86 protein-coding genes, 2 tRNA genes and 1 riboswitch (1 of these 89 only partly in view) are annotated in these 115,343 nt (G+C 60.3%); of the genes, 27 read left to right on the forward strand and 61 right to left on the reverse strand.

Annotated features, from left to right (window positions below; genetic code table 11):
* Positions 1 to 104 precede the first annotated feature (104 nt).
* The 3 genes from ACMYUN_RS11775 to ACMYUN_RS11785 all read right to left on the reverse strand — a co-directional run bounded on the left by ACMYUN_RS11775 (position 105) and on the right by ACMYUN_RS11785 (position 4,471).
* The gene (locus ACMYUN_RS11775; protein WP_041480713.1) at positions 105 to 1,238 is read right to left on the reverse strand and encodes an ABC transporter substrate-binding protein; all 1,134 of its coding nucleotides are present in this window, start codon (positions 1,236 to 1,238) and stop codon (positions 105 to 107) included.
* 368 nt (positions 1,239 to 1,606) lie between these two features.
* Positions 1,607 to 2,890, reverse strand: coding sequence for an NAD(P)/FAD-dependent oxidoreductase (locus ACMYUN_RS11780; protein WP_415763780.1), 1,284 nt, complete (start codon positions 2,888 to 2,890; stop codon positions 1,607 to 1,609).
* A 90-nt stretch (positions 2,891 to 2,980) separates the two neighbouring features.
* Complete coding sequence (locus ACMYUN_RS11785) at positions 2,981 to 4,471, reverse strand: aldehyde dehydrogenase family protein (protein ID WP_415763781.1); 1,491 nt, start codon at positions 4,469 to 4,471, stop codon at positions 2,981 to 2,983.
* A 165-nt stretch (positions 4,472 to 4,636) separates the two neighbouring features.
* Between ACMYUN_RS11785 and ACMYUN_RS11790 the strand changes: the two genes are divergently transcribed.
* The 3 genes from ACMYUN_RS11790 (at position 4,637) to nadE (ending at position 7,807) form a co-directional block, all read left to right on the forward strand.
* Positions 4,637 to 5,536 (forward strand): LysR family transcriptional regulator, encoded by a 900-nt coding sequence (locus ACMYUN_RS11790; protein ID WP_071174249.1) that lies wholly within the window; start codon positions 4,637 to 4,639, stop codon positions 5,534 to 5,536.
* Between the two features lie 215 nt (positions 5,537 to 5,751).
* On the forward strand, positions 5,752 to 6,975 hold the full coding sequence (gene pncB / locus ACMYUN_RS11795; RefSeq protein ID WP_415763782.1) for a nicotinate phosphoribosyltransferase: 1,224 nt from the start codon (positions 5,752 to 5,754) through the stop codon (positions 6,973 to 6,975).
* Positions 6,976 to 6,979: 4 nt separating this feature from the next.
* The gene (gene nadE / locus ACMYUN_RS11800) at positions 6,980 to 7,807 is read left to right on the forward strand and encodes an ammonia-dependent NAD(+) synthetase (protein ID WP_310403884.1); all 828 of its coding nucleotides are present in this window, start codon (positions 6,980 to 6,982) and stop codon (positions 7,805 to 7,807) included.
* A 124-nt stretch (positions 7,808 to 7,931) separates the two neighbouring features.
* Here nadE and azu read toward each other — a convergent pair whose 3' ends face one another.
* A complete protein-coding gene (azu, locus tag ACMYUN_RS11805) occupies positions 7,932 to 8,375 on the reverse strand; it encodes an azurin (protein ID WP_016771925.1) in 444 nt (147 codons plus the stop codon).
* A gap of 342 nt (positions 8,376 to 8,717) precedes the next feature.
* Between azu and ACMYUN_RS11810 the strand changes: the two genes are divergently transcribed.
* Positions 8,718 to 9,305, forward strand: coding sequence for a TIGR00730 family Rossman fold protein (locus ACMYUN_RS11810; protein ID WP_415763784.1), 588 nt, complete (start codon positions 8,718 to 8,720; stop codon positions 9,303 to 9,305).
* Positions 9,306 to 9,373: 68 nt separating this feature from the next.
* Positions 9,374 to 9,562, forward strand: a complete 189-nt coding sequence (locus ACMYUN_RS11815; protein WP_415763785.1) for a hypothetical protein — start codon at positions 9,374 to 9,376, stop codon at positions 9,560 to 9,562.
* A gap of 208 nt (positions 9,563 to 9,770) precedes the next feature.
* On the opposite strand, the gene ACMYUN_RS11820 is transcribed toward ACMYUN_RS11815, so the two are convergent.
* From ACMYUN_RS11820 to ACMYUN_RS11835, 4 genes are all read right to left on the reverse strand, one after another.
* Positions 9,771 to 10,661 (reverse strand): transglutaminase family protein, encoded by an 891-nt coding sequence (locus tag ACMYUN_RS11820; RefSeq protein ID WP_129998175.1) that lies wholly within the window; start codon positions 10,659 to 10,661, stop codon positions 9,771 to 9,773.
* Complete coding sequence (locus ACMYUN_RS11825) at positions 10,661 to 13,147, reverse strand: circularly permuted type 2 ATP-grasp protein (protein ID WP_415763786.1); 2,487 nt, start codon at positions 13,145 to 13,147, stop codon at positions 10,661 to 10,663. Before ACMYUN_RS11825 ends, ACMYUN_RS11820 begins: the two co-directional genes overlap by 1 nt.
* Positions 13,148 to 13,235: 88 nt before the next feature.
* Positions 13,236 to 16,511 carry a DUF2126 domain-containing protein gene (locus ACMYUN_RS11830; RefSeq protein WP_415763787.1) on the reverse strand — a complete coding sequence of 1,092 codons (3,276 nt, stop codon included), beginning with the start codon at positions 16,509 to 16,511 and terminating at the stop codon, positions 13,236 to 13,238.
* 486 nt (positions 16,512 to 16,997) lie between these two features.
* Entirely contained in the window at positions 16,998 to 19,301 is a 2,304-nt protein-coding gene (locus ACMYUN_RS11835) for a YgiQ family radical SAM protein (protein ID WP_122693330.1), read from the reverse strand.
* 365 nt (positions 19,302 to 19,666) lie between these two features.
* Between ACMYUN_RS11835 and ACMYUN_RS11840 the strand changes: the two genes are divergently transcribed.
* Complete coding sequence (locus ACMYUN_RS11840; protein WP_415763788.1) at positions 19,667 to 22,243, forward strand: hypothetical protein; 2,577 nt, start codon at positions 19,667 to 19,669, stop codon at positions 22,241 to 22,243.
* 65 nt (positions 22,244 to 22,308) lie between these two features.
* Positions 22,309 to 26,955: an NEL-type E3 ubiquitin ligase domain-containing protein gene (locus ACMYUN_RS11845; RefSeq protein WP_415763789.1), complete on the forward strand. Its 4,647-nt coding sequence runs from the start codon at positions 22,309 to 22,311 to the stop codon at positions 26,953 to 26,955.
* A gap of 38 nt (positions 26,956 to 26,993) precedes the next feature.
* Here the strand turns inward: ACMYUN_RS11845 and dnaB are convergent, their stop codons facing one another.
* From dnaB to rnr, 7 genes are all read right to left on the reverse strand, one after another.
* The gene (gene dnaB / locus ACMYUN_RS11850) at positions 26,994 to 28,391 is read right to left on the reverse strand and encodes a replicative DNA helicase (protein ID WP_016771936.1); all 1,398 of its coding nucleotides are present in this window, start codon (positions 28,389 to 28,391) and stop codon (positions 26,994 to 26,996) included.
* Positions 28,392 to 28,510: 119 nt separating this feature from the next.
* Positions 28,511 to 28,957: a 50S ribosomal protein L9 gene (gene rplI / locus ACMYUN_RS11855; protein WP_003221136.1), complete on the reverse strand. Its 447-nt coding sequence runs from the start codon at positions 28,955 to 28,957 to the stop codon at positions 28,511 to 28,513.
* Between the two features lie 18 nt (positions 28,958 to 28,975).
* Positions 28,976 to 29,869 (reverse strand): hypothetical protein, encoded by an 894-nt coding sequence (locus ACMYUN_RS11860; protein ID WP_415763790.1) that lies wholly within the window; start codon positions 29,867 to 29,869, stop codon positions 28,976 to 28,978.
* A gap of 36 nt (positions 29,870 to 29,905) precedes the next feature.
* Positions 29,906 to 30,136 (reverse strand): 30S ribosomal protein S18, encoded by a 231-nt coding sequence (rpsR, locus tag ACMYUN_RS11865; RefSeq protein WP_002551829.1) that lies wholly within the window; start codon positions 30,134 to 30,136, stop codon positions 29,906 to 29,908.
* A 29-nt stretch (positions 30,137 to 30,165) separates the two neighbouring features.
* Positions 30,166 to 30,588 carry a 30S ribosomal protein S6 gene (gene rpsF, locus ACMYUN_RS11870; RefSeq protein WP_016771938.1) on the reverse strand — a complete coding sequence of 141 codons (423 nt, stop codon included), beginning with the start codon at positions 30,586 to 30,588 and terminating at the stop codon, positions 30,166 to 30,168.
* A 273-nt stretch (positions 30,589 to 30,861) separates the two neighbouring features.
* Complete coding sequence (gene rlmB, locus ACMYUN_RS11875; RefSeq protein WP_039756866.1) at positions 30,862 to 31,632, reverse strand: 23S rRNA (guanosine(2251)-2'-O)-methyltransferase RlmB; 771 nt, start codon at positions 31,630 to 31,632, stop codon at positions 30,862 to 30,864.
* Positions 31,629 to 34,259 carry a ribonuclease R gene (gene rnr / locus ACMYUN_RS11880; RefSeq protein WP_039756865.1) on the reverse strand — a complete coding sequence of 877 codons (2,631 nt, stop codon included), beginning with the start codon at positions 34,257 to 34,259 and terminating at the stop codon, positions 31,629 to 31,631. Before rnr ends, rlmB begins: the two co-directional genes overlap by 4 nt.
* A gap of 225 nt (positions 34,260 to 34,484) precedes the next feature.
* Here rnr and ACMYUN_RS11885 point away from each other — a divergent pair.
* From ACMYUN_RS11885 to ACMYUN_RS11900, 4 genes are all read left to right on the forward strand, one after another.
* Positions 34,485 to 34,571: transfer RNA gene (locus ACMYUN_RS11885), tRNA-Leu, on the forward strand.
* Between the two features lie 180 nt (positions 34,572 to 34,751).
* Positions 34,752 to 34,838, forward strand: a tRNA-Leu gene (locus tag ACMYUN_RS11890).
* Between the two features lie 311 nt (positions 34,839 to 35,149).
* Positions 35,150 to 36,160, forward strand: a complete 1,011-nt coding sequence (locus ACMYUN_RS11895; RefSeq protein WP_016771941.1) for an extracellular solute-binding protein — start codon at positions 35,150 to 35,152, stop codon at positions 36,158 to 36,160.
* On the forward strand, positions 36,160 to 37,725 hold the full coding sequence (locus ACMYUN_RS11900; RefSeq protein ID WP_129998181.1) for an ABC transporter permease: 1,566 nt from the start codon (positions 36,160 to 36,162) through the stop codon (positions 37,723 to 37,725). The genes ACMYUN_RS11895 and ACMYUN_RS11900 overlap by 1 nt, the downstream gene beginning before the upstream one ends.
* Before the next feature lie 91 nt (positions 37,726 to 37,816).
* Here the strand turns inward: ACMYUN_RS11900 and ACMYUN_RS11905 are convergent, their stop codons facing one another.
* The 12 genes from ACMYUN_RS11905 to ACMYUN_RS11960 all read right to left on the reverse strand — a co-directional run bounded on the left by ACMYUN_RS11905 (position 37,817) and on the right by ACMYUN_RS11960 (position 52,807).
* Positions 37,817 to 39,751 (reverse strand): methyl-accepting chemotaxis protein, encoded by a 1,935-nt coding sequence (locus ACMYUN_RS11905; protein WP_415763791.1) that lies wholly within the window; start codon positions 39,749 to 39,751, stop codon positions 37,817 to 37,819.
* Between the two features lie 139 nt (positions 39,752 to 39,890).
* A complete protein-coding gene (locus ACMYUN_RS11910; protein ID WP_039756860.1) occupies positions 39,891 to 41,180 on the reverse strand; it encodes an adenylosuccinate synthase in 1,290 nt (429 codons plus the stop codon).
* A 54-nt stretch (positions 41,181 to 41,234) separates the two neighbouring features.
* Positions 41,235 to 42,422 (reverse strand): ATP phosphoribosyltransferase regulatory subunit, encoded by a 1,188-nt coding sequence (locus tag ACMYUN_RS11915; RefSeq protein WP_016771944.1) that lies wholly within the window; start codon positions 42,420 to 42,422, stop codon positions 41,235 to 41,237.
* 313 nt (positions 42,423 to 42,735) lie between these two features.
* Positions 42,736 to 43,605: a protease modulator HflC gene (gene hflC, locus ACMYUN_RS11920; protein WP_039756857.1), complete on the reverse strand. Its 870-nt coding sequence runs from the start codon at positions 43,603 to 43,605 to the stop codon at positions 42,736 to 42,738.
* Entirely contained in the window at positions 43,605 to 44,771 is a 1,167-nt protein-coding gene (gene hflK, locus ACMYUN_RS11925; RefSeq protein ID WP_024011368.1) for an FtsH protease activity modulator HflK, read from the reverse strand. The genes hflC and hflK overlap by 1 nt, the downstream gene beginning before the upstream one ends.
* Before the next feature lie 96 nt (positions 44,772 to 44,867).
* The gene (hflX, locus tag ACMYUN_RS11930; RefSeq protein ID WP_129998184.1) at positions 44,868 to 46,169 is read right to left on the reverse strand and encodes a ribosome rescue GTPase HflX; all 1,302 of its coding nucleotides are present in this window, start codon (positions 46,167 to 46,169) and stop codon (positions 44,868 to 44,870) included.
* A gap of 12 nt (positions 46,170 to 46,181) precedes the next feature.
* Complete coding sequence (gene hfq / locus ACMYUN_RS11935) at positions 46,182 to 46,448, reverse strand: RNA chaperone Hfq (protein WP_016771947.1); 267 nt, start codon at positions 46,446 to 46,448, stop codon at positions 46,182 to 46,184.
* Between the two features lie 95 nt (positions 46,449 to 46,543).
* Positions 46,544 to 47,515, reverse strand: a complete 972-nt coding sequence (gene miaA, locus ACMYUN_RS11940; protein ID WP_310403939.1) for a tRNA (adenosine(37)-N6)-dimethylallyltransferase MiaA — start codon at positions 47,513 to 47,515, stop codon at positions 46,544 to 46,546.
* Entirely contained in the window at positions 47,515 to 49,422 is a 1,908-nt protein-coding gene (gene mutL, locus ACMYUN_RS11945; protein WP_415763792.1) for a DNA mismatch repair endonuclease MutL, read from the reverse strand. The genes miaA and mutL overlap by 1 nt, the downstream gene beginning before the upstream one ends.
* Positions 49,419 to 50,798 carry an N-acetylmuramoyl-L-alanine amidase gene (locus ACMYUN_RS11950; protein WP_370593506.1) on the reverse strand — a complete coding sequence of 460 codons (1,380 nt, stop codon included), beginning with the start codon at positions 50,796 to 50,798 and terminating at the stop codon, positions 49,419 to 49,421. Before ACMYUN_RS11950 ends, mutL begins: the two co-directional genes overlap by 4 nt.
* A 51-nt stretch (positions 50,799 to 50,849) precedes the next feature.
* Entirely contained in the window at positions 50,850 to 51,320 is a 471-nt protein-coding gene (tsaE, locus tag ACMYUN_RS11955) for a tRNA (adenosine(37)-N6)-threonylcarbamoyltransferase complex ATPase subunit type 1 TsaE (protein WP_415763793.1), read from the reverse strand.
* Positions 51,308 to 52,807 carry an NAD(P)H-hydrate dehydratase gene (locus ACMYUN_RS11960; RefSeq protein ID WP_415763794.1) on the reverse strand — a complete coding sequence of 500 codons (1,500 nt, stop codon included), beginning with the start codon at positions 52,805 to 52,807 and terminating at the stop codon, positions 51,308 to 51,310. The genes tsaE and ACMYUN_RS11960 overlap by 13 nt, the downstream gene beginning before the upstream one ends.
* Before the next feature lie 63 nt (positions 52,808 to 52,870).
* Here ACMYUN_RS11960 and queG point away from each other — a divergent pair, with 63 nt between their 5' ends.
* The gene (gene queG / locus ACMYUN_RS11965; RefSeq protein WP_415763795.1) at positions 52,871 to 53,944 is read left to right on the forward strand and encodes a tRNA epoxyqueuosine(34) reductase QueG; all 1,074 of its coding nucleotides are present in this window, start codon (positions 52,871 to 52,873) and stop codon (positions 53,942 to 53,944) included.
* A gap of 25 nt (positions 53,945 to 53,969) precedes the next feature.
* Here the strand turns inward: queG and ACMYUN_RS11970 are convergent, their stop codons facing one another.
* From ACMYUN_RS11970 to orn, 6 genes are all read right to left on the reverse strand, one after another.
* On the reverse strand, positions 53,970 to 58,739 hold the full coding sequence (locus tag ACMYUN_RS11970; protein WP_415763796.1) for an RHS repeat-associated core domain-containing protein: 4,770 nt from the start codon (positions 58,737 to 58,739) through the stop codon (positions 53,970 to 53,972).
* Between the two features lie 79 nt (positions 58,740 to 58,818).
* On the reverse strand, positions 58,819 to 59,805 hold the full coding sequence (locus ACMYUN_RS11975) for a hypothetical protein (RefSeq protein WP_415763797.1): 987 nt from the start codon (positions 59,803 to 59,805) through the stop codon (positions 58,819 to 58,821).
* A 339-nt stretch (positions 59,806 to 60,144) separates the two neighbouring features.
* Positions 60,145 to 62,670 carry a hypothetical protein gene (locus tag ACMYUN_RS11980; protein WP_415763798.1) on the reverse strand — a complete coding sequence of 842 codons (2,526 nt, stop codon included), beginning with the start codon at positions 62,668 to 62,670 and terminating at the stop codon, positions 60,145 to 60,147.
* A 184-nt stretch (positions 62,671 to 62,854) separates the two neighbouring features.
* The gene (locus ACMYUN_RS11985; RefSeq protein ID WP_415763799.1) at positions 62,855 to 63,886 is read right to left on the reverse strand and encodes a hypothetical protein; all 1,032 of its coding nucleotides are present in this window, start codon (positions 63,884 to 63,886) and stop codon (positions 62,855 to 62,857) included.
* 172 nt (positions 63,887 to 64,058) lie between these two features.
* Positions 64,059 to 64,673: a trimeric intracellular cation channel family protein gene (locus ACMYUN_RS11990; protein ID WP_186547712.1), complete on the reverse strand. Its 615-nt coding sequence runs from the start codon at positions 64,671 to 64,673 to the stop codon at positions 64,059 to 64,061.
* Between the two features lie 183 nt (positions 64,674 to 64,856).
* Complete coding sequence (gene orn / locus ACMYUN_RS11995) at positions 64,857 to 65,399, reverse strand: oligoribonuclease (RefSeq protein ID WP_310403964.1); 543 nt, start codon at positions 65,397 to 65,399, stop codon at positions 64,857 to 64,859.
* Between the two features lie 107 nt (positions 65,400 to 65,506).
* Between orn and rsgA the strand changes: the two genes are divergently transcribed.
* The 3 genes from rsgA to ACMYUN_RS12010 all read left to right on the forward strand — a co-directional run bounded on the left by rsgA (position 65,507) and on the right by ACMYUN_RS12010 (position 68,275).
* Complete coding sequence (gene rsgA / locus ACMYUN_RS12000; protein ID WP_212615157.1) at positions 65,507 to 66,538, forward strand: small ribosomal subunit biogenesis GTPase RsgA; 1,032 nt, start codon at positions 65,507 to 65,509, stop codon at positions 66,536 to 66,538.
* Positions 66,539 to 66,830: 292 nt separating this feature from the next.
* Positions 66,831 to 67,790 carry a caspase family protein gene (locus ACMYUN_RS12005; protein WP_415763800.1) on the forward strand — a complete coding sequence of 320 codons (960 nt, stop codon included), beginning with the start codon at positions 66,831 to 66,833 and terminating at the stop codon, positions 67,788 to 67,790.
* Positions 67,790 to 68,275, forward strand: a complete 486-nt coding sequence (locus tag ACMYUN_RS12010) for a toll/interleukin-1 receptor domain-containing protein (RefSeq protein ID WP_016771960.1) — start codon at positions 67,790 to 67,792, stop codon at positions 68,273 to 68,275. Before ACMYUN_RS12005 ends, ACMYUN_RS12010 begins: the two co-directional genes overlap by 1 nt.
* A gap of 106 nt (positions 68,276 to 68,381) precedes the next feature.
* On the opposite strand, the gene motB is transcribed toward ACMYUN_RS12010, so the two are convergent.
* Together motB and motA are read right to left on the reverse strand one after the other, a co-directional pair.
* Positions 68,382 to 69,428: a flagellar motor protein MotB gene (gene motB, locus ACMYUN_RS12015; RefSeq protein ID WP_039756828.1), complete on the reverse strand. Its 1,047-nt coding sequence runs from the start codon at positions 69,426 to 69,428 to the stop codon at positions 68,382 to 68,384.
* A 3-nt stretch (positions 69,429 to 69,431) separates the two neighbouring features.
* Positions 69,432 to 70,283: a flagellar motor stator protein MotA gene (gene motA / locus ACMYUN_RS12020; protein WP_024011357.1), complete on the reverse strand. Its 852-nt coding sequence runs from the start codon at positions 70,281 to 70,283 to the stop codon at positions 69,432 to 69,434.
* 166 nt (positions 70,284 to 70,449) lie between these two features.
* On the opposite strand from motA, the gene ACMYUN_RS12025 reads away from it, so the two are divergent.
* The 4 genes from ACMYUN_RS12025 (at position 70,450) to ACMYUN_RS12040 (ending at position 75,539) form a co-directional block, all read left to right on the forward strand.
* Positions 70,450 to 71,988 carry an HDOD domain-containing protein gene (locus tag ACMYUN_RS12025; RefSeq protein ID WP_415763801.1) on the forward strand — a complete coding sequence of 513 codons (1,539 nt, stop codon included), beginning with the start codon at positions 70,450 to 70,452 and terminating at the stop codon, positions 71,986 to 71,988.
* Positions 71,989 to 72,030: 42 nt separating this feature from the next.
* Positions 72,031 to 72,864: a thiosulfate sulfurtransferase gene (rhdA, locus tag ACMYUN_RS12030; RefSeq protein ID WP_129998194.1), complete on the forward strand. Its 834-nt coding sequence runs from the start codon at positions 72,031 to 72,033 to the stop codon at positions 72,862 to 72,864.
* Entirely contained in the window at positions 72,864 to 73,724 is an 861-nt protein-coding gene (gene asd / locus ACMYUN_RS12035) for an archaetidylserine decarboxylase (RefSeq protein ID WP_024011354.1), read from the forward strand. The genes rhdA and asd overlap by 1 nt, the downstream gene beginning before the upstream one ends.
* Before the next feature lie 66 nt (positions 73,725 to 73,790).
* Entirely contained in the window at positions 73,791 to 75,539 is a 1,749-nt protein-coding gene (locus tag ACMYUN_RS12040) for a molecular chaperone (protein ID WP_415763803.1), read from the forward strand.
* A gap of 103 nt (positions 75,540 to 75,642) precedes the next feature.
* Here ACMYUN_RS12040 and serB read toward each other — a convergent pair whose 3' ends face one another.
* Positions 75,643 to 76,857 (reverse strand): phosphoserine phosphatase SerB, encoded by a 1,215-nt coding sequence (serB, locus tag ACMYUN_RS12045; RefSeq protein WP_415763804.1) that lies wholly within the window; start codon positions 76,855 to 76,857, stop codon positions 75,643 to 75,645.
* 134 nt (positions 76,858 to 76,991) lie between these two features.
* On the opposite strand from serB, the gene ACMYUN_RS12050 reads away from it, so the two are divergent.
* Positions 76,992 to 78,503, forward strand: a complete 1,512-nt coding sequence (locus ACMYUN_RS12050; RefSeq protein WP_129998198.1) for an AhpA/YtjB family protein — start codon at positions 76,992 to 76,994, stop codon at positions 78,501 to 78,503.
* A gap of 233 nt (positions 78,504 to 78,736) precedes the next feature.
* Here the strand turns inward: ACMYUN_RS12050 and ACMYUN_RS12055 are convergent, their stop codons facing one another.
* The 9 genes from ACMYUN_RS12055 to ACMYUN_RS12095 form a co-directional block, all read right to left on the reverse strand.
* On the reverse strand, positions 78,737 to 79,447 hold the full coding sequence (locus ACMYUN_RS12055; protein ID WP_415763805.1) for a membrane integrity-associated transporter subunit PqiC: 711 nt from the start codon (positions 79,445 to 79,447) through the stop codon (positions 78,737 to 78,739).
* A gap of 185 nt (positions 79,448 to 79,632) precedes the next feature.
* Positions 79,633 to 81,897: a DNA topoisomerase IV subunit A gene (gene parC / locus ACMYUN_RS12060; protein WP_024011349.1), complete on the reverse strand. Its 2,265-nt coding sequence runs from the start codon at positions 81,895 to 81,897 to the stop codon at positions 79,633 to 79,635.
* A 7-nt stretch (positions 81,898 to 81,904) separates the two neighbouring features.
* The gene (locus ACMYUN_RS12065; RefSeq protein ID WP_415763806.1) at positions 81,905 to 82,429 is read right to left on the reverse strand and encodes a TIGR02281 family clan AA aspartic protease; all 525 of its coding nucleotides are present in this window, start codon (positions 82,427 to 82,429) and stop codon (positions 81,905 to 81,907) included.
* On the reverse strand, positions 82,426 to 83,415 hold the full coding sequence (locus ACMYUN_RS12070; protein ID WP_415763807.1) for an esterase-like activity of phytase family protein: 990 nt from the start codon (positions 83,413 to 83,415) through the stop codon (positions 82,426 to 82,428). Before ACMYUN_RS12070 ends, ACMYUN_RS12065 begins: the two co-directional genes overlap by 4 nt.
* On the reverse strand, positions 83,415 to 85,322 hold the full coding sequence (gene parE / locus ACMYUN_RS12075; protein ID WP_024011346.1) for a DNA topoisomerase IV subunit B: 1,908 nt from the start codon (positions 85,320 to 85,322) through the stop codon (positions 83,415 to 83,417). Before parE ends, ACMYUN_RS12070 begins: the two co-directional genes overlap by 1 nt.
* 41 nt (positions 85,323 to 85,363) lie before the next feature.
* Positions 85,364 to 85,972, reverse strand: a complete 609-nt coding sequence (locus ACMYUN_RS12080) for a YqiA/YcfP family alpha/beta fold hydrolase (protein ID WP_415763808.1) — start codon at positions 85,970 to 85,972, stop codon at positions 85,364 to 85,366.
* Between the two features lie 172 nt (positions 85,973 to 86,144).
* Positions 86,145 to 86,960, reverse strand: a complete 816-nt coding sequence (gene cpdA, locus ACMYUN_RS12085) for a 3',5'-cyclic-AMP phosphodiesterase (protein WP_415763809.1) — start codon at positions 86,958 to 86,960, stop codon at positions 86,145 to 86,147.
* Positions 86,961 to 87,057: 97 nt separating this feature from the next.
* Positions 87,058 to 87,510, reverse strand: a complete 453-nt coding sequence (locus ACMYUN_RS12090; RefSeq protein ID WP_039756811.1) for a DUF1249 domain-containing protein — start codon at positions 87,508 to 87,510, stop codon at positions 87,058 to 87,060.
* A complete protein-coding gene (locus ACMYUN_RS12095) occupies positions 87,501 to 88,118 on the reverse strand; it encodes an NUDIX domain-containing protein (RefSeq protein WP_024011344.1) in 618 nt (205 codons plus the stop codon). Before ACMYUN_RS12095 ends, ACMYUN_RS12090 begins: the two co-directional genes overlap by 10 nt.
* Before the next feature lie 227 nt (positions 88,119 to 88,345).
* Between ACMYUN_RS12095 and ACMYUN_RS12100 the strand changes: the two genes are divergently transcribed.
* Positions 88,346 to 89,092 carry an RsiV family protein gene (locus ACMYUN_RS12100; RefSeq protein WP_016771974.1) on the forward strand — a complete coding sequence of 249 codons (747 nt, stop codon included), beginning with the start codon at positions 88,346 to 88,348 and terminating at the stop codon, positions 89,090 to 89,092.
* Here the strand turns inward: ACMYUN_RS12100 and cytX are convergent.
* Positions 89,061 to 90,353 carry a putative hydroxymethylpyrimidine transporter CytX gene (cytX, locus tag ACMYUN_RS12105; RefSeq protein ID WP_415763811.1) on the reverse strand — a complete coding sequence of 431 codons (1,293 nt, stop codon included), beginning with the start codon at positions 90,351 to 90,353 and terminating at the stop codon, positions 89,061 to 89,063. The two genes, ACMYUN_RS12100 and cytX, sit on opposite strands and share 32 nt — an antisense overlap.
* Before the next feature lie 109 nt (positions 90,354 to 90,462).
* Positions 90,463 to 92,352: a phosphomethylpyrimidine synthase ThiC gene (gene thiC / locus ACMYUN_RS12110; RefSeq protein WP_415763813.1), complete on the reverse strand. Its 1,890-nt coding sequence runs from the start codon at positions 92,350 to 92,352 to the stop codon at positions 90,463 to 90,465.
* Between the two features lie 145 nt (positions 92,353 to 92,497).
* Positions 92,498 to 92,603, reverse strand: a riboswitch (TPP riboswitch).
* 204 nt (positions 92,604 to 92,807) lie between these two features.
* Between thiC and ACMYUN_RS12115 the strand changes: the two genes are divergently transcribed.
* Positions 92,808 to 94,241, forward strand: coding sequence for a TolC family outer membrane protein (locus ACMYUN_RS12115; protein WP_016771977.1), 1,434 nt, complete (start codon positions 92,808 to 92,810; stop codon positions 94,239 to 94,241).
* 460 nt (positions 94,242 to 94,701) lie between these two features.
* On the opposite strand, the gene waaA is transcribed toward ACMYUN_RS12115, so the two are convergent.
* Positions 94,702 to 95,976 (reverse strand): lipid IV(A) 3-deoxy-D-manno-octulosonic acid transferase, encoded by a 1,275-nt coding sequence (gene waaA, locus ACMYUN_RS12120; RefSeq protein WP_415763815.1) that lies wholly within the window; start codon positions 95,974 to 95,976, stop codon positions 94,702 to 94,704.
* A gap of 11 nt (positions 95,977 to 95,987) precedes the next feature.
* Positions 95,988 to 96,884, reverse strand: coding sequence for a LysR family transcriptional regulator (locus ACMYUN_RS12125; protein WP_415763817.1), 897 nt, complete (start codon positions 96,882 to 96,884; stop codon positions 95,988 to 95,990).
* Positions 96,885 to 96,990: 106 nt separating this feature from the next.
* Here ACMYUN_RS12125 and ACMYUN_RS12130 point away from each other — a divergent pair, with 106 nt between their 5' ends.
* The 4 genes from ACMYUN_RS12130 (at position 96,991) to ACMYUN_RS12145 (ending at position 100,422) form a co-directional block, all read left to right on the forward strand.
* Positions 96,991 to 97,323, forward strand: a complete 333-nt coding sequence (locus tag ACMYUN_RS12130; RefSeq protein WP_039756804.1) for a DMT family transporter — start codon at positions 96,991 to 96,993, stop codon at positions 97,321 to 97,323.
* A gap of 117 nt (positions 97,324 to 97,440) precedes the next feature.
* Positions 97,441 to 98,616 carry an NAD(P)/FAD-dependent oxidoreductase gene (locus ACMYUN_RS12135; RefSeq protein ID WP_415763818.1) on the forward strand — a complete coding sequence of 392 codons (1,176 nt, stop codon included), beginning with the start codon at positions 97,441 to 97,443 and terminating at the stop codon, positions 98,614 to 98,616.
* Positions 98,613 to 99,425 carry an aldo/keto reductase gene (locus tag ACMYUN_RS12140; protein WP_415763819.1) on the forward strand — a complete coding sequence of 271 codons (813 nt, stop codon included), beginning with the start codon at positions 98,613 to 98,615 and terminating at the stop codon, positions 99,423 to 99,425. Before ACMYUN_RS12135 ends, ACMYUN_RS12140 begins: the two co-directional genes overlap by 4 nt.
* A 31-nt stretch (positions 99,426 to 99,456) precedes the next feature.
* Entirely contained in the window at positions 99,457 to 100,422 is a 966-nt protein-coding gene (locus ACMYUN_RS12145) for a metal ABC transporter ATPase (protein ID WP_415763820.1), read from the forward strand.
* Positions 100,423 to 100,425: 3 nt separating this feature from the next.
* Here ACMYUN_RS12145 and ACMYUN_RS12150 read toward each other — a convergent pair whose 3' ends face one another.
* The 7 genes from ACMYUN_RS12150 to msbA all read right to left on the reverse strand — a co-directional run bounded on the left by ACMYUN_RS12150 (position 100,426) and on the right by msbA (position 108,683).
* Entirely contained in the window at positions 100,426 to 101,226 is an 801-nt protein-coding gene (locus ACMYUN_RS12150; RefSeq protein WP_415763822.1) for a hypothetical protein, read from the reverse strand.
* Between the two features lie 57 nt (positions 101,227 to 101,283).
* Positions 101,284 to 101,970 carry a hypothetical protein gene (locus ACMYUN_RS12155; RefSeq protein ID WP_039756798.1) on the reverse strand — a complete coding sequence of 229 codons (687 nt, stop codon included), beginning with the start codon at positions 101,968 to 101,970 and terminating at the stop codon, positions 101,284 to 101,286.
* Complete coding sequence (locus ACMYUN_RS12160; RefSeq protein WP_310404009.1) at positions 101,971 to 102,945, reverse strand: glycosyltransferase; 975 nt, start codon at positions 102,943 to 102,945, stop codon at positions 101,971 to 101,973.
* Positions 102,946 to 103,075: 130 nt separating this feature from the next.
* Positions 103,076 to 104,497, reverse strand: coding sequence for a bifunctional D-glycero-beta-D-manno-heptose-7-phosphate kinase/D-glycero-beta-D-manno-heptose 1-phosphate adenylyltransferase HldE (gene hldE / locus ACMYUN_RS12165; protein WP_076565323.1), 1,422 nt, complete (start codon positions 104,495 to 104,497; stop codon positions 103,076 to 103,078).
* A gap of 70 nt (positions 104,498 to 104,567) precedes the next feature.
* The gene (locus ACMYUN_RS12170) at positions 104,568 to 105,962 is read right to left on the reverse strand and encodes a PIG-L deacetylase family protein (protein WP_415763823.1); all 1,395 of its coding nucleotides are present in this window, start codon (positions 105,960 to 105,962) and stop codon (positions 104,568 to 104,570) included.
* Between the two features lie 4 nt (positions 105,963 to 105,966).
* Positions 105,967 to 106,863, reverse strand: coding sequence for a GNAT family N-acetyltransferase (locus ACMYUN_RS12175; RefSeq protein WP_415763824.1), 897 nt, complete (start codon positions 106,861 to 106,863; stop codon positions 105,967 to 105,969).
* Complete coding sequence (msbA, locus tag ACMYUN_RS12180) at positions 106,857 to 108,683, reverse strand: lipid A export permease/ATP-binding protein MsbA (protein WP_039756787.1); 1,827 nt, start codon at positions 108,681 to 108,683, stop codon at positions 106,857 to 106,859. Before msbA ends, ACMYUN_RS12175 begins: the two co-directional genes overlap by 7 nt.
* Before the next feature lie 125 nt (positions 108,684 to 108,808).
* Here msbA and ACMYUN_RS12185 point away from each other — a divergent pair, with 125 nt between their 5' ends.
* Positions 108,809 to 109,462, forward strand: a complete 654-nt coding sequence (locus ACMYUN_RS12185) for a lipopolysaccharide kinase InaA family protein (RefSeq protein WP_039756786.1) — start codon at positions 108,809 to 108,811, stop codon at positions 109,460 to 109,462.
* Between the two features lie 3 nt (positions 109,463 to 109,465).
* On the opposite strand, the gene ACMYUN_RS12190 is transcribed toward ACMYUN_RS12185, so the two are convergent.
* From ACMYUN_RS12190 to ACMYUN_RS12210, 5 genes are all read right to left on the reverse strand, one after another.
* Complete coding sequence (locus ACMYUN_RS12190; RefSeq protein WP_415763825.1) at positions 109,466 to 110,926, reverse strand: hypothetical protein; 1,461 nt, start codon at positions 110,924 to 110,926, stop codon at positions 109,466 to 109,468.
* A 49-nt stretch (positions 110,927 to 110,975) separates the two neighbouring features.
* Positions 110,976 to 111,884, reverse strand: a complete 909-nt coding sequence (locus tag ACMYUN_RS12195; RefSeq protein WP_415763827.1) for a glycosyltransferase family 2 protein — start codon at positions 111,882 to 111,884, stop codon at positions 110,976 to 110,978.
* Positions 111,877 to 113,631, reverse strand: a complete 1,755-nt coding sequence (locus tag ACMYUN_RS12200) for a carbamoyltransferase (RefSeq protein WP_415763829.1) — start codon at positions 113,629 to 113,631, stop codon at positions 111,877 to 111,879. The genes ACMYUN_RS12195 and ACMYUN_RS12200 overlap by 8 nt, the downstream gene beginning before the upstream one ends.
* A 172-nt stretch (positions 113,632 to 113,803) precedes the next feature.
* Positions 113,804 to 114,133, reverse strand: coding sequence for a YceK/YidQ family lipoprotein (locus ACMYUN_RS12205; protein WP_405045553.1), 330 nt, complete (start codon positions 114,131 to 114,133; stop codon positions 113,804 to 113,806).
* 180 nt (positions 114,134 to 114,313) lie between these two features.
* Positions 114,314 to 115,343, reverse strand: partial view of a lipopolysaccharide kinase InaA family protein gene (locus ACMYUN_RS12210; RefSeq protein WP_415763830.1) — the 3' portion only. Its footprint extends 422 nt past the window's final position; the window shows 1,030 of its 1,452 coding nt (coding positions 423–1,452); its start codon lies off the right edge, out of view; its stop codon occupies positions 114,314 to 114,316.

Raw genomic sequence — 115,343 nt, forward strand, 5'->3', positions numbered from 1 at the left:
CGATAGCGGTGGATCAGCCAACTTGTGTGTCGATTGACCTTACGCCATCGCGGGCAAGCCCGCTCCCACAGGGTTTCAAGTGAGCCGAGCGATCGCTTCAGCCCTTACTTCTGCTTTTCCAGCTGGTGGTATTTGCCGTCCTTGTCCCACTGGTAAACCACGTAGTCGGAGACTTTCAGGTCGCCTTTGGCATCCCAGGTCTTCTCGCCCATGACGGTTTTCACCGGGTTGGCCTTCAGCCACTTGGCAGCGGCTTCGCCGTCGTTTTTCTTCGCGCCGTTGAACGCCGCCGCCAGGGTCTGAACCGAAGCATAGGCGTACAGGGTGTAGCCCTCAGGCTCGGTGCCGGCCTTGCGGAACGCGTCCACTACGGTCTTGCTCTCTGGCAGCAGACGCGGGTCGGCGCCGAAGGTCATCAGCACGCCATCGGTGAATTGCGGGCCGCCAGCAGTGGTCACCAGTTCGTCGGTCACGATGCCGTCGTCAGACATGAACTTGACGTCTTTCAGGCCTTGCTCACGCAGCTGGCGAACCAGTGGACCGGCTTCCGGATGCAGGCCGCCGAAGTAGACGACATCGGCGCCGGCGCCACGGATCTTGGTGACGATGGTGCTGAAGTCTTTCTCGCCACGGGTCAGGCCTTCGTACAGCACAGGCTTGACGCCGCGTTTTTCCAACTGAGCCTTGGTAGCGTCCGCCAGGCCTTGGCCGTAGGTGTCCTTGTCATGCAGCACGACAACTTTCTTGCCCTTCAGCATGTCGACGATGTAGTCGCCGGCGACGATGCCTTGCTGGTCGTCACGTCCGCACATACGGAACATGGCGCTGAGACCGCGTTCGGTAACTTGCGGGTTGGTCGAGCCCGGGGTGATCGCGATGATCCCGGCTTCGTCGTAGATTTCCGATGCTGGAATGGTCGACGAGGAGCAGAAGTGCCCGACCACGCCGGCGACTTTCTGGTTGGTGAGGTCCTTGGCGACCGTCACTGCCTGCTTCGGTTCGCAGGCGTCATCGCCTTTGACCAGGACGATTTTTTCCCCATTGACGCCGCCCGCCGCGTTGACCGCATCGGCCGCTGCCTGTGCACCCTTCATGTACTGCTCGCCGAATGCCGCGTTGGCACCGGTCATCGGACCCGCTACACCGATCTTGATATCGGCTTGAGCAAACGCAGAAACACCCAGCGCAGTAGCGACTGCGAGGGCCAGAAAGCCTTTCTTGTAAAACGTCTGGGACATGAGGTGGTGCTCCAAGGTTTTTTTTAGTTGGCACTGCGACTTCACTTCACTCAAAGCTCAGAGCAAGGCCCGTGCCATCGGTTTTTTATTCTTCAAAAAGTCGCTGCGTTGTTGTTATTTCGACTGTTTCGGTCCCATTTTCATTGGGCGTGCAACCGTCTAAACCGCGGAAGGTGAAACCATTTGTTTTTACAGGCGCAACCCTCGCGCGCCATCATTGCAACCGCAGCGGCAAACGACGTGCAACCAGCCTGTAACAGCCCGCGTCACCGAACTGCACACTGCTGGTGCGGGACTGCTACAACCCGCACCATCACAGGCTAGTCGCTGGATGCAAAAGCGCCGCTTGCGGCAACAAATTTCAACACTCAAATGACGATGCGCAGGCACTGGCCCGCGTGATACAGGGAAAATCCGGCCTCGTACAGGCAACTGCGCAAACCCACACCAGCCAGGGGCTGCATCGGTGCGAAGGGAATCGGCAGTGCCTGCGGATTGCCGTTGCACAGGTAATCGGCGAAAGCTTTGCCGACCACCGTGCCGGTGGTGACGCCGCGACCGTTATAACCGGTGACGGCCACCAGGCCCGGCGCCGGTTCGAACAGGCGCATCAGGTGATCAGGGGTAAACGCAATGCGCCCGGTCCAGGTGCATTCCCACTCGACCGGCTTCAGATTGGGGAAGTAATGCTGCTGCACCCGATCAGCCCAGGCCTTGAGAAACCAGGTCGGTTTCTGATTGCCATTGCCGAGGCTGCCGAGCAACAGGCGCCCGTCCTTGTCACGGCGGATGCTGCTCAACACCTGACGGGTGTCCCACGAGCCCTGCCCGCCGGGAAGAATTTCCTGCGCGGCGTCTTCGCGGAGCGGCACCGAGGCGACCTGATAGTAATAACCGGGAAAGAAATTGCGCTTGAGCTCTGTCCAGTCACCCTCGGTGTAAGCGTTAGAGGCGATGACCACTTGCTCGGCGAGCACCGAACCCTGCGCGCTCTGCACCGACCATTGCTGCCCGATGCGCTCGAGGCGAGTCACCGGCGAATGATCGAACATCTGCCCGCCGAGCCCACGCACGGCATTGGCCAGCCCGGTGACATAGGCCATGGGATTGAGCGTGCCGGCACGGCGATCAAGCAGCGCGGCGGCGATTTTCTGCGTACCGGTGGCTTGCTCGCAGGCCTTGCCGGTCAGCAGTTCGACCGGCGCACCGCGGCGCTTCCATTGCTGCTCGCGACTGCGCAGATCCGCCTCGCCCTTGGCGTTATGCGCCATGTGCAAAGTTCCTTCGCGGCGCAACTGGCAATCGATCTGATATTTATCCACAAGGCTGAACACCAGCGCCGGCGCCGCACCGAGCATGCGGTTGAGCTGACTGCCGACCGCCTCGCCGAAACCGGCCTCGATCTCGTCCGGAGGAATCCACAGGCCGGCGTTGACCAGCCCGACGTTGCGCCCGGAACCACCGTGCCCTGCGCGATTCGCTTCCAGCACGCAAACGCTTTTGCCTTTTTCCAACAGATGCAGCGCCGCCGACAACCCGGTGAACCCGGCGCCGATCACGCAGACATCGACCTTGACCTCGCCCTTGAGCGCGGTGTTATCCGGCCGTTGTGGCGTGAGCGTTTCCCACAGACATTCTTCGCGTAACGGCATTGCCAAGCTCCTGTCGGAGCAGCCGCAAGCTCCAAGCTACAAGCTGCAAGCCGGTCTGCTTGACGCTTGTAGCTTGAAGCATGTAGCTGCTTAATCGAATGTAATGCCCTGCGCCAAAGGCAATTCCAGCGAGTAGTTGACGGTGTTGGTCTGCCGGCGCATGTACGCGCGCCAGGCATCGGAGCCGGATTCACGGCCGCCGCCGGTCTCTTTCTCACCACCAAAGGCGCCGCCGATTTCCGCGCCGCTCGGGCCGATGTTGACGTTGGCGATGCCGCAGTCGCTGCCGACTGCCGACATGAACCGCTCGGCCTCGCGCACGTCGGTGGTGAAGATGCACGACGACAGGCCTTGCGGCACGGCGTTGTTCAGGCGCAGCGCTTCCTCGAAATCGCTGTAGCCAACCACATAGAGAATCGGCGCGAAGGTTTCGCTGCAGACCACATCGCTCTGCTCGGGCATTTCCACGATGGCCGGTGATACGTAGTAGGCGTTGGGGAATTGCTCTTCCAATTGGCGCTTGCCGCCGAACACCCGGCCGCCTTCGCTCAGTGCCTGTTCCAGCGCATCCTGCATGTTTTCGAAGCTGTGCTTGTCGATCAGCGGGCCGACCAGATTGCCTTCCAGCGGATGGCCGATGCGTACTTTCGAATAGGCAGCCTTGAGGCGGGTGACGATTTCTTCCTTGACCGATTCATGGGCGATCAGACGGCGCAAGGTCGTGCAGCGCTGCCCGGCGGTGCCGACGGCGCTGAACAGAATCGCGCGCACTGCCATGTCCAGATCGGCGCTCGGGCCAAGGATCATCGCGTTGTTGCCACCCAGTTCAAGAATGCTGCGGGCGAAACGCGCGGCGACTTTCGGCGCCACTTCGCGGCCCATGCGCGTGCTGCCGGTGGCGCTGATCAGCGCAACACGCGGATCATCGACCAGCGCTTCGCCGGCATCACGACCGCCGATCACAACCTGGCACAGGCTCGCGGGGGCATCACTGAAGTTCTTCACCACGCGATCAAACAGCGCCTGACAGGCCAGCGCAGTCAGCGGGGTTTTCTCCGAAGGTTTCCACACCACCGGGTTGCCGCAGACCAGCGCCAGGGTAGTGTTCCACGCCCACACCGCGACTGGGAAGTTGAACGCGCTGATGACGCCGACCACGCCAAGCGGATGCCAGGTTTCACGCATGTGGTGGCCGGGGCGCTCGGAGGCGATGGTCAGACCGTACAACTGGCGCGACAGGCCGACGGCGAAATCGCAGATGTCGATCATCTCCTGCACTTCACCCAAACCTTCCTGAGTGATCTTGCCGGCCTCCCACGACACCAACTCGCCGAGGTCGGCCTTGTACTCGCGCAATACTTCGCCGAACTGGCGCACCAGCTCACCGCGACGCGGCGCCGGCACCTTGCGCCAGTGCTCGAATGCATGATCTGCGCGACTGATGTGCTGCTCGACTTCGGCAGCGCCTTCCCATTTCACCGAAGCAATCTGGCTGCCATCGATGGGCGAATACACCGGCACTTTGCCGTTCTGGTACAGGGCCGGGTTGACTCCCAGACGATCAAGCAATGCGGCAACCATCGGTCTCTCCTCAAGCAAAAAACAGAATGTGTGCAGCCATCCTTCGCATGGCCGGGCAGGCCTTTAGTTGTAGCCTCACCAAGGCGATGCAACAAACGACCTTTACGCCAGATATCATTCCGTTTATTCATGCTGCGTATAGAAAGACAAGAAAAAGGACTGGCCATGCTGAACAAACGCCACTTGCCCTCGATCACCGCGTTGCAATGCTTCGAGGCCGTGACCCGGCACCTGAGTTTTACCCGCGCCGCTGAAGAGCTGAACCTGACCCAGAGTGCGGTGAGCAAACAGGTCGCACAGCTTGAAGAGCTGTTGCAGCACTTGCTGTTCCGCCGCGTGCGTCGGCGTTTGCAGATGACACCGGCCGGGGATTTGTATCTGGTCGAGGTCAGAAAAATCCTCAGCCAAGTGGAGATGTCGACGCATTACCTGCGTTCCTACGGCGGCGAAACCGAAGTCCTGCGCGTTTCCACCCCTTCGACTTTCGGCGCCCGTTGGCTGGTGCCGCGCCTGAAAGGCTGGCGCCTGCGCCATCCGTCGATTCATCTGGATCTATGCAACGAGCAGGAGGCCGACGATCTGTTGCAGGGGCGCAGCGATCTGGCCTTCTATTTCGGCCAGGCTTCGCGACCGGGCACCGAATGCCTGAAATTGTTCGGCGAACAACTGGTGCCGGTCTGCGCCCCGGGCAGCCTGCCGGATACGCCATTCACTGACCCGACGCAACTCACCGATCTGGTGCTGCTGCAAAACGCCTCGCGACCACAGGCGTGGCACGACTGGTTCGACAGTCAGGGCTACCACACCGAACACAGCTACCACGGGCCGCGTTTCGAAACCTTTTATATGTGCATCCGCGCCGCCCAGGTCGGCTGCGGCGTAGCGCTGCTGCCACGGTTTCTGGTGGAAGAGGAATTGGCCGAGGGCAAACTGGTCATACCCTGGCAACATGCGATGCCCAGCAGCGACGCCTATTACCTGGCCTACCCCGAACACGCGGCAGAAGTGCCGAAGGTGCGGGATTTTGTGAAATGGATGCTTGAACAAATCGATAGCCCGGTGTGAGGTCGACCGGGATCCCTGTGGGAGCGAGCCTGCTCGCGAAAGCGTCGGGTCAGCCACATCATCTTTAACTGTCACACCGCATTCGCGAGCAGGCTCGCTCCCACAGTGGATCTGCGGCGCTCTGAAAAAATGCTGGCAATCCCCACCGCCGATATGCGCCACTAGCGCCATCGATATAGACCGCGCCAGGCGCGGCGCAACTGGAGACCCGTTTTATGAGCGAGAGTGTGTTTGCCGATCGCATCGTGCAGAACCTGCTCGACACCGACTTCTACAAGCTGACGATGATGCAGGCGGTGCTGCACAACTACCCCAACGTCGAAGTCGAATGGGAGTTCCGCTGCCGCAACGCCGAGGATCTGCGCCCGTATCTGGCCGAGATCCGCCATCAGGTCGAGCGTCTGGCCGAGCTGAGCCTGAGTGCCGATCAGTTGAGCTTTCTCGAGCGCATCACCTTTTTGAAACCGGACTTCCTGCGCTTCCTCGGCCTGTTCCGCTTCAACCTGCGCTACCTGCACACCGGCATCGAAAACGGCGAACTGTTCATCCGTCTGCGCGGGCCATGGCTCCATGTCATCCTCTACGAAGTGCCGCTGCTGGCGATTGTCAGCGAAGTGCGCAATCGCTATCGCTACCGGGACACTTCGCTGGAGCAGGCGCGCGAACAGCTTTATCGCAAGTTCGACTGGCTCACCGCCAACGCCTCGGCCGATGAGCTGTCGCAACTGCAGGTCGCCGATTTCGGCACGCGCCGGCGCTTTTCCTTTGGCGTGCAGGCTGAAGTGGTCAACGTGCTCAAGCATGACTTCCCCGGGCGTTTCGTCGGTACCAGCAACGTGCATCTATCCCGCGAGCTGGACATGAAACCGCTGGGCACCATGGCCCACGAGTGGATCATGGCCCATCAGCAACTCGGCCCGCGCCTGATCGACAGCCAGATCGCCGCGCTCGACTGCTGGGTTCGCGAGTACCGTGGCCTGCTCGGCATCGCCCTCACCGATTGCATCACCACCGATGCGTTTCTTGGCGATTTCGATCTGTTCTTCGCCAAGCTCTTCGATGGCCTGCGCCACGATTCCGGGGACCCGGTGGCGTGGGGTGAAAAGTGCATCGCGCACTACCACGAGCTTGGCATCGACCCGATGAGCAAGACCCTGGTGTTTTCCGACAGTCTGACCCTGCCGAAATCGTTGGAGATTTTCCGCGCGCTGCACGGTCGCATCAATGTGAGCTTCGGCATCGGTACCAACCTCACCTGTGATATCCCGGGTGTCGAACCGATGAGCATCGTGCTTAAAATGACCGCCTGCAACGGCCAGCCGGTGGCGAAGATCTCCGACGAGCCCGGCAAGACCCACTGCAAAGATCCGAATTTCGTCGCCTATTTGCGACATGTGTTTCAGGTTCCTGCCGAATCCAGTCTATCTAGCAAGGAGTGAATTCATGCAAGCCGTACAGCGTGAGATTGCTGAGCAGCTCAAGGTGCAACCACCGTTCGCCGACGATCAGGCCCTGCAGGCGGAAATCGCCCGACGCCTGTCGTTCATCCAGGATTGTCTGGTCAATTCCGGGCTCAAGACCCTGGTGCTGGGCATCAGCGGCGGCGTCGACTCACTGACCGCCGGCCTCCTGGCCCAGCGCGCAGTGCGTGAACTTCGCGAGAAAACCGGCGACGACCGCTACAAATTCATCGCCGTGCGCCTGCCCTATGAAACCCAGTTCGACGAGCACGACGCCAAGGCCTCGCTCGATTGCATCGCGCCTGACGAAATCCACACCGTGAACATCGGCCCGGCGGTCAAGGCACTGGCGGCTCAGGTGTCGGCGTTCGAAGGCAAGCCGGCAGCGTCGGTGGATTTCGTGCTGGGCAATACCAAGGCGCGCATGCGCATGGTCGCGCAGTACACGATTGCCGGGGTGGCGGGCGGTCTGGTGATTGGCACTGACCACGCGGCGGAAGCGGTGATGGGGTTCTTCACCAAATTTGGCGATGGCGCCTGCGACCTCGCCCCGCTCAGCGGCCTGGTGAAAAATCAGGTGCGCGCCATTGCCCGCAGCTTCGGCGCGCCGGAGTCGCTGGTCGAAAAAGTGCCGACGGCTGACCTCGAAGACCTGTCACCGGGCAAGCCGGACGAAGCGGCGCACGGCGTGACCTATGCCGAAATCGATGCGTTCCTGCACGGTGAAACGGTCCGGGACGAGGCGGCGAAGATCATTGTCGATACGTACAACAAGACTCATCACAAGCGGGTGATGCCGTTTGCGCCTTGATTTTTCAACGGCATGAAAAAGCCCGCTGAGGAGTGATCCTCCGCGGGCTTTTTCTTTGGCCATCAGTATTTCGATGAAGCGGATGGCCTCTTCGCGAGCAGGCTCGCTCCCACATTGGCCCTGATTACTTGACGACGATGGTGCCTTTCATCATCGAAATGTGGCCAGGGAACGAGCAGAAGAAGCCGTAGCCACCGTCAGCCACCTTGGCCACATCGAAGGTCACCGAATCGGTTTCCTTGGCGCCAATGATCTTGGTGTGGGCGATGATGCGGGCGTCGCCGTCCTTCAGGTAGTTTTTGTCGATACCGGCTGCCAGGCCGTCGGTAGCGATTGGCTGCATGTCAGCTTCTTTACTGATCACCAGGTTATGACCCATGACGTTCTTCGGCAGGCTGCCGGAATGGGTCAGTTCGACGGTAAAGGTCTTGCAGCTCTTGTCGATCACGATTTCCTTGGTGTTGAAGGACATCTGATCCGTGGAATCAACGGTGGTTTTGCACTCGGCAGCCATCAATTGGCTGCTGGCCAGCGCCAGCAGGGATACCGCAACAACTTTGGAAAACATGGTGAATCTCCAAGGCAGGGTTAACAAAAACACTAGTGGTGGAAAGACTGCCTGAAATCTTCGCAAGTTCCTATGACTTGTGTCAAAAATTGTATACAACTTTCAGGCTATGACACTCATCGACACAATCTAACGGCCATTTCATTCGGCCAGCCCTATGATCGGCCCACCTACTGAAACGGAGTGCCTGTCATGTTCTTCAACGGCTTGTTGTGCAGCTTGCTCGCCGCCTACGCCTGTGGCGCCAGCGGTACTTTTGAATCACCCGAACGCGAAGTCTAGTCCTTGGAGCACGGCGCGCCAGCCGTTACCCTGTGCGCCTGATCGACCCAGGAGTAACGCATGTCGCTGAAATCCGTTTGTGTGTTTTGCGGTGCCAACGCCGGTACCGTGCCGGCCTATACCGAAGCCGCCGTCGCCCTTGGCCGGGCACTGGCCGAGCGTAGTCTGACGCTGGTCTACGGCGGTGGCGCCGTCGGCTTGATGGGCATTGTTGCTGATGCCGCGCTGGCCGCTGGCGGCGAAGTGATCGGCATCATCCCGCAAAGCCTGATGGACAAGGAGATCGGCCACAAAAGCCTCACGCGCCTGGAAGTGGTCGACGGCATGCAGGCGCGCAAGGCCCGAATGGCCGAACTCAGCGATGCGTTCATCGCCTTGCCCGGCGGCCTCGGCACGCTGGAAGAACTGTTCGAAGTCTGGACCTGGGGCCAGCTCGGCTATCACGGCAAGCCTCTGGGCCTGCTGGAAGTGAACGGTTTCTACAGCAAACTCACGGCTTTTCTCGATCATATCGTCGGCGAAGGCTTCGTTCGCGCGCCACACCGTGACATGCTGCAAGTGAGCGAATCGCCAGATTCCCTGCTCGACGCCCTCGATCAGTGGCAGCCGACCGTCACGCCCAAGTGGGTCGACCAGAAACCCGGTTAACCCCCGGACACCGATACAGGGCAGAATACGCGCCGCTCAACCTCACCTTCGACCCAAGAGGATCGCCCATGGCCAAACCCAATTACTCCTTCGCCAAACGTCAACGAGACCTGGCAAAGGAACAGAAGAAAGAGGAAAAGCTTCAGCGCAAGAAGCAAACCGCTGAAGAAGCGGCACTGAACCCTGACGGTGAAGCGGCGACCGATGATGATGTTGATGCATCCGATGCACCGAAAGATCAGGCGCCCGACGCCTGAGCCCCACCGGGTTTGATGATCGAATCAGACCCTGCGGATTTGTGACGGGGCTGGCAGTTTTGCTGCCGGCCCTCACAGCCCTGCGTTCCCTGACACACCAAAATCCCTGTGGGAGCGAGCCTGCTCGCGAAAGCGGTGTATCTGTTACAAATCTATTGGCTGACCTGACGCTTTCGCGAGCAGGCTCGCTCCCACATTTGAAAACTCATCAATTCTGAGGCATTACCGTAACCCGCACTTCCGGGTCATGATTACCCCCACCGAGAATCACCCCCCGCAGCGGCGACACATCGGAAAAATCCCGTCCCCACGCCAGCGTGATGTGTTCCAGCGCCGGCTGCACATTGTTGGTTGGATCGAAATCCACCCAGCCCGATACCGGACAGAATACCGATACCCACGCATGCGAGGCGTCGGCGCCGATCAGGCGTGGCTGCCCCGGCGGCGGCTGAGTGAGCAGGTAGCCGCTGACATAACGCGCCGCCAGACCGCGCGAGCGCACACAGGCCAGCATCAGATGAGCGAAGTCCTGACACACGCCGCGTCGACGCTCCAGCACTTCCACCAGCGGCGTCGCCACCTGGGTGGCTTCGGCATCGAAGGTGAATTCGCTGAAGATCTTCTGCATCAGCGCCTGCACCCCGAGCAACAACGGTCGCCCTGGCGGAAAACAGCTTTGCGAGAACTCGACGAAGCTGCGCTTCAAATGCACATAAGGCGACTGGAACCGGTAGCGACAGGCTTCGAGCAAGTCGGTGGACAACGGCTGACTGCTGTAAGTCAGCGCATCGCGGGTCTGCTCCCACGCTGGCGACTGGTTGAAATCCAGCGCCGGCCGCGCCAGCACCTCGACCGTCAGCCGGGCGTCGACCTGCAATTGGTCATGGGGCCGTTCAAATGCCAGACGCGTCAACGGATTGCCGAATACATCCAGCTCATCACGGCGCATGGTCGGCTCGGGACTGATCAGCAACTGCTGCTCGGTGCAGCGCTGCCAGCTGCATTCGCGCGGCCACAAGTGCGCCAGTTGCTGCGCGAGGGAGACCGGGCTGTCGTAGTGATAACAGGTGTCGTGAAAGATCTGATAGTGAGCGCTCATCACACGGACACCGTACGCTGGCTGACATCATCGACATGAGCGAAATGGCGCAACGCCAGACGATCCGAAACCTGGCCGCTGGCTTCGGCGATGTCCTGCAACAGATCGGCCAGACCCTCGAGTGCGGCACGTACGCTGGATTTGCCGAACAGCGGATTCTCCAGACAACCGAGATCAAACCGCGACAGGCGCTCGACCAGTTGCGGCAGCGCGGTTTCCCGAGGCGCGGCGAAATCGTCGTTCAGGCGTTTCAGCGTGCGGGTGACCAGTTTCAGCTGAAACAGCACCGCGTGGGGGTTCTGCTCATCCAGCAGCAGCAAATCCAGCACCGGAATCAGTTGCGCCACCGCCAGATAGCGCGAGCGATAGGTGATACTGCTGTTGCCCAGTTCCAGCAACCATTCCAGCCCCGCCTGATCGAACGCACCCGCACCGCGCAGAAACGCCGCCAGACTGCTGCTGAGAAATTGCAGGCGTTCGATGCGGCGGCCGATCATCAGAAACCGCCAGCCTTCATCGCGGGTCATGTCATCCAGGGCAAACCCCGACAGCGCCGCCAGCGACATCACGAGACGATTGAGAAAATCCAGCAGTTCGCCGAAGTCCGGTTCATCGACTTCCAGCTCGAGCGCCTCGCGCTGCAATTCGACCAGCGCCTGCCAGTTTTCCCGGGACAGCTTGCCGCGCACCTGCGATGCAGCCCACTGCAAACGCTGCAAATTGGAACGCAGGCTGAACGACCAGTCCTCGCCGAGCAACGCCGCGAGCAGGCGCTCCGGCAGTTCGCCCTCATCCGGCAACAGCGCCAGCCGCTCGCCGAGATCGACCGCTGCTTGCAGCGCCTGCGGATCATCGCCATCGACGTAACGCGTGAGCATGATGCGCAGCAGCCGCGCGCTGTCGTCGCAGCGTTCGCAGTAGCGGCCGAACCAGAACAGATTCTCTACTACCCGCGATGGCAGGTAAGGATCGCGCCGCACCAGATCGTGCACGCCGACATTGCGCTGCGCCTTCCACTGCTCACCACTCGGCGCACGGTCGCTGAGCACCCAGGTGTCCTTGCTCGCCCCGCCGCGCTGCATCGACACCACTTCGGCATCAGCCTCGGCCGCCACTCGGGTCAGACCGCCCGGCAACACGCGGTAGCCATCGTGGCTGGCCACCGCATACATGCGCATGCCGATCGCGCGGGGTTGCAGATGACCGTCCTCGGCTTGCCAGACCGGCGCCTGCGACAGTTGCGCAAGCTCTTGCGCGACGTAGGCATAAGGCCGTGCCTGCATACGCTGCGCCAGCTCGAGGCGCTGACTGTCACTCAAATCACGGCCGAACACCGGGGCGAAGCTCTGCGACGGGAACGCCGGTTTGATCAACAACTCCGGGAGCTTTTCCAGCGCCTGCGCCAGCACCGGCGCTTCACCGCACCACCAGGTGGCGATCGACGGCAGGATCAGTTCTTCGCCGAACAGGAACTGATTGATCTTCGGCAGAAATCCCAGCAGGCCCGGCGATTCCAGCACGCCGCTGCCTAGCGCATTGGCCACCAGCACCCGCCCCTGACGCACTGCCTCCAGCAGACCGGGGACGCCGAGCGCCGAGTCGGTACGCAGTTCCAGCGGGTCGCAGAAATCATCGTCGAGGCGGCGCATGATCGCGTGCACCCGGCGCAGGCCACTGAGGGTTTTCAGGTAAACGGTGGCATTGCGCACTGTCAGATCGCCGCCCTCGACCAGCGGATAGCCGAGCTGACGGGCCAGATACAGGTGCTCGAAATAACTTTCGTTGAAACGCCCTGGGGTCAGCAGCACCACCAGCGGTGCGTCATCGCCCTGCGGTGCCTGACGGGCCAATGTTTCCTGCAAAGTGCGGAAGAAACCGGCCAGATGCTGAACCTTCAGATCGCGGTACAAATCGGGAAAGGCGCGGGAGACGATGGTGCGGTTTTCCAGCGCATAGCCGGCCCCGGACGGCGCCTGGGTGCGATCGGCAGTGACCCACCAGCGACCATCCGGCGTGCGCGCCAGATCCACGGCATACAGATGCAAAAAGGCTGACTCGGGCGGGGCAATGCCCTGACAGGGCCAGAGAAAATTGTTGTGCCCGAATACCAGCTCGGCGGGCAGCAGGCCTTCGCTGATCAACCGCTGCGGACCGTACAGATCCGCCAGCACTGCATTGAGCAAGCGCGCACGTTGAGCGATGCCGGCGGACAATTGCTGCCACTCATCTGCCGCAATCACATGGGGCAGCAGATCCAGCTCCCACGGCCGGTCAGCGCCCTTGGGATCGGCATAGACGTTGTAGGTGACGCCGTTTTCCTGAATCTGCCGCGCCAGCAAGGCCTGACGCTGCACCAGTTGCGCTGGACTGCTGCGCTGCAACTGATCGAACAGGCGCTGCCAATGCGAGCGCACCGCGCCGCTGCCGTCGAGCAGTTCGTGATAGGTGCCCGCGGTCAGCGGGTAGCGGTCTAACAGGTCAGGCATGGAAAGCTCGGCAGACAGCAGGGAACAGTCAGACTAACGCAGGCACATGACACGCGGATAGACGAAAAATCCGCGTGTTGCGTAGGCTCTAGTAACGGCGCAGGTCGATGGTCATCGGTAGCTCGTCATTGATTTCTACTTTGGGTACGGGAAGTTTCCCCGGCGTGTGTCCGAGGCGGAAAAACCGCGCCATCCGCCGACTTTCCGCTTCGTTGGCATTGACCGGCAAGGTCTCGTAATTGCGCCCACCGGGATGGGCGACGTGGTACTGGCAACCACCCAGCGAACGCCCCATCCAGGTATCGAGCAGGTCGAACACCAACGGCGCGTGCACCGGTATGGTCGGCTGCAGACAGTTGGCTGGTTGCCAGGCCCGAAAGCGCACGCCGGCGACAAACTCGCCCACGCGCCCGGTCGGGTGCAACGGCACCGCGACGCCATTGCAGGTCAGCAGATAGCGCTGTGGCGGCAAGCCGTTGAGCTTGACCTGCAAGCGCTCCAGCGAAGAATCGACGTAGCGCACCGTGCCGCCCGCCGAGCCCTCCTCGCCCAGCACGTGCCAGGGTTCTAGCGCCTGACGCAGCTCCAGCTCGATGCCATTGACGGCGTAGTCGCCGATCTTGGGAAAACGAAACTCCAGATGCGCCGCGAACCACTCCGCGCGCAACGGATAGCCAGCGTTGTTGAGTTCGACGATGACGTCGGCGAAATCCTCTTCGATAAAGTGCGGCAGCAAAAAGCGATCGTGCAGCTCGGTGCCCCAGCGTGCCAGTTTCGCCGGCGCATAAGGCTCGCGCCAAAAGCGCGCGACCAGCGCCCGCAGCAACAACTGCTGAGCCAGACTCATGCGCGCATGCGGCGGCATTTCAAAAGCGCGCAGTTCCAGCAAGCCGAGACGCCCGGTGGCGCCGTCCGGTGAATACAGTTTGTCGATGCAGAATTCGGCGCGATGGGTATTGCCGGTGACATCGATCAGCAAATTGCGCAGCAGGCGATCGACCAGCCACGGCGCACATTCCTCGCCCGGTTCCGGCATCTGCGCGAAGGCGATTTCCAGTTCATACAAGGCGTCGTTACGCGCCTCGTCGACCCGTGGCGCCTGGGACGTCGGGCCAATGAAGAGGCCGGAAAACAGGTACGACAGCGAAGGATGGTTATGCCAGTAGCTGATCAGACTGCGCAGCAGATCCGGCCGCCGCAGAAACGGTGAGTCCGCCGGTGTCGCGCCGCCAAGGACGAAATGGTTGCCGCCGCCGGTGCCGGTGTGGCGCCCGTCGATCATGAACTTCTCGGTGGTCAGGCGGGTTTGCCGCGCCTGCTCGTAGAGAAACTCGGTGCGCTCGACCAACTCGTCCCAGGTCGCCGATGGCTGCACGTTGACCTCGATCACGCCCGGGTCCGGAGTGACACGGAAATTGCTCAGGCGCGGATCACTCGGCGGTTCATAGCCTTCCAGCAGTATCGGGCAATGCAGTTCTTCGGCGGTGGCCTCAATGGCCGAGACCAGTTCCAGATAATCCTCGACCCGCTCCAGCGGCGGCATGAACAGATACAGCCGCCCTTCGCGGGCCTCGGCGCAGAATGCTGTGCGGGTCAGCCAGTCAGCGGACTCATCGATTTTCGGCACCCGCTCATCCAGCGCAGCCGGTTCGCCGTGCACACCGAGCTGCGCGGCATCCGGCAGTTCAGCGAAGTCCTGATTCGGATCGTTGGGATGGATGAACGGATATTCCGCCGCTTTCACCCACGGCTGCGACGCCAGCGGCAAGCGATAACCCAGCGGCGAATCCCCGGGCACCAAGCGACAGTGCTCATCGCGCAGATACCAACGCCCGCTCTGCCATTGATCGCCCTTGGCCGTGCGCGCCAGCGGCAGCACCTGGCCGATCACCTTGTTCAGGCCCTGACTGAAGACCTTGCGCAATCGCGCGCGCTCCAATGGCTCTTCCAGACGCGAATCTTCGGCGCAGACGTTGCCGGGCAACGCGCCCTCGCGCCAGAGGTAATAGAGATGATCCTCGTAAGCCGGGAAGACGAAGCGTGCCGGCAACTTCAGGCGCTCGGCGACGCTGGCGAGAAAGCGTCCGGCCAGTTCGCCGTCGGCGCCATAGTCCTGCTGCTCGTCGGCGATCAACGCGTCGTTGTGCCAGATCGGCTGACCGTCGCGGCGCCAGTAACAATTGAGCGACCAGCGCGGCAACTGCTCGCCGGGATACCACTTGCCCTGACCGAAATGCACCAGCCCCTGCGGCGCGTATTGCTTGCGCATGCGTTGGAACAGTTCGGCGGACAGCCGACGCTTGTCCGGCCCCAGCGCGGCGGTGTTCCATTCGGCGCCGTCCGGGTCGTCGATGGAAACGAAGGTCGGCTCGCCGCCCATGGTCAGGCGCACATCGCCTGCGAGCAGATCGGCATCGATCTGCCGCCCCAGCGCCTGGATCGCCCGCCACTGTTCATCGGTGTAGGGCTTGGTGACACGTGGCGCTTCCCAGATTCGCTCGACCGACATTTCGTGGCTGAACTGTGTCTCGCAAGGTTCGACCAGACCACTGATCGGCGCCGCCGAGGACGGATCGGGACTGCACGCCAACGGAATATGCCCTTCCCCGGCGAACAACCCGGACGTCGCATCAAGGCCAATCCAGCCGGCACCCGGCAAATACACCTCGCACCAGGCGTGCAGGTCGGTGAAGTCGACTTCGGTGCCCGACGGGCCGTCGAGGCTTTTCACGTCGGCGGTCAGTTGAATCAGGTAGCCGGAAACAAACCGCGCCGCCAGACCGAGATTACGCAACAGCTGCACCAGCAACCATGCCGAATCACGGCAGGAACCGGAGGCGTGTTGCAGTGTGTGCTCCGGAGTCTGCACGCCGGGCTCCATGCGGATCAGGTAGCCGATGTCTTCGCTGAGGCGCTGATTGAGCGCCACCAGAAAATCCACCGCCGGCAGCGGCGTGCGGTCGATGCTGTCCAGGTAAGCCTTGAACGTTGGCGTCAGCGGCAGGGTTTCGAGGTACGGCGCCAGCTCCTTGCGCTCATCGGCGGCGTAGCTGAACGGGATTCGCTCGGCGTACGGTTCGAGAAAGAAATCGAACGGATTGAACACCGCCATTTCCGCTACCAGATCGACTTCGATGCGCAGCTCTGCGGTCTTTTCGGGGAACACCAGACGTGCCAGGTAATTACCCTGGGGGTCCTGCTGCCAGTTGATGAAATGCTGCTCGGGCGAGACTTTCAGCGCATAGGAAAGAATTCGCGTGCGGCTATGGGGTGCCGGGCGCAGGCGGACGATCTGCGGGCCGAGTTCGACAGCGCGGTCGTAGCGATAATGCGTGACGTGATGCAATGCGACATGAATCGACACGGCGTGCCTCCTGCGAGCCTTGGGCGTATGGGAAAGCGCGCAAGACTTATGCCATGCACAGGCTTGCGCGCTTTCGCGAAATGCTCAAGGCAGTACAGCACCAAAACCGGGCGATGCGAGGAAATGGTTTGGCGAGTGTGCTTCTATTTGTGGCAGGCAGTCATTGATGGAAGTGTCTGAGCGGGCCCCATCGCTGGCAAGCCAGCTCCCACAGGGATCTTTTGTGGCCACCGTTCTTTGACCGACAGAGAAACCTGTGGGAGCTGGCTTGCCAGCGATGGGGCCAGTGGGCTCACCGCATTTGATCGTTCCCACGCTCTGCGTGGGAATGCAGCCCGTGACGCTCCGCGTCACAACCATGTTTGACAATACTGCGAGTAACGGCTGGAACGCGGAGCGTCCCGAGAGGCATTCCCACGCAGAGCGTGGGAACGATCAGCAAAACGCCAACCCGAAGGTTGGCGTTCTGTTCAGCTCAAGCCGTGTTTACCGCGGCACGACCGGCTTTCGTGTCGGCTTCGGGCCTTTGCCTTTGGCCGCATCCTTGCGTTCCTTGGCCGCCTGCTGGTTGCGGGCGAACGCCGCAGCCTTGGCCTGTTCACGCTTGTCCCACGGATTACCGCCATCACTGGCACGCGGTGGCAAACCGGTGTGCTGGGTGAGAATCTTGGTGGTCTTCTCTTTGGCGACCTTGTGGCTGCCGGCCGGCGTCGAGTTCTTGCGACGGGCGCTCTGGTAGCTGTCGGTGGCCGGCTGATGCGCCGGAATCAGTTGATCCTTGCCCGGGCCGATCAGATCGGCGCGGCCCATGCGGATCAGCGCTTCACGCAGCATCGGCCAGCCTTTCGGGTCGTGATAACGCAAGAACGCCTTGTGCAGACGACGCTGATCTTCGCTCTTGACGATGGTCACGCCGTCGCTCTTGTAGGTGACCTTGCGCAGCGGGTTCTTGCCCGAGTGGTACATCGCCGTAGCGGTGGCCATCGGCGACGGATAGAACGCCTGCACCTGGTCGGCGCGGAAGCCATTGCTCTTGAGCCACAGAGCGAGGTTCATCATGTCTTCGTCGGTGGTGCCCGGGTGGGCGGCGATGAAGTACGGAATCAGGTACTGCTCCTTGCCCGCTTCCTTGGTGTACTTCTCGAACATGCGCTTGAACTTGTCATAGCTACCGATGCCCGGTTTCATCATCTGATTGAGCGGACCTTCCTCGGTGTGCTCCGGGGCGATCTTCAGGTAACCGCCGACGTGGTGGGTCACCAGCTCCTTGACGTACTCCGGCGACTCGACGGCGAGGTCGTAGCGCAGGCCGGAGGCAATCAGAATCTTCTTCACACCCGGCAGGGCACGGGCGCTGCGGTACAGCTGAATCAGCGACGAGTGGTCGGTGTTCAGGTTCGGACAGATACCGGGGAACACGCAGGACGGCTTGCGGCAGGCGGATTCGATTTCCGGACTCTTGCAGGCAATGCGGTACATGTTCGCGGTCGGGCCGCCGAGGTCGGAAATAACGCCGGTGAAGCCCGGCACCTTATCGCGGATCTCTTCGATTTCACGAATGATCGACTCTTCGGAACGGTTCTGGATGATCCGCCCTTCATGCTCGGTGATCGAGCAGAAGGTGCAGCCACCAAAGCAGCCACGCATGATGTTCACCGAGAAACGGATCATGTCGTAGGCCGGAATCTTCTCCTTGCCGTACGCCGGGTGCGGCACACGGGCGTAAGGCATGCCGAACACGTAGTCCATTTCTTCAGTGGTCATCGGAATCGGCGGCGGGTTGAACCAGACATCGAGCTCGCCATGCTTCTGCACCAGCGCACGGGCGTTGCCCGGGTTGGTTTCCAGGTGCAGCACGCGGTTGGCGTGGGCGTACAGAACCGGGTCGTTACGCACCTTCTCCATCGACGGCAGGCGGATCACGGTCTTGTCGCGAGTCATGCGCGGGCTGGCGAGGATCTGCACAACCTTGGCTTCCTGCGGATCTTCGACCGGGCCTTTTTCCTGCTCAATGGCGCAGGCCTGAGTGTCCTGGGTATTCACGTACGGGTTGATGATCTTGTCGACCTTGCCCGGACGGTCGATGCGCGTGGAGTCGACTTCGTACCAGCCCTGCGGCGTATCGCGACGGATGAACGCGGTGCCGCGGACATCGGTGATGTCTTCGATCTTGTGGCCCCACGACAGGCGCTGGGCAACTTCGACGATGGCGCGCTCGGCGTTGCCGTACAGCAGAATGTCGGCGCTGGCGTCGATCAGGATCGAGTTGCGCACGCGATCCTGCCAATAGTCGTAGTGGGCGATGCGGCGCAGCGAGGCTTCGATACCGCCGAGCACGATCGGCACATGCTTGTACGCCTCTTTGCAGCGCTGGCTGTAGACCAGGCTGGCGCGATCCGGACGCTTGCCGGCCATGCCGCCAGGCGTGTACGCGTCGTCGGAACGGATTTTCTTGTCCGCGGTGTAGCGGTTGATCATCGAGTCCATGTTGCCCGCCGCGACGCCGAAGAACAGATTTGGCTCGCCGAGCTTCATGAAGTCATCTTTGGACTGCCAGTTCGGTTGCGCAATGATCCCGACGCGGAAGCCTTGCGACTCCAGCAGCCGGCCGATGATCGCCATGCCGAAGGACGGGTGATCGACGTAGGCATCACCGGTAACAATGATGATGTCGCACGAATCCCAGCCAAGCTGATCCATCTCCTCCCTGCTCATCGGCAGGAATGGCGCTGGCCCGAAACATTCGGCCCAATATTTTGGATAGTCAAATAACGGCTTGGCTGCTTGCATGTCGACGACCGGTGTTGAAGTGAAAAATCGCGGGCGCGGAATATAGCACAAATTTTGACCAATTCCGACGACAGTGGTCGGTTTCTCCATGCGCTGCTCTTGCGCCGTCAACCCGCCACACCTTACGCGTTTTTGCTGAACGCACGATACACGACACGGCAAGGAAGCCGCCCGCGCGTCGCTCTCCCTTCGGGAATAGCGAGGCGGGAAAAATGAAAGGAAGACAGGCAATGCCACCCAAACCGCCCATCAGGGGCACGACGACCGTCTCGGTCCATAGACCGCGGCCCGATGACTCGATACCCCGCCTCCGTTTCCCGCCCCCATCCGAAAGCGGGCCGCCGCCCAGCCCCCCCACACGCCCGATGTCGATCACAGCGCCCACGGCGATCGATGTGGAATTGCATCGGATTATTTCCCTGCCACCGCCGGTATCGGTCAGGGCGATAGTCGCTTCATGGCCTTCCCCGGTCGCGCACCAACGTCAGTTGCAGGATTACTGGATCCATTCACTCCCTGCGCTCCCTGCCGCCGATGCCCGAGGCATTTCGACTTATCGCGGCCGTCAGTACGTGAAAGTACCGGAGGGTGGGACCGTGCAGGTGGGCCTGGACTCTGCCAGCGGCCTCTATCGGGCCAAGTGGCCCAGCGAATTGCATCCGTCCGGGCCGTTGTTGCAATTCGACGCCGACGGCGGTCTCTGGCAACCGGTCGACACCTCTTCGCCATTGACTTATCCCTTGTCTGCTAGACGGCTGGAGGCGTTTCGCGCCGATCTGGATTTCAGTACGGCCGCTCCGGACAGCGATGGCCTGTATCGCTTCAATGGCAAGCTCTACGCGTTGATAAAGCAACACGCCTATCAAGTCCTGCACGATCTCGATGCCTCGACTCCGCGCAGGAAAGTGATGCGCATCGTTCGCGCCGAAGACCCGGTCGCCACCCAGGAAAACAATATTTACCTGGCTTCACGCCTCGGCAGTTCGGAGCCTGTCGCATTCGATGCCCGGCACGGCTGGCAAGGCACCATTGTGTACGGCGCTGCGGGCATGCCGCGAACTGGCGCCGACTCAATGACTGCGTTCTTGCAGCGCCTCGACGCAGGTTCTGAAATTGACCGTATAAATGCGCAAATCCGCGAAGCCAGGAAAAAGCGTCAAGAGCTGTTTTCCGCATGGCTCACTGCGAAGGATGGGGCGGGCGAACACGCCGCCAGGGTCTCTGCTGAACTGACTGCGCTTGTGCAGCGTGAACTGCACAGCCACCGGGAGTTGAAGCAGCTTGGCAAGGCTCTGAAGTTCTATGAGGACGAAAAGTCCGTCATAAAAACTTTCATGACGGAGGGAGATTACCGAGATGCAGTGATTGCGCTGCAAAAAAGCCAAATGCTCGCCTACCAGCAGCTCATCGAATGTGGCATGAGTCGCCGCGCCCTGGAAGGTCCCTTGCTCGACTTCACTCCGGAGAGGCTTGCGCGGACCGTCGGTTTTCTCGCCCGACAGCTGGCCCACTTGAAAAAGCGCCAGCTCATTGCCGACACTCTGCTGAAAAAGTGGAAGGTCTCGGCGGACGATTTGGGTCAGGACGTCCTTTCACCGATGGATACGCATGACGTAGTTGCCTCGTGGGTCCTGAGCAAAAGCGTGCTGCTGGACAATCCTCAATCGCGCAGTGATGCTCCTCAGGCATCGGATCTGGCCGTCCAGTTTGGCCAGGCGACTTTTGTCTACGGAGCACTCGACAGCGTTCCGCAGGCCGCGCACCCCGTGGTACTCAATAACCTGGCTCAGCAATGCGCAGCCATCCGTGACTGGTACGACCGGCTCGACCTGCCCGACGGCCCCGAACACGTCACCTCACGCAATGACATCAGCGCAGAAATCAGCGCGTTTGAACACATGCTGGAAACCCGCCTGAATCGTATTTACCACGCGCAGCCCGACGGTACCGCGCCGCCAGTCCACGAACTGCCGATTGACTTCGACTTCATCCCGCCACAAGTCAAAAATGGTCCGCCACCCAAATCATGGCGACTCTTTCGCGCAAAAAAACACGGCGTCTACAAGCTCCACGTCGGCGAGTCTCGGCGCACCGCGCAGGGAGAGGAAGTCATTGGCGTCACGAACACTTTTGATCTGAAACAGTCTGCACAAATCTATGAGCGCAGGGACGGCGAATGGCGCCCGGCGCAGGCGGTTCAGAGTAAACGCCTGCCCACGCTGATTGCCGAGGCCCGTCTACATCTGCAGCAAACCGATTCGTACGTGGACATCGCCCTCAGGCAAGAGCAAGCGAAAAATCACCCCGACAACATTGTCGAAACGCTTGAAGGACGGGCCAAAACCCTGGATGACACTGCGCTTGAGCTTCAGCGATTTGAAACAAGCGATGCCAATGCCACACCCCTTGTTCAAAGCCTGAGGGAGCAGAGCCAACGCCTGCGCGAAACGGGCGAAGAAATTCGCATCCGGATTTACAAGGACAAAGACTTCCTGAGCGTCGATCGACTGATTTACCTGATGGACCGCGCGCAGGTGCGCGTGGTGAAGACCGATGACCGAATCAAACGAGGCAAGGGCAAGAACAGAGAATACCTGGACCTTTACTCGATCAGGGATGCCACTGGTGACAAAGAACTTTGGCATGCGCATTTCCATTATCCAGCCCGGAATACCCCAGATCTGAACTTCAATGTGCGCGGCGCCCATCTGAAAACCCTCCAGCAAAGCGCCATGGGCGCCGCCGCGCAACGCCGGGAAGAACGTGCGGGGCGCGAACACGTCGCCATCTGGCGCGAACATTTCGATGGACGCACGGCGCAAAGAATTTTCAATCTGGCCGCGAGTACTCCTCCCCTCGCGAGTCCCGGGCCATCAACCATTACCAGGCAGGTAGCAAGCCTCTCTATCCATGGCTACTCGCCGACATCTCCCAGGCAATGATGCCGAACAGCCCCGGCGCACCGGATTCAAGCGCTGCGGGGCAGCCCTACAAGGAATGTAAAGACATGCCAATCAAAACACCGCTCAAAGGCACTACCCAGGTCGATGTCCATCTGCGACCGGGCACGCCAGTGGATTCGCCAGTGCTACGCCCCGACGTAACACTGCGGCCGGGCTTCGACACGGCAATCTCACTTGCAGCCCAGCCACGACCGGGCGGACCGACCGGCAACACGAATGCCGACGCAATCGCCCCGGCCCCCAGCGTCACAGTGCATTCCACTGCACAAGTAACGGAAAGAGCTGTGGTCGTCGCCCGGCCGCTGGAGGACTATCGGCTCACCTCGACGGCCGGCTTGCCCGCTGCGAACCTGGACGGCGTAATGCTGTTCAAGGGGCGTCAGTACATCGAGATGGCGGATGGCAGCTTCGTGCAGGTCGGCAAGGATGCGCAGAGCGGCCTGTGGCGGGCCAGGCTGGCGAGCGAATCGACGCCCTCTGGCCCCGTGATGCTGCGTGACCCCGATGGTGGACTCTGGCACGCAGTGGACGATTTGCAGCCGAAGACTTTCCCGCTGCCAGCGACGCGTTTGCAAGATTTCCGGACATTGCTGGATTTCAGCAGCGCTCGACACGACAGCGACGGCCTGTATCGCCATGACGGCCGGCTCTACGCGGTGATCGACAATCACAGCTATCAAGTACTGCACGACGTTGATGCTTCAACGCCCTGGACGCAGGTGATGCGCATCGTCCGGCCGGACGATCCGGTCGCCGTCGACAGCGATAATACGTATGTCGCGACACGTTCCGGCAGGTCGGAGCCGATTGTTTTCGATGCCCACGCAGGCTGGCTGGGCGCCGAAGTGGGCGGCACGGGTGGTATGAATCGCGGCGGCGATGACAACCCGGGGCGACGAAGTCTGCGCAGCCGGCTCTCGGCATTGTTCAACCCGCGCCCCACCGCGCAATCGCGGGCGAGAAAACTGTTTCCGGGCCTCAATGATGAAGACCTGGGCACGCTTCTGCGGGCGCAGGGTGACGACGTGCTCGAGTATCTGTCGCGACGTGAAAGCGAATACCAAACGCTCAAGGACAATCTGGCAGCGTGGGTCAAAACATCCGCTGCAGACAGCACTGACAAAACCCGAGTGGTAGCTGCGGAACGGAGCGCTACGGCGATCAGGCGCAGCTGGAAACGACAGACCGGCGACGGGCTCAGACTCGAACTGGGCAACGGTGTGCTTCCAGTATTGCTTGCTGATTTCAGCCATGTGCACGCACTGGAACTGGGCACCGTTAGCTGGTCGGCTGCCGCCGATGACTTTCTCAACGGTTTTACTGCGCTCAAACGCCTGACCATCGCCCGCTCCAGCCTGGATACGCTGCCTGCCAGCATCGATAAAATGCCTGGGCTGACCGAGCTGAACCTGACCAGTAACCGGCTTCGGCTTACGCAACAAACAGCGGCGCAACTGAGCGGACTGAGCCAACTTCAATACCTCAACCTGTCCCACAATCCATTGGACATAGCACCCGACTTCAGTGCGATGGGCGCACTCAGATCGGTGAGCCTGCGCGACACCCGACTCCAGCAATGGCCAAATGGGCTACAGAATCTGCAAGCCCCGGTAACCGTGGATTTGCGCGACAACCAACTGCACCAGATACCGGAGAAAATTCTCCACCCATCGAGCGATCAATCCCTGGCTAATGCTCGTGTCAACAGCGTGACGCTCATTGAAGGCAATCCGTTCCCGGCAGGCTATTGGCAAACTCTGGAGAAGTATTGGCAACGTGTGAACGTTGCGCACCCTCAGGCAGGCACTGGCGAACAGCCGAAGGCATTCCGGCTCGACGCCGCCGCCGCAGACATCGCCACGGTGCAACGAATGTATCCCGACAAAGATGCACAGGCGGCCAAGGAGTATCTGCTTGAGCTGGAAGAAAGGGCCCCGGGCGAATCATCCCGGCGCCTGGCGGAATTCGACCTGCTCGAAACGCAACTGGAGGCCTATATAACCGACAGTCAGACGGGTTCATCTACAACCGGCCCGGAAGTGATCAAAGCTCGGCGCATTGCCAGACTGATCCGAGGCTGCTGGCTGGGAGATTCGGACGGCGCGTTGAAATTGCATCAGGTGTATGCACAGCTCCCGGTCCTGACGGCGGATTTCAGCCACGTCAAGTTGCTCAGCCTAGACGCCGTGTCCTGGTCGGAGGCGGCCGACGCGTTTCTTGGCAAATTCCCGAATGTGGAACAGTTGAGCCTGACTTCCTGCAACATCGAAAAAATGCCGGCAGTCATTGCCAGGCTGCCGCGACTCAGCAGTCTGGATTTGCATGGAAACAAGATAAAACTCGATCAGCAAGGCGCCATTGCGCTGAGCGACCTGCACGCACTCAAGCACATCGATCTGAGCGACAATCCGCTTGAGACAATACCCGATTTCAGTGCCATGTCAGGTTTGCAGACACTGACTCTGAGAAGCACCGGAATCACCGAATGGCCCAATGGACTGCTCGACAAAACGGCTCTGACCTCGCTTGATTTACGTAACAATCATCTACGTGAAGTGCCGCAGGCCAACCTCCACCCGTTGCCGGATGACCTGCCGCGTATCGCACGGATCAATAACGGCACGCGGCTGGAAGGCAACGACTTCCCCTCAGCGTACTGGAGAAAGTTCGATGGTTACTGGCGCCGGCTGAAAGCCTCGCACCCTGACCTGATAGCCCCCACCCACCCCGCCGCGTTCGACAGCGAAAACTCGCGAGCACAGCGCTATCGAAATCTATACCCGGGCAAGAGCATCCAGACGTGCCGCGAATATATCTGGAATCATGAAAAGGCGAGTATCGCGCCCCGGCTGTTGGCGCTGGAGCAAGAGTTCGCGGTACTGAAGGGCCAGCTCGATGACTGGGTTTTTTCGGGCGGCAACAATCGTCAGCGCTACATTCGAGCCAACCAACTGCAGCTCAACGCCCAGACCCGCAGTGACCGCAACGAAGCACGGGATCGAATCCTCAGTTGCTGGCGCCGGGAAACACCGCAAAAACGCGCCTACGACAATAGCGAAATCGGTCTGGAGCTCGACCTCAGCGGCCTGACGTTGCCGACCCTGCCGGACCTGAGCATCGACTTCAGCCACGTAGGTTCGCTCAAACTGAACAATATGAACCTCACCGAGTCGCCGGAAGGCTTTCTCACACGCTTTCGCCATCTGCGCTGGCTGAACATGGCCAACAATCGGCTCAGGGATCTGCCGCCGGCGGTGGGAGAGATGCATGGCATGACACGCTTGTTCCTGCAGGGCAATCAGCTTGAACTCACTGCCGAAACGGCGCAGATACTCGCCGGGCGCACGACTCTCAGAGCCTTATGGATGCAGGACAATCCACAGTTGGGCGTGGTGCCGGATTTCAGCCTGATCACAGACATTCGCGAGGTCGATCTGTCCAACACTGGCATCGACAGATGGCCGACAGGCCTTTTCGATCAACCACAACTGGGCAAGATTACCCTCGGCAACAATCGGATCACCACACTTCCGGACTTTGTCGTCGCCCCTCCAGCAGAACGGCTGGCGCACTCGGTACAGGTCAACAGCGGCACACGGATAAACAATAATCCGTTGAGCGATACGACGCATGAACGGCTGCGTCTTTACAGTGAGCGCCTGGCCGCCGCCGGCACCCCGCTTCAACACCGTTTGAACCTGCTGACCACGGCTCGCCCCGTTTCACGAATACAGGTGCCCATCGAGAATCCGGTGGCGCTGAACCCGCGATGGGTCGCCGGGCTGTCGCCACAACAGGCGGCAACGAGAATCGCCCAAATGAACACCCTGAGGGCACAGGAAGGCTCGGATGGCTTTTTCAACATCATCGCCGGCCTCGCCCATCATCAGGACTTCCGACGGCAGGCCTGGGACGTAATCGAGGTCATCAGCGAAAACAACCCGCAATCGCGCGCCCTGCGCAGAGAACTCTTCGACCGCGCCTGCGAAGCGGGTTGCACGGATCTGGCAGCCGCGACCTTCACCGACCTGCAAGTGCTTGCCATGACCCACAAGGCCCGGGTGAAAGCACGTGAGGACGGTAATGGCACGCCTCTGGTGGAATTGTCCAAAGGGTTGTTTCGACTCAAGCAAGTAGATGACATCGCTGCCGCGCAGGTCGCCGCAAGCAGGGCTATTGCCGATAATCCGCAGATAGCGGCGGGCGAGCGTAACCGCCATCGCCTGCGCATACGCGACCCGCATGAGATGACCATGGCGTATCGCTTCGGTCTCAAGGACCGGCTGCAATTGCCGTTTCAGCCGCAGACGTTGTCGTTCATCGGCATGGCTGACGTCACAACAGAGATGCTTGAGCTGGCATATCGGAAAGTTGTCGCGACGAACGACTCGCCGGAGGAGGTCCAGGCATTGGTTGCGACAGACTTCTGGCAGGATTTCATTACGTACAAATACTCGCCCCAGTTCGACGCGGCCCGCCAGCCCTATCAGGAGAAACAGGCGGAGCTGTCCGCGCAGTTTTCCAACAAAACCCTGACTCAGGCCCAGTACGACACGCAAACTGACGACCTCACCGCACAGTTGGCAATCAGCGAAGCGACGCTGATTCAGGCACTGACCCGACAAGAGTTGCAGCCAGACGCCCCAGTAGCGGTCCCTGCAGTCAGCGACGCGACAGCCGGGGCCAACTGAAACTGGCCCCGTCAGCAGACCGGCGATCCGGTCTGCTGTTACTCGTCGTCGTCGAAGTTGTAACTGCCCGGCGCGAGGTTTTCGAAGCGCGTGTACTTGCCGATGAACGCCAGCCGGATAAAACCGATCGGACCGTTACGCTGCTTGCCGATGATGATTTCAGCAATGCCTTTGTGCTCGGTTTCCGGGTGATACACCTCGTCGCGGTAAACGAACATGATCACGTCGGCGTCCTGCTCGATCGCTCCGGATTCGCGCAAGTCGGAGTTCACCGGGCGCTTGTTCGGGCGTTGTTCGAGGGAGCGGTTGAGCTGCGACAGGGCCACTACCGGGCAATTGAATTCCTTGGCCAGGGCTTTCAGCGATCGCGAAATCTCGGAAATCTCGTTGGTACGGTTGTCACCGCTGGATCCGGGAATCTGCATCAGTTGCAGGTAGTCGATCATGATCAGGCCGACATCGCCGTGCTCACGCACCAGACGCCGGGTGCGCGCGCGCATCTCCGAAGGGCTGATACCGGCGGTGTCATCGATGAACAGTTTGCGATCATTGAGCAGGTTGACCGCCGAAGTCAGGCGCGGCCAGTCATCGTCTTCGAGCTGGCCGGAACGCACCTTGGTCTGGTCAATACGGCCGAGCGAAGAAAGCATACGCATGATCAGCGATTCGCCTGGCATCTCGAGGGAGTAAACCAGTACAGCCTTCTCGCTGCGCAATACGGCGTTTTCCACCAGGTTCATCGCGAAGGTGGTTTTACCCATCGACGGACGGCCGGCGACGATGATCAGGTCGGACGGTTGCAAGCCGCTGGTCTTCTCGTCGAGGTCGGTGTAGCCGGTGGACAGGCCGGTGATCGCGTCGGCGGTGTTGAACAACGTATCGATGCGGTCGATGGCCTTGGTCAGCAACTCATTGACGCCCACCGGGCCGCCGGTCTTCGGCCGCGCCTCGGCGATCTGGAAGATCTGGCGTTCGGCTTCATCGAGAATCTCTTCAGCGGTACGGCCTTCGGGGTTGAAGGCGCTGTCGGCGATCTCGGTGCTGATACCGATCAGTTGGCGCAACGTCGCGCGCTGGCGGACGATCTGCGCATAGGCCTTGATGTTGGCGACGGACGGGGTGTTTTTTGCCAGTTCGCCAAGATAGCCGAGGCCGCCGACTTGCGACGTCTGGCCTTCCTTGTCGAGTTGTTCGGCAAGGGTCACGACGTCGATCGGCGAGTTCTGATCGGCCAGCTTGGCGATCGCGCGGAAGATCAGGCGGTGGTCATGTCGATAGAAATCGCCGTCGGAGACTTGATCGAGCACGCGTTCCCAGGCGTTGTTGTCCAGCATCAGACCACCGAGTACAGCCTGTTCAGCCTCGATGGAATGCGGCGGCACCTTCAGGGCAGCGGTTTGCAGATCGTATTGCTCGGGAGCGGAGATATCGTTCATGGCCACTTGAGTATTAGTGAAAAGCAGGGAATTCAGAAAGACAAAGGGCACGACCTGTAAACAGGATCGTGCCCGATGTTAACCGCCTGACGGACAAGCCGCCAGCCGATCCGTGTTGCTTAAGCTGCTACCACGACAACGCGTACGGTGGCTTCAACTTCGGCGTGCAGGTGCACGGCCACGTCGAATTCACCCACGTTGCGGATGGTGCCGTTCGGCAGACGAACTTCGCTCTTCTGCACTTCAACGCCGGAGGCGGTCAGTGCGTCAGCGATGTCGTGAGTACCGATCGAACCGAACAGCTTGCCTTCGTCGCCAGCGGTGGCAGTGATGGTCACTTCCAGCTCGGCCAGTTGGGCAGCACGGCTTTCAGCCGATGCCTTACGGTCTGCGGCGGCTTTTTCCAGCTCGGCGCGACGCTCTTCGAACGCAGCCAGGTTGGCAGCGGTCGCAGCGGTAGCCTTGCCGAAAGGCAGCAGGTAGTTACGGCCGTAACCGGCCTTAACGTTTACTTTGTCGCCCAGGTTGCCCAGGTTGGCGATTTTTTCCAGAAGGATCAGTTGCATGTGAAAATCCTCTAACTTTTAACCTTCACCGTTCGCGCTGTCGGTGTCTTTCGACACGTGACGACCGCGAAAATCAATCAGGCTGTCGACAATGGCCAGAACCACGAGCAACGGATAGATCAGCTGCATGAACAACAGCAGCGTGACGTACAACCCCACCAGCCAGAAACCGGCCAGTCGCTTCTGCCCGACCAGCCCGTGAATCAGGGCCAGCCCGGCGAACACCAGCGGTACACTGCACAACGGCGTCAACATGGCCATCTGTGCACCGAGATTCGGGCCCAGAAGCATCAACGCCAGCAGTAACATCGCCGGCCCCAGCGGGATGCGGATGGCGCGAAACTCGCGACCGAAACCACCCGGGTTGTACAACAACGCCTGCCAATGCCGCCCGACAATCAGGCTCAGCACGCTGACGATCTGCAACAAGGCCGCAATCAGTCCGGTCAGGACCGGTGCAATCAGGGACGCGAAACGCGCTTGCTCATCGACCAACAATTGCTTGTAAGTCTCACCGAGGAGCGCCGGCATGACCTTTATAAGGGCCTGTGCAAGCATCTCGATCTGGGCCGCAAACGCGACCCCGAGCACCACTGAAAACACCACTCCGATCACTACGCTGACCAGCAGCGTGCGGACCCAGGATTCGCTTGCGCGCAAAACCAACGCAAGCCCCGAAGACCCCAGCAGCACCAGAAGTGCCCGTGGGTCGTCGGCATACAGCCACCAGATCAATGCCGGCAGCAGTCCCAGTGACAGAACGCCAAGGGCGTCCGTCAATCCGCGCCGCAGCAGCACAAGGCTCCCGGCGGCAGCACCCAACCAATACAACAACGGCAATGTTGCACATCCGGCCACCACGAGAGTGGCCTGCATTCGGCCTCGCATGATGAACTCAGCTAAGGCGCGCATGCATTCAATCCTTTGCTACTTGTCGACTGCCCGGTCTCAGCGGCCGTGGCTGTCGGTGTAGGCCAGCAGGGCCAGGAAGCGGGCGCGCTTGATAGCGGTGGCCAGCTGACGCTGATAACGAGCTTTGGTACCGGTGATGCGGCTTGGAACGATTTTGCCGGTCTCGGATACGTAGGCTTTCAGAGTGTTGAGATCTTTGTAGTCGATCTCTTTCACGTCTTCAGCGGTGAAGCGGCAGAATTTACGACGACGGAAGAAACGTGCCATTTGATAGGCTCCTTAATAAGGTCCGTGGATTACTCGTCAGCGTTATCGCTGTTGTCGCTGTCATCACTGTCGGTGCCTTCGGCGCCTTCGTGCTCAGGACGGTCGCGACGCTCACGGCGCTCACTGCGGTTTTCTTCAGCCTTGAGCATCTCGGACTGGCCGGTAACGGCTTCGTCGCGACGGATGACCAGGTTACGGATCACTGCATCGTTGTAGCGGAAGTTGTCTTCCAGCTCGGCCAGGGCCTTGCCAGTGCACTCAACGTTCAGCATCACGTAGTGAGCCTTGTGAACATTGTTGATTGCGTAGGCCAGTTGACGACGGCCCCAGTCTTCCAGACGGTGGATTTTGCCGCCGTCTTCTTCGATCAGCTTGGTGTAACGCTCAACCATGCCGCCGACTTGCTCGCTCTGATCCGGGTGGACCAGAAAGATGATTTCGTAATGACGCATGAATGCTCCTTACGGGTTGTAGCCTGCCGCTCAAAAACGGTCAGACAAGGAGTGAATGACACTTATGGACTTGCTGGCGCGGGGCACATGCGTGCCTGCCGTCACAGCAAGGGGCGCAATTGTAGAGAAGGGACTGCGGGGGCGCAAGGCAATTGGTGAATAAATGAACAGCAGCTATGAGCTACAAGCCTCAAGCTGCAAGCGGACCGCTTCTGACTTGAGGCTTGCAGCTTGCAGCTTGCAGCTTGCAGCTTGCAGCTTGCAGCTTGCAGCTTATAGCTTGCGCGAAGCGCTGGCCTTGGCCTTCGCGCCGCGCTGGCGCTGGGCTTCGAACAGGCACACGCCGGTGGCGACCGAGACGTTGAGGCTGCTGACGCTACCGGCCATCGGCAGGTTCACCAGATAGTCGCAGTGCTCGCGGGTCAGGCGGCGCATGCCTTTGCCTTCGGCGCCCATGATCAGAATGGTCGGGCCGGTCAGGTCCTGGTCATAAATGCTGACCTCGGCTTCACCGGCTGTACCGACAACCCACAGGCCGCGCTGCTGGAGTTTTTCCAGCGTGCGCGCCAGGTTGGTCACGGCCACCAGCGGAATCACTTCCGCGGCGCCGCAGGCGACTTTACGCACCACCGGAGTCAGCGTGGCCGACTTGTCCTTCGGCACGATCACCGCCAGCGCACCGGCCGCATCGGCCGAACGCAGGCAGGCGCCGAGGTTGTGCGGATCGGTCACGCCGTCGAGCACCAGCAGCAGCGGCGCGCCTTCGGTGCGATCGAGCAACTCGTCGAGCATTGCTTCGCCCCAGACCTGGCTCGGACTGACTTCCGCGACCACGCCCTGATGCACGCCCTCAACCCAGGCGTCCATTTCGCGACGCTCGGCCTGGCCGACCTGAACCCGGTTTTCGTTGGCCAGTTCGACCAGCGTCTGCACGCGCGGATCATTGCGGCTTTCCGCCAGCCAGATTTGTTTGACGCGCTTGGGATGGTGACGCAGCAACGCTTCTACCGCGTGAACGCCGTAGATTTTTTCCAACTGACTCATGACTTCGCCTTCGGTTTACGCGCCCCGCCACTTTTGGCTGGAGCGGAACCCGCTTTTGGCGGGCCCTTACGGTGCTTGCTCGGTTTGGCTGGCTTGCCGTCGGTCGCCCTGTCAGGCGCCGACCGCCCGGTCTTTCCCCCGGACGCCGCTTTACCACCGCTTTTCGCATCGGCCAACAAGGCCTTCTTCAATTCACGGCTTTTACGCAGCTCGGCGTTTTTCGCCACGGCATCGCTCGGGCGATAGGCTTCGGCAACCTTTTCCTTGGCCGGACGACGGCTGGCGGTTTTCGCTGGAGCCTTTTCTTCCGCAACCTTGGCAGCAGGCGCAGCGGTTTCGGCGCCCCGCTTCTTGCGGCCGATCGGCGCGCTGATGGTTTTTTCTGCCATCTCGAAGTCGATCTTGCGCTCGTCGAGGTCGACGCGCATGACGCGTACTTCAACGGTGTCGCCAAGACGGAAACTGCGGCCGGTGCGCTCGCCCGCGAGGCGGTGATGCACAGGGTCGAAATGGTAGTAATCACCCGGCAGCGCGGTGACGTGCACCAGGCCTTCGACGTAGATGTCGGTCAGCTCGACGAACAGACCGAAGCCGGTCACCGCGGTGATCACGCCCGGGAACGACTCGCCGACGCGATCCTTCATGAATTCGCACTTCAGCCAGTTCACCACATCACGGGTCGCTTCGTCGGCGCGGCGTTCGCTCATCGAGCACTGCTCGCCGAGCTGCTCCAGCGCTGCTTCGTCGTACGGATAGATGCGTGCCTTCGGAATGGTCATCGCACCGGCACGACGAACGTGCGGGGTGTCCTGCTTGGAATGAATCACGCTGCGGATCGCGCGGTGCGTGAGCAGGTCCGGGTACCGACGGATGGGCGAGGTGAAGTGGGTATAGGCTTCGTAATTCAGGCCGAAGTGACCGTCGTTCTCAGCGCTGTACACCGCTTGGCTCAACGAACGCAGCATTACGGTCTGGATCAGGTGGAAATCCGGACGATCCTTGATGCTCGCGAGCAAAGCCTGATAATCCTTCGGCGACGGACCGTCCTTGCCTTTGTGCAGGGACAGGCCGAGCTCACCCAGGAACGCGCGCAGTTTTTCCAGACGCTCCGGCGGCGGGCCGGCGTGAACGCGATACAACGCAGGAATTTCGTGCTTCTTGAGGAATTCGGCAGTGGCCACGTTGGCGGCCAGCATGCATTCCTCGATCAGCTTGTGCGCATCGTTGCGCACGGTCGGACGAATTTCGGCAATCTTGCGCTCGGAGCCGAAGATGATCCGGGTCTCCTGAGTTTCGAAATCGATCGCGCCACGTACGTGGCGTGCGGCCAGCAATACTTTGTACAACGCGTACAGCTGCTTGAGATGCGGCACGACGTCGGTGTACTCACCGCGCAATTTGCGCGCTTCGGTAGCCTTCGGCGTTTCCAGCATCGCGCTGACCTTGTTGTAGGTCAGACGGGCATGGGAATGGATCACCGCCTCATAGAAGCAGTAGTCGGTCATTTCGCCGGACTTGGAGATGGTCATCTCGCAAACCATGGCCAGACGGTCGACTTGCGGGTTCAGCGAGCACAGACCGTTGGACAGTTGCTCTGGCAGCATCGGAATCACGCGCTCGGGGAAGTACACCGAGTTGCCGCGAACCTGAGCTTCGTTGTCCAGCGCCGAGCCGATCTTCACGTAGCTGGAGACGTCGGCAATCGCCACGTACAACTTCCAGCCACCGGAGAACAGGCGCAGCTTGCCCGGTTTGGCTTCGCAGTAGACCGCGTCGTCGAAGTCGCGGGCATCTTCGCCGTCGATGGTGACGAACGGCAGATGGCGCAGGTCGATGCGCTTCTCTTTGTCTTTTTCTTCAACTTCCGGCTTGAGCTTGGCAGCTTCTTTCACAACCGCTTCAGGCCAGACGTGCGGAATGTCATAAGTGCGCAGGGCAACATCGATTTCCATGCCCGGCGCCATGTAGTTGCCGACCACTTCGACCACATCGCCTTGCGGCTGGAAGCGCGGCGTTGGCCAGTGAGTGATTTTCACCTCGACGAACTGACCGATCTGCGCATTGGCGTTACGGCCCGGAGTGACCAGCACTTCCTGCTGGATCTTCGGATTGTCGGCAACGACGAAACCGATGCCGCCTTCTTCGAAGTAGCGGCCGACGATGGTTTCGTGAGCGCGGGACACCACTTCGACGATCACGCCTTCACGGCGACCACGACGGTCGAGACCGGAAACCCGGGCCAGCGCACGGTCACCATCGAACACCAGACGCATTTGCGCCGGGCTCATGAACAGGTCGTCGCTGCCGTCGTCCGGCACCAGGAAGCCGAAGCCGTCGCGGTGACCGCTGATGCGGCCGAGGATCAGGTCGAGCTTGTCTACCGGCGCGTAAGTACCACGGCGGGTATAGATCAATTGAGCGTCGCGCTCCATGGCGCGCAAGCGGCGGCGCAGGGCCTCGATCTGGTCTTCTGTAGTCAGACCAAACTCTTCGACCAGTTGCTCGCGGGCAGCAGGCGAACCCCGATCGGCGAGGTGCGCCAGGATCAGTTCGCGGCTGGGAATAGGGTTTTCGTATTTTTCCGCTTCACGAGCGGCCTCGGGATCGAGGGACTGCCAATCGGCCATTAGAGAGTTTTCACCTTGTCTATATGCGGGTTAGTTTGGCATAGGCGTCGGGAAACGGGAAATTTCCGCTTCTATAAGGCTTTGCAAGGCCCTGTATCGACGCTCCGATACCGTTTTGAACGCCGCTGGTAAAAAAATTCAGTTTTTTCTACAGCAGGGGTTTACAGTTAAAAAAGCGCTCCGTATAGTGCGCGCCATCGACGACGCACAAGCGCTTTCGATGATGCCCAGGTGGTGAAATTGGTAGACACGCCAGCTTCAGGTGCTGGTGACCTTACGGTCGTGGAAGTTCGAGTCTTCTCCTGGGCACCAATTTCGAGTTTGAGACTAGATCAGTTTCAAGACTCACACAAAACCCGCGAAAGCGGGTTTTTTGCATTTGCGGGAAAGCTTTTGTTCGCACTGATTTATTAAAACCAAATCAGGGGTTTACAGATCAAAAAGGCCTCCGTATAGTGCGCCACATCAACAGCGGCAACGCTTGCGATGATTGCCCAGATGGTGAAATTGGTAGACACGCCAGCTTCAGGTGCTGGTGACCTTACGGTCGTGGAAGTTCGAGTCTTCTTCTGGGCACCAATTCAAATTCAAGGTTCAGGCCTTGGATTTCACAAAAACCCGCGAAAGCGGGTTTTTGCGTTTCTGGCTTCCTGAATTCCCGCAGGTCTTGTAGGAGCGTGTAGGAGCTGACGAGTGCAACGAGGCTGCGATCTCTTGATCTTGCTTTTGCCCTTCTCGACTAAACGCAAGATCAAAAGATCGTCCGAACGCGGCCCGAGCCTTCGGCAGCTCCAACACAATCGCCAGTCGCCCCACAAGGCGCACTTGAGAAACAATATCGTTTATCATTGTTGCAAGTTTTTGCAATGCGACAGTGAGGAACCCTGCGAATGACGTTTCGAAATACCCTGCGCCGAGGCCTGACCTTCACCCTCCTCGGCCTGGCGCTCGCCACTCCCCTCACCCAGGCTGCCGATGCGGTTTCCCTGACTCTCTACAACGGCCAGCACAAGGAAGTCGGCGACGCGATTGCCAAGGCTTTTGAAGCCAAGACCGGCATCCACGTCAACGTGCGCAAAGGCAGCAGCAACCAGCTCGCCAGCCAGATTATCGAAGAAGGCGATCGCTCCCCCGCCGATGTGATCTACACCGAAGAGTCGCCGCCGCTGAACAACCTCGGCGAACAGGGGCTGCTGGCCAAGGCCGATGACGCGACACTGGCGGTTCTGCCAGAAAAGTATGTCGCCGCCAACGGCACCTGGATCGGCGTTACCGCCCGCGTACGCGTGGTCGCGTTCAACCCGAAACTGATCGACGAAAAAGACCTGCCGAAATCGGTGATGGAATTCTCCGAGCCGCAATGGCAAGGCAAGGTCGGTTTCGTGCCGACCAGTGGCGCCTTCCAGGAACAGGCCGTAGCGATCATCAAACTGCACGGTCGTGACGCTGCCGAAGAGTGGCTGACCGGTTTGCGCGCGTTCGGCAAAACCTACAGCAACAACATGGTCGCGCTCAAAGCCGTGGAGAACGGCGAAGTCGCTACCGTGCTGGTGAACAATTACTACTGGTTCGCCCTGCAACGCGAAAAAGGCAAGCTCGACTCCAAGCTGCATTATTTCACCGGGGGCGACGCTGGCGGCCTGATCACCGTGTCCAGCGCTGCCGTGCTGAAATCCAGCAAACATCCAAAAGAAGCCCAGCAATTCCTCGCCTTCATGGCCAGCGAAGAAGGTCAGCGCGTGATCACCCAGACCACCGCCGAGTACCCGCTGCACAAAGGCATGGAATCGGATCGCGGCCTCAAGCCGTTCAGCGAACTGGAAGCGCCGAATGTCACTCCGGCGGATCTGGGCAATGCTGAAGAAGCGCTGGAGCTGGAACGCGAAGTTGGCCTGAACTGATGACAGCATCGTTATCGGCCCCCGCCGCGCGCGGGGGTTACGTACCAAGACGCAGACGCCCGTCGATCTGGCTGGTGCTGCCGGTATTGCTACTGGTGGTACTCAGCCTGTTGCCACTGGCCTACGTCGGGGCGAAAGCCTGGCAGGCCGGCTGGGCCGAGGCGCTGCACCTGTTGTGGCGCCCGTATGTGTTTGGCCTGTTGCGCAACACTTTGGCACTGATGGTCGGCGTGACGGTCACCTGTGGCGTGATCGGCCTATCACTGGCGTGGTTGCTGGAACGCAGCAATCTGCCGGGGCGGCGCCTGTGGGGCGTGATCCTGTGCCTGCCGTTTGCGGTGCCGGCGTTTGTCAGCAGCTTCACCTGGGTCTCGCTCAGCGCGCAATTCGAAGGACTCGGCGGGGCGATTCTGGTGATGAGCCTGTCGAAATATCCGCTGATCTTTCTGCCGGTTGCCGCCACCCTGCGCAATCTCGATCCCTCCCTCGAAGAATCCGCCCGCACGTTGGGACAGAATCGCTGGGGCGTGTTTTTCCGCGTCACCCTGCCGCTGCTGTGGCCATCGCTGCTGGCCGGTTCGCTGCTGATTGCCCTGCACATGCTGGTGGAATTCGGCGCGCTGTCGATCATTGGCCTGCAGACCTTCACCACGGCGATCTACCAGCAATTCGAACTGGAATTCAGCAATGCCAACGCCGCGATGCTTTCGGCGGTGTTGCTGGCGCTGTGTCTGCTGCTGTTGTGGCTGGAGCTGCGCGTGCGTGGCAAGGGCCGGCATGTGCGCACCGGCCAGGGCGCGGCGCGGCAAGCTGAACAAGTGCAGCTTGGGCCATGGGCGGCGGCAGGTCAGTTGTATTGCCTGTTGCTGGCGATTATCGGCAGCGGCATTCCGTTGGGGATGTTGGCCTACTGGCTGGCGGTCGGCTCATCGGCGGCGTTCCCGGTAGCGGCAATCAGCGAGGCACTGCTGTCATCGCTGGCATTGTCGTTGGGCGGCGCGGCGTTGTGTCTGGTTTTGGCAGTGCCGGTCGGGCTACTGGTGGTGCGCCACAAGGGCCAGTTGGCAATCTGGGCCGAACGCTTGCCGTATCTGCTGCACGCACTGCCGGGGCTGGTGATCGCGCTGACGCTGGTGTATTTCGCCTTGCATTACGTGCCGGTGCTGTATCAGACGTCGGGCTTGCTGCTGATCGCTTATGCGCTGCTGTTTCTGCCACTGGCGCAAGCGCCGATCCGTACCGCGCTGAACAAGGCTGCGCCGCAGCTGGAAGAAGCGGCGCGAACCTTGGGCGCATCGTCGTTCACCGCGTTTTGCCGGGTGACCTTGCCGATCATTTTCCCGGCATTGGGCGCGGCTTTTGCGCTAGTGTTTCTTGATGCGATGAAGGAATTGACGGCGACGTTGCTGCTCAGCCCAACCGGACTGAACACGCTGGCGACCGAGGTCTGGGCGCATACAGCGAATGTCGAGTTTGCCGCAGCGGCGCCTTATGCGGCGTTGTTGATTGTGGTCTCGGGGTTGCCGGTTTATCTGCTGACGACGCGGATGTATCTGAGCCGCTGATGATGCTTTCGCGAGCAGGCTCACTCCTACAGGGGAACGCATTCCAAATGTAGGAGTGAGCCTGCTCGCGATAGGGCCAGCCCAGCCAACATCAAGCGCGGAACTGCCCCAGGCTGGCTTTCAATTGCGCAGCCAGACCATCCAGCACCTTGCCACTGGCCGTGGTCTCCACCACTGCCTGCGCCGCTTTCTCGGCCTGTGCATGAATCGTCTCGACGCGCCCACGCACTGCCTGTGCGCCCTGCGCCTGATGCGCTGCTGCTTGCGTCGCCAGACCGATCGCCGCATGCACCTGCTCAACCGAAGCCTGCACCGACTGTTGCAACCGCGCGCTGTCGCGCAACACCAGCAAACCTTCGCTGGCCTGCCGTCCGGCCTGGCCGATCGCCTCGACCGCCTCACGCGCGCCCTGCTGCAGCGCAACAATGTGCGCCTGAATATCACCGGTGGAGCTTTGCGTCTTGCTCGCCAGCGCACGCACTTCGTCCGCGACCACGGCGAATCCCCGACCGGTCTCACCAGCGCGCGCCGCCTCGATCGCTGCGTTCAACGCCAGCAGATTGGTCTGCTCGGCGATACCGTGAATCACCGTCAGCACCACCTCAATCTGTTCGCTCTGCTGCGCCAGGCGCTCGATGACTTTCGCCCCGGTATCGACTTGCCCCGCCAGCGCTTCGATCAGGCCACCGACCTTCGCCGAGGTTCGGGTGTTTTCATCGGTGGCCTGGCGGATTTCCACGACTTGTTTGAGTGCCGCTTGCATGGCATGACTTTCCGATTGCGCTTCGTCAGCCATCTGCGAGAGCGCACGCAGGCTTTCTGCGACCTCATCACGCTGCATCCCGGCGGCCGCATCGGCGCCGGCATTGCGCAAAGTCATCGCGCCAATTTCCACGCCAGTGCGCTGAGCGACATCGCCCGCCTCGCGTACGATCGGCTGCAACTTGTCGACGAAGCGATTGACCGCTGAGGCCATATCACCGATCTCATCCTTGCTGTTGATCTGCACACGCTTGGTCAGGTCGCCCTCGCCCGCCGCCAGGTCGTCCATCGCCGTGTTGAGCATTTTCAGGCGATTGACTACGCGATGCCCCAACACTACGGCCAGCAACAGCAGCACGCCGCAACCGACCAGTGCCAGGCCGAGGCCGATACGCCAGCGCAGTGTCGTGGCAGCGTCTTGAACGGTTTGTGCGGTGTTGGCTTTCATTTCGCCAGCGGTGCCCTGCGCCGATTGCAGGCGCGCCTGCATTGCCTTGGCGCTGTCCGCCGCTGCGCCTTTGAGGCTGTCGCCGACCAATTGATCGCTGCTGGCAATCAGCGCGAGGAAGCGCTTGTCGAGCTCGGCCAGATCGGTTTCCACCGAGGCCGTGGAAACGCCCATCAGCACTTTGCCGATTTCCACGCCATTGGGATTGATCGAGGCTTCGAGGTAGTAAACCGAAGGATCGTTTTTCGCCGCATCCAGCACTTTATCCAGCGCACGCTCGCCCTGACCTTTTTCCAGCAAGGCCTTGTTGATCGGGTTTTCACGGTTGAGATAACGGGTCAGATGCTGGCCAGTGGCGTCGTCGTACACCACGAACAGCACGTTGGGATTGCGCTGAGCGCGACGAGCGAACTCCGACAGCGTCGGTACGTCACTGTCCCACATGGCGCGCGGCGCCACAGAGGCGAGTAACTGCGCCATGTCGTTGGCCGAGTCCTTGAGATCCTTTTCCAGCGTCGCCCGTAGTTGCGCCTGCTCTTCTTTGAGGCGGGCAGACAAACCGGCGGTCAGGCGCTGACGAGTGCTGGCTGACAAAGCATCAAGGCTTGAAGTGACTTCACGCCCGGCCTGCTCCAGTTCACCGGAGAGTTTCTGGCTGTCGGCACCCAGGCGCACAGCCAGATCGGCTTCCAGCGCCGTCACAGTGCTCCGCGTCAGGGCAACCGCCACCAACACCTGCACCAAAAGGGCGATACCAAGGGTAACGAACACCGGCCGCAACAAACGGCTTTGTAACAGTGAGAGAACGGCTGACACTTTAAATCCCTCTACTTCTGACGCCATTAATTTGATGGCACTCTTGTAGACAGATTCACAGCAAAGGTCATGCCGTCCAACAGGCATAAACGACAAAGGCCCCGATTAAGGGGCCTTTGTTTTTTACATCAACGACTTATCAAGCGAACGGATGACGCAGAACGATGGTTTCGTTGCGATCCGGGCCCGTCGAAATAATGTCGATCGGCGCGCCGATCAACTCTTCAACGCGTTTGATGTAGGCACGAGCATTGGCCGGCAGCTCTTCCAGGGTCTTGGCACCCACGGTCGATTCGCTCCAGCCCGGAACTTCTTCGTACACCGGCTGCAGACCGACGTAGCTATCAGCATCAGTCGGCGCAACGGCATTGCCCTGCGCGTCCTTGTAGCCGACGCAGATGTTGATGGTTTCCAGACCATCGAGTACGTCCAGCTTGGTCAGGCAGATGCCCGAGATGCTGTTCACGTCGATAGCGCGACGCAGGATGACGGCATCGAACCAGCCGCAACGACGGGCGCGGCCAGTGGTAGCGCCGAACTCGTGACCCTGCTTGGCCAGGTGCGCACCAACGTCATCGAACAGCTCGGTCGGGAACGGGCCGGAACCCACGCGAGTGGTGTAGGCCTTGGTGATGCCCAGGATGTAGTCGAGGAACATCGGACCCACGCCCGAACCGGTCGCCACGCCACCTGCGGTGGTGTTGGAGCTGGTCACGTACGGGTAGGTGCCGTGGTCGATGTCGAGCAACGAACCTTGCGCGCCTTCGAACATGATGTCCTTGCCGGCACGACGCAGGTCGTGCAGCTCGGCGGTCACGTCGAGCATCAGCGGCTTGAGCAGCTCAGCGTATTCCTTGCACTCGGCCAGGGTCTTTTCGAACTCGATGGCTGGCTCTTTGTAGTAACCGACCAGCATGAAGTTGTGGTAATCCACCAGTTCACGCAGCTTGTCTTCGAAGCGCGGCATGTTCAGCAGGTCGCCGACACGCAGCCCACGACGGGCAACCTTGTCTTCGTACGCCGGGCCGATGCCGCGACCGGTGGTACCGATCTTCAACTCGCCACGGGCCTTTTCACGAGCCTGGTCCAGCGCGACGTGGAAGGACAGGATCAGCGGGCAGGACGGGCTGATACGCAGGCGCTCGCGCACCGGTACGCCTTTCTCTTCCAGTTTGGTGATCTCGCGCAGCAGGGCGTCAGGTGCAACCACCACGCCGTTGCCGATCAGGCACTGTACGCCTTCGCGCAGCACGCCCGACGGAATCAGGTGCAAGACGGTTTTTTCACCGTCGATCACCAGCGTGTGACCCGCGTTGTGGCCACCCTGGTAGCGCACTACGGCGGCAGCATGTTCGGTCAGCAGATCAACGATCTTGCCTTTGCCCTCATCACCCCACTGGGTGCCCAGGACTACGACATTCTTACCCATAACACTTGTCCTCATTCGCGCAAACTTGGTGCCGGCGAAGGCCGGCAGGAAAACTCAAGAAGCCAGTGGCGATACTTGCCAAAGCCCGTTCTGCTGAATCAATTGCCGGTCGCAGTCCGCATCACGGGCGGCGGCCAAAGGTTGTCCAGGCAAGGCCTGAACGACACGCTGACCCTCACTGCGCAACTGGCAAACCTGCTGCCAGAGTGCCGCATCCGTACTGTCAGGCATCCAGATACCGCCAGACGGTAGCTCGATCTCAGCACGCCCCAGGGTCACCAGGGTTTTCAAATCGGTAGAGAAACCAGTCGCCGGACGGGCGCGACCGAAGTCGGCACCGATGTCATCGTAACGACCGCCCTGAGCGATGGACTGGCCAACGCCCGGCACGAACACCGCGAACACCACACCGGTGTGGTAGTGGTAGCCGCGCAACTCGCCGAGGTCGAAATACAGCGGCAGCTGCGGGAAGCGCACGGAAAGACGCTCGGCAATCGCCAGCAGATCTTCCAGCGCCGCCAGCACCGGCGCCGGCGCATTGGCCAGACGCTCGCGGGCAGCGCTCAACACTTCACGGCCGCCGCACAGATCAACCAGTGCGCGCAGCATGCCGGACAGATCGGCCGGCAGGCCTTCGGTCAGCGTAATCACTTCATCGATGGCCTTGCGCTGCAGGGCATCGAACAACTGTTGCTCGACTTCACCGGACAGACCGGCGGCGCGCGCCAGACCACGATAGATGCCGACATGGCCGAGGTCCATGTGCACATCCGGCACATCGGCCAGTTGCAGCATCGCCAGCATCAGGCTGATGACTTCGACGTCGCTGCTCGGGCTGGCGTCGCCGTACAGCTCGGCACCCAGCTGGATCGGGCTGCGCGAAGATGACAATGCCCGCGGTTGGGCGTGCAGCACGCTGCCGGCATAGCACAGACGGCTCGGACCTTCGCGACGTAGGGTGTGGGCATCGATGCGCGCGACCTGCGGCGTGATGTCGGCACGGAAACCCATCTGCCGGCCCGATTGCGGGTCGATGACCTTGAAGGTACGCAGATCCAGGTCCTGGCCCGCGCCGGTCAGCAGGGATTCCAGGTACTCGATATGGGGAGTCACGACAAACTCGTAACCCCAGCTCTGGAACAGATCCAACACCTGACGACGCGCGACTTCAATGCGCGCCGCCTCCGGTGGCAGTACTTCTTCGATGCCATCTGGCAGCAGCCAGCGGTCTACCGTTGCCATTACGCCATTCCCCTTTGATCCGGGCGGCCAGCACGAGGGCGAGCCTTGAGTGAAGCAGAAAATGACCGGGGCGTTCAAAACGCACGCGCATGAACGACGCAGCGAAAGGCCTGTTACCGGCTTCGCCCATCACTTTCCTCGAAAAACGCTCGGGCTGTTCAAACCCGATGCCTGCAACTAAAACAGCAATCAAACGTGCAGACGCAAAAAAGCCGGGAATTTCCCGGCTGCCGCATCATACACACGTTTTCCGAAAGGATCACCCCGCCCGAGGTTTTAGCCGCCGGGCGGAATGATTCAGGTCAACGCCGTATCAAGGCTTGGCTTTTTCCAGATAACGGAAGAAGTCGCTGCTTGGGTCGAGGACCATGACGTCGGACTTGTTCGCGAAGCTTTCGCGGTAGGCACGCAGGCTACGGTAGAAACCGTAGAACTCCTGATCCTGACCGTAGGCCTTGGAGTAGATCGCAGCAGCCTGGGCGTCACCGTCACCGCGAACCTCTTCGGATTCACGATAGGCTTCAGCCAGCAACACGCGGCGTTGACGATCGGCGTCGGCACGGATGCCTTCGGCCAACTCGTTACCCTTGGCGCGGTGCTCGCGAGCTTCACGCTCACGTTCGGTGCTCATACGCTCGAACACACTGCGGTTCACTTCTTTCGGCAGATCGATCGCCTTGACCCGGACATCGACCACTTCGATACCCAGCTCTTTTTCCGCCATCTTGTTCAGCGATGCAGTGATGTCAGCCATCAACGCATCACGCTCACCCGACACCACTTCGTGCAGGGTGCGCTTGCCGAACTGGTCACGCAGACCGGATTCCAGACGACGGGACAGACGTTCATCAGCGATCTGCTTCAGACCCGAAGTCGCGGTGTAGAAGCGCTCGGCATCTTTCACCCGCCACTTGGCGTAGGCATCGACCATCACGGCTTTCTTTTCCAGGGTCAGGAAGCGCTGCGTCGGTGCATCCAGCGTCAACAGACGCGCGTCAAATTTGCGCACCTGGTTGACGTACGGCACTTTCACATGCAGGCCCGGCTGGACATCGGCCTGAACCACACGACCGAATTGCAGCAGCACCGCGCGCTCGGTCTGAGCGACGATGTAGAAGCAATTCCAGCCCACCAGTACCACGACGACGCCAACGATCAGGGCGATCAGCGATTTATTGCTCATCAGCGGGTCTCCCTTGTACGCGTCTGCGGCACGTCGGTGACATGCGGCGTGACGTCCGTGTTGTTGCTGGCGGCCGAACCGGTCACCGGTGCATTACCCGAACTGTTCTGGATCATTTTGTCCAACGGCAGGTAGAGCAGATTGCTCTGGCCGTTCTTGTTGCCGGTCACGAGTACCTTGCTGGTATTGCTGAAGACTTCCTGCATGGTGTCCAGGTACAGACGCTCGCGGGTGACTTCAGGTGCCTTGCGATACTCGGCGACCAGCTTGGTGAAGCGATCGGCCTCACCCTTGGCGCGCGAGATGGTCTCGTCGCGGTAACCATTGGCATCTTCGATGATGCGCTGGGCCTGACCACGGGCTTCCGGCACCACGCCGTTGGCATAGGTCTCGGCCTGGTTGCGCGAACGCTGCTCGTCTTCACGGGCGCGGATCACGTCATCGAAGGCTTCCTGTACTTCACGCGGTGCCGCTGCGCTCTGTACGTTGACCTGGGTGACGGTGATACCGGTGCGATAGGTATCGAGGAAACGTTGCAGACGCTCCTTGATTTCGCTGGCCATCAATTCACGACCTTCGGTCAGCACCTGGTCCATGGCGGTGGAACCGACCACGTGACGCAGTGCACTTTCGGTCGCGTGCTGCAGACTGATTTCGGGCTGATCGACGTTCAGCACGAAGTCCTGCAGGTTGCTGATCTTGTACTGCACGGTCAGCGGCACTTCGACGATGTTCTCGTCTTCAGTCAGCATCTGGCCCTGCTTGGTGTACGCACGCTCACGCGTCACGTTCTCCATATACTTCTTGTCGATCGGCGGGAAATAGATGTTCAGGCCCGGGCCGACAGTCTCGTAGTACTTGCCGAAGCGCAGCACCACGGCCTGCTCCTGCTCGTCCACAACATAAACCGCGCTGTACAGCCAGACAGCCGCCAGCACCACCAGGCCGATGCCAAGCAGACCGCCGAAGCCGCCACTGCTGCGCCCCGACCCGCCGCCGTCATCACCGCGTTTCTTACCACCACCGAACAACCCGTTCAGGCTTTCCTGCAGCTTTCGGAAGGCCTCGTCGAGATCCGGTGGTCCCTTGCGGTCGCCGTTATTGCGGCGCTTGCCACCCCAGGGATCCTGATTATTCGAGTTGCCACCCGGCTCATTCCAAGCCATAGCGCTCTCCATCTGATAAAGCAAAGACGCACCCACGGCGCGCCGACCAATGCTACAGAATGCCTGCCGTTGCGGCACAACCGCTTTTTCAGGCTTTTATTGCAAAGTGTGTTGCTCGATGAATTCCATCGGCTGCAATCCTTCGCGGCTTACCAATCGATTCAGCTCGATCCGGGGCAAACGAACGGTCAGCAGGCTGACACCTTCTTCATCGTATTCTTCTTTCTGTACCGCCCCGAGCTCAAAGAACTGCGCACGCAGTCGAGCGAATCGTTGCGGCAAGCGCAAGGTGCCGACGAACAGATCGCTGCCGAGCAACTCGGCGATGGCCTGCTCAAGCAGTTCCAGACCGCTGCCATCACGCGCCGAGAGCCAGACCCGTTGCGGCTTGCCATCGGCATCGCGCTGGATCTGCGGCTCGACACCTTCGAGCAAATCGAGTTTGTTATAGACCTCGAGGATCGGCAAGTCCTGGGCACCAATCTCGCCCAGCACCACCATCACCTGCTCGATCTGCAACATGCGATCCGGTTCGGCTGCATCGATCACGTGCAACAGCAGGTCGGAATTGCTCGACTCTTCGAGCGTAGACCGAAATGCCTCGACCAGCTTGTGCGGCAGGTGACGAATGAAGCCCACGGTGTCGGCCAGGACAATCGGACCGAGGTCGTCAAGCTCCAGGCGGCGCAGGGTCGGGTCGAGTGTGGCGAACAGTTGGTCGGCCGCATACACGTCGGATTTCGTCACGTTGTTGAAGAGTGTCGATTTGCCAGCGTTGGTGTAACCCACCAGCGAAACGGTAGGAATGTCCGCACGGGATCGGCCACGGCGCGACTGCTCACGCTGACTGCGTACCTTCTCCAGCCGCCCCTTGATCTGGCGCAGGCGAACCCGCAGCAGGCGGCGGTCGGTTTCCAGCTGGGTTTCACCCGGGCCGCGCATACCGATACCGCCACCCTGACGCTCAAGGTGAGTCCAGCCGCGAACCAGCCGCGTGCTCATGTGGTCAAGCTGGGCCAGTTCGACCTGCAGCTTGCCCTCATGGGTACGTGCGCGCTGAGCGAAAATATCGAGAATCAGCCCGGTGCGATCGATCACGCGACACTCGAAAACACGTTCGAGGTTGCGTTCCTGACTGGGCGTAAGGATGTGATTGAAAATCACCAGATCGGCTTCTTCAGCCTTGACCAGGTCGCGCAGTTCCTCGACCTTGCCGCTGCCGATCAGATATTTGGCGGTTGGCCGATGACGCGGCACGTTAAAAAACGCGACGGTCTCGGCGCCAGCCGAATTTGCCAACTCCTGAAACTCCTGCGGATCTTCGCGCGCCTCAGGGTCCTGTCCATCCAAGTGAACGAGGATGACTCGTTCACCACCACCGTGGCGCTCAAAGAACAAAGGAGACTCCTATCAGGCGTTACCCGGCGCTGCATCGGCATCGCCCTGTTCGTTTTCGGTTGCGCTAGGCAGACGAATTGGACGAACCGGCACGACGGTCGAGATAGCGTGTTTGTAGACCATCTGGCTGACGGTGTTTTTCAGCAGGATCACGAACTGGTCGAACGACTCGATCGTCCCTTGCAGCTTGATACCGTTGACCAGGTAGATGGAAACCCCGACTTTCTCTTTACGTAAAGTGTTCAGGTAAGGGTCTTGTAGCGAATGCCCTTTTGACATGTGCCGCACTCCTTTAAGGATTCAATAATAAAAACAGGTAAATTCAGATGGCTTCGGCCGTCACACCCCCAAGGATAGACGGCAATTGCAAGGACTCAGCTCAATATGGAGATGGTCCCGAGGTATTTCAAGGCGCGTGGCAGATTGTCGCAATCAAGACTGTCCAGCCAGTGCAAATCGTCCCAGCTGCGCAGCCAGGTAAACTGGCGCTTGGCCAATTGGCGCGTGGCGATGATGCCCCGCTCCTGCATCTGGGCCAATGTCAGCTTGCCGTCCAGGTAATCCCAGACTTGGCGGTAGCCTACCGCACGTATAGACGGCAACCCCGAATGCAGGTCACTTCTTTTACGCAGGGCTACGACCTCGTCGATGAACCCCTGTTCCAACATATTTGTGAATCTTTGTTCAATTCGCTGGTGCAGAACCTGACGATTCGCCGGAGCAATGGCCAGGTTCGCGACAGTATAGGGCAATTGTTGACGTCCCGAAGCGGCTGCTTCAGTACTTTGCGCAGATTGTTGCTCGCGCAGGGCGGTCATGCTCTGCCCGCTGACTCGATAGACTTCCAGTGCCCGACTCAAGCGTTGCGGATCATTGGGATGAATGCGCGCCGCCGACACCGGATCGATTTGCGCCAGTTGATCGTGCAGGGCTTGCCAGCCGAGACGTGCAGCTTCGTCCTCGATCTGCGCGCGCACCTCGGGATCGGCTGCCGGCATGTCCGCCAGCCCTTCAACCAAAGCCTTGTAATAGAGCATGGTGCCGCCGACCAGCAGCGGGATCTTTCCCCGCGCAGTGATTTCGGCCATGGACTGCAACGCGTCGCGACGGAAATCGGCAGCGGAATACGCTTCAGCAGGATCGAGAATGTCGATCAGCCGGTGCGGATATTCGGCGAGCAGTTCTTTCGAAGGCTTGGCCGTGCCGATGTCCATACCGCGATAGACCAGCGCCGAATCGACGCTGATCAATTCGCACGGCAGCACCTTGGTCAGCTCAATGGCCAGGTCGGTCTTGCCCGCAGCGGTCGGGCCCATCAGGAAAATCGCTGGAGGAAGCTGGCTCATCAACGACCGCGCAGGAACAGTTTGTCCAGATCGTCCAGGCCCAACTGGGTCCAGGTCGGTCGGCCATGGTTGCATTGACCGCTGCGCTCGGTGTTTTCCATGTCGCGCAGCAAGCCGTTCATTTCCGGCACGGCCAGGCGCCGATTGGCGCGGATCGCGCCGTGACAGGCCATGGTGCCGAGCAGTTCGTTGAGGTGCGCCTGGATACGGTCGCTGGTGCCGTATTCCATCAGGTCCGAAAGTACGTCGCCGACCAGTCGGTTGGCTTCGGCCTGCTTGAGCAGTGCCGGAATCTGCCGGATCGCCAGGGTTTCCGGCCCCAGCCGCTGCAATTCAAAACCAAGACGCTGAAACCACGCGGCGTGTTCTTCAGCGCAGTCGGCCTCGCGCTGACTGACCGCCAGTGACTCCGGCACCAGCAACGGCTGACCACTGAGGCCTTCGCTGGCCATGGCGATTTTCAGGCGCTCGTACATGATCCGCTCGTGGGCGGCATGCATGTCCACCAGCACCAGGCCATGGGCGTTTTCGGACAGAATATAGATGCCCTTGAGCTGCGCCAGTGCATAGCCGAGCGGCGGGATATCTTCCTGACCGGTCGGCAGTGCGCTGGCATTGGCTTCAGGCAGCGGCGCGAAAAACTCCTTGTAAGCAGCTTGAGCTTCGGCAGCGGGCAACGTCGATTGCGGACGCGGCGTGTATTGATACTGATAAGCGCCGCCAGCGCTGGCGCCGGACGAAGTATTGAACACCGGCTGCGCCTGCGGCTGCTCCAGCAGCGCATTGGCGGCCAGACGCATCTCGCCCTGCGGACCGAATTCGCCCGCCTCGATGCCACTAGGTCGAACGATCGCCGTGGTGACCGAGCCGGCCAATTGATCTTCCGGACGCACGTCGCCCAGCGCACGGTGCAGCGTGCCATACAGGAAGTCATGAACCATGCGCCCGTCGCGGAAACGCACTTCGTGCTTGGTCGGGTGGACGTTGACGTCGACCGCCGCCGGATCGACCTCGAAAAACAGCGCGAAGGTCGGGTGCCGACCGTTGAACAGCACGTCGCGATAAGCCTGACGCACGGCGTGGGCCACCAGTTTGTCGCGCACTGCTCGGCCGTTTACGAAGAAATACTGCAAGTCCGCCTGACTGCGGTTGAAGGTCGGCAAACCGACCCAGCCCCACAGGTGCAGGCCATTACGTTCGATCTCGATCGGCAAAGCTTGCTCGAGAAACCCCGAACCGCAGATCGCCGCCACACGCCGTGCGCGGGCCGCATCATCGTGGGCCTCGTGCAGGCTGAGGATGGTCTTGCCGTTGTGGCGCAGATGAAAAGCCACGTCGAAACGCGCCAGCGCCAGACGCTTGATCACTTCCTGCAAGTGATCGAATTCGGTTTTTTCGGTCTTGAGAAATTTGCGCCGGGCCGGGGTGTTGAAGAACAGGTCGCGGACTTCCACCGAAGTGCCGACCGGATGCGCCGCCGGCTGCACGCGCGGCGCCATGTCCCGGCCTTCGGTCTCGACCTGCCAGGCCTGATCGGCATCGCGGGTGCGCGAGGTCAGGGTCAAACGCGCCACAGAGCTGATCGACGCCAGCGCCTCGCCACGGAAACCCAGGCTCATCACCTGTTCCAGATCTTCGAGGTTGCGAATCTTGCTGGTGGCGTGACGGGCCAGGGCCAGCGGCAGGTCATCGGCCGAAATTCCACTGCCGTCATCACGCACGCGCAGCAACTTGACGCCGCCCTGCTCGACGTCGACGTCGATACGCTTGGCGCCGGAGTCGAGGCTGTTTTCCAGCAACTCCTTGATCACCGAAGCCGGACGCTCAACCACTTCACCAGCGGCGATCTGGTTCGCCAGTCGTGGGCTCAGCAGCTCGATGCGCGCAGTGTTCAATACCTGATTCATTCTTTGGACGCCAGTTCGGTGCCGGGAATGGTCAGGTGCTGACCGACTTTCAGCTCATCGCTTTTCAGGTTGTTGGCAGCACGCAACGTGGCCGGCGAAACCTGATAGCGCACGCCGATCATCGCTAGCGTCTCGCCCGGGCCGACGCGGTGGTCGCGCGGACCCTGAGCAATCTTGCCGGAATCACGCAGCCAGGCGATGTAAGTGCCGGGCGGCGGATTCTGCTGGAAGAACTGGCGCACGCCGCTGCTGATCGAACGGGCCAGCGCCTGCTGGTGGCTCGACGCGGACAGTTTGTTCGCTTCGTTGGCGTTGGAAATGAAGCCGGTTTCGACCAGGATCGACGGGATGTCCGGCGACTTCAGCACCATGAATCCGGCTTGTTCCACGCGCTGTTTGTGCAGCGGCGTGACGCGACCGATGTTGGTCAGCACCTTTTGCCCGACGTTGAGGCTGGAAGTCAGCGACGCGGTCATCGACAGGTCGAGCAACACGCCAGCGAGCATGCGGTCCTTGTCGTCGAGGCTGACGTTACCGGCACCGCCAATCAGGTCGGAACGGTTTTCACTGTCGGCCAGCCAACGGGCGGTCTCGGACGTAGCGCCACGATCGGACAGAGCGAACACCGACGCACCGAACGCGGCTGCGGACGGCGCCGCGTCGGCGTGAATCGAGACGAACAGGTCGGCGCCCTTCTTGCGCGCGATTTCGGTCCGCCCGCGCAATGGAATGAAGTAGTCGCCGGTACGGGTCAGTTCGGCGCGGAAACCTTTCATGCCGTTGACCTGACGCTGCAACTCGCGAGCGATCTGCAGTACCACATCTTTCTCGCGCTGGCCGCGCGAACCGGACGCGCCCGGGTCTTCACCACCGTGGCCGGCGTCGATCACCACAATGATGTCGCGCTTGCCCGCTGGGGCTGGCGGCAGCTTGATCGCCGGCTCAGTCGGGGTCACCGGCACTGCCGGCACGGTCGCCACCGAAGGTGTCGGGGCCGGCGGCGGCGCGGCATCGGCCGGGTTGTCGAACAGATCGACCACCAGACGGTTGCCGTACTGCGCGTTCGGCGCCAGCGAGAAACTTTTCGGGGTGACGGCTTTTTTCAGGTCGATGACCACCCGCAAGTCGGTCGGCGTGCGCTGGGCTGAGCGCATCGCGGTGATCGGCGTGTTCGCGGTCTGCACATTCAACGGCGCGCCGAGGGTGGCGCCGTTGATGTCGATCACCAACCGATCCGGGGCAGTCAGGGTGAAGACACTGTGCTGCACCGGGCCGCTGAGGTCGAAAACCAGTCGCGTATTGTCCGGCGCCCGCCACAGGCGCACGCTGTTGACCTTTGAATCGGCCACAGCGTTGACGGTTACTGCCATCAACATCAGTCCAGCGGCAGCCACCAACGCGCGAAAGCGCATACCAAACCCCATCATTTAATTGGATTCCAATGCCAAAGCGGCACACCAGGCCTCGCCACGCGAGCCCTGGGCTAAAATTTTCAGCGAACGACCGCTGTCTTGCGGGCCAATGGTAATGGTCAGGTCAGGCTTTGGCAAAAAGCCTGCACCTTTATCGGGCCATTCGATCAGGCACAGGGCATCGTCCTCGAAGTAGTCACGGATACCGAGAAATTCCAGTTCTTCCGGATCAACCAAGCGATACAGGTCGAAATGGAACGCGCGCACTTCACCGATCTCGTAGGGCTCGACCAGAGTGAAGGTCGGACTTTTTACCGCGCCGACGTGCCCCAGCCCGCGAATGATGCCCCGCGACAGAGTGGTTTTGCCCATGCCCAGGTTGCCTTCAAGAAAAATCAGGCCGTGGCCCTGGGTGACGCGGGCGATCCGTGCGCCAAAGTCGCTCATCGCCTGTTCATCGGCCAGGTACAGGGTTACTTCAGACACGGTGCATGCTCCTCCAACAACTGACGAATGGCTTGAATCAGATCACTGGCCGCCAGCCCACGGCCGAATTTGCCTTGTTGCAGACCGGCATTGGCGTGCAGCCAGACGGCCAGGCATGCCGCATCGAACGCGCCCAAGCCTTGGGCCAGCAATGCGCCGGTGAGACCGGCCAGCACATCACCCAACCCGCCCGTGGCCATCGCCGGATGGCCCTGATGACAAAGGGCCAGACGCCCGTCGGGATGGGCGATCAAACTGCCGGCGCCTTTCAGCACCACTACCGCTGAATACTTTTTGCTCAACGCCAATGCAGCAGTCAGGCGATCGGCCTGCACTTCAGCGGTGCTGATGCCGAGCAAGCGCGCCGCCTCGCCCGGATGCGGGGTAATCACGCAACCCTCGGGCAACTGTACAAAAGCGCTGGCCAGCAGGTTCAACGCGTCGGCGTCCCACACCTGTGGCAACGGTGCGTTGGCGGCTGCCGACAACAAGGCGCGCCCCCAACTGGCTTGACCAAGGCCCGGCCCGACCACCAGCACCGAAGCCTTTTCCAGCAGGCCCATCAGTTGATTGGCTGACGAGGTGCCGAGAGCCATGGCTTCCGGGATACGGGTCAGCGCCGCTGGCACATGCTCTGGCCGAGTCGCCAGCGAGACCATGCCCGCGCCGCCGCGCAAGGCCATTTCAGTGCTGAGCAGAGTCGCCCCGCCGAAACCATGATCGCCGCCGATCAACAGCACATGGCCAAAGCGGCCCTTGTGCGAGGTCGGCGCGCGCGGCGCAAGTGCTGGAAGATTAGCGGCGCTCAGGCGTTCAGCGCAGACGGGAATGTCACTGAAAATTTCGTTGGTGGATTGCAAGTCGTTGAAGACCAGTTCACCGATATGATCCGCCGCGTCACCGGTCAACAGCCCGATCTTCATAGCAATGAATGTCACCGTTAGATCGGCGCGGACCGCGACGCCCAGTTCACGCCCGGTATCGGCACATAGCCCTGACGGAATATCGACCGCCACCACCGGCAAACCGCAGGCGTTGATCGCCTTGATCACCGATGCATACGGCTCACGCACTTCGCCGCTCAGGCCAGTGCCGAGCAAGGCATCGAGGACGACACCGCGCAGCTCGCTTTGCCCCTGCCAGCCTTGCACCACAACACCAGCAGCTACGGATTCGGCATGGGCCAGTGCGGCATCGCCCTGCAAACGTTGCGGATCGCCGACGGCGAGAACGCGCACCGTCCAACCGGCCCGCAGCGCCAGCCCGGCCACCAGATAACCGTCGCCAGCGTTGTTGCCGTGCCCGGCGAGCACCGTCAGTTCGTTCGCTGCCGGCCACTTGCGCACCAGTGCCCGCCACGTCGCGCGGGCGGCGCGTTGCATCAATTCGAAGCCCGGCGTGCCGGCGGCGATCAGCCGCGCGTCGAGTTCGCGCACCTGTGCGGCGCGGTACAGCGCGTCGGGTAATTCATCTTTCGTCTGCGGCATGCGTCTTCGGGCTCCGATGTCTGGCAGAATTATACGCACCTCAGCTCCGGTTTCTCTCGCCTCATGTCCGCCATCACCACAGACCTGCCCGCCCTCGCCCAATCGATCAAGGATTGGGGCCGCGAGCTGGGCTTCCAGCAAGTCGGCATCAGCGGTCTGGACCTGGCCGAACACGAGCAGCATCTACAGCGCTGGCTCGAGGCCGGCTACCACGGCGACATGGACTACATGGGCGCCCACGGCAGCAAACGCTCGCATCCCGAAGAGTTGGTGCCGGGTACGTTGCGCGTGGTCTCGCTGCGTATGGACTACCTGCCGGGCGATACCGAAATGGCCAAACGCCTGGCTGAACCGGAAAAGGCTTACGTATCGCGTTATGCCTTGGGCCGCGATTACCACAAATTGATCCGTAAACGTGTTCAACAATTGGCCGACAGGATTCAGGCGCAGATCGGCCCGTTCGGTTTTCGCGCCTTCGTCGATAGCGCGCCGGTGCTGGAAAAAGCCATCGCCGAACAGGCGGGGCTGGGCTGGATCGGCAAAAACACCCTGGTGCTCAACCGCAAGGCCGGCAGTTATTTCTTCCTCAGTGAACTGTTCGTCGATCTGCCGCTGCCGGTGGACGAGCCGCACAGCACCGAACATTGCGGGCGCTGCACCGCGTGTCTGGATATCTGCCCGACCAATGCGTTCGTCGGCCCCTATGTGCTGGACGCCCGGCGTTGCATTTCCTATCTGACCATTGAGCTGAAGACCGCCATCCCCGAAGAGTTGCGGCCGCTGATCGGCAATCGTGTGTTCGGCTGTGATGACTGCCAGATCGTCTGCCCATGGAACCGTTTCGCCCGGCCGACTGGAGAAAGCGATTTCACGCCCCGGCACAATCTCGATAATGCCGAGCTGGCTGCACTGTTCATGTGGGATGAAGAGAAGTTTCTAAGCAGCACTGAAGGCTCGCCGTTGCGGCGCGCCGGCTATGAGCGCTGGTTGCGCAATCTCGCGGTGGGGCTGGGGAATGCGCCTTCAACGATTCCGGTGCTGGAAGCGCTGAAGGCGCGACGGGATTATCCGTCAGAGTTGGTTAGAGAGCATGTGGAGTGGGCGCTGGAGCAGCACTCCAGACCTTCACACCCATAACGGGCAGGCGAAGTATTCACAGTGCTCATGTGCGCGTTGTAACCATATTTTTCGCCGATCTCATTATTGCGTTGGTCTCCCCGTCGGACCAATGGCCACCCGCCCGCAGGACTTTGCAAACTCTCTGTTTACTGTCCTCTAGAAGATAAATACGCTCCCCACGTCCTTTCGAGGCTGCGAAAAAAACATGCGTTACTTTTCTTCCATCACCGGCTGCGCCGAATTCCTCGTAATACATCCTGGATTTCCTGGCTGCCTGGAGGGGGGACATATCGCTTTCCACGTACCCGAAGAATTCGTCGGCCATCGTCTTATGAGTGGCATAGAGGTAGCTTTCTGGATCGGGCCTGATTAATTGCCAAGGTCTCTCCGTGACTTCCTCCACGGGCGCCTGGGCTTTTTTGGCCGCGGCCCTTGCGCCTTTTCCACCCTTCTTTAAATGTTGCCCCGCTTTGCCTGCCCCCCTGCCACTGAGCCCTTTGCTAAAAGCTGAAGCCATCTTCCTGCCCGCATTCACAGCAGCTTTTGCACCCGCCGCCAAACCTGCACCGAGCGAAGCCAGCCCGAGACCAAAGCTGATCCAGCCCAATATCTCGCCCGCCTGAGAACCCGGTGCCAGCTCATTGACCACCTCGCTGGCAATACCCGCCAGGCCTGAAGTAACCGCCAGCCCCAATGCCGCCACTGCCCATGGCGTCGCCGCGCCCATCGTCACCACGCTGGCAACAATCCCGAGAATACTGAGGCCGATGCCGAGGATCGATTGCCAGGAGACATGCCCGGTAGGGTCAACCCGATTGACAGGGTCGCCCAGGCAATAACTGTAGGCATTCAATCCGCCCGCACCGAACGGACTCATGCTATCGGGGGAAAGAAAACGCATCAGTGTCGGGCTATAGGCCCGGTAACCGTTGCCCAGCAGATACAGCCCGGTAACCGGATCCAGCTGTTCGCCGTTGAACCCCGCCAGGCTGAACAATCCGCCTTCGGCAGGACGGTGCCCATAAGGACTGTAGGCGCAATCGGTGAGGTGCTCCTCCTTACCCAGTGTTGCCAGCACGCTTTGCTGTTGGTCGGTGCCAAACAGCAAAGCGCTGGCGTTCAAACCGAGTTGCCGCTGCCCCACAAGCGCGCCACCGTGACGCACGACACTGGATGAATTTTCACCACTCACCTCATTGGCGACCCGGCCTGCGTGGTAATAACGCTGCACAGTCGCCTTTTCGGGTTGCGACAGTTCAACCAGATCGTCGAGACCGTCGTAATGGTAGCCACGGATTACTGATCCCCCTGCGTCGGACAATTGCTCAAGACGTCCGAACGCGTCATAGGCCAGCGTTCGCGCCTGGTCGTCCTTGATCATCCTGCCGTTGGCGTCGTATTCCAGTGTCACTGCCGGTGGATAGTCGACATGGGAATGTTTGACTGCGCTGAGCTGTACAGGATCGGGATTGTCATAACTGAACGTGGTCAGATTCACGCCCAGCGGGAACTTCGTCTGCACCGTAAGAATGTTGTCCAGCGCATCGAAGGTGAAGGTCTGCTGGACGATTTCCTTGCCATACGGATCGCGGGGCTTTTGAGTGCCGGCACAGTCGTACTGGATCAGACGCCCGCGCACATCGTAGGTGAATTGCTCATCACGCAAAATCTGCGTGCCGCGCCTGGAGACTTTCTGCGCCAGCTTGCCGGCAAGCGTGTAAGTCGATTGCAGCGTCTGGTCAGGCTGGCCCTGACTCTCGAATGTACGCCGGGTTTCACGACCGATATCGTCGTAGACGAACCGGGTGATCATATGACGCTTGATCGACGTGTCTTCGGTTTTCGTCCACTCCAGCATTCCCGTCTGGGCGTCGTAGTGGAACTCGGTTTTCAGCGACCCTTGCGAGGCGGATAGAAGGCGGCCGAACTCATCGTATTCAGATCTGTTGTCGGTACCGAGCACATCAACGTGGGTGATCGGTCGCCCCTGCAGGGACCAGGTACTGGATGTTGCTTTCATGACAGCGCCGAAGGTCGTCGTTTCAGATTTCAGGCGCCCGGAAGGGTGATAGGCAAAGCTGCGTGTCCTGCCGCTTTCGGTACAGGTCAAGGGATTGCCACTGACGGGGTCGTAAGTCAGTGTCGTGACCTCTTCTCCCGCCTTGCGCTCAGTCAGTAAACCGCCCAGATCGCGCAAATAAGTGAACTCGGTTTTTTTGCCATCAGCACTCTTGTGCCACTGTGGCTGAGTGAAGCCCGCTTCATAACCAGCCTCAGACTTTCGTCCGCCAACGGTACTTTGGATCAAACGACCCAAACCATCATAAGTCTGCTGGCCCAACACTTTGTCACCGACCTTGATGTCGATCGCAAGCCCTTCATCACTATGCTCCGCGTAGTCGGTTACGACCTTACTGCCGTCGGGCATAACACTGCGGATCATCCGGTCGAAAACGTCGTACTCATATTTCCTGGTATTGCCGACAGGATCTGTCTGGCTGGTCGTGCGTCCGTAACCGTCATAGGTGTAAACGGTTTTGCCGAGACTCTTGTTCTTCAGATTGAAGCTCTCGACACTCAACGGCTTGCCGAAGTCATTGATCAGGGTGAGTGTCTTGCCCATGCCCTGAAGCCAATGGCTGTGCTGGCGAAGGACCGGATTCGCCTCACTATGTTCAATACGCCCATCGGCATGCAGCGTCTTGCTGACCTGACCCCAGGAATCGAACTCGTAGCGGGTGCTGACCGGATAAGGCTTGTTATCGCGCCAATCGGTCAGCGTCACGTTCACCTTGTGACCGACCGAATCATACAGGGCAGAATAAAGTGTGCGAGCCTGGATGAGACCGTCCTTGTCGGGATGGTCGCAGTCCTTTTCCTGAACGGTGATGATCCGCTCCAGGCCGTCATAGCTCACTCTTTGCTCACCCCCGCCTGGATCGGTGGTCACCATTGTCGCCGGTTGCTGTCTGTTGGCGGCCAGATAGGCCCAACGGGTAGCAGCCGCATAAGGGGTGCCCGAAGCGACCGTTTTGCACACTGCCCGGCCGATCGCATCGTATTCATGCTCGATACGCTCGCCATCGACACCTGTTTCCGACACCAGTAATCCAGTCAGCGTCGAAAGCACTTTCTCACTGGTCTGCACCGTCCCGTCAAATCCGCGGGTGCTGGACTTGACCCGCAATCCGTCACCCTCAAGCTCATAGGTGAATTCGGTAGAGGTTTTTTTTTCATTCAGGATGAAACTTTGCTCTTTCGTAGCCCCGTGCTTGAGCGGGTCCTTGGGCAGGTCCAGATAACTGCGTTGGGTTTTCGAACGCAGTAGCTCAACACCTTCCACAACTTCGAAAAAACGCTCAGTGACCGGTAACACGGATCCCAGCTCCGCCCCCTCCAGCGCAGTGTGCAGCGCATAGTCATAGTAGGTGACAGTCGAAGTACCATCCGACGCGGCCGCAGTAACCGTCCTCTTACTCGGGAACCTGGAGAAACCCAGCGGATCCTCCGGGCAATTGTCTCCACCACTTGCCGGATAGAATTCGGTCGAAGTCGTGATCCCGTTTGGCTCGACCTGCTTGACCAGGTTGCCTTCGTTATCGAACTCGGTGACCGTAGTTTCCAGCCGTTTTTGCTGGGTGCGCCGATCAAGGTACGTCACCGAATGCACCTTCGGCATGCGGAACTGAGCCACTTGGTCATTGAATGGCTTGGTGACGGAGCAGTGATACTCGGTGATGGCTTCGATCTGCGCGTCGCCACAGGTGGTCGTCTCTGCGACCAGAAGATGAAACTTGTTGTAGGTGCGTTTGATGCGCGTGTGAACCTTACCTTTTACCACCCACTTCTCATCCGAGGTGTACACGTAGTAGCCGGGGGCCTGGTAGAGAGGATCACCGTCACTGTCACTGGCCGGCGATAGCCCTTGGCCGAGAAAGTTATGATCGGAGTACTCGTACGTTTTGCAGAGCTTGGGCTGGCCGCGCCCCGGGTAAATATCATGAGCGATGACAAACGGCAGTGTCCGCTCAACGCCACTTACGAAACGATGACCCTGGCGCTTGTAGCGAATAATTTCTACGCCGCGCAATGGATTGACGAGGCGGTGCAGATAGCTGGCCCCGTGAATGACCTCATATTCCAGATCCCAACCTTTACCGACCGGTAGCTCGATCGCCGTCACCCGAGCGTTTTTCAAGATCAATTTGTAGCTGGAACTGGAAGCAGTGTCGGGATGCCGGGTGAATATCACCTGGCCTGCCTTGCGTATGACTCTCAAGAGGCAGCGCTTGGTATCGCTGACTTCGGTCAACCTGGGGAATCCGTTGAAGGACTCGTGCTTCAGCGTAACGCTGACACCGTTCGCTGCGATTATTTTTTCCGCGACGGCGAAATGACTGCCGACCTGGACTTTCAGCAACTCGCGCCGACCATCCTTGTATCGAACTTCATAACGCCCTGGCCCAGTTACCAATACCTTCGCTGTTTGCAGTTTCATTTCCTTGAACTTCAAACCGCTAGACGTCTCGACAGCCTTGTAGCGTTCACCGTTGGACAAGGTCATGACTTTGCTCTGCAAATCATAACTGGTCATGGTCAGCGACCAGCCAATACCGAAACCGACATCCACCTGATTGAGCGGATTAAAGCCCAGTGAAAACGCGAACTCAGGACCATTGAGATCCGCCGAGTGCAACTTCCCCAACGAAAAAGCGCAGGTGTACATGCCCGTGCGGGGATCGACGCCTCCCGAAACAAATTCACCGAAGTTGAAAGCGTTTGAATGAACAGCGGTGGATGAATTACTTTCCATAGAAAAAATCTCCCTTTTCCATCTAGAGTTGAAACGATCAAGTCGGCCAGTGAAAATCGCTGGCCACAAAAAATCCATATCAGGAGAATTGTTTTGTTGACCGCTTCGATTCGCCCAAGATAAAAGTTCGCTGCTCTATGTCACCCTCAATAGCAAGCCAGTGCTCTGTACCGAATTCATCAATAACCGCAAGTTCGAACGCGCCTTCATTTCCCGGTTTTTCCTCTGTCTGTAAAGTAGTGCGTTGCACAAGAGTCAGCACACCGGGCACATCATTGATCCGGAAATTAACATAACCGTGACGAGTATGGATCGAAGCGGATTGCCCATAGATGGGGGCCAGATAGCCGTAAAAACTCCTGCCGCCGCCACTGTAGTGGTTAATTGTTCCTGACGAGTAGACCATTACCGCATCATCGGCGTCATATGGATTAAGCGCTATGTCGTTGCTGTACCAATCCAGCAAGTTGATCTGACGGCCGTCAGCTTGGAGCCCGACATGGAAGATTTGAATTCGCTCCTCGTAAACCAGCTCCCTGAACGCACCGAACTTATAAAGAGAAAAGCTGTTCCGGTTATATTTTTTCGGCGGAACTGCCTCCAGCGTAACACTGCTATCGAAACCAATTCCATTGCTACGCAGTACCACGCCGTCCATTACAATCTCGGCGGCCACTTCCATGATTCCAGGCCTGGATGCCGAAACCCAGAATTGAAAAATCTGTACCGGATCAGAGACGTTGCTTACCCGGTTGTCCGTGACGCGCGGGACTTCAGTCAGCCGAGTTGCACCACCCGTCATTTCGTGAGCGTAACGATTTTCCTGCACCGTTACACTCCAGTCACCCTCCAGAGGACGCGCACCGTGATAGGCGATCAGGCGCAGCGACTGCAGGGCAGGGTGTCCATGCAGTGATGCGCCGTCCCCATTGTTATCAATCCCGTGCAGAAGCACCAACACACGCACCTGCATACGACCGTTGGCATAGAGCACTTTGTGGTGGCCAGAGTTTGTGGAGTCGAGCTTAACCTCGATGCGGGATATACCAACTTGTTCATCAATCATTTTACGATACCTTGCTGTTTGACAGATTTTCCCCTTTAAGGACGCAGCAAAGTATTGAGGCTCAACTTTAATTAAAACAGTCGAAACCTTCGACAAATTGTGAGGAGGTAATAATTCAACATCTCTGTCACCCACTCACACAAATGTTCACAAATGGAAGAAACCCAGCGCCACGACAAGAAATAAAAACAACATCTTTTCTGCCCCTTTGATTCCAGCACTCCAGAAACTTTCTCCCCTCCTGATCTCGAATCCATAGAATCAGAAGGGGACGTCATGAGCGCTTACTCTTGTCTGTATATGTTATAAAAACCAAGGATTCGTTACTTCCACCAACATTCAGTCACTGTCTGACCCTGTCGAGAACCCGCTTTCCGAGGACTCACTATCGGAGTCGAAATCAGGAACTTCCTCCTGCGTCTGTATTTCCATCTTGCGGTCCATACTGGAATTCTCGAGAAACTGATTGATTCGTTGCCGCGATGCCTCACTCAGCGGGTTATTCAACAAACCAACGAACAGGTTCTGTGTATCCGGAATCTCGAACAGTTCAAATCCCACGTCGGAAATATGATTATCATGCAAGGCCACGACAGCCAGTTTTCTGAGCGCATCCATGCCTGAAGGAAGGCTGGACAGATTTGCGTTGCTCAGCATCAATCCGGTTAAACCAGCCATGTGGCCTACATGCGGAGCAACTGTCAGAGGGTTGTTTGCCAGATTCAACCGGGTAAGCGTTTCGATTCTGGACAACCCTTCAGCGGTGACGTCGGAAAGAGTAAGGGAGCAGCCGTCCAGGGTAAGCTTGGTTAACTGGCGCATTTGAAATATTCCTGACGGAAATTCCTCGATTTGAATGCCAAATATTCCCAAAGACTGGATATTGGGAAAGCTGTCAAGAAACGCACCTATCCGTGCGCCCGGTTCATTTGCGGTCAATAGCAACTCTGTTACGTACTCAAACCGACCGGACAACCTTGGTAACTCTCCCGGAAAATCGACATAGTAGGAAAACTGATCGTCTCCCTCCCCCCATCTGGAATCCGACTTGCGCTGCCAGATATCCTGCAACTTAGCGCTGAACCGCTCTCGAGCCTGGCGTTGCACGGTGGGTGGCGGCGCGTTTTCGGGTCCAGCGGTCCGCGACTGAAGTACCGCCCCATCGGCGCTCCATATCGTCAGTTCATTACGCAATGTCGCGAACTCTTTTTCCAGACGGGCCAGTATTGCCGATGGGTCACTCTGCAAGCGCTCGGTGACAAACGACGTCACCTGCTCATCCGAAAGCTGCGGATAAAGTGCTTTTACACGCTCCGCAGCGGACTTTGTCGATTGCCGATTATTGTCGCCACCGCCCAGCAGCTGCCCCCCTTGCCCGTGCAATGCAGCGCTGGAGATGAAGTCAACTGGCAATGGCTCCTCCCCTAACAACTTGCTCACGCTTTGGCGCGACGGCAATGGCTGTGCACGTATCAGCCGTTGTAGAGCCATGCCACCGCCCTGCGCCACATCGAGCAATTGGCGTTGCCCGGGCTGCAACAGACGCCAGACTGCCGAATACAGATCCATCGGTCCTTCGGGTGTCGGTATGTTGCTGCCGCGGATCACATAGCCTTCCAACTGACGCGTCAGTGTGTAATGCACCTGCGACCCTGCATCACCGGTGGCACTCAAGGGTTTGCCGTCCGACATATCCTGATGAATTTCGATACGAACCTCTTGCGGCCACTTCTCGAGCCGCCCGATCATCAGCAACGCCAGCAAATCACTGTCCAGACTGGATGCCGACTCCAGATATATTCCTTCGCAGGCCCTGGCAACACGCACTTCGCGCAGCGCCATCAGGGTCTTTTCTGCCATGTGCCTCGGCATCCCAGGCCGCAGACGCAAATGCAGATGGTCGGCGGCACTGGCCTCTCGCCACAATGCCTGAGCGATTGTCTTGGGCAGGTAAGGAAAAATCCGACGCATCTGCAATGTGTTTTCATCGCAGTCGAGTTCAAACGCCCGCTCACTCCGCTCGAAGAGCAAAGCTCCGTGCCTTTTGCCATCGTGCTCGACCAGCTCGCCTTCCCCTGACGACAGCAAAGCCTGCCATTGTGGGTCCGCCTGCCAGCGTACGGACGGATCGGGATTGTGCATTTGGGTGATGAATCGCTGGATGCCCGAATCGAGGTTAAAGCGCCTGAGCGTGTCCGTCATCAACGCCATAGCGACAGGGTGAATGGGCGAATCGTGTATGAGCATTGCGCCCACACCGCTCGTTGCAAGAGCACGTTTGATAGTGAGCGAGGAGAAATCATCCACCGAATGGCCTGATCGCAGAAACAGTTCCGCTATCTGGCTGTGTTCCGAATAGGTGCTTGAAGAACGATTGTGCCAATCGCCATTTTCCAGAGGAAGCCAGAACCGACCCTCGCTATCCGGCCTCAACAGCGGACCGGAAGGATGCAGCTCACTGGCATGCGTGACACGAAACAGGCCGCTCTCGGCATCCCGAATCACTTGAACGAGACGGCCATCGGCGACGGCCACATACTGTCGCTGTTTGAAAAACATGATTCCCGGCGCACCGGCTTCGTCGAGACTTTTTGGTGTGGGTATCCAATAATTCTCCAGCGAGTTTTTTGCCGGGCTCCTTGCGAACTGGTCAATTGCAGAAAATATCGGACTCGTGCTCACGCTGATGACGGGCGTCATTGCCGTCGAATCTGGCGAAAAGGACGACAGTTCCTGACCGTGTGCGTCAGGCAGATGCGCTACCGTTGAAGGCGAGGACGACAGCGGGCGGGGGCGTTCCACTCCAGGATCGAATGGTTTGGTTGGGGCAGATACAGGTTTGCTCTTTGGCGGTTTGCCAGTCATGAATGCTCATCCTTGAGGAGTGGTTGCGTTGGCCGCTCATTGCTGCGGGGCCAACGCGAGACATCAGAAAACGCAGGTGGCGCGCATCCTGATAATTGGACATGGCAGCTTATCTACAGACGCAATGTCCAACGCATATACTTTTATTGCATCCGCCGACATTGCATCGGGGGAATGATCAGGCTCAGCCTCGTTGAAGATACAAATCTCGCTCGTAAAAATCCGCACGAATCGACAATTTATGCTCGGTACCGTATTCATCGATGGCGATGAAGAAAAGTACGCCTCCATATTTCCGCGCTGTAGTATTTTCCGAATATTCGGATAGCGCCTGCACGATAGTCAATTCTCCGTCGCTCTGAGTTATTACTTTATAATGCTTATGACTCCATGTTTGCGCATCTCTGGTAAAGGTGTATACAAACGGATCGCCATTAACAGGCAACGTTACAGTGATATTGGACTTTTCGGGGCGTACAAAAATGCAGTCCATATAATTCGTTTTTATTTCATTAAGACGGTTACCGCCGGCAAAATTATGATTTTCGCCCTCTTTTACGCCCTCTACAATCCAGTCAACCAGCCTGATCTGCTTCCCGCCCGGATAGAGGCCTAAATGGTACTTCCAGATTCGATTGCCGGGCGACTCATTGCCAACCCTGGTTTGATACAACCGAAACACACCATCAACAGAATATGTCGCAGGAGTTTCTGCTTCGATAGTTACACTGCTGTCATGGACACTGGAGAGTGTGGTTCCGTTGCTGAGAATTCTCTCGCCGTCCAGAAACAGTCGAGCACCGATCTGAGTCGGTCCGGCGCTCGATGAGGACACCCAGAATGTGCGAACCTGAGGGTGAACGCTGTCATCCTCCATATCATCAGCTATCTCCCCGACAGACATTGCGGATCGGGCCTCGACGGTGAATCGACCCTGCACGTTGCTTGCAGCCCAGCCGTCGCGCAAAGTCTTGCCGGTGGCGTAATGAATGAGCTCGATACTCTCCATCACATCTGCCGGAACATGCATGGCTTCGCCGTCAGCATTGACTCCGGAAACGAGTACTTGAACTTTTACCTGCATTCGACCGTTAGCGAAAAGTGCCCTGCTCTGGGCATTATCACTGGCATCGAACTTGACTTTAAAACTGGCAAGGCCCGCAAGAACAGGCGCAGTAATTTGGTGATTATTTGTAGCGTCCATGCTTTCACTCATAATGCAGATCCTTAAAAAGAATGATTTTTATCGACATAGGGAATATGTCAGCAAAAAAAACTACATTCTTGGCAGGGAAATATCAAAGAGCAAAATGTAAGAATATACGCACGCCGGTCGCCAGCGAAAAACCTGGCTTCGCCGCACTACATTCAAAGTACCGCCACCGCGGTCAATGTTCGTCGTTATAGACGAACTTCGGCATTTCCCAATGAAAACGAATGGCCAGCAGACGCAACAAGAATCCGCCAAACAAAGTGATCAGAATGGCTTGTTCACCCGGCACATTCAGATAAAGACACAACATGTAGCACCACGCAGCGGCAAACGAGACGCTGGCGTAAAGTTCGCGACGAAAAATCAACGGAATATCGTTGCAGAAGATATCGCGAAGAATGCCGCCAAAGACGCCGGTGATCACACCGCTGACCGACGCCACCAGCATACCGTGGCCCATCTCCAGAGCGGTCATGCAACCGATCAAGGTGAATGCCACCAGGCCCACCGCGTCGAGTACCAGAAACAGCGAGCGCAAGTGGCGCATCCAGCGTGCGGTGAACACGGTGAACATCGCCGCCACCGACGTCAGCACCAGATACTCCGGGTGTTTGACCCAGGTCAGCGGGTAGTGCCCGAGCAGCACGTCGCGCACTGAACCGCCACCGAGCGCGGTGATGCAGGCGATCAGCACCACGCCAAACCAATCCATGCCGCGTCGTCCTGCGGACAGCGCGCCAGTCATGGCTTCGGCGGTGATGGCGATCAGATAGAGCATCAGCAACATGATGGCAGTCCAGGCAGGAAGGCGCGCAGTCTAGCCATTTCAGCGCCGCACCAGAAGAGGGCGCCTCAGCAAACACAACTCCCTGCAGGAGCCGCCGAAGGCTGCGATCTTCTGATTCTGCTTTTTCAGATTCGAAACAGAGATCAAAAGATCGCAGCCTGCGGCAGCTCCTGCACAGGGATCGCGTCAGAACTTGATGAAGTGCTTGCGGTAGTGCTGCAGCTCGGCAATCGATTCGCGGATGTCATCCAGCGCCAGGTGGGTGCTGCCCTTCTTGAAGCTGTCACGCACATCCGGCGCCCAGCGCGCGGCCAGCTCTTTGAGCGTGGAGACGTCGAGGTTGCGATAGTGGAAGTAGCTTTCCAGTGCCTTCATGTGGGTATAAAGGAAGCGACGGTCCTGGCAGATGCTGTTGCCGCAGATCGGCGATTTGCCCTTCGGCACCCACTTCTCGAGGAAGGCGATGGTTTGCCCCTCGGCTTCGGCCATGCTGATGCGGCTGTCACGAACACGCTGGGTCAGGCCGGAATTGCCGTGGGTGCGGGTATTCCACTCGTCCATGCGCGCGAGTACTTCGTCGCTGTGATGGATGGCGATCACCGGGCCCTCGGCCAATGTATTCAGCTCACTGTCAGTGACGATGGTGGCCATTTCGATGATGACGTCGTTGTCCGGGTCCAGACCGGTCATTTCCAGGTCGATCCAGATCAGGTTCTGCGGGTTTTGCATATTCGGGCTCCTAGGCAATGCTGCGCAGTTTAGCCTAGGCCGGTAGCCGGGCGTGCTAAACTCGCGGCCGTTTTACCTAATCGCTGCATTCTTCAGACGGAACACCCATGGCCAAACGCCAACTCAATCGTCGTCAAAACTGGCGCATCGAAAAGATTCAGGGCGAGCGCGCCGCACGCGCCGCCAAACGCGAGTCCTCGGCGGTCGAAGCCCTTGAGGGCGGCGACCTCGGCCCTGAGCAGCACGGCCTGGTGATCGCCCACTTCGGTGTGCAGGTAGAAGTCGAAGCTGTTGACGGCGAACTCGCCGGTCAAGTGTTCCGCTGCCACTTGCGCGCCAACCTGCCGGCGCTGGTCACCGGCGACAAAGTGGTCTGGCGCGCCGGCAACCAAGGCATTGGCGTAATCGTCGCGCAACTGCCGCGCAGCACCGAACTGTGCCGTCCCGACAGCCGTGGCCAGCTCAAGCCGGTTGCCGCCAACGTCGACATGATCGTCATCGTCTTCGCGCCGCTGCCCGAGCCGCACGCCAACCTGATCGACCGCTACCTGGTCGCCGCTGAACACGCCGGCATCCGCCCGCTTCTGCTGCTGAACAAATTCGATCTGATCGACGAGCAGAACGCCCCGGCGCTGAACGCCTTGCTGGCGGTGTACCGCACGCTGGGTTATCCGGTGCTGGAAGTCTCGGCCCACCACGGCGACGGCATGGAGCAACTGCAAAAGCAGCTCGACGGGCGCATCAGCGTATTCGTCGGCCAGTCCGGCGTCGGCAAGTCGTCGCTGGTCAACAGTTTGTTGCCGGAAGTCGATACCCGTGTCGGGCCGTTGTCCGAGCTGTCCGGTCAGGGCACGCACACCACCACCACCGCGCGGCTGTTCCACTTCCCCGGCGGCGGTGAACTGATCGACTCCCCGGGCATCCGGGAATTCGGTCTGGGCCACGTCAGCCGCGCCGACGTCGAAGCCGGTTTCATCGAGTTCGACGACCTGCTCGGCACTTGCCGTTTCCGCGACTGCAAGCACGACCGCGAACCGGGTTGCGCGCTGCTCAAGGCGCTGGAAGACGGGCGCATCCAGCAGCAACGCATGAACAGCTATCGCTCGATCATCGCCAGCCTGCCTGAAAACGGCTATTAAACAGCCACGCCGGCAGCCCTGCACGATGGGCTGCCGATTGTCGGACTGCATCTGACTCACGCCCCTCCTCCTTAAACATCAGCCTCGTCTGTAGGATTTTGCGCGCCTGCTTGCAGGACATTTCTGTTTTGCCGCGCAGACCTTGTAGGCCCGCGCCAGCGGCCTACATTCGTTTCCTCCTTCGCTCACAGCGACACTCGAGGAAAGCCATGCAAACCTGCGTTTTGTTCTTCATCCATTCGTCTTGCTGCACCGACTTCGGCACGATCCGCCTGCCCACGGTGGTGTAACCATGCGCAAGGCACTGTTTATCGGCATCAATGACTATGCCCATATTTCCGGGCTGAGCGGTTGCTGCAACGACGCCATGGCCATGGCTTCGGTGCTGAAAACCAACGCCAACGGCGATCCCAACTTCAAGAATGTCTTGTTGACGTCCGCCGAGGATTATCTGAGCCGGCAAAAACTCGAAGACCAGATCCGCGAGTTGTTTTCCGGTGACTGCAACGTCGCCCTGCTGTATTTCGCCGGCCATGGCAGTTTCGACGCCGACACTGACGAAGGCATGTTGATCGCGCAGGACTACCGTAACGCCAAGGACGGCATCCGCATCAGCGACATCCTCAACTGGGCGGACAAGGCCACCCGGATCAAAAACAAAGTGATCATCCTCGACTGCTGCGAAAGCGGTTCGGCCGGCGAAGTGCGCGCCTTGCGCAGCGAGAGCAGTATGGTCGGCGAGGGCATGACCATTCTCACCGCCTGCAAAAAAGCCGAGCCCGCGCTGGAGGGCGCGCAGCACGGTGTGTTCACCGGCCTGCTCCTGCAAGCGCTGCATGGCGGCGCGGCGAATATCCTCGGCAAAATCACCCCCGGCAGCCTGTACTCCTTCGTCGACAACGCCCTCGGACCGTGGGAACAGCGCCCGGTGTTCAAGACCAATGTTTCGCAGTTCATTTCCCTGCGCGAAGTCTCGCCGCTGATCCCCAAGGACATCCTGCGCAAATTGCCGGACTGGTTCGCCGAAGCCGAATCGGTCTTCCCGCTCGACCCCAGCTACGAACCCACCGAGAAGGCATTCGTGCCCAAGCACGGCGAGGTCTTCGCCCAGTTGCAGAAGTGCAATCGTCACAGCCTGATCGAGCCGGTCGACGCCGAGCACATGTACTACGCCGCCCTCAACTCCACCGGCTGCCGCCTCACGGCACTCGGCGCCTATTACCGCGAACTCGCCCTCAAAGGACATTTCTGATGCCAGTCTTTATCAGCTATCGCCACATGGATCGCGCCCATGCGATCGCCATCAACACCCGCCTGACCCAGGCGAAAATCAGGACTTACCTCGACGTGCTGGATCCGGAATCGCAGACCACCGACGACATCACCGGGGTCATTACCCGCAACATCACCGAGTGCACGCATCTGCTGGCGGTGGTATCGGAGAAGACTGCGCAGTCCTGGTGGGTGCCGTTCGAAATTGGCGAGGCGACGATCAGCAATCGGCGGATCTGCACCTTCAAGACCGGGCCGGCGCAATTGCCGATCTATCTGGACAAGTGGCCGAAGCTGAGCACGGCCAGCGATCTGGATTTCTTTATCGATGCGTATCGTGATGAGGTGTCGAACAAGCGGTCGATGGCGCTGGATTCGATCAGCGAATCGGTCAAAGGGGCTTACAAGCGCGATGCGGAGATGTTTCATGAACAGTTGAAGAACCGGATTCGTCGGGGATTCTGAGACTGTGCCGGCCTGTCCCCGATTATTTTAGCAACGCTAAGAAAATGGTCAGGGGCATGAACCGATAGCCACAAAAAAGCCGACATCACTGTCGGCTTTTTTTCACTTACTGCTTCGGCGCAGGTGCTGGTGCTGCACTCCCCGGCTCAGCCGGTTTCGGCGCCGCATCGTCAAACAGATTCAAGCGCTCGCGCAACTCATGCGCTGGCACTGGCTGTTTGTCCGCCGGCAGCGCATTCGGATCAACCGGGGCTGCCGGAGCAGCACCGTTCTGCCCCTGATCTGCCGGTTTCGCCGCCTCAGGACCCTGCGCACCTTCTATGGCAGCCTGGGCTTTCTTGGTCAGCACGACAATGTCGATCCGGCGGTTGACCGGGTTGAACGGGTTTTCCCGATCGAACAACGCCGACGAGGCATAACCGACCACCCGCGCGACCTGCGCATCCGGATAGCTGCCCGCGACCAGAGCACGGCGAGCCGCGTTGGCACGGTTGGCCGACAGCTCCCAGTTGCCGTAATCGCCAGTGCCGATGTACGGCTTGGCGTCGGTGTGGCCGCTGATGCTGATCTTGTTCGGCACCGCTTTGATGGTGTCGGCCATGGCCAGCAGGATGTCTTCGAAGTACGGCTTCAGGCGTGCGGAACCGGAGTCGAACATCGGCCGGTTCTCGGCATCCATGATCTGGATGCGCAGGCCGTTCGGGGTGATTTCGAAAAGGATCTGATCCTTGAATTTCTGCAGTTGCGGATTTTCGTCGACCTTGTTCTGCAGTTCTTGCAGCAGCAGTTCGAGACGCTCCTTCTCGACCTGCTCGGCCATGCCTTCAACCTGTTCGGTGTCGACCGTGACCTTGTCCGGTTGCGGCTGCGACTTCACTTCAGGGTTGAGAGTGTTTTCCGGCGCCAGGGTCGGTGTACCACCCAGATCGATGATGTACGGCGTGCCGCTTTCGGAGAAGCCGACCGGGTCCTTGAAATAACCGGCGATGGCGATCTTCTGTTCCGGCGTGGCGGTGGACAGCAGCCACAGCACCAGGAAGAACGCCATCATCGCCGTGGCAAAGTCGGCGAAGGCGATTTTCCACGCCCCGCCGTGGTGCCCGGCGGCAATGCGCTTGACGCGCTTGACGATGATCGGCTGATTATTTTCCATGACTTAGCGACCGCGAACCGCTTGTTCCAGCTCGGCGAAGCTTGGACGGTGCGCCGGATATAGAACCTTGCGCCCGAACTCGACCGCCAGCGACGGCGGCATGCCGGACGCCGAAGCCACCAGCGAGGCCTTGATGGCTTCGTAGACGTTGAGCTCTTCCTTGGCATCGTGGGCCAGGGAATGCGCCAGCGGACCGAAGAAACCGTACGCCGCGAGGATACCGAAGAACGTACCGACCAGTGCCGCACCCACGTGCAGACCGATCGACGCCTGGTCACCCTCGCCCAGCGAGGCCATGGTCACCACGATACCGAGTACCGCCGCAACGATACCGAAACCGGGCATGCCGTCGGCGATGCCGTTGACGGCGTGCGATGGGTGCTCGAGGTCTTCCTTGAGGCTGTACAGCTCCATGTCGAACAGGCCTTCGAGTTCGTGCGGAGCCATGTTGCCGGAGGACATGATGCGCAGGTAATCGCAGACGAACGCGGTCATGCGTTCATCCTTGAGCACCGCCGGGTACTTGGCGAAGATCGGGCTCGCGGCGGCATCTTCGATGTCGCCTTCGATCGCCATCATGCCTTCGCGGCGGCTCTTGTTGAGGATCTCGTAGATCAGCCCGAGCACCTCCAGGTAGAAGGTATGGGTGAAGCGCGAACCGAACATGCTCAGGGATTTCTTGAGCACGTGCATCGTCATGTAACCGGGGTTGGCCTGGAGGAACGCGCCGAGGGCCGCACCGCCGATGATCATCACCTCGAAAGGCTGGATCAGGGCGGCAATCTTGCCGTGGGAGAGCACGTATCCGCCGAGCACGCTCGCGAATACGACGATGATGCCGATAATTTTAGCCATAGGTAGAAGGTACTTGTTTAAGTCGGGTTCAAGGTCATATTCGGAAGTTAAAAAATCTCTTCTTCTACTTATCGGCAAAACTGCGCCAGACTATAGCCAGTTCAGGCGAAAAGCCAATTTAGCCCATGTAGGGCGCGTCTACAGTCAGTGAAGATCTCGTCCAGACATGGCTAATGAAACGAACGTCCCACACGCAAAACCGACCACCCTCGACGGCTGGGTCAAGCTGCTCGACAGCGTCCTCCTGCCCGTACCACAAGAGGCTCACGACAAAGTCTGCCGAGCGATCCGCGACAACCGCAGCTCGCTGCGCGACATCGCCGATCTGATGCAGGACAGCCCGGCGCTGGCCTTGAGCATCATCCGTGAGGCGAATCGTCACACCCACGGCACCATGGCCGCGCCAGCGGAAAATCTCGAAGTGGCAATCAATCGTCTGGGCCTTGCGCGCACCGAAGAATTGCTCGCGCGCCTGCCCGCCGAACCGCACCGGCAGATCCCCAAGGCCTTGCGCCAATTGCAGCTGATCAGCCAACACGCGACACAGCAGGCCAACGGTTTTTTTGCCAGTCGCCTGGCGCGACTGTGGCAGGACATCCACTGGGGCAGCTTGCTGTTTTTGTCGCCGCTGTGGCCGTTGGCACTGACCTATCCGCAGTTGCTCGAAGAATGGGAACTGCGAGTTATCCACAAGGGCGAATCGGCGGGGGTCGTCGAAAAGCAGTTGTTCGGCGTGCGCCTGTTGAAAATTGCCGAGGCACTGGTCCAGGCCTGGCATCTGCCGATCTGGGTCGAGCAAGGCTACAAATTGCTGCTCAGCGAACAACGCGAACTGGTCAAAGTGCTGCGCATCGCCCGCGACAGCGAACACCCGCTGCGCCAGCAGAATCGTCTCGACGACGACCCGACACTGCGGCGCTGGCTCAATCAGCCGGCGAATACCGTGCTGCTCGCCAATGGGCTGGCGCTGTCGGCGCAACAGGCCTGGGACAGTCCGCACAGCAAACGCTGGCAGTACCTGACCAGCCTGTATCTGCAGATTTCCATGGACGAAGTGCAGCAACAGTTGCACCAGCAAGCGGCGAACAGTGCGCGTCAACATGCGATGCCTGATTTGTGGCACCCGGCGGTTTCACTGATCTGGCCGTGGGGCACTCGCCGGTTGCCGGCCGGCATGCTTCCGGCCGCAGCGCCGAATGCGGATGATCTGAGCCAGTGGCGTCGGCAATGCGCCGAACTGCTCGCCGAGCCCAGCCGCTTCACCAATGCCATGAGCCTGACCGTCGCCGCCCGCGAGGCACTGGTGGCGAGCGGCATGCGCCGGGTGATGATTCTGATGGCCGACCGCACACACACGACCCTGCGCGTGCACCAGACCGCCGGTTTGCCGAAGGATGCGGCGGCGCTGAGTTTTGTCGTCAGCCAGAGCAAAGTCCTGCAACGCCTGCTCGCTCAGCAGGCGCAGGTGCGGATCTCGCCGGAGAACAACGCGCAATTCTCGGCCTTGTTACCGGCGAGCCTGCGCACGCTGTTTCGCGGGGAGCACTTATTCCTGCGCTCACTGGTGAATAACGGCCGGGTGATCATGATCGTCGTTGCCGATCAGGGCGGCGGGCCGTTCGCCGACATCACCGTACAAGCCTTCGGCAAAACCGCGCAGTGCATCGAAAAAGCCCTGCACAGCTTTAGCAGCCGTGGCCAATGAGCCTGCGCTACAATCCTCCCCTTTGTGCTCTGGAGACCTCACATGTCTGACTTCTCTGGCTTGTCGCTTGTCATCGAGCCGAGCGACCTGCTGCCGCGTCTGGAGTCCCCGGAACTGATCCTGGTGGACCTGACCAGCCCTGCCCGGTATGCCGAAGGTCACTTGCCCGGCGCACGTTTTGTCGACCCGAAACGCACCCAGCTCGGCCAGCCACCGGCGCCGGGTTTGATGCCGGCGAAAGCCGATCTGCAAGCGCTGTTCGGCGAGCTCGGCCATCGCAAAGACGCGGTCTACGTCGTGTATGACGATGAGGGCGGCGGCTGGGCCGGACGCTTCATCTGGCTGCTCGATGTCATCGGCCATGACAAGTACCACTATATAGATGGTGGCCTGCCGGCCTGGCTGGCAGACGGAATGCCGATGTCGATCCAGGTACCACCCGTAGTCGGCGGCCCGGTCTCGCTGACCCTGCACGACGAACCGACCGCCACCCGCGAATACCTGCAAAGCCGTCTCGGCGCGGCCGATCTGGCGATCTGGGACGCGCGTGGGCCGCTGGAATATTCCGGCGAGAAAGTCCTCGCAGCCAAGGGCGGACACATCCCCGGCGCGGTCAATTTCGAATGGACCGCGGGCATGGACCCGGCGCGTCAGTTGCGCATCCGCAGCGACATGCCGCAGATCCTCGAAAACCTTGGGATCACCAAGGACAAGGAAATCATTACCCACTGCCAGACCCATCACCGGTCGGGCTTCACTTATCTGGTGGCCAAATCCCTCGGTTATCCGCGGGTCAAGGGCTACGCCGGTTCATGGGGCGAATGGGGCAACCACCCTGACACGCCTGTCGAGATTCAAGGTTTTAAGGACAACTAATGAAAGAGCGTCTGTTTATCCTCAGTCAGTACCTGCTGCCGCATCACCTGCTGTCGCGCCTGGCCGGCTGCATCGCCGAATGCCGCGTGCGCTGGTTCAAGAATGCCTTCACCCAATGGTTTGCCAAGCGTTATCAAGTGGACATGTCGCAAGCGCTGGTCGAAGACCTCACCGCTTACGAGCACTTCAACGCGTTCTTCACGCGCGCCCTGAAAGATGGCGCACGCCCACTGGACGAAACCCCGGGCGCGATCCTCAGCCCGGCCGACGGTGCGGTCAGCCAGCTCGGCCCGATCGAGCACGGTCGCGTGTTCCAGGCCAAGGGCCACAGCTTCAGCGTGCTTGAATTGCTCGGCGGTGATGCGGCCAACGCGGCGCCGTTCATGGGCGGCGACTTCGCCACCATTTACCTGTCGCCGAAGGACTACCACCGCGTGCACATGCCGCTGGCCGGCACCCTGCGCGAAATGGTCTACATCCCGGGGCGGATTTTCTCGGTGAACCAGACCACCGCCGAAAACGTTCCCGAGCTGTTCGCCCGCAACGAGCGTGTGGCGTGCATTTTCGATACAGAACGCGGGCCGATGGCCGTGGTGCTGGTTGGCGCGATGATTGTCGCTTCGATCGAAACCGTGTGGGCCGGTCTGGTCACACCACCAAAGCGCGAGCTGAAAACCTTCCGCTACGACGAAGCCGCACGCGCACCGATTCATCTGGAAAAAGGCGCGGAACTGGGGCGCTTCAAGCTCGGTTCAACGGCGATCGTGCTGTTTGGCCCGGATCAGGTGAAGTGGGCCGAAGAGCTGGTGGCCGGTTCGCCAGTGCAGATGGGCCAGGGTCTGGCACTGCCAAAAGCGTGACCCTGTTCGCGGAAGCAGCCAAGGCTGCTTCCGCAAACCGCGGCATTTGCTGCTATGGTTTTGCTCATGAGCCAGACCAACTTTTCTCCCAAGCTGCGCGCTCCGACTCCCACGCAAACGCGCCTGTCGTTCTGCGACGCCAGCCCGCGCGACCTCAAGCGCTGGATCGCCGGCCTGCCCAAGGCCAACATCGGCGAAACCGCCCGCCTGCTCTATCAAGGCCTCGGCGAACTGAACCTGTTGCTCACTCCTAGCGACAATCGCCTGCAACTCTTGGAACTGCTGCGGCCCGAGGTGTATTTCGTCTGCCAGCATCTGGAACGGCACTTTCTGCATCAGGCGATCATGCTCGACGAGCGTTCGCGCAAAGTCAGCAACCTGTGTCAGGCCCTGCAAGGCCAGTTGGCCATCGGCTATAAACAGATCGCCCTGCGTATCCTGCCCAAATACAGCAAGGACCGCGCGACATTGGTCAGCACCGCTTTGCAACGTGCCGCGCACGCGCTGAAGGCGCAACTGGTGCGTGCGACGCAGTTGTACAGTTCTCCACCCGAGCATGTGTGGTTCGAACTGCATCAGCTGTATCGCAGCGCTTCTGAACTACAGCTGCAGCAACGGCGGCTGCGCGATGATCTGGCTTACCTGACCAGCGAACTGAGCGTCGAGCAAACCTACATCGCCGCTCTGCTATTGGGCAGCGCCCGTTGCAATCAATTGCGCCAGAGCCAGATCGCCCGGCTAGCGGAGGTGATCGAGCCGTGGAGCGCTCTGCTCAAGCTGCATCCCGGCAGCACCAACGACGGCTTGTTTGCGGTCAGTCCGGAACTCGATGTCGGCCCGCGCTACCGCAAGATGTTTCGCAGCGAACAACAGAGCGGGCTGCTGGGCTTCGATCCGCAGCCACTGGTCAAACAGCTCGAAACGCACTTGCAGCACCAGCCGACCTCGACACCTTTGCCTGTCTCCGCCGGTCTCAGCCTCGATACCCTGCAACATCTCCACGCCACTTGGGGCCAGGCTGCGGAACGCAGCTTTCAGCGTATCGCCGGCCAAGGCTCATTGACTGTGTGTGTCGGCATGAGCGCCCTGCACTTCTACCTCGGCGGCGAGCGCACCTTCAGCGAGTTGCTCAAACATCCCGGTGCCCGCGCGGCAAATTTCAGCAGCGTGGTGGCCAACGGCGAAAAGGACAGCTGGAGCCAAGCGTTCGACGCCGCCCCGCAAAGCAACGATGAGCTGTTGCCGTACGAGGAAATCCAGTACGACCAATTGAGCGAGGACGATGGCCCCGGCAACGCACCGAACTATCCGACTTACGCCCTGCCGGTGATCAACCACAGCCCCGGCGGCTATTGCCTGGCCTGGCCGAGCGAGGTGCCGGCCGAATTGCAGGCCGGGGAAATGCTCGGCATTCAGGACAGCGAGAGCAAAGGCTGGAGCATTGCGGTGATTCGCTGGATCCGCCAGGTGCGGGGCAGCGGCACGCAGATGGGCATTGAACTGGTCGCGCCACACGCGCAGCCGTGCGGTCTGCAACTCGTGCGAACGAAAGACGATCACAGCCAGTATTTGCGCGGCTTGCTGCTGCCGGAAATCAGTGCGATCGATGTGCCGGCCACCTTACTCGCGCCGCGTCTGCCGTTTCAGGAAGGCAACAAGGTGTTGATCAACACTCAGGGCGAGGAACACCGCGCCGGGCTGGATCGGCGGGTGGCGAGTACGCACAGTTTCAACCAGTTCGCCTATCGCTCGCTGGATCCTGCGCACAATGGCGGGGGCGAGGAGGATTTTGATTCGTTGTGGCATTCGCTCTAGATCGAGGCTCGGCCTTCGCGAGCAGGCTCGCTCCCACACTGGAATGAGGTTTCCCGTGGGAGCGAGCCTGCTCGCGAAGAGGCCAGATCAGCTTATCGAGATCTCAGAGCTGCCCGTCGCGATCGCGGAAGCCCAGCAGATACAACACACCATCCAGTCCCAGCGTTGAGATCGCCTGCTTCGCCGACTGTTTGACCAATGGCTTGGCGCGAAACGCCACGCCCAACCCGGCAATCGCCAGCATCGGCAAATCGTTGGCGCCGTCGCCGACGGCAATGGTCTGCTCCAGACGCAGACCTTCCTTGTGCGCCAGTTCCTTGAGCAAGTCAGCCTTGCGCTGCGCATCGACAATCGGCTCGATCGCCAGACCGGTGCACTTGCCGTCGACCACTTCCAGCTCGTTGGCGAACACGTAGTCGATGCCAAGCCTGGCCTGCAGTTGCTTGGCGAAATAAGTGAAGCCGCCGGACAGGATAGCGGTTTTGTAGCCGAGCCGTTTGAGTTCGGCGAACAGGGTTTCTGCGCCTTCGGTCAGGCGCAGCGAGGCGCCGATCGAGTCGAGCACGCTGACGTCGAGGCCCTTGAGCAGCGCCAGACGCTCCTTGAAGCTGGCGCGGAAATCCAGTTCGCCGGCCATGGCGCGCTCGGTGATTTCCGAGACCCGGTCACCCACGCCGGCCGCCTTGGCCAGCTCATCGATGACTTCCGCTTCGATCAGCGTCGAGTCCATGTCGAACACGGCCAGACGTCGGTTGCGACGGAACAGCGAGTCTTCCTGAAAGGCGATATCGACGTTCAATTCCTGGGCAACGCTGAGAAATTCGGCGCGCAGGGCCTGCGGATCGGCAGCTTCGCCGCGCACGGAAAACTCGATGCAACCCTTGCCTTTGTCGGCCGGTGTGTCCAGTGGCATGCGCCCCGACAGACGGTCGATATGGTCAATGTTCAGGCCATATTTGGCGGTGATCGCGCTGACGGCCTGCAATTGGCCGGCAGTGACCTTGCGCGTCAGCAGGGTGACGATATGGCGTTTCTTGCCCTGATTGCCCACCCACTGCTGGTAATCCTCTTCGGACACCGGGGTGAAGCGCACTTGCTGATCCAGTTCGTAGCCCTTGAACAAGATGTCCTTGAGCACCGATTTGCCCTGCTCGGAATCGGGAATTTCAACCAGGATGCCAAACGACAGGGTGTCGTGGATCACCGCCTGACCGATGTCGAGAATGTTCACACCACCTTGTGCCAGAACACCGGTGATGGCCGCCGTCAGACCCGGACGGTCGACTCCCGTGATGTTAATCAGGACGATTTCGCGCAACGCGCACCCCCGCAACTGGAAAAAAACCGCATTCTACCCACTTTCAGTGACCATCGGGCACCGCGAGCGCTTTGCCGGTCTGGGGCCTGTCGCTATACTGCGCGTCAACTTCACGGACAAAGAGCCGAGCTCAAGTGAACCGGCCCACGCCAGTCAAAACCGATAACTTCTTCCTGCTGATCTTCCGTGCACTGCGCCACCGCCGTGTACCGATTGCATTGCGCATTGCCAGCCACAACGTGATCCTGGTCGCTCTGGCCCTGGTGATCTATGCCGGGGTGATGGGGCTGCAATTCAAGCAGGCCATGCACGAGCAGGCCGATGCGCTGGGCGAAAGCCTGACCACGCAGACCGCCACCTCCGCCACCGAGCTGCTGGTGTCCAACGACATCCTCAGCCTCAACGTGCTGCTCAACAACCTGACCAAGAACAAACTGGTCGCCCACGCGGCGATCTACAGCGTGGACAACCGCATCCTCGCCGAGTCCGGTCAGCGTCCCAAGCACAGCCTGCTGGGCGAAGCCGAGGGCATGTACGAGAGCAAGATCACTTTCCAGGACGTGACGGCCGGGCAACTGCGCATCAGCCTGGACATGGATCAGTTCCAGCAGCCGATGACCATCAGCCTGCAAAGCATGGGCATTCTGAGCGCGATTCTGCTGGCACTGTCGCTGGCTCTGAGCCTGCGCATGGGCCGCTATCTGTCGACGCCGCTGCTGCAATTGCGTGTATGGCTGCGCCGCATCGACGCGCATACACCGGGCATCGATCGTCAGGATGAAATCGGTGATCTGGCGCGCCAGCTGCACGCCAGCTACGCCCCGGAACCGGAGCCTGAGCCCGAACCCGAGCCGGAATTCGCCGAGGAAGAAGACGAGCCGGAATTCGAGGTGCGTAATCTGCGCGATCCAAGCTTCGACGAAAGCCGCCCGCTGGCCGCGAAGAAACCGGCCCCGCGTCACTTGGTCAGCACCGTCGAAGACGATGACGATGATGACGCCTTCGCCGACCTGCGCGACGAGTCGCTCACCAGCGCCGCACAACCGCTCACGCGCAAACCGACGCCTGACGTGCCACAGCACACCGCCGTACTGGCCGTGCAACTGGGCTCGCAGGAACAATTACGCCGCTTGCCTCGCGCACGTCTGGAAGAATTGCAGGAACGCTATCGCGACTGCCTCGAACAGGCCGCTTCGCTGTATCAGGGCGAAATCGAAACCCTCAACGATGGCAGTACGTTGCTGCTGTTCCACACCGAAGATTGCGGCGACGACTACCTGACCAATGCCATCTGCTGCGGCGAGTTGCTGCGCGCACTCGGTCACCAGTTGCAGATCGAGGTCGCGGACAGCGGCATCACCCTGCAATTGCAGCTGGGCCTGACCTTGGGCGATGAGCTGTTTGGCCTGAGCCAGATCGATCTGCTGCTGACCGATTCGGCCCAGGATGCACTGGCCTTGTCGCAGCACAGCCGCAATCTCTTGCTGGTCGAGCGCAAGATCAGTGATGACGCGCTGATCCGGCAGCGCGCGCGGATCCGGCCGATCGCCAGCCCCGAGGGCGCTTGCTGTGTGGAGCGGTTGATGGAGCCTTATCCATCGATGCTGGAGCGGCAACTGGCGCGGATGCATGAGCGCCGGGCGTAAGGCTTAGGCCCGATACGCAAAAGCCCGCAGATGAGTGAATGTCTGCGGGCTTTTTGTTGCCTGTACTGACCCCCTCCGCGAGCAGGCTCGCTCCCACCGGGCCTGCACGTCGCCGATCAAATGTGGGAGCGAGCCTGCTCGTGAAGGGGCCAGCGCTGAAGATGAATAATCTCTGCCCCCCCAGACACAACAAAGCCCGCACAAGGCGGGCTCTGTTCTGACTCGTTCTGGCCTCAGAAGCGAAACACTTCCATATCGGTACGGATCGGCGAGGCCATTGGAATCTTCGGTTGCTTCTCGGCATCCGCCGCCGGCGCTGCGGGCTTCGGCGCGGCTTTGCGCGGTGCCTCGGCCACGGGCGGCTGGTTGGCCAGAGGCTTGAGCGCCACCGACAATTGCTCGGCCAGACGCTGCAACAGGATGCCTTGTGCCTGCACCTGCGAAGCGGTGCTGCCGGCGTGCAGCTCCTGCAGATGAATGATGCGGTTATCGCGCACCTTGCCTCGACGATCGATCAAACGCCATTGCGCATCGAGAATAGCCGGTTGTTTCGCCCCGGAATCCAGACGAGTGATGGTCAGCAGCACTTGCACATCCGGGGTAAACCCGGCAGTAGCAGGCGCCAGCACTACACGCTGGCTGTCCAGACGACCAGCCACCTGACGCATCAGCAACTGATCGATATCCGACGAAAGGCTGCCAGCCCAACGACCGTCGGTCGCCGCTTGCAGGCTGCCGTCGGGTTGACGCTGCAGCAGGGTTTCGCGTTGCAGGTAATCGGCCACTACCACTGGCCCCAGCAAAACCGCCATGCCCGCGCTTTGCGCAGGCTGAACCGGACTTCCACTGTCCAGTTGATACAGCGACACCGGCTGGTGAACGCTGCAACCCGCCAGGCCAAGAACGCCGGCGAGCAACAAAATAAGGGGGCGTAGCGCAGTCATCATCCCGTCCAGGTGGCCGCCACAAGGCTGACCACAGTGAAAATACTCAATAAATATGAAGAACGCTCGGCCACGCCGGCGCTTGAAAGGCCATATCATCCGTGAATATGCGTTCCGACTCCAGCGCCAAAGCGTCGATCTACGCGTTTAATCGCAGATCGAACGCTCTAGGATGGCGTTCTCGCCTAATTGAGGTTTTCGACGAGCAGCGCATCGACCCGCTGGAAGCCCCGCGGAAGTTTGTTTCCGCGCCGTCCACGCTCACCTTTGTAGTGCTCGAGGTCGTCGGCTTTCAGCGACAGGGTCCGTTTGCCAGCCTGCAACACCAGGGTGGCGCCTTCCGGCAGGACGGCGATGTCCGTGACATATTCCTCGCGGCTGGCCACGCGCTCACCGGAAATGCCGATGATCTTGTTGCCTTTGCCCTTACCTAATTGTGGCAGATCGCTGATTTTGAAGATCAGCAGGCGACCTTCGGTCGTGACCGAGGCCAGCCAGTTCTGCTCACGATCAGCCACAGGCCGCGGCGCGATGACCTTGGCGTTGTTCGGCAAGCTCAACAGCGCTTTGCCGGCCTTGTTCTTCGCTTGCAGATCTTCGCCTTTGACCACGAAGCCGTAACCGGCATCGGACGCAATCACGTACAGCGCATCGTCTTCGGGCATCAGCACGCATTCGAACGATGCGCCCGGTGGCGGCGTCAGACGGCCGGTCAACGGTTCGCCCTGGCCACGGGCCGACGGCAAGGTGTGCGCGGCGACCGAATAGCTGCGGCCGGTGGAGTCGATGAACACGGCAAACTGGTTGGAGCGCCCCGCCGCCGAGGTCTTGAAGCCATCGCCGGCCTTGTACGACAGGCCGGTGGCGTCGATGTCATGGCCCTTGGCCGAACGCACCCAGCCTTTTTCCGACAGCACGACAGTGACTTTCTCGTTCGGCAGCAGATCGTGTTCGCTCAGCGCCTTGGCTTCGGCGCGCTCGACGATTGGCGAACGGCGGTCGTCGCCGTAGGTTTCGGCGTCTTTGAGCAACTCGGTGCGCACCAGTTTCTTCAGCTTCGCTTCGCTGCCCAGCAGCGCTTGCAGCTTGGCCTGTTCCTTGAGCAGTTCATCCTGCTCGTCGCGCAGCTTCATCTCTTCCAGTCGCGCCAACTGACGCAGACGCGTGTCGAGAATGTAGTCGGCTTGAATTTCACTGAGGGCGAAACGCTCGATCAGCTTGGCTTTCGGATGCTCCTCGGTACGGATGATGTGAATTACTTCATCCAGGTTGAGGTAGGCAATCAGCAAACCGTCCAACAGGTGCAGACGACGCTCGACCTTGTCGAGGCGGAATTGCAGACGGCGACGCACGGTCAGTACGCGGAACTCCAGCCATTCGACCAGCAGCGCACGCAGGTTTTTCAGTTGCGGCTTGCCGTCCAGACCGATGATGTTGACGTTGACCCGGTAGGTCGACTCCAGCTCGGTGCTGGCGAACAGGTGCTGCATCAGCGCTTCGTGATCGACGCGGCTGTTGACCGGGATGATCACGATGCGGCACGGGTTTTCGTGGTCGGATTCGTCGCGTAGATCGGCGATCTGCGGCGCTTTCGATGGCTTGGCCTGCATCAGCGCGGCGATCTGCTCCAGCACTTTGGCCCCGGAGACCTGATGCGGCAGCGCGGTGACGATGATGTCGCCGTCCTCGACGTGGTACACGGCGCGCATACGCACCGAGCCCTTGCCGGTTTCGTACATCTTCAGCAGGTCGGCGCGCGGCGTGATGATTTCCGCTTCGGTCGGATAGTCCGGGCCCTGAATGTGCTCACAAAGCTGCTCGACCGTGGCTTTCGGCTCATCGAGCAGACGCACGCAGGCAGTGGCGACTTCACGCAGGTTGTGCGGCGGCACGTCGGTGGCCATGCCTACGGCGATACCGGTGGTGCCGTTGAGCAGAATGTTCGGCAGGCGCGCCGGTAACACCAGCGGTTCCTGCAGCGTGCCGTCGAAGTTTGGCCCCCAGTCGGCGGTGCCCTGGCCCAGTTCGCTGAGCAGCACTTCGGAATAGCGCGACAGCCGCGCTTCGGTGTAACGCATGGCGGCGAAGGACTTCGGATCGTCCGGCGCACCCCAGTTGCCCTGGCCGTCGACCAGCGTGTAGCGATAGCTGAACGGCTGCGCCATCAGCACCATCGCTTCGTAGCACGCCGAGTCGCCGTGGGGGTGGAATTTACCGAGCACGTCACCGACGGTACGCGCCGATTTCTTGTGTTTGGAATCAGCGTCCAGCCCCAGCTCGCTCATGGCGTAGACGATACGCCGCTGTACCGGTTTCAGGCCGTCGCCGATATGCGGCAAGGCGCGGTCCATGATCACGTACATGGAGTAGTTGAGGTAGGCATTTTCGGTGAAGTCAGCCAGCGAGCGGCGTTCTACACCGTCCAGGCTGAGATCAAGGGAGTCGCTCATGCGGGCCTCATCGGTTCGTTGTCTGGCGCAGCAGCATGGTGCCACCGCGCTGGGTAAATTCAAGTTTGTTCAGGGCGCTCATGCCGAGCAGCACCTGATCGCCATGCAGACCCGGCGCCACCAGTGCGCGGACATCCCGCAGGACGATGTCGCCCAATTGCAGGCGAGCAATCTTCGTTCGGTAACCCTGGCTCAGGCCATTGGCCGTGCTCAGGGTCACGCCAAAACCTTCTTGCAGCTTCAAACGCTTGGCCAGATCCGCCGGGATCGCCACATCGGTGGCGCCGGTGTCGAGCATGAACTCGACCGGCTCGCCGTTGATCTGGCCGCTGGCGACAAAATGCCCTTGGGCATTGCTCGCCAGTTTCACTTCGATAAAACCTTCGCCCTGCTCCGACGTGACCACGATGTTCGGATTCTGCTGGCGCTGCTCCCACTGCCCAAAAAACTTCGTCGCAAGAAACAACGCCGCGCACCAGGCGAGGATCATCAACACCCGACCGGCGCGCTTGCCCGGCGGTTGCTGGCTCATGGCCTGGCACTCCAGCCACCGTCCGGCGCGGCGAAGCGCCAGACCACCGGGCGGACTTCGCCGTCAGCACGTGGGCCAAAATTGTTGTCGACGCCGATCCACGCGCCTTCAGCATCAATGATCAGCGCTTCCTCCAGTCCGTAGTTCTGCGAGTAGCGGCGATTTTCCTGCAACAGTTCACCTGCATACGACCAGCACTGCTCGACCTTGGCCGTCTGCGCATCGCGACGACAAATCTCGAACGCGTTGCGCTCGAGGGTAAACAGCTTGCCGTTGAACAACGAAATGTCGGAAAAGTCGCGGTCGACCGCTTTCGCTTTCGGGAACTGCGCCGGCTGCATTTCCTTGCCGCCCTCACTGAGCAGCACGCAGCGACCGTCGCAATCCCAGACTGTTTGCTGACGCTTGATCAGCAGCAGGCCGCGGTTCTGTCGTTCGGCGGCCAGCCACATCCGGTCGCCCGCCGGGTTGATCGCCAGGCCCTCGAAGATCGCATTGAACTTGAGCAGCATGCCACTCGCCCGCGCCTCGCGAACCAGCAGCGGCGAGATCTTCAGCCAGTTCGCCGGACCGCTGACCGGCACCTGCAGCACCGCCGCATGGGCTTCACTGACGATGTAGCGATTACCGGCACTGTCGCAACTGATGCCTTCGAAATCCAGATCGCCGCCGCGAATGAACGACGCCGCCCAGGTGCGCGAACTCAAGCCCCACGGCAAGCCGCTCTCCGGCACGGGCGGCACGTCGATGTGCACGGTTTGCGCCTGCCAGACCGGATCGCGGGTATCGAGCCGATAGATCTGCTCGTCATCGCGATCGGAAACCGTCCACAGCTCATTGCCGCACATGGCCAGACCCGACAGGTTGCCGCCGCGCATGCCCTCGACCGGGTGTTCGGAGAGCAGCCGCAATTCTTGCCGCGGCTCGGCCGACACGCTCAGCGCACTCAGCAGCAACGCACCCGCCAAGGCCCAGCCAAACTGCATCAGGCCAGCACCTCGGCGAGGTTGCCTTTGGATTCCAGCCAGGATTTGCGGTCGCCGGCGCGTTTCTTCGCCAGCAGCATGTCCATCATTTCCGAGGTTTCGGCGAAGTCTTCGCCCAGCGTCAACTGCACCAGACGCCGGGTGTTCGGGTCCATGGTGGTTTCACGCAGTTGCGGCGGGTTCATTTCGCCCAGACCCTTGAATCGGGTGACCTGCGGCTTGCCGCGCTTCTTCTCGGCGACCAGGCGATCGAGAATGCCGTCGCGCTCGGCTTCGTCGAGGGCGTAGTAGATCTCTTTGCCGAGGTCGATACGGTATAGCGGCGGCATCGCCACGTAGACGTGACCGGCATCCACTAACGGGCGGAAGTGCTGAACGAACAGCGCGCACAGCAAGGTCGCAATGTGCAGACCGTCGGAGTCGGCGTCGGCGAGGATGCAGATCTTGCCGTAGCGCAGCTGGCTCATGTCCGCCGCGCCCGGATCGACGCCAATGGCCACGGCGATGTTGTGCACTTCCTGGCTGGCGAGCACTTCGCTGCCGTCGACTTCCCAGGTGTTGAGGATCTTGCCGCGCAACGGCAGGATCGCCTGGAATTCCTTGTCCCGCGCCTGTTTGGCCGAACCGCCGGCGGAGTCACCCTCGACCAGGAACAGCTCGGAACGCATCGGGTCCTGCCCCGCACAGTCCGCCAGTTTGCCCGGCAACGCCGGGCCTTGGGTGACGCGTTTGCGCTCGACTTTCTTGCTCGCCTTGAGACGGCGGCCGGCGTTGTTGATCGCCAGTTCGGCCAGGGCCAGACCAGTCTCCGGGTTGGCATTGAGCCACAGGCTGAAAGCGTCTTTCACCACACCGGAGACGAACGCCGCCGCTTCACGGGAAGACAGACGCTCTTTGGTCTGGCCGGAGAATTGCGGTTCCTGCATCTTCATCGACAGGACGAACGCGATGCGCTCCCAGACGTCTTCCGGCGCCAGCTTCACGCCGCGCGGCAGCAGGCTGCGGAACTCGCAGAACTCGCGCATCGCATCGAGCAGGCCCTGACGCAGACCGTTGACGTGCGTGCCGCCCTGCGCAGTCGGGATCAGGTTGACGTAGCTTTCCTGCACCGCGTCGCCACCTTCCGGCAGCCACAGCAGCGCCCAGTCGACCGCTTCCTTGTTACCGGCGAAGGCGCCGCAGAACGGCTCGTTCGGCAGACGTTCGAATTCGCTGACCGCATCGACCAGGTAGGAGCGCAGGCCGTCTTCGTAATGCCACTCGACTTTCTCGCCGGTGCCTTTGTCTTCGAAGCTGACCAGCAGCCCCGGGCACAACACAGCCTTGGCCTTGAGCACGTGCTTGAGGCGGCTGATGGAGAATTTCGGTGAATCGAAGTATTTCGGGTCCGGCGCGAAGTACACGCTGGTGCCGGTGTTGCGCTTGCCGACGGTGCCGACGATTTCCAGCTCGGAGGCCTTAAAGCCGTCCTTGAAGGTCATCTGGTATTCGTTGCCGTCACGTTTGACCCGTACGCGCACTTCGGTCGACAGCGCGTTGACCACGGAAATACCCACGCCGTGCAGACCGCCGGAGAACTGGTAGTTCTTGTTGGAGAACTTGCCGCCCGCGTGCAGCTTGGTAAGGATCAGTTCAACACCGGACACACCTTCTTCCGGGTGAATGTCCACCGGCATGCCTCGGCCGTCGTCGCTGACTTCCAGCGAATGGTCGGCGTGCAGGATGACCTGCACCGATTTGGCGTGGCCGGCCAGGGCTTCGTCGACGCTGTTGTCGATGACTTCCTGGGCGAGGTGGTTCGGCCGACTGGTGTCGGTGTACATGCCGGGGCGTTTGCGCACCGGGTCGAGGCCCGAGAGGACTTCGATGGCGTCGGCGTTATAAGAACTAGCGCTGGGAGTGGCCATAAGGTCTCGTCGTCAGTCATTCATGAAAGAGGGGCAAGACTTCACAGCGTGGTGAAATCGATTGCCTGATACATATCGGCAGCCATGCCGGCAAAACTCAGCAACGCCGGCAATTGCCCGGCAAAGCCCTGGAAACTGTGGTCGCCGCCAGCCTGAATGCGCAGGGCACAGGCGCGGTAATACTGTTGGGCGAGGCGATAATCCAGCGTTTCGTCGCCGGTTTGCAACCAGACCTGATAACGCTGCGGATCCTGCGGTGGTGGCACTTCCAGTTCGGCCAGCGCCGTGACGTGGCCGTGGGTCAGTTCCCAGGTTTCATCGGTGTAGAGGTTCTTCTGCGTGCCCAGATAACCATCGAACATCCGGTGCGGGCTGACCGCCGGGTTGACCAGCAGGGCTTTCAGGCCATGGCGCTCGGCCAGGTGAGTCGCATAGTAGCCGCCGAGCGAACTTCCCACCAGCAACGGCCGGCCCAGCTCGGCGATTGCCTGCTCGAGCTGACCGATGGCTTCGCGCGGATGGTGATGCAGCGCCGGCACGCGCAATTGCTCGCTCAACCCCAGCCGCTCCATGACCGCAACCAGCTGACAGGCCTTCTTCGAGGCCGGCGCGCTGTTGAAACCGTGGATATAGAGGATCGAACCGGACATTTGAGCTCCCTGGCTGTCGGCGAAAGATAGCGGAGTTTACAGGGAGTCAGAGCAATCGTGGGTGTTTGTGCGGCCGCCTTCGCGAGCAGGTCGAAGCGTCGCACCGGCGCTCCCACAGGGAATCGCGTTTCAATGTGGGAGCGAGCCTGCTCGCGAAGAGGCCCGTATGGTCTCAGTAACCGTTGGAACCGTAATCAACCTGAAAATCGAATCCAGTCACGCGCTCAACCCCGGTTTCCAAACGCCCATCCGGCAACAACCGCAGCCAGCGATACCCCGGCGCCTGCTCGCCCACTTTGAAATCCGCACTCCCGGGCTCGAACTGGATGCACGTCGAAGGCGAGGCCATCAAGCGCACGCCATTGCGCTCGCGATCGATTTGCTGATGCACATGCCCCCATAACACCGCGCGAACCTGCGGAAAGCGGTCCAGCACTTCAAAGAACGCTTCCGGGTTGCGCAGGCCGATCGGCTCCATCCATGCGCAGCCGATCGACACCGGATGATGATGCAGGCACACCAGATGATGACGTTCCGGCGCTTCGCTCAGCGCGCGGGCGAGCAGTTGCAATTGATCATCCTGCAGATAGCCCGGCACCGAACCCGGCACCGCCGAATCGAGCATCGTCACCCGCCAATTGCCGATATCGACTACCGGTTCGAGCAAGCTGCTCTGCACCGCCGCCTCGGCCATGACCATCGGCTCGTCGTGATTGCCGGGTATCCAGCGTGCTGGCGCGGCGATCTGTCCACTCATCTGGCGGAAGGCCTGATACGACTCCAGCGTGCCGTCCTGGGAAATGTCGCCGGTGGCCAGCAGCAGATCGATCTGCGCCTGTTGCGCCAACACCAGGTCGATGACCTGTTGCAGGCTCGCGCGGGTCTTCATGCCCAGCAGCTTGCCGTCCGCTGCGGCGAACAGGTGGCTGTCGGACAACTGCACCAGCAGCGCCGGGTCGGCGCTGGTCAATGTCGATACGCTGGGCAAGGCGCTCTCCCGGGGCTAGGCACGCAATGGATGGGTGCGGCAATTATGCTGGGGGATGACACAAAGGGGAAACCGCCGAAGCGGACGCAGTTCACAACTAGCGAACGACTTCGTACTCGTGCCCCAGCGCCAGGCAATGGCTCAGCCATTCGCCCAGAAACACATTGAGCTGGGCCTTTTCATCGGGCTGGTGCATGGCAGCGTTCGGATAAGGATAGATGCCGCGAAAGCGTCGTGCATGTTCGGCGCTGATCACTTCGGCCATGCGCGCGTCGTGATAGACCTGTACTTCCAGTTGCGGCACCGGTAGCCAAGGCAGGCTGTGTTCCTGGCGCACCTGCAAGGTCGTGGTGTACGGGCAGGTCTGCAGCACTTCGAGGGCGAGCACGCCGAGCATCTGCTCGCCCTGGGTCACGGCGATACGCCGCGCCTCGGGTTCGTTGCGCATGTCCGGCAGCAGTCGCATCAGGCGCGCGTAGTTGGCCTCACAGGCGGCTTGCAGCCCCACGAGGTCAACCCGATAACGATCGCGCAGCTTGTTTACGACCATAGCCCCCTCACTTCGGCGCGGTTCAGCGCCAGCCACTGCAAGGCGATGATGCTCGCCGCGTTGGCAATCCGACCGTCACGCACGGCCTGCAAGGCATCTTCAAATGCCCAGACCGTTACGCGAATGTCTTCGGCCTCTTCTTCCAGCCCGTGCAGCCCACCGACACCGTCGGTGCTGCAACGCCCCAGATACAAATGCACGAATTCGTTGCTGCCACCCGGCGACGGGAAATACTTGGTCATCGGCCACAGCGCCTTGATGTCCAGTCCAGCTTCCTCCTGCGCCTCGCGGTGAGCAACTTCTTCCGGTTGCTCATCCTTGTCGATCAGACCGGCGACCAGTTCGACCAGCCACGGGTTGTCGGCCTTGCCCATGGCGCCGACGCGAAACTGCTCGATCAGCACCACTTCATCGCGCTGCGGATCGTAAGGCAGGACGCACACGGCATCGTGGCGCACGAAGATTTCACGATTGATCTCGCGGCTCATGCCACCGGCGAACAACTCATGGCGCAGGTGCACACGGTCGAGCTTGTAGAAGCCCTCGTAGCATTTTTCGCGCCGCACGATATCGACGGCGGTCGGAATGGCGTTGGCAAAGTCCGTCATAAACATCCTCTTTACTGCACATCCAATACGAGGTTGCTGTGTGTGACCGGCAACCTCGACTTCGCGCCATCCTAACGCGCCCGCACCGTTTGATGCAGCCCCTTTACCGTCAGCGGGATGGACGGTGACGGTGAAACCCACTCTAATTAGCTTAGTGGCGAACTGACTGCTCCGTTGAGAGTCGAAGCGGTAACTTTTCGCCTTCCCCTGCTTTCGAAAGGACGCCCATGTCGCTTTTCAAAATTGCCTCTGTGGCCGCTATTGCCCTGACTCTGGGCGCCTGTGCCAGCCTGTTCCAGCCCAACTATCGCACGCCGCTGGAAACCACCCGCGACGCTTCGGAGCAACTGAAACCCGGCTGCTCCAACCCCGATTGCCCGCTGGTGAACATCGACACCCTGCGCTTCCCGGATGAGCCGGCACTGGACGGCATCATCGAAAAACGTCTGCTGCAAATGACCCGCACCGAGAAGAACGCACCGGTCGCGCCAACTCTGGCCGCCTACCGCGAGCAGTTCCTCGCCAGCGCCGGCCCGCGCAACAGCAGCTATCTGCAAGCGAAAGTACGCGAGCAGCATGACGGACTGGTGATCATCGAACTGTCGAGTTACCTCGACACCGGCGGCGCCCACGGCACTCCGGGTCGCGGTTTCATCAACTATTCGCGCCAGCAACACAAAGTGCTGAACCTGTCCGACATGTTGTTGCCGGGTCAGGAAGAGGCGTTCTGGAAAGCCGCGCAAGTGGCGCACAACAGTTGGCTGATCAGCACCAAGCTCGATCAGGAGGCGGAATTCGTCGCGAACTGGCCGTTCGTGAAAACCCCGCACGTGGCGCTGACCTACGGTGGCGTGATCCTCAAGTACGACGTGACCACCATCGCGCCCTATGCGCTGGGCCACGTCGAACTGAAGATTCCTTACCCGCGCCTGAACGGCATTCTCAAGCCTGAGCTGTTTCCCGGCCGTAACTGAAGGCCCGGCCCAGCACCAGATGTAGCAACCCTGCCAGCACCAGCGCCGGCAGGGTTGCGCCGACATCCGGATACAGATTCGCCAGCAAATGGTAGGTGCTCACGCCACCCAGCCACGCCAGCAACGCCGGCCAGCGCAATGCGGCTGAGGCGACCTGAGCACTGCGCTTGCGCAGGATGAAGTGATCCACCAGCACCACGCCGAACAGCGGCGCAAACACCGAGCCGATCAACAGCAGGAAATTCTGGTACTGCGCCAACGGCGCCAGCAGTGCGATCAGCGTGCAGATCACGCCGATGGCCAAGGCCAGGTGCTCGACTTTCAGGCGCAACAGAATCCCGCTCGAGACCGCCGCCGAATGAATATCGGCGAAGGCGTTTTCCGACTCGTCGAGCAGAATCAGCAACAGCGGAATGCCCAGACCGGCGCCAGCCAAGGCCAGCAGCAACGCATTGACTTCACCGCTCGGCGCGAACGCCAGGGTGTAGGCCACGCCAAGGCTCATCAGCCAGAAATTACCGATGAAAAAACCGACAGCCGTGCCACCGAAGACATTCTTCGCGCGCTTGCCGAAACGCGAGTAGTCGGCAATCAGCGGCAGCCACGATAGCGGCATGGCGATGGCAATGTCGAAGCCCACCGCGAATGGCATCGAACCGTCACCGGCGCGCGCCCACAATGCCGCGAGGTCGGCTTTGGCGAACAGGTTCCAGGTCAGCCACAGGCACGCGGCGAGCAACAGCCAGATGCCCCACTTGCGCAGAATCTGCCGCACGAACGTCAACGGCCCGCTCACCGCGAGCAAGGTCGCCAGCGCGCCGAAAAACAGCGTCCACAGCATCGGATTGGCCCACAGCGAGCCTTCGCTGAAGGCGCGGGTGCCGAGCAGGCTGGCGGCATCGCGCATGACGATGATTTCGAACGAGCCCCAGCCGATCAGTTGCAGCAGATTGAGCAGCGCCGGCAGGCTCGCGCCTTTGCTGCCGAGACTGAGCTTCAGCGCCGCCATCGATGACAAGCCGGTGTCACTGCCGATCACGCCGACCGCCGCGAGCAGCAGCACGCCCACCAGCGTGCCCAGAAATATCGCCAGCAACGAACCGGACAGGCCCAGCCCCGGCGCAAGCAATGCGCCGGTCTGCAGAACCATCAGGCCGATACCGAGGGAGAACCACAGGGAAAACAGATCGCGACCGCCGAACACACGCTTTTCAGCGGGGACGGCGAGGTCGGGAGAATAAGTGCCGGGTTGAATGCTCAAGGGTGTTATCTCAAAGAGGAGCAGGAAAAAGCGGCAAGCTGCAAGCCGCAAGTTAAAAGCGGTACGCGGACCGCTTCTAATCTTGCAGCTTGCCGCTTGCCGCTTGTGACTAGACTTTCTTGTACAGCTGGCTGCCTTCCTGTTTGAACCGCTCGGCCTGCTCAGCTAGCCCCTTGGCGACGTCCACGTCGACCGCGTCGATGCGTTGGTTGGCCGCATATTCGCGGACTTCCTGGGTGATCTTCATCGAGCAGAATTTCGGCCCGCACATCGAACAGAAATGCGCGACCTTGGCAGAATCCTTCGGCAGGGTTTCGTCGTGGTAGGAACGTGCGGTGTCCGGGTCCAGACCGAGGTTGAACTGGTCTTCCCAGCGGAATTCGAAACGCGCCTTGCTCAGTGCGTTATCACGGATCTGCGCGCCCGGGTGTCCCTTGGCCAGGTCCGCTGCGTGTGCGGCGATCTTGTAAGTGATGATCCCGGTCTTCACGTCATCCTTGTTCGGCAGGCCCAAGTGCTCCTTCGGCGTCACGTAGCAGAGCATCGCGCAACCGAACCAGCCGATCATCGCCGCGCCGATACCCGAGGTGATGTGATCGTAGCCCGGCGCAATGTCGGTCGTCAGCGGGCCGAGGGTGTAGAACGGCGCCTCGTCGCAGCATTCGAGCTGCTTGTCCATGTTCTCTTTGATCAACTGCATCGGCACGTGGCCCGGGCCTTCGATCATGCATTGCACGTCGTGCTTCCAGGCAATCTTGGTCAGCTCGCCGAGGGTTTCCAGTTCGCCGAATTGCGCTTCGTCGTTAGCGTCGGCAATCGAGCCGGGACGCAGGCCATCGCCCAGCGAGAAGCTGACGTCGTAGGCCTTCATGATTTCGCAGATTTCGTCAAAGTGGGTGTAGAGGAAGTTCTCTTTGTGGTGCGCCAGGCACCACTTGGCCATGATCGAGCCGCCACGGGAAACGATGCCGGTGACGCGTTTGGCGGTCAGCGGCACGTAGCGCAGGAGCACGCCGGCGTGGATGGTGAAGTAGTCGACGCCCTGCTCGGCTTGCTCGATCAGGGTGTCGCGGAACAGCTCCCAGGTCAGGTCTTCGGCGACGCCGTTAACCTTCTCCAGCGCCTGATAGATCGGCACGGTACCGATCGGCACCGGCGAGTTGCGGATGATCCACTCGCGGGTTTCGTGAATGTGTTTGCCGGTGGACAGGTCCATCACCGTGTCCGAGCCCCAGCGAATGCCCCAGGTCAGTTTCGCCACTTCTTCTTCGATCGAAGAGCCCAGCGCGCTGTTGCCGATGTTGCCGTTGATCTTCACGAGAAAGTTACGGCCGATGATCATCGGTTCCAGTTCGACGTGGTTGATGTTGGCGGGAATGATCGCGCGGCCACGGGCGATTTCCTCGCGGACGAACTCCGGGGTGATCTCTTTCGGAATGCTTGCGCCGAAGCTGTGGCCGGCGTGTTGCTGCTTGAGCAGGCCGGCCGCGCGGGCCTCTTGCAGTTTCATGTTTTCGCGGATGGCGACGTACTCCATCTCGGCGGTGATGATGCCTTTGCGCGCGTAGTGCATCTGGCTGACGTTGGCCCCGGCCTTGGCCCGGCGCGGGTTGTTGACGTGGGCAAAACGCAGTTTGGTCAGCTCGGCATCGGCCAGACGCTGCTGGCCGAAGTTCGAACTCAGGCCCGGCAGACGCTCGGTGTCGCCACGGTCATCGATCCACGCCGAACGCACATCGGCCAGACCTTTGCGCACATCGATGACCACGTTTGGATCGGTGTACGGGCCGGAGGTGTCGTAGACGGTAACCGGCGCGTTGATCTCGCCGCCGAAATCGGTCGGGGTTACATCGAGGCTGATTTCGCGCATTGGTACGCGAATGTCCGGGCGCGAGCCCTGAACGTAGACTTTTTGCGAACGGGTGAACGGCTTGACCGATTGCTCGTCGACCTTGGCCGAGTCACTCAGGTTGATCGCGTTTTTTTCTTTTGTTGTCATCACGGGCTCTCCAGACAGCATCCAGCAGTGGATTGTCGGAGCAGAACCTGAAAGGCACGGACGCACCAGGACCGGTGCTGTGCATTCGTCATGAGCGTTCGATTGTCGAACAATATCCCGGACGAAGCACAAGAGGACTCGCCGGGTGACGAGAAATCTTGTTCCCTACGCAGGCGCTAACCTGATCAGGTTCAACGGGATCCGAAATTATTCGATCTCAGCCTCATAGCAAGGCACCCCGACAAGAACCCGGCCAGTCTAGACACAACCACCGAGGAACGCCAACACCGCAGCGAACGCCATGATGAATGGCGTAAATACACAGGCTGGCCGATTGTTGCCGGAGCAATGCGCAACTACACTCGCTTGGCCTGCTGAGCCTTGACGCTGCGCGGGCTGCGCCTTACCTTTGGCGCCCGGATTACTTCCATAATATTCATGCTAGGGATCGCCTCATGCTGCGCAAACTTTCACTGGCTGTTGCCGTGTCCTGTGCGTCCAACACAATGGCCTGGGCAGCGGAAGCACCCTTGTCGACCAAAACCGATCTGGTCAGCGTCTATCAGGAAGCAGTCGACAACAACGCCGACCTCGCGGCGGCCCGCGCCCAGTATGGCGCGCAGAAAGAAGTGGTGCCGCAGGCCCGTGCCGGTCTGCTGCCGAACCTGTCCGGTGGCGCCGAAGTTGCTGACGTGCGCACCTCGATCGACCAACCCTCGGCCATCGCCAACCGCAGCGCGCATTCCTATCAGGCGACGCTCGCGCAGCCGCTGTTCCGCGCCGATCGCTGGTTCCAGTATCAAGCAGCCAAGGACGTTAACGAGCAGGCCGCGCTGCAGCTCTCGGCCACCGAGCAGAACCTGATCCTGCAATCGGCTGAAAGCTACTTCAACGTGCTGCGCAGCCAGGACAATCTCGCCTCGACCAAGGCTGAAGAAGCGGCGTTCAAACGTCAGCTCGATCAGTCCAACGAGCGTTTCGATGTCGGCCTCTCGGACAAGACCGACGTCCTGCAATCGCAAGCCAGTTACGACACCGCACGAGCCAACCGCATCGTCGCCCAGCGTCAGGTTGATGATGCGTTCCAGGCGTTGATCACCCTGACCAACCGTCAGTACAACTCGATTCAGGGCATCGTCCATACGCTGCCGATCCTGCCGCCAGCGCCCAACGATGCGAAATCCTGGGTCGACACGGCAGCGCGGCAGAACCTCAACCTGCTCGCCAGCAACTACGCGGTCAGCTCCGCCGAGCAGACACTCAAGCAGCGCAAGGCCGGCCACTTGCCGACCCTCGACGCGGTGGCGAAATACGAGAAAGGCGACAACGACGCCCTCGGCTTCGCCAACCCCAACTCGTTCGGCGCGCCCTACGGCGGCAACGTCGAGCAGAGCACGCTGGGCCTGCAACTGAACATCCCGATCTACAGCGGCGGCCTGACCAGTTCGCAAGTGCGCCAGTCCTATGCGCAACTCGATCAGAGCGAACAGCAGCGCGAATCGCTGCGCCGGCAGGTGGTGGAAAACACCCGCAATCTGCACCGCGCGGTGAACACCGACGTCGAGCAGGTGCAGGCGCGCCGCCAGTCGATCATCTCGAACCAGAGTGCGGTGGAAGCCACGGAAATCGGTTATCAGGTCGGCACACGCAACATCGTCGACGTGCTCGACGCGCAGCGCCAGCTGTACACCTCGGTGCGCAACTACAACAACACCCGCTACGACTACATCCTCGACAACCTGCGCCTGAAGCAAGCGGCAGGGACGCTGAACCCGGGTGATCTGGAAGACCTGCGGCGCTATCTGAAAGCCGATTACAACCCGGACAAGGATTTCCTGCCGCCGGATCTGGCGTCGGCGGCCGAGGCGCAGCTCAAGGCCCGGCCTTAAACAATCTGGATGAATCCCCTGTGGTGAGGGGATTTATCCCCGTTCGGCTGCGCAGCAGTCGTAAATCATGCTTGCCAGATCTGACTGAATCACCGCGTCGAATGGTTTTGGGGCTGCTTCGCAACCCAGCGGGGATGAATCCATGTGGCGAGGGGATTTATCCCCGTTCGGCTGCGCAGCAGTCGTAAATCCGACTTGCCAGATCTAACTGAATCACCGCGCTGAATGGTTTTGGGGCTGCTTCGCAACCCAACGGGGATAAATCCCCTCGCCACAGTAAGGCCCGGCCATGAACAATCTGGAATGAACCCCTGTGGTGAGGGGATTTATCCCCGTCCGGCTGCTCAGCAGTCGCAACAGCTGTGAACACGGTTTTTCTGAATCACCGCGTTGAATGGTTTGGGGCTGCTCCGCAACCCAGCGGGGATAAATCCCCTCACCACAGTAATATTCCAGGCGACTATTGGATCAGCCGCGCCAAGCCATCCAGCAGCCGCTGCAATGCGCCCTGATTGCGCCGCATCACCGCCAGCCCGGCCTCGGCCATGCGCTGCGCATCACGGGGCAGTTCGAACAAACGCTGCACCTCGACTGCGAGGCCTTCGGCATCATCGACTTCCACCAGCGCACCGCCTTCACGCAATTGCGCAGCGATGTCGAGGAAGTTGAACAGGTGCGGGCCGCTGAGTACCGGTTTCGCCAGGGCGGCGGGTTCGAGCAGATTGTGCCCGCCGTTCGGCACCAGACTGCCGCCGACAAAAGCGCTGTCGGCCAAGGCATAGAGAAACAGCAACTCACCCATGGTGTCGCCGAGCAGCACGCTCGTCTGCGCATCGACATTAGCCCCGGTCGAGCGGCGTACCGTGGCAAAACCTTCGCGCTGGCACAGGTCGAACACCGAATTGAAACGCTCGGGATGACGCGGTACCAGAATCAGTAACGCATCCGGATGATTGGCCAACAGACGACGATGGGCGTCGAGCACCACTTCGTCTTCGCCTTCGTGAGTGCTTGCGGCGATCCATACCGGGCGATCCTGCGCCTGCCACTGGCTGCGCAGTTCGGCTGCGCGTTGCAGCAGTTGCGGATCGATGGTCAGGTCGAACTTGATCGAACCGGTGACTTCAACCGTCTCCGGGCGCGCGCCGAGATCGCGAAAGCGCTGGGCTTCGGCTTCGGTCTGCACGGCCAACAGGCTCATCTCGGCGAGCATCGGCGCGGTGAGTTTGTTGAAGCGGCCATAGCCTTTGGCGGAACGCTGCGACAATCGCCCATTGGCCAGCGCCACCGGAATCCCGCGCTTGGCACATTGATGAATATGGTTGGGCCACAGCTCGGTTTCCATGATCACCGCAAGCCTGGGCTGTACGCGATCGAGAAAGCGTGCAGCGGCGCACGGCAAGTCGTACGGCAGATAGCAGTGCTGGATGCGCGGCTCATTGGCGAACAGTGCCTGAATCCGCTCCGAACCGGTCGGGGTCATGCAGGTCACGGTGATCGGCATGGCCGGGTAGCGCTCGAGCAAGGCGCGGATCATCGGCGCGGCGGCAATGCTTTCGCCCACCGACACCGCGTGCACCCAGATGCCACCGGGCTGCAGGGTCGGCATGCCAAGCGTGAAGCGCTCGCCAATGCGTTTGGCATACGCCGGCGCCTTGCGCGCGCGCAGCCACAACCGAATCGCCACCAATGGCAGCCCCAGGTAAAACAGCACGGTGTAGAGAGTTCTATTCATGGCGGCGGAGTTTATCGGCTTTTGTCACCGATCGCCCGCAAGTGCACGGCAAAACGTTCCGCCAGCCAGCGTGCGGCCGGACCGAGCGGTTCGTCGCGGCGCCAGACCAGCTCCACCACCAGCGCTGGCGGCGTCCACTCACTGTCGAGTTCAATCATCTGGCCCTGATACGCCGAGTACTGCACAACATGTCGCGGCAGCCAGGCCCAGCCAAGGTCGCGCACCAGCCATTCAGACATCACGTAGAAGCTGTCGGCACGCCATACCTGCGGGCTGGCCGGCTCGTTGCCGGGATAGACGCTGGTCTGCGTTGACATCAACAGTTGCCGGTGCTGCGCCAGTTGCTGGCAGGTCACGTAGGGCTGCTGCGCCAGTGGATGATTGACGCCGCACACCGTGACCATCTCGACACGACCGAGTACGCGGCGCTCGAGGGCTTCGGGAATTTCATCGTGATAGAACAGCAAGCCGAGATCGGCGCGGCGCTCGACCAGTTTGCGCGCGACCTCGCCTTGGGCGGCGCTGGTCAGTTGCACTTCCAGGCTGGGAAACTGCTCGGCCAGTTCGCCGAAACTTTCTACCAGCGCCTGATACGGCATCGCCTCGTCCTGGGCCACCCGCAACTGCGCCTCCTGGCCGCGCAGCATGGCCATGGCCCGGCCGTTGAGGCGCTCGCACTGGCGCAACACCTCGCGGGCCTCTTCCAGCAACGCCTCGCCCGCCTCGGTGAGACTCGGCTGACGACCGCTGCTGCGCTCGAACAGGCTCACGCCCAGATCCTCTTCGAGCATCGCAACGGCGTTGCTGATCGCCGATTGCGCCTTGCGTTGCCGACGCGCCACGGCGGAAAACGAGCGCTGTTCGGCAACCTCTACAAATACGCGCAATTGTTCGAGATTCCATTGCATGCGGTTTTTAGACCTATCCTCAAAGCAGATAGGTAATGACTTTACCCCATCTGAGCAATCCCTAGAATGGGCCTCAGCAAGCAACGATTTATTTGAGGACCGAATCATGAACGCCTACGTCTATCTGGCCATCGCCATCTGCGCCGAAGTGATCGCCACCGTTTCGATGAAAGCGGTCAAGGGCTTCAGCACGCCACTGCCATTGATGCTGATCATCGTCGGCTACGGGATTGCATTCTGGATGCTGACGCTGGTGGTGCGCACCGTACCGGTGGGCGTTGCCTACGCGGTCTGGGCCGGGATGGGCATTGTCATGGTCAGCGTCGCGGCTCTGTTCATCTACGGGCAGAAGCTCGATGTACCGGCGATGCTCGGGATGGCGTTGATTGTGCTGGGTGTCGTTGTGATCCAGCTGTTTTCGAAAACTGCCGGGCATTAAAAAGCAGCAGCAAGCTTCAAGCGGCAAGCCGCAAGCATTGCTGATTTGCTGGTCCGGGTTGCAGCTTGCAGCTTGAAGCTTGAAACTTGCGGCTTCTTCAAGCTCCGAGGTCGCTGCATGCCATCCGTTATTTCCACCGACGTTCTGATTGTCGGCGCTGGTGTCGCCGGCCTCTGGCTGAATGCGCGCCTGCGCGGTCAGGGGTTCTCGACCGTGCTGGTGGAAAGCGCCAGCCTCGGTGGCGGGCAGAGCGTGAAGTCCCAGGGCATCATCCACGGCGGTGCCAAGTACGCGCTGCATGGCGCGCTGACCGGTGCCTCCGAAGCCATCGCCGACATGCCGCGCCGCTGGCGCGAGGCGCTGGCCGGCAATGGCGAGCTGGACTTGTCCGGCGTGCGCCTCCTGTCCGAAGCCCATTACCTATGGTCGCCAGGCACTCTGGCCGGCAACCTCACCAGTTTCTTCGCCAGCAAAGCCGTGCGTGGCCGGGTCGATCAGGTCAAGGGCAATGAACTGCCGCCGGCCCTGCAAGACAAGCGCTTCAAGGGCAAGGTCTATCGCCTCGCCGAATTGGTGGTGGATGTCCCGAGCCTGATCCAGCGTCTGGCCGAGCTGGCCGGTGACGGTTTGCTCGCCGGTAAGGTGATCGAGCCGCTGCTGGAAGCCGGTGTGCTGGTCGGGCTGAAAGTCGATGGTCGCGAAATCCGCGCCCAGCGCATCGTTCTCAGCGCCGGCGCTGGTACCGCCGAATTGCTCGAAGCCTTGGGCCTGAGCCGGCCGGCCATGCAACGCCGGCCGCTGCACATGATCCTCGCCAAAGGCCCCGGCCTGAAACCGCTGTACGCGCACTGCCTGGGCGGCGGCACCAAGCCGCGCATCACCGTGACCACGCATCCGGCGGCTGACGGCCAGTGGGTCTGGTACATGGGCGGCGACATCGCCGAAAGCGAAGGCGTGGCTCGCGAGCCGGCAGAACAGATTGCCACGGCGCAAAAGGAAATCGCCCAGTTGCTGCCGTGGATCGACCTCAGCACCACGCAATGGGCCACCCTGCGCGTCGACCGCGCCGAGCCGCTGCAGACTGGCCTGACCCGCCCGGACAACGCGTTCCTCGCCGAGGAAGGCCGCTTGCTCGTCGGCTGGCCGACCAAACTGGCACTGGCGCCGGACTTCGCCGACCGCGTCATCGCTTCGCTGCAACACGACGGCATCCAGCCGCAAGCGACCGAGCCGCTGCCGCCGTTGCCTAAACCGCCGCTCGGCGTACCCGCGTGGGAGCAACTGCTGCCATGACCATCGCCACTCTGCACGATCTGCATCGCCCGTTGGGCAGCACCGGCCTGACGGTTTCCCCGCTGGGCCTGGGCACGGTCAAACTCGGCCGTGACCAGGGGGTGAAATACCCCAACGGCTTTCAGATTCCCGGCGACGACGAGGCGCGCATGCTGCTGCGCCAGGCGCGCGACCTGGGCATCAACCTGATCGACACGGCACCGGCCTATGGTCGCAGCGAAGAACGCCTCGGCCCGCTACTGCACGGTCAGCGACAGGATTGGGTGATCGTCAGCAAGGTCGGCGAAGAGTTTGCCGACGGCGTATCGCGTCACGACTTCAGCGCCGCGCACACGCGGATGTCGGTCGAGCGCAGCCTGCAACGTCTGGAAACGGATTTTATCGATCTGGTCCTCGTGCACTCGGACGGCAATGACAAGGTCATTCTTGAGCAGGAAGAGGTCTACGCCACCCTCGCGACGTTGAAGGCCGAGGGCAAGATCCGCGGCTTCGGTTTTTCCGGCAAAACCGTCGAAGGCGGCTTGAAAGCGTTGGAGCAAGGCGACTGCGCGATGGTCACCTACAATCTGAACGAACGAAACGAAAAAGCGGTCATTGACTATGCTGCTGCCCACGGCAAAGCCATTCTGGTGAAAAAAGCCCTGGCCAGTGGTCATGTCTGTCTGAGTCCGGGAGTCGATCCGGTGCGCGCCAGCTTCGAGTTGCTGTTCACTCAGCCCGGCGTCGCCAGTGCTATTGTCGGCACGATCAATCCGCTGCACCTCGCCCATAACGTAGCGACCGTTGCCCAGGTCCTGCGTGGTCACTGACGCCGCCCCGAGGCCTTAAGCAGGAGCCGATATGCCGCGCACGCTCATCCGCAAGAACCCGAGCAACTTCAAGACGCTGCCGCTGTTCGTCGAAGCCACGCCCGAAGGCCTGAGCTACCAGAGCGTCGGCATGCCGCTGAACTTCGCCCAGACTCTGCAACGACGCAAACCGGTCAGCGTCGCCGACAGCGAGCGCTTTGCCGTCGAATTAGCCAACCTCGGCGTATCCGTGCGCCTGACCCTGCATTGGCAGAACCGCGATTATTGGGTGCTGGTGCGCCAGCGTCGGCAGGATCGCGGCGATGTCGTGCTGAAGCTGATTTCCGGCTACGTGCCGGCCCATGAATTGAATATCCCGCTGCACACGGCGATTCAGGAAATTGCTGAAGAGTGCCTGCTGGAAACCCCGGAAGGCTGGCTCGGCGGGCGCTTCAACGACACCTGGCTGCCAGCGCCCTACTCCGCTGCCCTGCATTATCGCGAGGCGCTGCCGTTTCGCCTGTCGCCGCTGTCCGGCTCGGCGCGTCCGGTACGCTGCGCCAACCTGCAACTGCTGGAACGGCCACGGGCCTACGTGCATTTGCCGACCGCGTCACTGCAATTGATCTACGACTTGCGCCTGGAAGTGCCCAAGGAAGCCAAATCCCTGAGCCTGTTCCATGTCGATGAACGCCTGGAGGGCGATCAACTGGTGGCGCGGCTGGACCGCAAGCGTCCGGATCTGTATCTGATGCCACTCAAGGACGGCGCGCCAATCGCGGAGCTGTTCACCCTCAAACGCGACAAGCTGATACCGGCGAGCACCCGCGGCATTCACCTGGCTGAAAGCTTCGCTACGCAGCAAGGCTGGGTCGTGCATGACGAACGCATTCGCTGGAAGGACTGGCTGGTGCAACAAGGCCTGCAACCGGCCAAGGCACCGCGCACGGGTCTCAAACAATTGAGCATCAAGGCACTGCGCCTGGTCGGGCTGGGCAGGAAGCGCGCGAGCCGATAACCCCTAGCGGCGACGATCCCACCAAGTGCGCAACTTCGCGAAGAAATGGAAGTAACGGTTTTCGCGCTTGCCCATGCCACGCTTGGGTGAGAATGACTCTTCGGCAAATGCGCCAGTGATTCGAACGCGCGACGCCTGGATCGGCAACGTGCAGACCTTGGCGCCTGCCTCGAGCAGGGCGTATTTGAGCAAGCGCTCGGAGTGCAGCTTGCGGCCGGTCGCCTTGCAGAAATCGAAGATGCGCTCGATGCGTTTGCCGTAGGCGATATAGGTATCGCGCCCGCATACGGCGAACCGATCATTGAGACCACCCCACCACTGCCAGTCCGGGATATAGACGTTGTGCCGTCGCGCATCGGCGTGGTTGAACAGGTAGCCCGGCAGCGGCGTGTGGAAGAAATTGTCCGGCCGCACGAACACAACGAAATCCGGATTGAAGGATTCGATCTCGGTGGTAACGGTGTGTAATGAGTTGAGCTGATAAATCAGGTTGCGCAGCGACGCATAGTCGTCGGCCCAGGTATCACCCTGCGCCTTGACCTGCTCGAAATCCCAGCGCTCCAGCACACCTTCAGTCGAGGTGAGCGCGCCGGTCATCGATTCGAAGGGCTGGTAGTTGTCAGCCGCCAGCTCGCCTTTCTCGCCGGAGCGCGAATTCTGCACTTCATCGACTTTATACAGGTGATAAAAGCACTTCACCTCGCTGCCCGCAGGCAACTGCGCGAGTACGTTCTGTTCGATTGAAGGGAAGCAGATCGGCGAATTTCTCGGAATTCCGAAAAACGCCACGGCAATTTTCACCACTCGATTGCACCTATGAAGAAATGATTCGGCCCGGCAGGCACCTGATTGCGGCGTGGCTTATTTGCGCTTGAACAGTTTCTGCCACCAGCGCCGGGGTTGCAGCGGCACGACAATGACATTGGACTTTTGCAACCAGTCCCGCTCGTAATCCCAGGCATGGCCACCCCACAGCTTCCCCGCTTCGTTGGAGAAACCCAGGGTCATCAGCTGATAGGTATAACCGAGATGCCCGCGCAGCCAGTCGAGCAGCACCAGCGTGTTGAAGCCGGTGGAGGGGCCGACGTAGCGCTTGCCGCCCGGGCGGTCGACCGGGTAGTTCCACAGCGGCGGCAACGGTATGCGATCCCAGTACATCGCCACGCGCGGCATCGGGCACATCGGCGCTGCGCAACCCACGAGCATGGTGAAGCAGCGCTCGCCCGCGCGGTCGAACAGTCGCTGTACGTCCTGGTTGCCGGGCAGCCCGAAGAAATAGGCGTCGGGCGCGTTGTAGCCGTGCACGAAGAGATTGACGCTTTGCTCATTGAGCAGCGACGCCTTGATGCAGTGATTGAAACTGACGACGACGTCATCAGCGCCGATATTCAGCGCTGCGAAATCTGCTGCGGTAATCGCGGGATTATTAGCGATCAATACCACCCGCGCCGCACGGCTGAGGCATTCGCGCAGGGCTTCGGGCAAAGCCTGCAAAACCGACTGGTCACCACCGGGCAGCGCATCCAGCGCCATGTATTCGTCCGTCATTCAGGCCGGCACCTTCATGCCGTAACGCAGCTTGACCCAGAACCGAGTGAAAGCCGACGGTGGCTGCCATGGACGCATCTCGCGCTGGATGGCCTCGGCGAGTGCCTGACCGACCCGCGCAAACGAATAGCGACTCTCGGCAAACGCCTGGCCGTTGCTGGCGATGCGTTGCGCCAGCTCGGGGTCGTCCTGCAGCATCTTGATTTTGGCCACCGCCTCGTCTTCGCTGCGATAAAACACGGTGTTGTGCATGTCTTCGAAACCAAGCAAGCGGTCTTCCTCGCCCTGGCTCCAGGCCAGCAGCACACAGCCGCACGCCATGGCTTCGAAGTTCTTGATCATGAACTCGTTCATGCCGATATCGGCGCTGACGAAGATTTTGATGCGATTGAGCGTTTCGAGGTATTCCGCACCCGATTTGGTGCGAGTCACGAGCATGCCGGTACGCTGCGAAAGGGATTCGAGCATGGCCTTGCGCTCGGCGTACTCAGTGCTTTTCAGGCTGCCGAGGAAGCCGATCGGGATGTCGCGCGCGACGCCGGTGTTGCGCAGCATCTGCTCGTCGTAGCCTTTGGAGACGAACACCGTATCGATGCCTTCCGCCAGCATCTTGCGCGCGACAACAGCGCCGGACACCAAGGCCCGGCAGCTCGGCAAACGGCTATACAGACGCGAATACACGCCGCGATATTTACTGGCGGGCATGTAGTTCTGGTAGGCATCGTGCTCGAGAAAGACCAGCCCGGGAATGCACTTGAGCACCCGCAGTTGCGGGGCCAGACGCTTGACCCGGGAGAAAATCACCACGCGGTCAAAGGTCTGGTAATCGACCGAAGCCAGAAAAACGCCGAGGTTCATCTGCTGCTGTTTGCTCAGACGATAGATGAAACACTCATCGCAGTTCTGCTGAACGATGTCGTAGAGCCGGTCAAGTATGACCCGTTGCTCGTCCATCACCAGAAGCATGACTTTCATAGATTAGTCGACCACGTAACATAGGCGGGCAAGCGCAGCGGATTCAAACCTGCCTACATCAACGGAAACGGTGAAATCCCCAAGGCAAAATCCGTTCACACGCGGTACACAACGGCAAAAACTCATCTGATCAGCGACTGCGTATTTTTTCGACAATCGCGGTCGTCGAGCTGTTTTCCACCAGCCCCAACACTTTCACGGTACCGCCATAAGCGGTGACGATATCAGCACCGACAACCTGATCGATGCCGTAATCGCCGCCCTTGACCAGCACATCAGGCTTGACCTCGCGCAGCAGGTTCTCAGGCGTACCTTCCGGGAAACTGATGACCCAATCCACCGCACCGAGGCCCGCCAGAACAGCCATGCGCCGGTCGACACTGTTGATCGGGCGACCAGGGCCTTTCAGGCGACTGACCGAGGCATCGTCGTTGACCGCGACAATCAGTCGATCGCCTTGGGCTCGTGCCTGCTCAAGATAAGTCACATGGCCGGCGTGCAGGATGTCGAAGCAGCCATTGGTGAAGACAATTCGTTCGTTATGCGCACGGGCGTCGGCGACGGCCAGCACCAGTTGCTCAAGGCCCAGCACACCGCGCTCGGAGCCTTCTTCACGCTGAATCGCGCGGCGCAGTTCCGGGGCACTGATGGCCGCGGTACCAAGCTTGCCGACCACAATCCCCGCCGCCAGGTTGGCCAGGGCCACGGCGTGTGGCAGATCCTCACCGGCAGCAATCGCAGCGGCCAGGGTCGAAATCACGGTGTCGCCGGCGCCGGTCACATCGAACACTTCCCGGGCACGCGCTGGCAAATGCAACGCCGGTTGATCCGGGCGCAGCAGGGTCATGCCGTGTTCGCCACGGGTGACCAGCAGTGCTCCCAGCTCCAGATCGTGCATTAACGTTGCGCCCTTGCTGACGAGTTCGTGTTCGTCAACGCAACCGCCGACGATGGCTTCGAATTCGCTCAGGTTCGGGGTGATCAGGCTGGCGCCACGGTAGATCGAAAAATCCTTGCCCTTCGGGTCGGCCAGTACCGGGATGTTTTTCGCCCGAGCAGCCTGGATCAGCGCCTGATGGTTTTTCAGCGCGCCTTTGCCGTAGTCGGAAAGCACCAGCACCTTGATGCCTTCGAGCAGGTCATCGACCTGCGAGCCGAGCGCCAGCGCATCGGTGGCGAACGGTTCTTCGAAGTCGATACGCAGCAATTGCTGGTGCCGGCTCATGACCCGCAGCTTGACGATGGTGGGCTGGTGCGCAATGCGCTGGAACAGGGCACGTACGCCGGCGCCCTTGAGACTGTTGCTCAGGCTGTCGGCGGCTTCGTCATCGCCGGTCACGCCGACCAGCGATGCCGGCGCACCCAGCGCGGCAATGTTCAAGGCAACGTTCGCGGCACCGCCCGGGCGGTCTTCGATCTGCTCGACCTTGACCACCGGCACTGGCGCCTCAGGGGAAATCCGTGAGGTTCCGCCATGCCAGTAACGGTCGAGCATGACATCGCCGACCACCAAGACAGGGGCTTGATCGAAACGCGGCATGGACAACTTCATGGAGCAACCCACATACAAAATGAACAGGGGCGCGATATTAACACAGGGTAAAGCGCCGTCCGCCTCAATCTCAAAGGTCGCGGACCCAGAACAGTTCGTGGCGGCGAACAGCCTTGCGGAAAAACTCGTTACTGCCTGTGACAGGCCAGCGACGTCCAGCAAGCACCTGTTGAATGACGCGACGCAACTGCCGCTTGAATCCGAGCGGGCCCTGCAGGTCATGCTCCATGGCCAGCGCCATGGCCTTGTCCAGCTGCACGTCCGCTGACAGCAGCGGACTCCACAAACGGTCGGTCGGCAACGGTTCGATCGCCGGCGGCAGTGCAATACCGCTACCGGCCGGGCCCATTGGCCAACGATCATTGTCATGCAGATGGTTGGCGTACATCAGCAAGGTCGACGGCTGCCACGTACTGGCGGCGATGGCTTCCAGCAGGGCACGGGTGGAAGCGACGTGATCGCTGTGCGGGTCCAGTTCGGGATGCGGAGTGACGACGACTTCGGGGCGAAAGTGCTCGAGCAATTGCCGTAAATCGCCGACCAGATTGATCCAGGTCGGCGCGCCATCGACATCGCCCGGCAGGTCGAACGGATTGTGCTGACGGACAGTGCGCACATCATTTTCGCCGGATTCGCGCGAGCCGAATGAGGTGTTCGGCTCTTCGGCCATCGCTGGCAATTGCAGGCAGTAATAGCCCAGCTGTACACAACGACTGGCCGGCACCCCGCCCCACAACGGAATACTCAGGCTGTCCCAACTGCGCAGGCGACCTTTCAAACGAGCCGCCTGAGCCTTGTCCAGACCCAGTCGCTGAAAATCTTCGGCTTCGATTTCGCCCTGGGTCAGGGTGACGATGCTTGCTTCTTCGCCGCGACTGTAGAGCCCGAACGCTGCAAGCTCGGCATCATCGGCGTGGGGCGCGATGACCATGACCCGTTGCTGCGCGTAATCGGGATTGCTCATGACCCACAACGTGCCGCTGGAACTCAGCGTGCAATGCCGACCACGCACTGTCAGCGCGTTTTCGCCAAGCGCTGCGGCTTGCCCGGAGAGATTGAGAAAGCGCCGCCCACCGACGCCACGCTCGAAATCCTGGCGATCATTACCCAACTCGACATAGGGATCGCGCCAGCGGCCCAGCCACGTCGCTTTGATCTGAAGTTCCAGCAGCAGCGTTTCTCCCGGCGCCAGCGGCTCGCTCAGATGTACGACTCCGCCATCCAGCTTCACGCTTTGCCGCGCTGTATCGCCGGGAAACTGGTACTGATAGTCGTCGCTTGCGCGGTAGAACAGGTGGTCGGCGAACCACGCTTCGTGCGCCCCCCACGCCAACCCCAGCAGCACCGGCACCAGCCACCAGCCCAGCCCGAAACCGGCCGCCACCAGGACGATCAGGAACGCGATGAGGAACAAGCGCTTGCTGCGCCGATGCGCCTTGAGGAGCTGTTGCTTGCGAGCAGTCATGGCTTCAGACCTTGTAGACGGGCACCGTGTGGCACCAGCGATCCTTGTATTCACGGTCGGCACGGCCGAACGAATAGCGCAGCGTCTTGCCCAGTGCCTGAGCATCCGCCCAGGCCTGCTGGGTGTTGACGAAGCTCAGCACGCTGCCGGGGCTGAACTCACGGCTTTGCGGATCGACGCCGCCGTTGACGTATTCCAGCGATACCCATTGCGGCGCTTCGACACGGTAGAGGATCTGAATCGCCACAGGCGCCGACTCAAGCATGACCACCGAACCGGTCATGAACTCGCGCAAGAGCGTGAAGACCTCGACCAACCCGGCCTTGCCAGGCACCTCGAAACCCCAGCGACGCTGGAACAGATCACCGTAAGCGGCGGCCTGCTCCTGTGGCGTCAAGTCGGCCATCGGAATCAGCGCACCACCCGCCTCTTCCAGCAGGCGCTGTTCGCGACGCTGGTTGTAGCGAAACTTCTTCGAGTAATCCTCGGGCAGCCGCGCCAGTGCCAGGCCTTCGGGCTGGGCGCGCAGGGTGCTGATTTGCCCGGCGTTGAGTTGCGACACGTAAGCCATGCGCTGGCGAACCGGAACCACGACATCCGGTGCAATCGGCAGAATCACTTCGGCGTTGCCCATGTCCAGCAGCCCGCGCTTGCCCTCGCGCTTGAGCACTTCCTTGGACAGCGCGGCATGTTTTCCCCAGCAAGCAACAGCCGCGACGACTTCGCCGTCAGCGATCCAGCCCAAATAATGCAGCTTGATGCCGACAAATGCCGACAGCCGCTCCACCACATCGGGATGCGTGGCAAAACTGCCACCGAAGCGCTGCCAGGCCTGTGCGTAGGCCGCCTGATCGATCTGGCTCCAGCCGCGCTCCCGCCAGGCGCGAAACGCCGTCAGCATAGGTCGGTCACATGGGTCGGCTGCGGCTCGTCGCCTTCTTCGAATTCCTTCGCATGCAAGCGTGCGTAATAGCCATTTTGCGCGAGAAGCTGGGCATGAGTGCCGCGTTCGACAATCTTGCCGTCATCCATGACCAGAATCAGATCAGCCTTTTCGATCGTGCTCAAACGGTGAGCGATGACCAGCGTCGTGCGGTTCTGCACCACATGATCGAGAGCCGCCTGGATATGCCGTTCCGACTCGGTATCGAGGGCCGAGGTGGCCTCATCGAGAATCAGCAGCGGCGCGTCCTTGAGCAATGCACGTGCGATGGCGATGCGCTGACGCTGTCCACCGGACAGCAACACACCATTTTCGCCGACCAGGGTTTCATAGCCCTGCGGCATCTTGACGATGAACTCATCGGCGTAGGCTTCGGTGGCCGCGCGTTTGACCTCATCGAACGGCGCCCCCGCCAGGTCGCCGTAAGCGATGTTGTTGGTCACCGTGTCGTTGAACAGCGTGACCTGTTGGGTCACGAGGGCTATCTGCCGACGGAGGCTGCGAAGGGTCAGGTCCTGCACCTGCACATCATCGAGCAGAATCTGCCCATGTTCCTGCTCGTGCTGGTAGAAACGCGGAATCAGACCGGCCAAGGTCGACTTGCCACTGCCGGAACGACCGACCAGCGCGACCATTTGTCCTGGTTCGACGACGAAACTGATGTCATCAAGGACTTTCTTCTCACTGTCGGGATAACTGAAGCTGAGGTTGCGCACTTCGAGGCGACCTTGCAGACGGTCGCGCTCGACCGTGCCGTGATCGACTTCCGCCGGCTCGTCCAGCTGCTCGAAAATGCTCTCGGCACCGGCCACGCCCTTCTGGATCGTCGAGCTGACTTCCGAGAGCTGGCGAATCGGTTTTGGCAGCAGGCCGGCCATGGTGATGTAGGCCACCAGATCACCAGGCGATGCATCACCGCGAAGGTACAGGACCAGAAACATCACCACCGCCATGGCGCTATAGGTCACCAATTGCAGCATCGGTGTATACACCGCGCCGGTCTTGGTCATGGTCAGTTGCTTGTCGGTGTTGCTTTGGCTGGCGTCGTGAAAGCGAACCTTTTCGTAGGTTTCGCCACCAAAGCTGCGCACCACGCGGTAACCATGAATCGTCTCGGACGCCACATGCGTGACGTTGCCCATCGACACCTGAATCTTTTTGCTCTGCTTGCGGAATTTCTTGCTGGTGCTGTTCACCATCAGACCGATCACCGGCAGGATGGCGACCATCACCAGGGTCAACTTCCAGTTCATCCACAACAGGGTGCAGAACAGGAAAATCACGGTCATGCCTTCGCGGATCACCACTTTGATCGCGTCGGTGGCGGCGCCGGTGACCATCGTCACGTTGAAGGTGATACGGGAAATCAGGTGACCAGAGTTGTTCTTGTCGAAATAGCTGTTGGGCAGATCGAGCAGCTTGTTGAACAGGACCACACGCAGGTCATGCACCAGCCCCAGCGAAACCCGCGCCAGAAAGTAGTTGCCCAGATACGAGCCGACGCCTTGCCACACGGCAATCAGCACGATCAACAACGGCACACTCTCGAGCAATTGCAACTTGCCAAGGTAAGGATTGCCGGGGAACAGACTGGCCTCGGGATTGGCCAGACCGTCGACGAAATATTTGAGGATGTAGGCGAGCATCGGTTGGGTCGATGCGAAGATCAGGAAGCCGACGATACTCAGGATGAACAAGCCGGCGTAGGGACGCACGTAAGCCAAGAGGCGGAAATAGATCGCCAGCGTTGACTGGGCTTTCGGTTCAGGACTGCTCATGGTAATCCGCGTAAATCAGTGAGGCGGCGATGATATCACAGGCCCTTTTGCGCCGATAAACATCGCCGGACGCCAGCCTTTGGCCAAGTCGGTTAAGATAGCCGGCTCACGATGGGGAGTCAGGCATGCAATCGATTGATCACAGCACTTACGAGGCACTGCGCAAGGGCGCTCAGGTACTCGAAGCCGACGGTTCCGGCGACAAGGTGCTCAGGTTGGCCGACGGTCGCATGCTCAAGCTATTCCGCCGCAAGCGCTTGTTGAGTTCAGCGCTGTTCTTTCCCTACGCCCAGCGCTTCGCCAACAACACCAAGGCGTTGCAGCAGCGCGGCATTCTCTGCCCCGATGTGATCGCGGTTTATCGTATTCCAAGCATTCAGCGCGATGGCGTGTATTACGCACCGCTGGCGGGCGAGACCGTACGGCAATTGCAGGGCACGCCCGAAGAAACCGAGACGTTGCGCGCTCAGTTGGGCGCGTTCATTGCGCAACTGCACGAAAAAGGCGTGTATTTCCGGTCCCTGCACTTCGGTAATGTCGTGCAGACGCCGCAGAATCAGCTCGGGTTGATCGACATCGCCGACCTGCGCTGCCAGAGGCGCGCTCTGAGCGACAGCAAGCGACTGCGCAACTTCGCCCATTTGCTGCGCTACAAACAAGACCGGCAATGGCTGCTCGGCGACGACGCCGGGCACACCTTCCTGGAAGGTTATCGCCAGGCGTTGCCGAGCAAGCGGCAGGCTGCGCTGATAGAACGCCTGCGCCTACTGCTCGATTGAGCCTTACTTGCCGATCACCAGAATCGTCGCACCCTTGCGATTGGCGAAGCGCTCAATGATGCGCATCTTGTGCGCCACCAGCCACTCGCCCAGCCACGGCTCATCGCCTTTGCCTTCGATCAGGAAATAGCGATAGTCATCGGCGTGCTCCGGCGACATCGCCTGTTCACGCGTGAGCGTCGGCAGGACATAACCCCGCCCCGCGTAATAGCTGATGCGACCGTCTTCGAACCAGGCGCTGGCCTCAGGCTCAACGTGCGCGGACATCCAGCGCCCGGCGGCCACGTAATGGGTCTTGCCAGCGCCAGTCGAAATCACATTCGACAGCATCACCAGCAACGCTGCCACGACCAGCACTTTGGTCCAGCGCGGAAACTGCCGGGCAAATGCCGCCAGCCCCATCGCCAGTACCGGTACGAACAACAAATTCAGGAAACTCAGATACCGGGCGTTCATGAACTGCTGCTTGATGAAAAACAGCATCAGCACGACGAGATACAGCAGTGCTGCCCAGGCGAACGGACGATAGTCACGCCAGTAAACACCCAAGACTCCCCAGTTGCGACGCAGGACAAATGGCGCAGCGAACGGCCCCATCAGCTTGACGAAGGTGATCATCATCGTCGCCAGCAGCCCGAAGAACACGATGCGCCCGGCTTCATCCTGGGAGTACTTGTTGATCAGCGAGTTGCCAAACTGTTCAGACAGCATCTGAAACGACTTGTAGACGCCCTGCGGTGCAATCATGTCCAGATACAGGAGGAAGCGTGCCGACATGAAAAATCCGAAGGCCGATGCAACCAGCAGCCCCACCACCGGCAACAGAGCAAACTGCAGCAAACGCGCGCGCTGACCGGAGCGCCACAGCCCCGGCAACTGCCACAGCCCCAGCGCTGGCAATAAAAGCAATGCCTCCAGCCGGAACAGCGCTGCGGCCACGATAGCCAAGTGAATCAGGCCGGCTCTGAGCCAGCCGCCCAAGGCTTGCCAACGCAGCGCCTGCCATAACGCCAGCGTGCAGAAAAACCAGAAACCGCATTCACGGATGATGTCATTTCGAAACGCATTGACCGCTGGCATCGCCAGCACAATCAGGCACGCCCAGCCGGCAAGCTCGGGAGAGCGTCGACGGATACAATCGACCATCAAGGCACTGGTGCCGGCAAAAAACAGACCGCACCAGAGATAGGCGCTCAACTCCAACGGCAACCACAGAAAGCGATGGGTCAGGGCCAGAAGAATGGAGAACCACGGCCAGTCGAAATGCACCCAGGCCACGTCGGCCCCGTGCAAGACAACCTCATGGGCGATATCGATGTACAGCGCGGCATCGCGACCGACCGTTGCGGTACCCCACACGGCGATCAGTGAAAGGAGAATGCTTGCCCAGAACGCGACACTGACCGGTCGCTCATTGATTACCCGAGCTGCCTTGATCACCCACTTGTTATCCGTACCTTTCACCCAGCCCCCTCAACATCACGCGCCACAGGTACGCCAAAAAACAACAGATTTATCGGAACAGCAGGCGCAAGGCTTTGCGCATGTAAGACCAACGCCCGAGAATGCGCCAGTCGGCGCGTAGCGCCTGCATGTAGAATGCTTTCGCCAATGCGTATTCGCCATGCGAATAGCAATCTCGAAACAATGACAGGCATCGTTGAGCGAGATATGCCTGACGCAAATCGTGAAATTCTCGCGGCATCCGCTGACTGGAAAAAACTTCAGCAACCACCTGCTCGGTACCCGCTGCCAGGCTCTGGCGCAAATCATGGCGCATGCTGTCGGCGTGCTTGTAAATGAGTGCCAGTGGCTGTTCGATCACCGTGCAGGGAAAGCGCGCCAGCACTTGCGCAAATACCGGTAAATCCTCAACGTTGCGCAGATGCTCGGGATAGTTGCCCGGCGCGAATACATCACGATGCATTGCGCAAGCCCCGTTGGAGATCGACACCGTCTTGTCCAGCAAATAGCCTCTGACCCGCTGGCGCAACGTTGCCGGCAGTGGTTTGACAGCCTGCAGGCTGCGCTTGCCACCGGAGAAGATTGACCAATGAGCGCCGATGATCATCCGCGTTTCAGGGTAACCGGCGATGTGTTGCGATAACGCCGCCAGTGCCCCGGAAGCCATCTCGTCATCTGCGTCGAGAAAAACCAGAAATTGCCCGGTGGTTTCCTCGATCCCGCGATTGCGCACTGAAGACAGTCCGCCATTGCTTTGGCGTATGGCACGAAAACGCCCGGGGTGTTCTGCCAGCAACGCTTGTACAACCTCAGGCGTCGCGTCAGTGGAACCGTCATCGATAACCAGCAGATCCGCCGTCGCTTCATGCAACTGCGCCAGCACCGACTCCACAGCCCGAGGCAGCGAACTGGCGTAGTTGTACGCGGGGATCACGATGCTGATCAGTGTTTCAGTCAAGACCGTTTCCTTGCACGCCGTCTTTGACGACAAGAATATCTTCCATGATCAGATATTGCAGGTCAGAACCAAAAAACATGTTCAGCGCATCGGTCGGCGAGCAGATCATCGGTTCGCCTCGACGGTTGAGCGAAGTGTTCAGCGATACGCCGTTGCCGGTCAGGTCTTCCAGCGCCTTCATCATGTCGTAGTAGCGCGGATTGTATTCACGCTTGAGCACCTGGGCGCGGGAAGTGCCGTCTTCATGGACAACTTCCGGCACGCGGGTTTTCCATTCTTCGGCGACTTCGAAGGTGAAAGTCATGAACGGCGCCGGGTGATCGATCTTGATCATCTGCGGCGCGACGGTGTCGAGCATCGACGGGCAGAAAGGCCTCCAGCGCTCGCGGAACTTGATCTGGTGGTTGATTCGATCAGCCACACCGGGAATGCTCGGGCAACCGATGATCGAACGGCCGCCAAGTGCACGCGGACCGAATTCCATCCGGCCCTGGAACCAGGCCACCGGATTGCCCTCAACCATGATTCTGGCAATCTCTTGCGGCATGTTGTCGAGCTTGCGCCAGGTCGGCTTGTTCTCATGACGGGCGCACGCAGCGATCACATCTTCGTTGCTGTAGGACGGGCCGAGGTAGACGTGTTCCATCTTCTCGACCGGTACGCCACGGGCGTGCGACACGTAAGCGGCAGCGCCGACCGCGGTGCCGGCATCGCCGGACGCAGGCTGTACGAACAGCTCCTTGATGTCGTCACGGGCGATGATTTTCTGATTCAGCTTGACGTTCAACGCACAGCCACCGGCGAAAGCCAGTTTGCCGGTTTCCTTGAGCACGTCGCCCAGGTAGTAGTCGATCATCTGCAACGCCAGCTTCTCGAACAGCGCTTGCATGCTCGCGGCGTAGTGGATGTACGGCTCGTCGGCGATGTCGCCTTCGCGCTTCGGACCCAGCCACTCGATCAGCTTCGGCGAGAAGTAGAAGCCTTTGCCCTTTTCTTTATAACGACGCAGGCCGATCACGTTGGCGTAGTCGGTATTGATCACCAGTTCGCCATTCTCGAACGAGGCCAGACGTGAGAAATCATATTTGCTGGCATCGCCGTACGGCGCCATGCCCATGACCTTGAACTCACCGTCGAGCATCTCGAAACCGAGGAACTCGGTGATCGCACCGTACAGGCCGCCGAGGGAATCCGGGTCGAAGAATTCCTTGATCTTGTGGATCTTGCCGTTTTCGCCATAGCCGAAGAAAGTCGTGGCGTATTCGCCCTTGCCATCGATGCCGAGAATCGCGGTTTTCTCTTTGAAACCCGAGCAGTGATAGGCGCTGGAAGCGTGTGCCAGGTGGTGCTCGACCGGCTCGATCTTGATTTTCTTCGGATCGAAGCCCAGTTGCTCGAGGCACCAGACGATCTTGTTGCGATAGCGCTTGTAGCGGCGGTTGCCCATCAGGATTGCATCGAGAGCGCGATCCGGGGCGTACCAATAGCGCTTGGCGTAGTGCCAGCGGGCCTTGCCGAACAGGCTGATCGGGGCGAATGGAATTGCCACCACGTCAACGTCGGACGGCTTGATGCCAGCTTGCTCGAGGCAGAATTTCGCCGATTCGTAGGGCATGCGGTTCTTTGCATGTTTATCGCGTACGAAGCGCTCCTCTTCAGCCGCCGCGACCAGCTTGCCGTCGATGTACAAGGCTGCGGAAGGATCATGGCTAAGGGCGCCGGACAGGCCAAGAATCGTCAATGCCACAGGGGTCTAGCCTCTTTAGTCTGCATGCAGGCGCGATGCGCCTTGAGTATTGATGTGCCTTCGCACAGGGCGAGTGGCAGCTAAAGGGCGGGATTATAGCGTAAACATGACGGGAATTACCTTGTGCGAATTGTCACCTGCGCGAATGGGCCGATTCAACGGACCGAACGACTCAATAGCCGTCTCTGCGCCAGTAAATACTCAGGTTTGAGTCGGCGACCTGGCGATGAATCGTATAGGGCAGCGACAGGGTATCGAACACGGCGGACAGCGGAAGATCAAGCAACACAAAGGGCGCCAGCATGCCCGTCGGATCGGGCGGCGCATTCAACGTGCAAAAATCGAAGGCCAGGCCACTGTATACGCGCGGAATCGATTGGCAGTAGGTCTTCTTCTTGCGCAAGTCACGGGCAGCATCGGCGTCGTCCTGCAATACGGTCGAGACACTGCCACAGCCTGAGAGAACCCAGGAAAGAACGCCCAGCGTCATCAGTTTTTTCATGCTCAAGATTCGCCCTCCAGAATCGACAGGCAAATTAGCATCGAGGCCGAGCAGGGCACAGTTCATGGCTTCTGGAGAAGCTGTAGGACAAGTCGCTGTGTTTTGTCCGTTACTGCCCGCAGACTCGGATCCGCAGGGGACCGAGTCCATCGCCGGAAGCGGCCTGCTCGCGAAATGGAGTCACCCCGCGCTCGAGACCTCTTTCGGCAGGCGCTGATCAATGACGCGATACAACGCACTGCCTGGCGGCCAGTTGCGCATGAAACGCGCGCGATCCCGGGCGTAGGCCGGGGCAAAGCTGCTGACAGAGCCGTGCTGGCACATCGAGTCGAGGTCGATCAAAGCCCAGCGATCCGCCTGCCAGAACAGGTTGTGACCCTTGAAATCGCCATGACTGATGCGCTCGGCAATCAACCGGGCAAACAGCTGATCCAGTGCCTGCAACTCGGCTTCTGGTGCCTCGCCATTCTCCACGTAAGGCGTGAAGCGCTCGATGATGTCTGGCCCCGGCAGGAATTCCGTGACCAGATAGGCACTGCGGCGCAGCCACAAAAACCGCTTTTCCAGTACCGCCAGCGGTTTCGGCGTGGCGATACCAAGGAAGGCCAGGCGATTGCCTTCGCGCCACGAATGCCAGGCCCGACTCGGGCGCCAGAAGCGCTTGAGCCAGTGGGCAAAGCCCTTGATGTTGTAGCGCTTGATCACCAGCGTGCGGCCGCCCGCCTCGACTCGGCCGACGCTGGCCGCGCCACCGGTCTTGTACAGATGCCCCCGATCAAGCAAGGCGTCGGCCTGTTCGAGCACCGGCAGCATGGCGGTTTCTTCTTCGCGGCGAATGGCGCGCAGAGCGAATGCGCCGCGGTGAACCGCGAACAAGGTGCAGTCGCGGCCGACCTTGATCAGATAATCCCTGAGGCGCCAGCTCCGGACCTTGTCGATCTGCTTTTGCAATGCCTCCAGCGGCAACGCATGCTCGCTGTTGCTCAACAGGTAATAGACCAGCAACTCTTCGGTGAACGGCTCCAGTGACTTGGGCAACTGGGCGAAAAACACCCCGAGGTTTTCCAGCACTTTCTGCCGGGACAATGGCTGCCCCGCCGTTTCCGCACGCACCCCGGCACCATCGATCAGATACAGCTGGCCGCCGTGACGCAGCAGATTGTCCAGGTGCAAGTCTTCCTGCCAGAGCCCTTTGCCATGCAGGCGACCG

The sequence above is a fragment of the Pseudomonas sp. CP4 genome (assembly GCF_047758505.1).
Classification (GTDB): domain Bacteria; phylum Pseudomonadota; class Gammaproteobacteria; order Pseudomonadales; family Pseudomonadaceae; genus Aquipseudomonas; species Aquipseudomonas fluorescens_AO.

What these genes read in the sequence shown, in the direction of transcription:
- rhdA (WP_129998194.1), top strand. Translation starts at nt 72,031, where the DNA reads ATGTCTGACTTCTCTGGCTTGTCGCTTGTCATCGAGCCGAGCGACCTG.
- ACMYUN_RS12155 (WP_039756798.1), bottom strand. Translation starts at nt 101,970, where the DNA reads ATGACGGACGAATACATGGCGCTGGATGCGCTGCCCGGTGGTGACCAG.
- ACMYUN_RS11840 (WP_415763788.1), top strand. Translation starts at nt 19,667, where the DNA reads ATGTCGATCACAGCGCCCACGGCGATCGATGTGGAATTGCATCGGATT.
- rplI (WP_003221136.1), bottom strand. Translation starts at nt 28,957, where the DNA reads ATGCAACTGATCCTTCTGGAAAAAATCGCCAACCTGGGCAACCTGGGC.
- dnaB (WP_016771936.1), bottom strand. Translation starts at nt 28,391, where the DNA reads ATGAACGATATCTCCGCTCCCGAGCAATACGATCTGCAAACCGCTGCC.
- ACMYUN_RS11785 (WP_415763781.1), bottom strand. Translation starts at nt 4,471, where the DNA reads ATGGTTGCCGCATTGCTTGATCGTCTGGGAGTCAACCCGGCCCTGTAC.
- ACMYUN_RS12140 (WP_415763819.1), top strand. Translation starts at nt 98,613, where the DNA reads ATGACCATCGCCACTCTGCACGATCTGCATCGCCCGTTGGGCAGCACC.
- ACMYUN_RS11815 (WP_415763785.1), top strand. Translation starts at nt 9,374, where the DNA reads ATGGCCAAACCCAATTACTCCTTCGCCAAACGTCAACGAGACCTGGCA.
- ACMYUN_RS12160 (WP_310404009.1), bottom strand. Translation starts at nt 102,945, where the DNA reads ATGAAAGTCATGCTTCTGGTGATGGACGAGCAACGGGTCATACTTGAC.
- ACMYUN_RS11915 (WP_016771944.1), bottom strand. Translation starts at nt 42,422, where the DNA reads ATGGCAACGGTAGACCGCTGGCTGCTGCCAGATGGCATCGAAGAAGTA.
- ACMYUN_RS11975 (WP_415763797.1), bottom strand. Translation starts at nt 59,805, where the DNA reads ATGATTGATGAACAAGTTGGTATATCCCGCATCGAGGTTAAGCTCGAC.
- hflC (WP_039756857.1), bottom strand. Translation starts at nt 43,605, where the DNA reads ATGAGCAATAAATCGCTGATCGCCCTGATCGTTGGCGTCGTCGTGGTA.
- ACMYUN_RS12055 (WP_415763805.1), bottom strand. Translation starts at nt 79,447, where the DNA reads ATGACTGCGCTACGCCCCCTTATTTTGTTGCTCGCCGGCGTTCTTGGC.
- ACMYUN_RS12005 (WP_415763800.1), top strand. Translation starts at nt 66,831, where the DNA reads ATGCGCAAGGCACTGTTTATCGGCATCAATGACTATGCCCATATTTCC.
- hldE (WP_076565323.1), bottom strand. Translation starts at nt 104,497, where the DNA reads ATGAAGTTGTCCATGCCGCGTTTCGATCAAGCCCCTGTCTTGGTGGTC.
- ACMYUN_RS12100 (WP_016771974.1), top strand. Translation starts at nt 88,346, where the DNA reads ATGTCGCTTTTCAAAATTGCCTCTGTGGCCGCTATTGCCCTGACTCTG.
- ACMYUN_RS11810 (WP_415763784.1), top strand. Translation starts at nt 8,718, where the DNA reads ATGTCGCTGAAATCCGTTTGTGTGTTTTGCGGTGCCAACGCCGGTACC.
- rnr (WP_039756865.1), bottom strand. Translation starts at nt 34,259, where the DNA reads ATGGCCGATTGGCAGTCCCTCGATCCCGAGGCCGCTCGTGAAGCGGAA.
- ACMYUN_RS11970 (WP_415763796.1), bottom strand. Translation starts at nt 58,739, where the DNA reads ATGGAAAGTAATTCATCCACCGCTGTTCATTCAAACGCTTTCAACTTC.
- ACMYUN_RS11845 (WP_415763789.1), top strand. Translation starts at nt 22,309, where the DNA reads ATGCCAATCAAAACACCGCTCAAAGGCACTACCCAGGTCGATGTCCAT.
- msbA (WP_039756787.1), bottom strand. Translation starts at nt 108,683, where the DNA reads ATGAGCAGTCCTGAACCGAAAGCCCAGTCAACGCTGGCGATCTATTTC.
- ACMYUN_RS12025 (WP_415763801.1), top strand. Translation starts at nt 70,450, where the DNA reads ATGGCTAATGAAACGAACGTCCCACACGCAAAACCGACCACCCTCGAC.
- hflK (WP_024011368.1), bottom strand. Translation starts at nt 44,771, where the DNA reads ATGGCTTGGAATGAGCCGGGTGGCAACTCGAATAATCAGGATCCCTGG.
- nadE (WP_310403884.1), top strand. Translation starts at nt 6,980, where the DNA reads ATGCAAGCCGTACAGCGTGAGATTGCTGAGCAGCTCAAGGTGCAACCA.
- ACMYUN_RS11980 (WP_415763798.1), bottom strand. Translation starts at nt 62,670, where the DNA reads ATGACTGGCAAACCGCCAAAGAGCAAACCTGTATCTGCCCCAACCAAA.
- rsgA (WP_212615157.1), top strand. Translation starts at nt 65,507, where the DNA reads ATGGCCAAACGCCAACTCAATCGTCGTCAAAACTGGCGCATCGAAAAG.
- parC (WP_024011349.1), bottom strand. Translation starts at nt 81,897, where the DNA reads ATGAGCGACTCCCTTGATCTCAGCCTGGACGGTGTAGAACGCCGCTCG.
- parE (WP_024011346.1), bottom strand. Translation starts at nt 85,322, where the DNA reads ATGGCCACTCCCAGCGCTAGTTCTTATAACGCCGACGCCATCGAAGTC.
- ACMYUN_RS12185 (WP_039756786.1), top strand. Translation starts at nt 108,809, where the DNA reads ATGCAATCGATTGATCACAGCACTTACGAGGCACTGCGCAAGGGCGCT.
- orn (WP_310403964.1), bottom strand. Translation starts at nt 65,399, where the DNA reads ATGCAAAACCCGCAGAACCTGATCTGGATCGACCTGGAAATGACCGGT.
- ACMYUN_RS11820 (WP_129998175.1), bottom strand. Translation starts at nt 10,661, where the DNA reads ATGAGCGCTCACTATCAGATCTTTCACGACACCTGTTATCACTACGAC.
- ACMYUN_RS12170 (WP_415763823.1), bottom strand. Translation starts at nt 105,962, where the DNA reads ATGACTGCTCGCAAGCAACAGCTCCTCAAGGCGCATCGGCGCAGCAAG.
- rpsR (WP_002551829.1), bottom strand. Translation starts at nt 30,136, where the DNA reads ATGGCACGTTTCTTCCGTCGTCGTAAATTCTGCCGCTTCACCGCTGAA.
- ACMYUN_RS12080 (WP_415763808.1), bottom strand. Translation starts at nt 85,972, where the DNA reads ATGTCCGGTTCGATCCTCTATATCCACGGTTTCAACAGCGCGCCGGCC.
- ACMYUN_RS11985 (WP_415763799.1), bottom strand. Translation starts at nt 63,886, where the DNA reads ATGAGTGAAAGCATGGACGCTACAAATAATCACCAAATTACTGCGCCT.
- ACMYUN_RS12135 (WP_415763818.1), top strand. Translation starts at nt 97,441, where the DNA reads ATGCCATCCGTTATTTCCACCGACGTTCTGATTGTCGGCGCTGGTGTC.
- ACMYUN_RS11950 (WP_370593506.1), bottom strand. Translation starts at nt 50,798, where the DNA reads ATGTTGATGGCAGTAACCGTCAACGCTGTGGCCGATTCAAAGGTCAAC.
- ACMYUN_RS12175 (WP_415763824.1), bottom strand. Translation starts at nt 106,863, where the DNA reads ATGCTGACGGCGTTTCGCGCCTGGCGGGAGCGCGGCTGGAGCCAGATC.
- ACMYUN_RS11790 (WP_071174249.1), top strand. Translation starts at nt 4,637, where the DNA reads ATGCTGAACAAACGCCACTTGCCCTCGATCACCGCGTTGCAATGCTTC.
- motB (WP_039756828.1), bottom strand. Translation starts at nt 69,428, where the DNA reads ATGGAAAATAATCAGCCGATCATCGTCAAGCGCGTCAAGCGCATTGCC.
- ACMYUN_RS12065 (WP_415763806.1), bottom strand. Translation starts at nt 82,429, where the DNA reads ATGAGCCAGCAACCGCCGGGCAAGCGCGCCGGTCGGGTGTTGATGATC.
- ACMYUN_RS11825 (WP_415763786.1), bottom strand. Translation starts at nt 13,147, where the DNA reads ATGCCTGACCTGTTAGACCGCTACCCGCTGACCGCGGGCACCTATCAC.
- motA (WP_024011357.1), bottom strand. Translation starts at nt 70,283, where the DNA reads ATGGCTAAAATTATCGGCATCATCGTCGTATTCGCGAGCGTGCTCGGC.
- ACMYUN_RS11860 (WP_415763790.1), bottom strand. Translation starts at nt 29,869, where the DNA reads ATGCGCGCCTTAGCTGAGTTCATCATGCGAGGCCGAATGCAGGCCACT.
- ACMYUN_RS12040 (WP_415763803.1), top strand. Translation starts at nt 73,791, where the DNA reads ATGAGCCAGACCAACTTTTCTCCCAAGCTGCGCGCTCCGACTCCCACG.
- pncB (WP_415763782.1), top strand. Translation starts at nt 5,752, where the DNA reads ATGAGCGAGAGTGTGTTTGCCGATCGCATCGTGCAGAACCTGCTCGAC.
- thiC (WP_415763813.1), bottom strand. Translation starts at nt 92,352, where the DNA reads ATGACAACAAAAGAAAAAAACGCGATCAACCTGAGTGACTCGGCCAAG.
- ACMYUN_RS12130 (WP_039756804.1), top strand. Translation starts at nt 96,991, where the DNA reads ATGAACGCCTACGTCTATCTGGCCATCGCCATCTGCGCCGAAGTGATC.
- ACMYUN_RS12205 (WP_405045553.1), bottom strand. Translation starts at nt 114,133, where the DNA reads ATGAAAAAACTGATGACGCTGGGCGTTCTTTCCTGGGTTCTCTCAGGC.
- ACMYUN_RS12070 (WP_415763807.1), bottom strand. Translation starts at nt 83,415, where the DNA reads ATGCAGTTTGGCTGGGCCTTGGCGGGTGCGTTGCTGCTGAGTGCGCTG.
- ACMYUN_RS11910 (WP_039756860.1), bottom strand. Translation starts at nt 41,180, where the DNA reads ATGGGTAAGAATGTCGTAGTCCTGGGCACCCAGTGGGGTGATGAGGGC.
- queG (WP_415763795.1), top strand. Translation starts at nt 52,871, where the DNA reads ATGTCCGCCATCACCACAGACCTGCCCGCCCTCGCCCAATCGATCAAG.
- ACMYUN_RS11780 (WP_415763780.1), bottom strand. Translation starts at nt 2,890, where the DNA reads ATGCCGTTACGCGAAGAATGTCTGTGGGAAACGCTCACGCCACAACGG.
- ACMYUN_RS12090 (WP_039756811.1), bottom strand. Translation starts at nt 87,510, where the DNA reads ATGGTCGTAAACAAGCTGCGCGATCGTTATCGGGTTGACCTCGTGGGG.
- asd (WP_024011354.1), top strand. Translation starts at nt 72,864, where the DNA reads ATGAAAGAGCGTCTGTTTATCCTCAGTCAGTACCTGCTGCCGCATCAC.
- mutL (WP_415763792.1), bottom strand. Translation starts at nt 49,422, where the DNA reads ATGAATCAGGTATTGAACACTGCGCGCATCGAGCTGCTGAGCCCACGA.
- rpsF (WP_016771938.1), bottom strand. Translation starts at nt 30,588, where the DNA reads ATGCGTCATTACGAAATCATCTTTCTGGTCCACCCGGATCAGAGCGAG.
- ACMYUN_RS12115 (WP_016771977.1), top strand. Translation starts at nt 92,808, where the DNA reads ATGCTGCGCAAACTTTCACTGGCTGTTGCCGTGTCCTGTGCGTCCAAC.
- ACMYUN_RS12095 (WP_024011344.1), bottom strand. Translation starts at nt 88,118, where the DNA reads ATGACGGACTTTGCCAACGCCATTCCGACCGCCGTCGATATCGTGCGG.
- ACMYUN_RS11900 (WP_129998181.1), top strand. Translation starts at nt 36,160, where the DNA reads ATGACAGCATCGTTATCGGCCCCCGCCGCGCGCGGGGGTTACGTACCA.
- ACMYUN_RS12125 (WP_415763817.1), bottom strand. Translation starts at nt 96,884, where the DNA reads ATGCAATGGAATCTCGAACAATTGCGCGTATTTGTAGAGGTTGCCGAA.
- ACMYUN_RS11895 (WP_016771941.1), top strand. Translation starts at nt 35,150, where the DNA reads ATGACGTTTCGAAATACCCTGCGCCGAGGCCTGACCTTCACCCTCCTC.
- hfq (WP_016771947.1), bottom strand. Translation starts at nt 46,448, where the DNA reads ATGTCAAAAGGGCATTCGCTACAAGACCCTTACCTGAACACTTTACGT.
- ACMYUN_RS11960 (WP_415763794.1), bottom strand. Translation starts at nt 52,807, where the DNA reads ATGCCGCAGACGAAAGATGAATTACCCGACGCGCTGTACCGCGCCGCA.
- ACMYUN_RS12145 (WP_415763820.1), top strand. Translation starts at nt 99,457, where the DNA reads ATGCCGCGCACGCTCATCCGCAAGAACCCGAGCAACTTCAAGACGCTG.
- rlmB (WP_039756866.1), bottom strand. Translation starts at nt 31,632, where the DNA reads ATGAGTCAGTTGGAAAAAATCTACGGCGTTCACGCGGTAGAAGCGTTG.
- miaA (WP_310403939.1), bottom strand. Translation starts at nt 47,515, where the DNA reads ATGAGCCAGCTTCCTCCAGCGATTTTCCTGATGGGCCCGACCGCTGCG.
- waaA (WP_415763815.1), bottom strand. Translation starts at nt 95,976, where the DNA reads ATGAATAGAACTCTCTACACCGTGCTGTTTTACCTGGGGCTGCCATTG.
- ACMYUN_RS11775 (WP_041480713.1), bottom strand. Translation starts at nt 1,238, where the DNA reads ATGTCCCAGACGTTTTACAAGAAAGGCTTTCTGGCCCTCGCAGTCGCT.
- ACMYUN_RS11835 (WP_122693330.1), bottom strand. Translation starts at nt 19,301, where the DNA reads ATGCAAGCAGCCAAGCCGTTATTTGACTATCCAAAATATTGGGCCGAA.
- ACMYUN_RS12010 (WP_016771960.1), top strand. Translation starts at nt 67,790, where the DNA reads ATGCCAGTCTTTATCAGCTATCGCCACATGGATCGCGCCCATGCGATC.
- azu (WP_016771925.1), bottom strand. Translation starts at nt 8,375, where the DNA reads ATGTTTTCCAAAGTTGTTGCGGTATCCCTGCTGGCGCTGGCCAGCAGC.